Here is a 113,375-nt window from a genome sequence, read left to right as displayed (position 1 = left end):
GAGCAGCCGGCCTCCAGCCGTACCGACCGGCAGGCTGCCCGCTTCGACATCGCCTCCGCCGAGAACGCCGCGAAGCTGGATGCGGCAGAGGCCCTCGCCGGGCTCGCGGACGAGGCCGGCCTGACCCTGGTGCAGCTGGCTCTGGCGTTCGTCCTGGAACACCCCGCGATCACGTCCGCCATCATCGGCCCGCGCACCCACGGTCAACTGGAGACCCAGCTCGGCGCGGACAAGATCACACTGAGCCGGGACGTGCTCGACCGCATCGACGAGATCGTGGCGCCCGGCACCAATCTGTCGGCCAGGGACGCGGGTTACACACCGGATGTGCTCAACGACGCACGGCTGCGCCGCCGTACTCGCTGAGCACCGGCCGCTGCCGCTGCCCTGGCCGCGGCCGGTCACACACGATGCCGCGGTGGTATCCGGACCAAGTCGTCCGGATACCACCGCGGCCGTCGGCCCGCCGTTACCGCTACGGCAGGTTGTTGATCGTGAAGGTGGACGTCGTGTTCTTGATGTCCGTAGCGTTTCCGCTCATCTTCAGGTTGTGGAAGGTGACCTCACCGACCGCGGGGCCCTGCCCGGACTCCGGCATTTCGTTCGCCCAGACACCGAAGCCCGACTTGGCGTCGTAGGCGTCTCCGCTCTTCTTGGCGCCGGTGATCGTGACGTCCGTCAGTACGGTGTCCTTGATCGGGAACTGTGGTTGCCCTCCTACGTAGTTGGTCTGGAACATGATCCCGCTGTAGGTCGGATCGACGATGTCCACGTCATTGATCCGGATGCCCTGGAACACCTTGGACGCCGAGAACAGCCAGATCCCCGGGAAGGTCTGTCCGTTCCAGAAGTGCCCGCCCGCCCGTTCGATCGTGATGTTCTCCAGTGTGGTCGGATCGGTGCCGAAGCCGTTCATGGCGTAGCCGAAGTCCAGCGAGCTGACCGTGATTCCGGAGTAGACCAGGGTGTCCGCGATACGGATGTTGCGGAAGGTGTTGTCATAGCCGCCGTAGACGGCGACTCCCGCCGCTCGCCAGGTCAGGAGCGAGGTCAGATTCTCGAAGACGTTGTTCTTCTCGTCCGCGCCGCCGGCGTCGATCGCAGAGAACAGCGCGAAGCTGTCGTCGCCGGTGGCACGCGACTCGTTGTTGGTGACGTGGTTGTCCGTGCTGCCGTTGGTCATGTTGACGCCGTCGGCGTAGGTGTCACGGATGCGGGAGTTCTTGATGGTGATGCTGTCGGTGTTGGCACCCCAGTAGAGGCACACCGTGTGTTCGTTCCAGATGTTGTCGATGGTGATGTTGGAGACACCTGAGAAGTCGAACACCTTGCCGGGGCCGTCGATCCGAGAGGTGTAGTTGCCGAAGAAGGCGAAGTTCGCGAACGAGGAGCCGTTGGCGGTGGCTTCGGCCCGGAAGCCGGCGTCCGTGTTGTCCTGGGACGACGGGGCGTGGAACCTGGTGAACCAGGGACCCGCGCCGACCACCTTGACGGCCTTGCCGTAGACCTGGAACTTGGCTGATGTCTCGTAGTCGCCGGCCGGCAGGTAGACGCCGACCAGCTTGCCCGTGGTGTCCATCCGGACCTTGTCGAGCGCGTTCTGCACATCCTGCTGGGAGAAGCCGGCCGGCACCGTGTAGGTGGCCGGGTCGGGGTTGGCGACCGCCGTTGCCTGCTCGGTGTCGACGAAGTCGATCGCGTACTTCGAGGTGTTGGCCGCGTCCTTCTGCAGCTTGATCCTGCTGCCCGCCGGGACGGTCCTGCCCAGCAAGAGGTTCGCCTCGTCGTAGATGTGGCGCGGCGCACCGGAGCCCGGGTCGTTGCCGGGGCCGGTCTCCGCACCGTACAGCCATGCGTACTTCGATGTGAGGTCGATCGCCTTGAGGAAGGTGCCGTCGACGTAGACGTCCAGCGTGGAGCTGATGCCTCCGCCACCGGCGGCATCGGGGATGGAGAACCTGGTGACCAGCGTGTCGGTGCTGGCCTTCGTGGTGAACTCGACCGACTCACCGGTGTTGTCGAGAGTCACCGCCTTGCGGCCCGAGGCCTCGCCGGCCAGGTCCCCGACGGTGCGGTTCGGTCCGACGACCTTGGCACCGCCGGCGAGGACGCCGTCCTCCGCTTCGTAGGTGTCGTACGGCATGTCGGCGCCGCGGCCGATGAACAGCGACTGCTCGGTGGTGTTGTTCTCGCGCTTGACCGGGACTTCGTTGGCGTCGTCCGCGATCACACTCTTGATCTTGTAGTTGCCGTTCACGGCGGTCCAGCTGCCCAGATCGACCGGGGGCGTGGTGCCGCCTGCCTTGATCGTGCCGCTGTAGGAGCCGGAGAGCGTCTTGACCGTCGCGCCCTTCGCGTCGGTCAGGGTGAGTGTGACGCCGTGGGCGCCGCTTGCCGAGTCCACGGTGCCCTGGTTCTTGATGGCCACCGAGAACTTCACCGTGTCACCCGCGGACGCCGAACTCGGCGACCAGCTGACAGGAGACGCCACCAGGTCGGAGCTGGCGACCGGCTTGATGACGAGCGGGGTGGAACTGCTGTAGGTGTTGTTCGCCTCGTTCTGCTCGATGACCTTGTTCGCCGGGTCGACCTCGGCGCTCAGGGGATAGCTGCCCGCGTCGTGCGCGCCGATGGATGCGGTGACTGTCTTCGACTCGCCGGCCGCCAGGGCGGGGACCGAAGCGGCGCCCGCCTTGGCGGTCCCGAGGCCGAACGCCAGGTCTGTGGCCGCGGACGCCTGGGTCCCGCTGTTGGAGACGGTGGCCGTGAGGCTCACATTGTCCGATTCGACCGGTGCGGACGGGGTGGAGGTGATCTTGGTGATCTGGAGGTCCGGGTTGGGAGCCGGTACGCCGATCACCTGGAACTCGGCGATCTGTCCGGCCGCGGAACCGGTGTTGGAGGTGATCTTCAGCTGGACATCGGCGACGCGTCCGCTCACCGGGATGGTGACGGTGTTCTGAGACGCAGGGTTGAACGTGTAGTCCTTGCCGGCCGCCAGGCCGGTGAACGACGTGGCACTCTGCTCACGGCCCAGCACCTGGATGTTCTGGGTGCGGGTGGCCCAGGAGCTGTCCGGGCTGAGTTTCAGTACGACCGAGCCGACATCGGCGTTGGCACCGAGCTTCACGGTCAGTGTGTTCGGGTAACTGCCGCCCGTGCCTTCCCAGTAGGTGCTGGTCAGCCCGTCGTTGGCGTTCTCGGCGGCGAAGGTGAACACGGTCGACGAGGCGCTGATGGGCTTCGACTGGGCCAGGTTGGACCCGGGGCCCGTGGTTCCGGGGCGGGTGACGGTGTTGCTGTTGCCTGACACGTTCCCTGCCGCGTCCTTGGCCCGTACGTAGTAGGAGACCGTGGTGTCGGCGGGCCGGTTGTCGGTGTACGTGGTGATGTCACCGGCAACGGACGTGAGCAGGCTGCCGTTGGCGTAGATGTCGTAGCCGGTGACCTTCACATCGTCCGTGGACGCGCCCCAGGTCAGTTTGATGTCACCGCCCGAAGGCTGGGTGAAGGCAAGGTTGGCCGGGGCCGTGGGCGCCTGGGTGTCACCCGTGGCGCCCTTGCGGGTCACGGTGTTGCTGTTCCCCGACTGGTTGCCGGCGGCGTCATGGGCGCGCACGTAGTACGCGACGGTGCTGCTGCCCGGCTGGCTGTCCGTGTAGGTGGTCACATCGCCCGCGACAGTGGAGCGCAGCTCGCCGTTGGCGTAGACGTCGTAACCCGTGACACCCACGGCGTCCGTCGACGCCTTCCATGTGAGCTTGATCTGACCGGTAGCCGGCTCGGTGTAGGCGAGGTCCTGGGGGGTGGAGGGCGGTGTGACATCGCCGGACGTCGGGCCGTACACCTCGAGCTCGGACAACTGCCCGGCCTGCTGCACGGTGTTGGCGGTGATCAGCACCCGTACATACCGGGTCGTGGTGGCGTCGAAGGAGATCGTCGCCGTCTGGTTGTCAGCGCTGTTGAAGGTGTAGTCCTTGGAGGCGCTGAGGTCGGTGAAGTCGGTGTTGTTGGTGCTGCCCTGGATCTTGAGCGTCTGGGCACGGGCCCCCCAGCCGTCCGGCAGCCGCAGCACGACCTGGTTCACCCGCACGGATGAGCCGAGGTCGGCCTGGATCCACTGCGGAAGGGCGTTGTTCTTGCTCTCCCAGTAGGTGGCCTGGTTGCCGTCGTTCGCATGGTCGGCGGTGTAGACGTCGGTGGAGCTGCTCGCCGTCAGCGTCCTGCCGAGCGCCAGATTGCCCGAGCCCGCCGAGGCGCCCGCCGCGTGCACCTGGAGCTCGGAGAGCTGGGCCTTGGGCCAGCCGGTGTTGGCGGTGATGTTGATCCGGACATATCTGCTCTGGGTGGCGGGGAAGTCGATCGTCACCGTGTTGCCGTTGCCGGGACTGAAGGTGTACGAGGCGGAGCCGGCCAGGGTGCTGTAGCCGGTGCCGTCCGCGCTGCCCTGCACCGAGAGGGTCTGACTGCGGGTCTCCCAGCCGGCCGGAAGCTTCAGCACCACCTGGTCGACCCGGGCTGTGGAGCCGAGGTCGGCCTCGGCCCACTGCGGGAAGGTGCCGCTCGAACTCTCCCAGTAGGTGGACGGGTTGCTGTCGGTTATGTTCCCGACGCCGTACTCCGAACTGGAGCTGCTCGCTCGGGCGGGCTTGCCCGCCGCGATGTCGGGCCCGCCGGCCGCCGATGCGGACAGCACGGGCAGACCCAGCAGCAACAGGGTGGTCGCGAAGGCGGCTGTCAACGCCCGCCATCTACCCCGGTGTCTTCTCATAAGGTATCCCCACACTCTCGAAGTTCTCATTCTTGCGTTCAATTGTTGGAGAATTGCAGAGAGTTGTAGGCAGGTCTACAGGTGTGACAGAGAAAATCGGTGAGTCCATGTCAAACCTCGGGCCCCGCAGGGTCGTTGGTGGACACGGGCGATGTCGACGTAGGGATCACTCTCGGAGCGCCCTGGACACGACATGCGCAGGATCGTCGCCATGCAAGATGTACACAGAGATGCGCAATAAGAAACACAAGAACCGCAATTTTGCGGTTCCCGGGACGGGCTGAGGAAAGCCCGGGCCCTCCTACTGCAGCGCGTGCACCGCGGCCGCGAAGACGGACGGCATGCGCGATGCGGCGGGCACGACGAGCCCCGCCGTGCGACGGCTGCCGGCGGCCATCAGCAGCGCTCCGGTCAACAGTCGGTGACGCCGGGTCAGCCTGTTCCACTCGCTCTCGTAGTCCTCCGGGCGGCCCGCGGCCAGAGCGTGCACTGCCGCGTGTGCCGTGGCCAGCGCGAGGGCGATGCCCTCGCCGGTGAGCGCGTCGACATAGCCGGCCGCGTCACCCACGAGAAGTACCCGCCCGGCCACCCGGCACCGTACCCGCTGGCGCAGTGGGCCGGCGCCGCGCACCGGACCGGCCTGCGCACCGCGCAGCGCCGCCGCGAGGGCCGGGAAGCCGGCCAGGTGCCCGTCGTATCCGCGTCGTTCACGACTGAGGATCGCGACACCGACCAACTGGTCGCCCACCGGCGTCACATAGGCCTCGCCGTACCGCGACCAGTGGACCTCCACGAAGTCGGACCATGGTGCGCAGCGGTAGTGCCGGCGCAGACCGAACCGGCCGGGAGTCCTCCCTGGCAGACCGAGGCCGAGGGTGCGCCGCAGTGGTGAGTGCAGCCCGTCGGCGGCGATCAGCCAGCGGGCCGTGAGACCGGCCGCCGTGACGGAGCCGGTGCTCTGATGCACCGTTCCCACCTTGCCGTCGATCACCCGCACGCCCAGGTCGCGGGCGCGCCGGTGAAGGGCGGCATGCAGTACCGTCCGCCGCACGCCGAGGCCCGTGCCGTCTCGGAACCTGGCCTCCGCGCGGTGATCGCGGTCCAGATAGCGGATACCGTGCAGCTCGCGTCCCTGGGGCCCGACACCCAGCGCCCGCAGGGCGGCGACGCCCGCGGGCATCACCCCCTCCCCGCATGCCTTGTCCACCGGGGCGGCCCTGGGTTCGACCACGACGGCCTCCAGGCCGGCGAGCGTGGCCTCGATGGCCGTGGCGAGCCCCGCGGGTCCGCCACCCGCCACCAGAACGTCGATCACGCCGTGACGTCCCTGCTGCCGTCGAAGGGCGGCGCGGACGCGGCGGTCAGCGCCGCGTTCTCGCAGCGGATACGGACTGTCAGCAGCGCCGCGTTGAGCACCGTGAAAGCGACCGCTGTCATCCAGGCGGTGTGCACCATCGGGAGGGCGATCCCCTCGGCGACCACAGCGACGTAGTTGGGATGCCGCAGCCACCGGTAGGGGCCGCCGTCCACCAGGGGCAGCCCCGGGACCACGATCACCCGGGTGTTCCAGCGCGGCCCCAGAGTGGTGATGCACCACCAGCGCAGCGCCTGGGCGGCCAGCAACGCGCAGGCCATCGGCCACCCCAGCGCCGGCAGGAAGGGCCGGTCGCCGAACTGGACCTCGACCACGCAGGCGGCCAGCAGGCCGGTGTGCAGAGCGACCATCGGTGGATAGTGGCCCTGGCCGGCGACCGTCGCTCCGCACGCCATGCTCCAGCGCTCATTGCGCCGGGCGACGACGAGTTCGGCGATGCGCTCGGCCGCGACGGCAACCACCAGCAGCACGTACCAGATCATGCGGTCCTCCGACCTACCAGCGCAGCAGCACCAGTTCGCAGCAGAAGCCGGGGCCCATGGCAAGCAGCAGCCCCGGGGCGCCCGGCGGCGGGCGACGATCGGCCAGCGTGTCGCCCAGCACATGGAGCACCGATGACGAGGACAGATTGCCCACATTCGCCAGATGGCGCCAGGTGATGTCGAGAGCGCCTTCGGGCAGTTCGAGCGCGTCCTGGACCGCCTCGAGCACCTTGGGGCCTCCGGGATGGCATACCCAGGCTGCCACATCCTTGGTCTTCAGACCGTGCTCGCCGAGGAACGCCTCGACGTCCGAGGCGAGATGACGGCGGACCACATCCGGGACGGATGGGTCGAGAACCACCCGGAATCCCGAACTCCCGATGTCCCAGCCCATGACGTGTTCGGTGTCCGGATAGAGCCGGCTGCGGGTGTCCACGATCACCGGTCCCGGAGCACCGCGCTTCGCGGACTCGTGGTCCGCGCCGCACAGTACGACGGCCGCGGCGCCGTCCCCGAAGAGTCCGGTGGCGACCAGATTGGCCATGGAGGCGTCGTTGCGCTGGAAGGTGAGGGAACAGAGTTCGACCGACAGCAGCACCGCCACCTGGTCGGGCCTCCCGAGCAGATAGTCGTGCACCCTGGCCAGTCCCGCTGCGCCGCCGGCACAGCCCAGACCGAAGAGCGGCAGCCGTTTGACGTCGGAGCGCAGCCCGAGGCGTCCGGCGAGCCGTGCGTCGATCGAGGGGGCGGCGATGCCGGTGACCGAGGTGAAGACCAGCAGGTCCACGTCGGCCGGCGAGAGCCCCGCCGTGCGCAGCGCGCCGCGCACGGCCTTGGCGCCCAGCTCGGTGGCGCCCGCGATGAACGCGTCGTTGGCGGCGCCGAACCCGTCGAGCTGCTCGTACTGCGCTATGGGCAGGGTCATATGACGTGACTTCACCTTCGCGCTCCGGTGAAGCCGGTCCAGAACCCGGCGGTCGGTACCGGCGGGCAGGCAGGTTCGGGCCACCATGTCGGTGATCTCGCTCTGGGTGTGGCGATGCGGCGCGAGGGCACCGTGGACGGCTGCGATCCGGGTCATCTGCTTTCCCGCCTCTGGGATGGCTTGCCCTGCATTCCAGCACCCCTGCCCCCGGTGAGCGCCCCGACACCCTGAACGGGCTGCCTGCCGCAGCCGTCGATACGCCCGAGCGAGCCCGTCCGGGCCCCGGACGCGGCGCGGACCCTCCGTGCCGGGTCCTGCGCCTACCATCGCCTGGTGGGAACTCCCGAGCAGTCAGTGGACGGTGAGCCGGCCGCGCGCTGGAGCCGTGCGGTGGCCGGGCTGGCCGGCTCGTGCCACCCCGGGCCCGTCGTCGCGGTCACGGTTCTGATGACCGCGCTCGCCGTGACCGCGGGACAGAGCGCCCCGCGGTGTGCGCTGACCGGCGCCGCAGTGCTCGCGGGCCAGCTGTCCGTCGGCTGGTGCAATGACGCCGTCGACGCCCGCCGGGACACCGCGGCCGGCCGCCGGGGCAAGCCGGTCGTCGAGGGCGCGGTCGGAGTGCCGACCGTGTGGACCGCCGCGTTCGTGGCGCTGGCGCTGTGTGTGCCGCTCTCGCTGGGCTGCGGCCTGTGGGCGGGCGCAGTCCATCTGACCGGTGTCGCCTGGGCCTGGGCGTACGACCTCCGGCTCAAGGCGACTCTCTGGTCCTGGCTGCCCTATGTGCTGGGCTTCGCCTGCCTGCCGGCGTTCGTGGCTCTGGGGCTGCCGGGTGCGCCCGTACCGGCCTGGTGGATCGTCACCACGGGCGCGCTGCTGGGGGCGGGCGCCCACCTGGGTGATGCCCTGCCGGACATCCGCGACGATCTGCGAGCCGGGGTACGCGGCCTGCCGCACCGTCTGGGCCCCCGCGGCGCCCGGTTGTTGCTGCCGGTGCCGCTGGTGTCCGCGACGGCGGTGCTGGTGCTCGGGCCCGCAGGGCCGCCCGGCACCGGTGGCCTGCCTGCCCTGGCGCTGGCTGCGGTGATCGCGCTTGCGGGGACGGTCGCGGGCCGGCACAGGGAGCGTCTGGCGTTCGCCGCCGCGGTCGCGGTGGCCGTGGTGGACGTGGCCCTGCTGCTGTCGAGCGGCACCAGGATCTCCTGAGCCGGGCGGGAGCGCGGGCGCAGCGTCCGGTGGCCGCCTCGCCCACCGGGTCCGGTCCGCGCGTCGCGCGGACCGTCAGCGCCGCATCCGGCGGCGCAGCAGCCAGAACGAGCCGGCCAGGGAAGCGAGCAGAACGCCGACCGTCGCGATGCCGGCCGGTGAGGTGAGCCGGCCGTCCGCGGTGCGGTGTGCCGAACGCACGGCGGGCGGGGCCTTCGCCGGCCGCGGGGCTTCGACAGGACGGTGACGCAGCGCCGCCGGGCGCACATCGGCGGGCCGCAGGGCCCCCACCGGCTGCACGTTGTCGTCCGCGGCGAAGCCCCAGTCGAGAAGGGAACGGGCCTCCTCGTACACAGAGCCCGCGGTGGGGTTCATCACCGTCACGATCAGCGTCCGCTTCCCGCGGTGGGCGGCGGCGATCAGAGTGTTGCCCGCCTCTGTGGTGTATCCGTTCTTCACCCCGATGAGGCCCGGGTAGGGCCGGACGTCGGGGGTGCCCGTCAGGAGACGGTTGGTGTTCTGGATCTCGAACGACGCCCCGGCCCTGCCGGACTGGTCGAGACCGCCGGGAAAGGTCGCGGAGCGCGTCGAGCAGTACCGGGCGAACGCCGGATCGGCCAGGCCCGCCCGGCCGAAGAGAGCGAGATCGTAGGCGGAGGAGTACTGGCCCGGAGTGTCGTAGCCGTCCGTGGACATGACGTGGGTGTCGACGGCCCCCAGCCGGGCGGCCTGCTGCCGCATATCGGTGATGGTCTTCCGCACGCCCCCGTTCATGGCGGCCAGTACATGAACCGCGTCGCCCCCCGACCGGAGGAAGACGCCGCGCCACAGGTCCGCCACCCGGTAGGCGCGGTCCTCCTCGACACCGACCCGGCTGCTCCCTTCGCCGACGGCCTTCAGCTCGGCAGGTGACACGGTGTGCACCTGCTCGGCGGACAGGCGGGGCAGCACGGCGAGCGCGAAGAGTGTCTTGAGTGTGCTGGCCGGTGCCAGATGCCGGTGTGGCTCGTGGGATGCCAGGACATCGCCCGTGGTGGCATCGGCGACCACCCAGGACAACGCCGACAGCCGTGCGGGCAGAGCGGGCACGCGGTCGTCGTGCTGCGTCCGCCCGCTCGGCCGGTGCGTCGCGTGGGCCGGCGCCGGGGAGGCGGCGCTGGGAGCGACGGAGGCGACGCCCGCGGTCAGCACCACGGCTCCCGCGCAGAGGCTTCGTACCAGTGGACTGATGATCATTCGATTACGTTAAGAAGCCCCGGCACTGCCCGCATCTCGGGCGACGCCCCGGGAAGCCGTCCGGGAGGGCCGCGCCGTGGCCAGGGGCACCACCGCCGGCCGGGCTCGTCCGGCGTTGTGCGGGCGGTTCGGCGCAAACCGCCTACTCGTTCGGGTGACCGGGCTCGCGAGGCGATCACTACCGGCCTAGCCTGCCCAGCGAGGGGGTTCATTTATTGCTAAGTGACAGCAAATGTCGGAATTCCTTGCTGGAGGTACACCCATGCGTTGGACGAGTATCGGCTCCGCCGCCCTGTTGAGCGTCGCCGCTATATCGCTGTCCGCACCGGCTGCCACCGCGGGCGACGACGGTGACATCACCTCCTTCGGCTTCACCGCGTCACCGGCCTCCGTGGCTCCCGGCGACTCGGTCACCCTCACGGTCACCGGCTGTGAAGCCCCAAGTGCCACCGCCACTTCGGGTGTCTTCGACACCGTCACTCTGAAGAAGGGCCAGCCGGCGACGGCTGTGGTCGACCCGGAGACCAAGCCCGGTGCGCAGTACGACGTCACCTTCGACTGCGACGGCGAGACGGGTACGACGCCGCTGACGGTCGCCGGCGGCCCGGTCGACAAGGGCGACACAGCAGTCGGGGGCGACACGGGCGGCCGGGACGAGCCGGGCGGCACGGGCGGCCGGGACGAGCCGGGCGGCACGGGCGGCTGGGACGAGCCGGGCGGCACGAACGACCGGCACGACACGGGAGACAAGACCAAGGGGCACACCAAGCCGGACAAGGGAGTCAAGGCCGGTTTCGGCGGCTCCGTCTCCGGTACGAACCCGGCCGAACTCGTGGCCGGCGGCGCACTCATCGCCGGGGCCCTCGGTGGAGTACTCCATCTGCGCCGCCGGTCCGCCCGGGACCGGACCTGACCCGTCCGCGCCGGTCACGGCCGCGCGGAGCGGAGTGCGATGACCCCCGACAGTGACCGCGCCAGGAAACGATCCCATTGGGGTGTCGTCGCGCTCGTCCTGCTCACCGGCGTGGCGCTGGTGCGCAACGGCACCGAGGGATCGGCTCCGCCGCAGCCGGACGCGGCTTCGTCGGCGGGGAGGTCCCCTGCGGTCTCGGCGGCCGCCCGGCCGGGAGCGCTGCCTGCCGCGGGTGTGCGCCGTGTGCTCATCCCCGCCATCCACGTCGACGCGCCGGTCGCCGTGGTGGGCAGGGACAAGGACGGCTGGATCGAGGCGCCACCTCCGCAGAACAGGAACCTGGCGGGGTGGTACCGGGGCGCCGTGTCGCCGGGGGAGCGCGGCACCGCGATCGTCGTCGGGCATGTGGACAACCAGTCGGGCCCCGCGGTGTTCTTCGCTCTTGGCGCCCTGCGCACGGGTGCGCACATCGACGTGCTGCGGACGGACGGCCGCCGGGCCGTGTTCGACGTCTACGGCATCAGCACATTCACGAAGAAGAACTTCCCCGCCGGCCGGGTGTACGGCGGCACCGGCCGGCCGGAACTCCGGGTCATCACCTGTGGTGGTGCCTATTCGACATCGACCGGGTACGACGGGAACGTCGTCGTCTTCGCACGGCTGTCCTCGGTGAGGTGAAGGACCGCGCTCAGATGCCGGCCAGGGCCCGTCTGGCGATCGCCGCTGCGGAGTACCCGTAGAACCGCAATCGGTCCGGGTGCACCAGGTCCCAGCCCGGTTCGGGTTCGCTCTCGCCCCAGGCCACCACCCATTTACGCCGGGCCTCCATGACCCGGACGTCGGGGAAGCCGGTCCAGCCCGTGAGCGCGTCACAGATCGCCAGGGCGATGCGGCAGTCACTGCCGGCGACCAGACAACCGCCGCGGCGGGCACCGCCGACCGGGACGGCCAGCAGAGGAATACGGAAGACGCTGACGGCCACGGCGCCGTTCAGAAGACCGTTGTCAGCGAGCGTATCGGCGTAGGCGGCGTAGTCATGAGCCTCAGATGCCGGCCGCAACGTGATCCGCAGTGGCCGGACGCCGGGGTGCGCACTGCTCACGAACCGTCATCTCCCGGGTCGGCCGACGCCTTCGGTGCGCCCTGAGTCATCCGGCGCCCCTCACGCCGGCCATCGCTCTCACACCACCGAACGAAGCGTGGCCCATACGGTGCGCCCCGGCCCGCCGCCCGTGCCCGGCGCCGATGACCTGACACCCCAGGACTCGGTGAGGGTGTCGACAAGCAGCAGTCCGCGGCCGCCCTCCGACTCGACGCCGGGGGTGAGTTTCCTCGGCCGGCGCTTCGCCGCTCCCTCGTCCTGGACCTCGACGTGCACGAGGCTGCCGGTGCTGCGCACCTGGCACACGACGGCCCGGCTGGCGGTGTGACGCACCGCATTGGTGACCAGTTCGGACACGACGAGCACGGTGAGGTCACAGATCTCCCCGGCGAATCCCCACAGATGAAGCCGGTCGCGGGTACGCCGCCTGGCGTCGGCGACAGAGCCCAGGCACCCCGGGAGCGTGAACACGTGTCTGCGTTCGGTGCGTCGCCCGTGCGTGTTCAATCGGCCCGATGTTAACGGGAGTTGGCCCTGGCTGTTGACATCCGCTCGGTGAGTCACGCGTTCACTATGCTCGTTGACGTAGTCAAGTCGCAACCGCCAACCTGATAATTTCAGAATGCTTCGCACTCATCTATTTGTGCCCTCAACCACCCGGCACACTGCGGCTGGTGACGAGCAGTCAGGAGAAAGTACGTGAGCGAAGCGAAATCGGGCACCGCGCCGACCGTTCTGCGTATCGTCCTGAGCAAGAGGCTCGGAGCGCTGCGCAAGAGGGCCGGAGTGACGTTCGACGCGGCTGCCGAAGCCATCGATGTCACACCGGTGACCATCAGGCGCATGGAGAAGGCCGAAGTCGGTCTCAAGATTCCCTACGTCCGTCAGCTCCTCGGCCTCTACGACGTACCGGCCGGAGAGATCGAGGAGTTCATTGAGCTGGCGCGGACGGCGAACCGGCCCGGCTGGTGGCACGACTACCGAGACGCCCTGCCCGACTGGTTCAGCGTCTACGTCAGCCTCGAGGACGAAGCCACCCTCATCCGCACCTACGAACCCCACTATGTGCCGGGCCTCCTGCAGACCGAGGAGTACGCGCGGGCCGTGCTCAGAGCCGGCCTGGGCCGAGGTGCCGACGGTGAGCTCGAGCGGCGGGTCGCTCTCCGGCTCAAACGGCAGGAACTGCTGGAGAAGCCGGGGGCGCCGGCTCTGTGGGCCCTGGTGGAGGAGGCGGTGCTCTGCCGGCCGGTGGGCGGCCGCGAGGTGATGCGAGGTCAGATCGAGAGACTGTTCCAGGCCTCGACGATGACCAACGTGACGCTGCAGCTGCTTCCCTTCGAAGTCGGGCCGCACATAGGGGCGTTCGGGCCATTCAGCCTCTTCCGCTTCCCCATGCCCGAACTGCCCGACATCGTCTACACGGAATCGATCAGCGGTGCTTCTTATCAGGATCAGCGCCCCTACGTCGCCGCGCACCTCGAGGCGCTGGACCGGTTGTCCACCCAGGCGAAGACCGTGGAAGAAACCCGCAAGATCCTGGAAGACGCACGCAAGGACCGCATATGACCTCCCTGCACAACGGCATATCCGCTTCTTCCCTCGGCGCAGAGGGCTGGGAAAAACCCTGGAGCGGCACGAACGGCGGCAACTGCGTGGAAGCCAAACGGCTTCCGGGCGGTCTGATCGCACTCCGCCAGTCCACCGATCCGTCGGGGGCCGCGCTGATCTACACCCGCGAGGAGCTTGCCGCCTTCATCGCCGGTGCCAAGGCCGGCCAGGCGGACTATCTGCTCGACGCCTGAACCGGCCCGCCCCCCACACACACACACCGCAGGAAGACAGGAGACCTGGCATGGCCGACCTCGGTCCGACCGCCGACCCGATCGACACCACCAAACCGCACGGCGCCCGCATGTACGACTACTACCTCGACGGCAAGGACCACTACGAGGTCGACCAGGAAGCCGCGGCGCAGGTGGAAACCATCTTCCCCACGGCCAGAATCTGCGCCAAGACCAACCGGCAGTTCATGCACCGGGCGACCCGCTGGATCGCCGCACACACCGATGTCCGGCAGTTCCTCGACATCGGCACCGGCATCCCCACCCAGCCGAACCTGCACCAGATCGCACAGCAGAACCACCCGGAGTCCAGGATCGTCTACGTCGACAACGATCCTGTGGTGCTGCGGCACGCGCAGGCCCTGATGCGCAGCAGTCCCGAGGGCCGCACGGCGTACATCCAGGCCGATGTGCGGGAGCCGGACAGCATCACATCGGCCGACCTGCTGCACCGGACGCTCGACCTGAGCCGGCCGGTCGCCCTGTCCCTCAACGCGCTTCTGCACTTCGTGCCCGACACGTACCGGCCGTACGACATCGTGGAGCACCTGGTCGGCACCCTTGCCCCGGGCAGCTATCTGATTCTTTCCCACTGCACACCGGACTTCGACCCGGAGCCCTGGGAGAAGATCCTGGAGGTGTACCGGTCCGGCGGGATCGAAACCCAGGTGCGAACCAGGAAGGAAGTACTCCGCTTCTTCGAGGGCCTTGCCTTCGTCGACCCCGGTCTGGTGTCCCCGCTCCACTGGCGCCCCGACGGTGATCCTCTTCCCGGGGCCACCGACGCGTCTGTCTCCTTCTACGCGGGTGTGGCGCTCAAACGGTGACCCGCTCGGACGGGGCAGCTCCGAGATCGGTGGGACGGCGGTCCGCTCCGGAGACGGCGCGCCGGATCCCGCGCAGAGAGGGTCTACGCCCTTCGTGCCCGGCAGTTCCGCGTCGGCGGCGAATCGTCCGGCGGCCGACGGCAGAAGGCGGCCCGCCGCCGGGCGGCGCCTTCCGTGGCCCCCGCCGACGGGCACCCCGGCCCGCGCGGGACCCGCGTCGGCCGGGGCTCGTGGCTCATCGGCCGTCCGTCATCCCTTGCTGGACCCGAGGGACAGGCCCGCGATGAACTGCTTCTGCAGCAGGATGTAGACGATCAGGGTGGGAACGGCGGCGATCATGGCCGCCGCGGCGATGAGGTTCTGGTTGCTGACGAACTGACCCTGGAGGTTTGCCAGCGCCGATGTGACGGGGCGCTTGTCCCCGGATGACATCAAGGTGATGGCCCAGAAGAAGTCGTTGTAGATCCAGGTGGTCAGCAAGGTGGCCAGAGCCGCCAGAGCCGGACGGCACAGCGGCACGGTGAGCTTCCAGAAGCGGGTCCACAGACTCGCTCCGTCGACCATGGCCGCCTCGTACATCTCCTCGGGGATCGACTTCATGTAGTTGCTCAGCACAAAGACGCAGAAGCCGAGCTGGAAGGCCACGTTGATGACGATCAGGCCGGTGATCGAGTTGTACATCAGCCCGCTTCCGCCGAGGAAGGACGGCAGCGGGATCTTCAGGAAGATGCGGTACAGCGGGGTGATGATCACCTGCTGGGGGAGCAGGTTGCCGGCCGTGAAGAGGATCAGCAGCGTGACGTTGATCTTGACGTTGACCCGGGTGAGAACGAAGGCCACACCGGATGCCAGTGCCAGCACGATGATCACCGATGGAAGGGTGATCATCACGGAGTTGAGGAAGAAGTGGAGCATGTCCGACTGGACCCAGGCGTCGCTGAAGTTCTGCAGCGTCAGGTGGTGCGGCAGCGAGACATAGCCGTACTTCGTCGTGTCCTCGTACGGCCGGATCGCGACATACAGCGCGAACGCGATGGGCAGCAGCCACATGACCGAGGCGCTGATCAGGAAGAGCTGGGAGGCGATCTGCCCCCAGGGCCGCGACTTCTTGGGGCCCTGGGCGGCCGGCTGCGCCTGAAGCGGGGGCAGGGTGTCGGTGGTCATCGCGATTCCTCACGGCGGAACGTCTGGTACAGGAAGATGGTGATCGGCACCAGAGAGATCACCAGCAGCACCACACCCAGGGCGGAGCCGAATCCGACACGCTGGGTCTCGCCGACGATGTTCGATGTGACCAGTACCGAGAGCAGCTCCAGGCCGTTGATTCCCTTGTTGGTGATGTACACGAGGTCGAAGGCGCGCAGCGACTCGATGACGGTGACGACCATGATGACGATGTTGATCGGCCGCATCACGGGGAAGACCACCCGCCAGAAGGTCTGCCAGGCGTTGGCGCCGTCCACCAGGGCAGCCTCGCGGAGCGTGGGGTCGACCGCCTTGAGGCCGGCCAGATACAGCACCATCACGTAACCGGACTGCCGCCAGGTGGCCTCGACCAGCACCGCCCACAGGTTGATGTGCGGGTCGCCGAGCCAGTCGATGGCGTTGGTACTGCCGTTGCGTCCGATGACGGTGTTGATCAGCCCGAGGTTCTGCGAGTACATGAACTCCCAGATGATGCCGACGAGCGCCAGGGAGAGCATGACCGGGAGGAAGAGAATGCTCTGGTACATCCGGCTGCCCTTGATGCCGCGGTCGATGAGCACCGCGAACAGCATGCCGAGCGGCGTGGCGATGAAGACGAAGACGCCGAGCCAGATGAGGTTGTGCCAGACAGCCGGCCAGAAAGCGGGGTAGTTCGAGGCCGCCTGATGGAAGTTCTGCACCCCGTCCATACAGCCGTTGTTCAGGATCGACGGGAGATTCGGCTGACACGTCTTGGTGCTCAGACTCCCGACGCCGTTCCACTTGAAGAACGACAGCGCCACGGTGCCCAGAGCCGGAACCCAGACGAAGGCGATGTCGATCAGCAGCGGAATGCCGAGGAGCAGAGCGACCGCGATGCGGTCCCGTCGGGACATTCTGCGCACGCCCCGGCGGCGACGGCGGGCCGGGGCCTCAGCCACGGCCGGCGCCACCGGGGCGTGTGTGCGAGTGCTGGAACTCATCAGCTGTAGATCGCCTTTGCCTGCGATTCGGCGCTCTTCTGGAGTTTGGCGATGTTGCCCGTGCTGGGGTCCCCGATGAACTTCTGGATGACGGAGATCATGGCGGTGGCCATCGCGGGATCGGCGTCGCGGTCCATGAACTGGCCCACGGCCTTGCACTTGGCGATCTCGGCGACCGACTTCTTCTGGATGGCGTTGTAGGTGGGCACCTTCAGACCGGTGGCCAGACCGACGTCCCACTGGTCGGTCTTGAGGTAGGTGGCCTCCGCCGCGCCGCTGCCGATGTACTCGAGGACATCCTTGGCCGCGGTGCTGTTCTTGGCCTTCTTGCTGAGCATGAACCCGTCGGTCGGCGCGTCCATGTAGTCCTGGCCGTACGCCGGGTTTATCGCGGGGAAGGTGAAGAAGTCCAGGTCGTCGAGGTTCGCCTTGTCCGTGACGTACTGGGCGGCGACCTGGTTGGTGCCCTGGAACATCATCCCGGCCTTCTTGGCCTCCAGGGTCTTCGCCGCGTCCTGCCAGATGCGTCCGTTGGCGCCGGGCTGCATGTACGGCATGAGCTCGGCCCAGTGCTCGAACACCGTGGTCACGCCCTTGTCGGTCCACGGGATCTCATGCTTCATCAGCTTCGTGTGGTAGTCGAAGCCGTTGATGCGCATGTTGAGGATGTCGAACGTCCCCAGGGCCGGCCAGCCGTCCTTGTCGGCGAAGGCGATCGGGACGATACCGTCGCCCTTCATCTTCTTGGCCAGGGCGATGTACTCGTCCCAGGTGGTCGGCACCTTGTAGCCCTTGGCGGCGAAGTGGCTCTTGTTGTAGTGGACCACCCACGGGTAGTTGTACAGCGGAACCAGGTACTGGTGGCCGTCCAGGCCGGTGGAGAGCTTCTTGGCTGCAGGACCGAAGTTGCTGCCTATCTTGTCCCAGACGTCGTCGAGCGGCTGGGCCAGGCCCTGCGCGGCGAAGTACTGCATGCGGTAGCCGGCGAACCAGGCGAAGAGGTCGTCCGGTGTGCCCTGCAGATAGCTGGTGATGTTCTCCTGGAAGGAGTTGTGGTCGACCGTGTTGATCTTGATCTTCGACTTGGTCGACTTCGTCGCCGCGGTACACAGCGCGGCGAAGGCGGTCTTGGCGGCGGGGTCCGAGTAGTTCGAGCCGAAGGTGATCGGTCCGCCCTTCTTGCCCCCGCCGCCGGAACTGCTGGTGGACGAGGAGCTGTCACAGGCAGTCAGGAGGCCACCGGAGACGACCGCCAGGCCGGCAGCACCGGCGATACCCCTCAGCACGTTCCTGCGAGTCGGTGAAGTCCCGACGTCCTGGCTGGTACCCGGCGAATCGACGTCCGACATGGTGCCTCCGTGTGTGTGTGGGCGTTCTAGAGGACGAGAGGTGGAGCGACAACGGAGCGGAAGTTCCTGGAGGGCCCTGTAGCGACAATCGGTTTCCAACAGAAGTCACCAAGATGAAACGTAACTCGACCGCTGGGGTAGTTCTACGCCACATGGTTGGGGGCGTCAACGCTTCACAGAGGATGCGTTGCCGGACCGTGATGTCCGTCCGGTGCGACGGTTGACGGCATGTTGTCCCCTTCGTCCCGGGCAGTGGCCGTGAGCAGCGGCTCCGGTTGATTCGGTAAGTCCACGGGTGCCGGGACAGGGACGGACTTGTTGCCACAATGAGCACCAACTCGTGTGCCTGCAGGGGCGGCTGAGGCCGACGGTTTCCGGCCGTCACCGGTTGCCCTTCGTATGCCGTCCGGACCGGTCCGGACGCCGGCTCCGGAGTGGGGAAGCCGTCGGAGCGTTGGAGTCTGTTTACTTTCGGGAATCGGTGGCCGACCCCGCCCCGCGGCGCCCGGCCTCGACGCCGGGTGTTCCTCCGGCCCGAGCGGCAGGACGCCGGCCGGCCCCCAGGGTCAGGCGGTGCGGGTGTCCGCGAGGGTCAGCTCGCCGACGGTGTCCGTGAGCAGGGTGCATGCCTCGGCGGGCAGCCGGTCGTCCGTGATGAACCAGTTGATGTCGGCGAGCGGGCAGAATCCGCTGAGGCCGACGACGCCCCACTTGGTGTGATCGGCGACCACCGCGATCCGGCGGGCAGCGGTGACCAGCGCACGATTGGTCTGGGCCTCGGCGAGGTTGGGGCTGGTCAGCCCCGCTGTCTCGGAGGCGCCGTGCGTGCCGAGTATCAGCAGGTCCACATGGAGCGAACCGATGGCCAGGTCGGCCAGCGGACCCACGAGCGCCGCGGACGGTGTGGGCGACCCACCGGTGAGAAGGAGCGTCGCGGCTGACCCGCCCTCCCGGCCGGCGGATCTGAAGGCCTCGGCGACCGGCAGTGAATTGGTGACCACGGTCAGATCCGGGACGTCGACCAGCCGGATGGCCACCGCGTGAGCCGTGGTTCCGGCGCCGATCGCCAGCACGCTGCCGGGTTCGACCCGCGCCGCGGCGGCATCGGCGATCGCGGCCTTGGCGAGTGCCTCACGTGTGGACTTGGCCTCGAAACCCGGTTCGTGGAGGCTCGTGCTGGCGGTCACCGCCCCGCCGTGCACCTTCTCCAGGAACCCCACACTCGACAGCGCGTCCAGGTCGCGCCGGATGGTCATGTCCGACACGCCGAGCTGCCCGACGAGCTGCGTGACCCGGACGGCGCCGTCCCGGCGGACCGACTCCAGAATCAGCGCCCGACGCTGGTGAGCGAGCAGGTTTCCCCGATCCGCCATTGCCTCTACTCCCTGTCGGCCGGGCGCTGTTGGCCAACGCTGCTGGTCGGGCGCTGAGGGGCCGGCGCCGTGGTCTGCCACGGCACTGGCTGACCACCACAACGTCCCGCACTATAGAACAGAAGCGATCACAGAAGAACACTCGAGAAGCGCTCACTGTCAGCACAGGACGGGGACGCCGGGGCGGTGAATCGTGAGCGGCTTCGACGCTGCCCGGCTCGGGCTGCTCCAGAGCGATGGTGTCGACGGCGAAGCGAAGGGCGTTTTCTCGTCGCGGCGCATCTCGGCCGTGTGTCCTGTGGCGCTTGTCAGGCCGAGGGCGGAGTAGTCGTCGCCGAGGGCGCTGTGCAGGCGCTGTCCCATCGGGAGCCCGGTGAGGTGCCCGTTGAAGGAGACCGGCGTCTTCTGGATGTGCGCGTCGTGGACCGCCAGCACGACGGGAGTCCCGGGTTCGAGGTGCTCCAGCTGCCACAGGGCCGATCCGGCCATGTAGATGGCGCGGGCCGCGGTGTCGTCGGTCAGGCCGATCGCCAACCGCCGAATGCGCAGCTCGCGCGGTGGCCGGCCACCGAAGTTCGACAAGACCGACTCCTCGGAGCGCCATGCCGTGGAATGCGGGATCAATCGCCTGAACACCACCGCGCCGTGGCCACAAGATACGACAAGCTCGCCGTCCGCTATGAGGCAACCGTGCTGGTCGCAGACATCAACGAGTGGCTGTGACCAGCAGGTTCGAGGGAAGTTTCAGCTGTCTCGGCCCTGCCATGTGGTGACGCAGACTTCGTTCCCCTCCAGGTCGGCGAGCACCCAGAAGGCGGGGGCACGGGTCGCGGACAGAAGCCGGCCCCCAACCGCCAGTGCGGTCTCGATCCGCCGGGGTGCCTCGTCGTGCGGAACACAGATGTCGAAGTGGATGCGATTGCGCTGCGGGCGCGCCCGGTCCATCTGCTGGAACCAGACGGCCGGGCCCTGCCCGACCGGGTCGACGAGCGGATCCTCCGGTCCCCCGGCGCCCGCCTCATCCGTATAGCCCAGCACTGCCTTCCAGAACGGCCGAATCCCGGCGATGTCCAGTGCATCAATGGCGATCTCCAGAAGCTGGACGGACCGCGGTGCCGCCGTTCCGATCTCGGGTTCTGTCAGAAACCCGGACTCGTCGGCGGTGGCGGAGATCCGACGCGCGAGTTCGACATCCTGGGCGGTAACCGCTGCGCGGTCCAACGACTGCAGAGTGAAGACGGCCCGATCGGGTCGGACATCGACCCGAAGGTGCCGGTCGGCGTCGTCGCCGCACACCGCGACAGCGTCCGCTGCCAAGCCGATCGCCTGAGCCAACGACCCGACCGGGACCGACGTTCGCAAAACGCCCAGCAAGAAGCGCCACCCGTAGTCCTGGACCGCCTCCGACGCTTCCTGCCGACTCAACATCTGCTCCATGGCCCCATCCTTGCAGTCCCCACTGCCAGCCCCGCCTCCCAGTACTTCTGAAGCAGGTCCTGGGTGGGCTGTCTCGTGAGGTTGGTGCCGCTAGGCGGAACCGGTGGTGCCGGTCGACCGAGCCTGCTGATAGAGCGCCACCAACGCGCCGTGCACGGGCTGGTCCTCTGCATTTTCTTCGGCGTCGTCGATCAGTTTGGCGAGGGCCTCGCCGAGTTCTCTTGCCTTCGCAGGGCTGAGACGCAGGTGGCGCAGTGTCAGGTGCGTCTCGGCGGGAGAGCGGTCCAGCTCCTTGGCGACCGCGGCGAGCATCGCGGCGGTGCCTGCCGCTTGGGGCTCGGCGACGACCATGTGGCGGGCCGTGCGCTGGTAGTACTGCTCGGTGCCGCCACGGACCTGGCGAGTCTCGGCGACGTGGACCAGCCCGGCTTCGCGGAGCACTTTGAGGTGGTGGGCCACGTTGCCCTTCTTCGCGTCGAGCTGCGCCGCAAGCCGGCTGATGGTGGCAGGCTGGTGGCCCAGGGCGAAGAGCAACCGCTGACGCAACGGGTGGGCGAGCGCGGCGAACTGCTCAGGCGCGCCGATCTCCAGAACGTCCTCAGGAGGTAGCGAGTGGGAAGGCTGATCACGCATACCGAAAGTGTCTAATCTCATTGACGCTTTCGCAAGGGCAGTGTTCTACTCCCTGCCATGACGACTCTGACGAAGCTTCAGCCTGCCCCTGTCATCGACGAGACAGCCCGGCTGCTGACCGAGCACTACGTTTTCCCCGAGATAGCCGAGCGGCTCGCCGGCCTGCTACAACGACGCCTCGCCGAGGGCGCCTATGACGTCGACGGCGCCGAGGAGCTCGCCCGTCTGGTCACCGCGGACCTGCAGTCCGTCAACGACGACAGACACCTGAGACTGAAGCATCACGTCGACCCGGTGTCCCCGAAGCAGGGGGCGGCCACCCTGGACTCCATGCGCCGGGACTTCGACACCTCGCTGGGCGGAGCGCCCCGGGTGGAGTTGCTCGGCGGAGGGGTCGCCGTGGTGGAGCTGGCACCGATGCTGTTTCCGCTGGAGTGGGCCGCCGAACCGCTGAGCGCCGCGCTCACCCTGGCCTCCCGCGCCCAGGCGCTGATCGTGGACCTTCGCGCCAACCGGGGTGGCGACCCGGACGCGGTCGCCTTCGTCTGCAGTTATCTGTTGGACGAGCGCACTCACCTCAACACCATGTACTGGCGCGGCGGCGAGCGCAGTGAGCAGTCCTGGAGCCAGCCGCACGTTCCCGGCGCGTGCTTTGGTGGCAGCAAGCCGTTGTATGTGTTGTCCAGTGACAGCACCTTCTCGGCCGCTGAGGAGCTGGCCTACGACCTGCAGCAGCTCGGCCGAGCCGTTCTCGTCGGCGAGCGCACTCGCGGTGGCGCACATCCGTGCAAGGGCTGGACCGTGCACCCACACCTGGAAGCGACCGTTCCCATTGGCCGCGCCATCAACCCCGTCTCCGGCGCGAACTGGGAGGGCACCGGTGTGCAGCCGGACGTGCCTTGCGCTGCTACTGAGGCCCTCGACCAGGCGCACGCACTGGCGCTCGCCCGACTGGCTGGCTGACGCAGTCCAGCTCATGCAGCGGGGAGCAGCTGCTCGCGGTCGCCGCTACAGCCAGTCCCGCTTCTTGAAGATGAAGTACAGGCTCACGCAGACCAGTGCCATCAGGCCGATCGCGAACGGGTAGCCGAACGTCCAGTTCAGCTCCGGCATGCTCTCGAAGTTCATCCCGTAGATCGTTCCCACCAGCGTGGGCGCGAACAGAATGGCCGCCCACGACGAGATCTTCTTGATCTCCTCGTTCTGCTCGAACCCCGCCTCGGCCAGCGCCCGCATCTCCGCGTTCTGCTGCTGGGTCACCAGGGTCGCGTTGACCGTCAGAATGTCGGTCAGCGCCTGCCGGAAGCCGTCCACCCGCTCACTGGTGTGGGTCACGTGGTCCGCGACGTCACGGAGGTAGCGCTGCAGCTCCTCGTGCGTTCCGTACTTGGCGAAGCCGGCCATCAGGGCGTGCAGCATGCCCACCAGGGGGCGGGTCGCGCGCTGGAACTCGACCATTTCGCGGGAGAGTTCGTAGATGCGGCGGGAAACCGCGGGGTCGCCGCCGAAGACCTCGGTCTCGATCTCGTCGATGTCGGTCTGCACGCCTGTCACCACGGGGGCGTACCCGTCGACCACTGCGTCGAGGATGGCGTACAGCGCCGCCTCCGGCCCCAGCGCCAGCAGGTCCGGGGTCTCCTCCATCCGCCGGCGCACCGCGGACAGGTCGGGGGCCGCGCCGTGCCTGACGGTGATCAGGAAGTCGCCGCCGATGAAGACGTGCAGTTCACCGAAGTCGACTTCCTCGGGCGCGTCGAGATAGCGCGCGGCGCGCAGGACGACGAACAGGGTGTCGCCGTACCGCTCCAGTTTCGGCCGCTGATGTGCTTCCAGCGCGTCCTCGACGGCCAGCGGGTGCAGATCGAACTCCGCGGCCAGCGAAAGGATCTCTCCCTCGCTGGGGCGGTGCAGGCCGATCCACGCCATGCCGTCGGGATGCTCACGCAGCTGCCTGAAGGTCTCAGCGAGCGAGTCGGGGGTGGAGACACGGCGGCCTTCGCGGTAGAGCGCAGCCTGGACGACGCTGGCGCTGTCCAGCTGGACGGGCGCCGCTGCGGCCGGGGCGGCAGGCGTCTCGGCGGGCGGCTCCGTCGCCGCGGGCTGGGCAGAGCGGCGCCAGGAGTGCTTTCTGGCGTTCCGGTTCCTCGGCGACAGCGGCATCCGGACAACTCACCTCGCGCTTCGTTCCTGCCCCGGCTATGACTCGGTGCAGGATATACGGCCCAAATGGCACAGTGTGGCCGACCGGTTGCCGGTATGAGGACGGAAGGTGTCCGCAAGCCCGGGTAGCGTTCCCGCATGGCTTCGATCAGTATCCGCGCACTCAACCGCGCCACCCTGGACCGCCAGTTCCTGCTGCGCCGGGTCGCGTTGCCCGCCGCGGACGCCGTTGCCCGTCTGCTCGGTCTCCAGGCACAGAACACCAGGCCGCCGTACTTCCAGCTCTGGTCCCGGCTGGAGAATTTCGACCCGGGCGAGCTGTCGGACCTGCTGGAGACGCGGGAAGCCGTGCGGATCGTGACCATGCGGTCCACCATCCACCTGCACACCGCCGATGACGCGCTCACCCTCCGGCCGCTGGTGCAGGCAGCACGGGAACGTGAACTCAGGGCATTCCGCAACGGTCTCGCCGGCGTCGACCTGGACCGCCTGGCGGAGATCTCGCGCGGACTGGTCGAGGAGCGGCCCCGCACGATGAAGGAGCTCCGCGAGTGTCTGCTGAAGGAGTGGCCCGACGCCGATCCCCTCGCCCTTTCCGTGGCGGCCCGGTGCAGGCTCCCGCTGGTGCAGGTCACTCCGCGCGGGCTCTGGGGGAGAAGCGGCCAGGTCGCACTCACCACCGTCGAGCAGTGGCTCGGCCGCAGGCCCGAGCCGGTCCCCGCGCCGGATGCGACCGTGTTGCGCTATCTGCGGGCCTTCGGCCCCGCATCGGTGAAGGACATGCAGATGTGGGCGGGGCTGACCCGGCTGACTGAGGTGTTCGAACGGCTGCGGCCCGGGCTCGTCACGTTCCGGGACGCGACCGGCGCCGAGCTCTTCGACCTGCCCGACGCACCGCGCCCCGACGAGGACACCCCCGCGCCGCCGCGCTTCCTGCCCGAGTTCGACAACGTGCTGCTTGCCCACGCCGACCGCACCCGGGTGATCCCCGCCGAATACCGGGGCCGCAACGGAAAGGGCAATCAGGCCTTCGGCAGTTTCCTGCTCGACGGTTTCCTGGCCGGCATCTGGCGGACGAAGGAATACCGGGGGACGCTCACCCTGCAGATCGACCCGTTCACCGGGCCGAGCCGGGCCGACCGTCGGGGCCTGGAGCTGGAGGGCGAACGGATGCTGGCCGCGATGAGCGGCGCCACGGCGTACGACATCCGCTTCGGCGCCTTCGCCGAGTGAGAGCGCGCGGGCGGGGACGGAATCCGGGACACGAGGGGAAAGGGGGGCTCAGTCCGCCTGTCCCGTTGCCGCCACCGTCACCCCGAGCCCGATCATTGCGAAGCCACCGGCCCCGCCGATCAGCGAGAGCCGCCGCTCCGAACGGGCGAACCAGGACCGGGCCGCCGATGCCGTCAGTCCCCACAACGTGTCGGTGACCAGACCGATGGAGATCGGCACCAGGCCCAGCAGCAGCATCTGCCCGGGCAGACGGCCTGCCGCATGATCCACGAACTGCGGCAGTACGGCCGCGAAGAAGACGATGCCCTTCGGGTTGGTGACGCCGACCAGGATCCCGTCGAGGACGGTGCGGGTGTCCCCGCGGGCCGGACGCTCCGCGGCCGCCGGTTCGCCGAGCCTCATCTCCTTGCGGTGCCGGAACGCCTGCACCCCCAGCACCATCAGATACGCCGCGCCGGCCAGTTTGACGGCGGTGAACACCGCGGCGGACCGCTCGACAAGGGAGCCGACGCCCAGCGCCACGACCACCACCAGGACGTACGAGCCGAGAACGTTGCCGAGCACCGTCGCGAGGGCGGTGCGCCTGCCGTGCGCCAGCGCCCGGCCGATGACGAACAGCACGCTGGGCCCTGGGATCGCGATCACCAGGAGAGACACCGCCGAGAAGGCGAGAATACGATCGGTCGACACCATGCCGGGCACCCCCTGGGCCTCATTCAAACAGCCGGTTAGGGTCTTCGGCATGGAGTTGCGCCAGCTCACCTACTTCGTGACGGTCGCCGAGGAACTGCACTTCGGGCGGGCCGCCGAGCGTCTGCACATCGTGCAGTCCGCGGTGAGCCAGCAGATCCGGCGCCTGGAGCGGGAGCTGGGCGCCGAGCTCTTCGACCGCTCGCCCCGGCATGTACGCCTCACCGGTGCGGGGGAGCGGCTGCTGCCGGAGGCGCGCGACGTGCTCGCTGCCGCGGACCGGGCGCGTGCGGCGGTCGCCCCGCCCGCGAAGTTGCTGCGGCTGGGGACGAGCAACGGCCTCGGTGCTCATCTGGACCGGGTGCTTGCCGCCTTCGCGGACCTCGCGCCGGACACCGTGGTGGAGCTGAGGTCCGGGCCGACCGCGGAGCGCCTGGAGCAGGTCGCCGAAGGACGACTGGACGCTTCCTTCGTGCGCTCGCCGCAACCCGCGAAGGACGTACGGCTGTTCGGGCTCTGGGAGGACCCGCTGGTCGCGGTGGTCCCGGCCGGCCATCCACTCGCCGCAAAACCGGACGTGGCACTGGCGGACCTCGCCCCGCTGCGGCTGAAACTCACCGCCCGCCGTAACAACCCGGCCCTGGTCGACCTCGTGGTCGACGCCTGCCACGAGGCCGGGTTCGAACCGGTGCCCGCGCCGGTCGGCGGCTCTCTGCAGAACACCCTCGCCTCCATCGGTGCGGGAGCCGCCCCGATGTGGACGGTGGTGTACGCGGCCCACGCCCGGCAACTGCTCAGCCCGCGGGTGGCCTTCCTCCCGTTCCGGGAACGCCCGCTCTTCCTGACCACGTCGCTCGCGGTGCGCCGGAAGACCCCGCCACCGATGCTCGATCTGCTCCTCCAGGCGTGCGGCGCCGCTGCGACCGGCAGTCATCACGAGAACTGATCGCTGCGGCCGCGATCTGCTTCTTGGCCGGGCACTGTGGATCGGATGGACTGGGGTCATGCCGGTGAGCGACCCGGAACAAACCGGAGAGCCGCCGCGGACGAGGGAGTTTCGGTCATGCCGATCGTCACCGTTCAGCAGGGTCCCCGCGACATCGAGCTCAAGCGCGAACTGGTCAGGCGGGTCACCGACGCGTTCGTCGATTCGCTGCAGATCCCGGCCGAGGCCGTACAGGTCTGGATCCAGGAGGTGCCGGCCGACAGCTGGGGCGTCGGCGGCAAGCTCATCGCGGACAAGTAGCGGCCGCCGGGCCCACCGGGCAGGGCCCCGCACGGGGGCCGGCCCGGCGCCCCGGGGCCCGGGGCTCAGCCGAGTTCGAGGGTGGTCACGCCGAAGACCCGGTCCTCGGCGAAGGGGCGGACCGGCCCGGTGTACATCCGTGCCGTCTGGAACGCGGGTGCCAGCCCCAGTGAGCGCGCCAGAGCCACCGCGGCCGGGTTGGACTCGGGGACGTCCACCGCCACCTCCGCCGTGCCGGCCTCCGCCGCCAGCCCGGCGAACAGCGACCCGGCATCCGACACCGAATCGGCGAACAGCGGGCCGACGCGCAGGGCGTCCCGCGCGGGACGGATCACCGCGTAGCCGGTGAGCCGTCCGTCCACGACCCGGACCAGGGCCCGGTGCCCCTCGGTGGCCAGCCAGTGGTCGAGGAAGCGGGGCCGTTCGGCCGGCCAGCACGCACTGTCGTAGGCGCCGACGGCCTCCCGGTCACCCGCGACGAACGGCCGGACATGGGTGGCCGGCTGCCCCACGGTGCCGATACGGCCGACATGGCGGACGGTGCGATGGGCGAGGGCGAATCCCGACTGGCGGTAGTTGCCCTGCTGGGCGACCACACCGTCCAGACCGATGGTCCGACTGCCCGCATGGGCGAGCCCCGCCTTCCAGGTGGTCATGCCGTAGCCGCGTCCGCGCAGGTCGGGGCGGACCAGATAGCAGCCGAGGAAGGCGTAGTGGTCGCCGTAGTTGACCATGGAGACAGCCGAGACCGGCTCCCCGTCCAGCCGGCCGAGGAAGAATCCCGCGGGGTCCTGGGCGAAGAAACTCTCCTCGTCGCGCAGCCCCGGGTTCCAGCCCTCGTCGTGCGCCCACCCGCTGATCACGGGCCAGACCTCAGGTGTCGCCCGAGCGACCACAAGCTGCTCGGCGGGTGAATGCGTCATCCGTGCTCTCCCTCTCTGCGGCCCCCGACCGCGGAGCTACGGAAGCAGCCCCGCCCGCCGGGCCGCCACCACCGCCTCCAGGCGCGTGTGCGCCCCCAATTTCCGCATGGCGGACCGCAGATAGCCTTTCACGGTCTCCGGCTTCAGTCCCAGCCGCTCGCCTGCCGACGCATTGGTGGCTCCCGTCGCGACCCAGGCGAGCACATCCACCTCTCGGGGCGCCAGGACGATCCGCCGATCCTGTACCGGACCGCTGCCTCCGCCCGCCAGCCGGCCGCAGACCTTCAGCAACTCGTCGCGCAGCCCGGGATCGACGATGCGAGGTGCCAGCGTGCGCAGTTCGCCGTGCGCCTCCCGGACCTGTTCCCAGGCGCCGGGGCCCGCCACCGGCTCCCGCGCGGCCGCGAGCAGCCGCTGCACCTCGTCGCGTACGACCAGGGACTGCTCCACGTCGCGGGCCGCGTCGACCGCCGCGTTGTACGTCCGGTCACCGAATCCCCGCGGTTCGCGCACCGCGCCGTACAGCACCCCGCGTACCTTGCGCCGCACCACCACGGGCACCGCGAGCACCGCACGCAGCCCCTCCGCGCCCACCGCTGTGTCGTACTCGTGGCTGATGTGCAGCGAGGAGCGGTAGTCGGTCACCGCGCACGGCCGCGACAACGCGATCGACTTGCCGCCGAGACCGTTGCCCGCGGACACCCCGAGGCCGCTCAGTGCGCGGGTCGCCGTACCGCTGAGTTCGGCGATCCGCAGCTGTCCGGAGTCGGTCAGCAGGCCGCCGAAGGCGACCGGCAGCCCGGTGGTGCGGCGCAGCCGCTGCAGCGCCGCTCGCATCTCAACTGCCTCGACCGGCTCCGGCACGCGGCCCTTCCTCTCTGGCTGGTCTGGCGGGGGACCAGGGGTGTCCACGGGAGGGACACAGCCTTCGCCCCCGTTCGGGGGTAGTGAGACCTGGGGCACTGATTACACGATGCTGAGGACCAGTCCCGCAATGAGGAGGACACATGCCGTCAGACAGTGCGACGGAGGAGTTCCGGGCCGCCCGGGATTTCCTGCTCCGCCACCGTGCGGAGTACACCACGGCCTACGAGGGCTTCCGCTGGCCCAGGCCGGAACATTTCAACTGGGCGCTGGACTGGTTCGACGTCATCGCCGAAGGCAACGACAGGACCGCGCTGCACATCGTCGAGGAGGACGGCACAGAGATCCGGGTGTCGTTCGCCGAAATGGCCCAGCGGTCCGACCGGTCGGCGAACTGGCTGCGCACCAAGGGTGTGAGGCCGGGCGACCGCATCCTCGTCATGCTCGGCAACCAGCAGGAACTGTGGGAGACGGCGCTTGCCGCGATGAAGCTGCGCGCCGTCGTCATCCCCGCCACACCGCTGCTCGGGCCGGTCGATCTGCGCGACCGGATCAGCCGCGGCCGCGCCCGTCATGTGCTCGTCAGGAGCGAGGACACCGACAAGTTCGCCGAGGTGGCAGGTGACTACACCCGGATCGCGGTGGGCGCCGGCACCCCAGATGGCTGGCTCCCGTACAGCGAAGCGGCCGGCGCGCCCGACGTCTTCGAGCCCCGCGGGGCCACCGCTGCGGACGACTCCCTCATGCTCTACTTCACGTCGGGCACGACGGCCCGGCCCAAGCTGGTCGAGCACACCCACGCCTCGTATCCCATCGGGCACTTGGCGACGATGTACTGGATCGGCCTGCGGCCGGGCGATGTGCACCTCAACATCTCCTCACCCGGTTGGGCCAAGCACGCCTGGTCCAACCTCTTCGCCCCGTGGAACGCCGAGGCCACGGTCTTCATCCACAACTACACGCGCTTCGACCCGGCCCGGCTGATGGATGAGATGGACCGGGTGGGAGTGACGTCCTTCTGCGCGCCACCGACCGTCTGGCGGATGCTCATCCAGTCCGACCTGAGCCGACTGCGCACACCTCCGCGTGAGGTCGCCGCAGCCGGTGAACCGCTCAATCCCGAGGTCATCGAGACGGTGCGCCGCGAGTGGGGTGTGACGATCCGCGACGGCTTCGGGCAGACCGAGACCGCCGTCCAGGTGGCCAACACCCCGGGACAGGTGCTCAAGGCGGGCTCGATGGGCCGCCCGACGCCCGGCTACAAGGTCGAGCTGCTCGATCCGGTCAGCGGACAGCCGGGGGTCGTCGAGGGCGAGATCGCCCTCGACCTCTCGGCGAAGCCGGTCGGCCTGATGGTCTGCTACCACGGCGATCCGGACCGTACGGCCGAGGCGATGGCCGGCGGCTACTACCGCACCGGTGACATCGGTTCACGCGACGCGGACGGCTACATCACCTACATCGGCAGGTCGGACGACGTCTTCAAGGCGTCCGACTACAAGATCTCACCGTTCGAGCTGGAGAGTGCCCTGCTGGAGCACGAGGCCGTCGCGGAAGCCGCGGTGGTGCCCGCTCCCGACCCGGTACGGCTCGCCGTACCGAAGGCGTACATCGTCCTGGCGGAGGGCTGGACGCCGGGACCCGAAACGGCGAGGACGCTCTTCGAGCACTCACGTGCGGTGCTCGCTCCGTACAAGCGGATCCGGCGCATCGAGTTCGGTGAGCTGCCCAAGACGGTGTCCGGCAAGATCCGCCGCATCGAGCTGCGGGAAGCGACGGCGGCCGGGTCCGCGTCCGAATACCTCGAGGGGGACCTGCGGTGACGCTTTCCTACACGCACGGGACCGGCAGCACGGAGCTCCTCGGCGACACCATCGGAAGCAACCTCGACCGCGCGATCGCAGCCTTCCCCGAACGGGAGGCGCTCGTCGACGTGGCATCGGGGCGTCGCTGGACCTACGCCCGGTTCGGGGCTGACGTGGACGAGCTGGCCCGCGGACTCCTCGGAGTGGGGGTCGGCAAGGGCGACCGGGTCGGGATCTGGGCGGTCAACTGCCCGGAGTGGGTGCTTGTCCAGTACGCCACCGCGCGGATCGGCGCGATCATGGTGAACATCAATCCGGCGTACCGGGCGCACGAGCTGGAGTTCGTGCTGAAGCAGGCCGGGATCAGCCTGCTGGTGGCATCTACCGGCCACAAGGGGAGCGACTACCGGGCCCTGGTCGGTGAGGTACGCGGCAACTGTCCCGAGCTGAGGGCCGTCCACTACATCGGTGATCCGTCCTGGGACGATCTGGTGGCCGCGGCGCGGCCGGTGCCGCTGGATGCGGCCCTCTCCTGCGACGACCCGATCAACATCCAGTACACCTCGGGTACCACGGGCTTCCCGAAGGGAGCCACACTCTCGCACCACAACATCCTCAACAACGGTTATTCCGTAGGGGAGTCGGTGCACTATTCGGAGCGGGACCGGATCTGTCTACCGGTCCCCTTCTACCACTGTTTCGGCATGGTCATGGGGAATCTGGCCGCCACATCGCACGGCGCCTGCATGGTCATCCCCGGGCCCTCCTTCGATCCTGAGGCCACGCTGCGCGCCGTCGAGCAGGAGCGCTGCACCTCGCTCTACGGGGTGCCGACCATGTTCATCGCGGAGCTGAACCTCCCCGGCTTCGCCGAGTACGACCTCTCCTCACTGCGCACCGGAATCATGGCGGGCTCGCCCTGCCCGGCCGAGGTGATGAAGCGGGTTGTCGCCGAGATGCACATGGCCGAGGTGTCCATCTGCTACGGAATGACCGAGACCTCACCCGTCTCCACCCAGACCCGGCGCGACGACGACCTGGAGCGGCGCACCGGGACCGTCGGCCGTGTCCTGCCGCACATCGAGGTGAAGGTCGTGGATCCGGCGACCGGTACGACGCTGCCGCGCGGCAAGCCGGGTGAACTCTGCACCCGCGGATACAGCGTGATGCTCGGCTACTGGCAGGAGCCGCGGAAGACGGCCGAGGTCATCGACGCCGGCCGCTGGATGCACACCGGCGATCTGGCGGTGATCCGTGACGACGGCTATGTGCAGATCGTGGGGCGGATCAAGGACATGATCATTCGCGGGGGTGAGAACGTCTATCCGCGCGAGATCGAGGAGTTCCTGCACGGACACCCCCAGATCGTCGACGTCCAGGTGGTCGGGGTGCCGGACGAGAAGTACGGCGAGGAGATCCTGGCCTGTGTCATCCCGCGCGACCCGTCCGACCCTCCCACGCTGGACGGGATCAGGGAGTACTGCCGCGGCCGGCTGGCCCACTACAAGGTCCCCCGTGTGCTGCAGCTCCTGGACACCTTCCCGATGACCGTCAGCGGAAAGGTGAGAAAAGTGGAACTCCGGGAGCGCTTCGGCCATCACTAAGGGTGCGGGGGCGCGGGAGTGGCGGGCCGCAGTGATGGACTCAGGCCTTTCGCGCCCGCTATACACTCACTCTATACTCGCTGTGTATAGTCCAGGTCATGTCATTGCTGAGGAAGAAGACGGCTGCGCGTTTCGGAACCGCTGCCGGCGTGGCCGCGCTCATGACCCTTGTGCTGAGCGGCTGTTCGATGGACACCACATCGCCGTCCGCGGCGCGGGATCACGCGGACGGCAAGAACGCGGCGCAATTCGGACCGGTCGACTGCCGCAGGGCCAAGTGCATAGCGCTGACCTTCGACGCGGGGCCGGGGCCGAACACTCCGCATCTGCTGGACGTCCTGAAGGAGAAGAAGGTCCATGCGACCTTCTTCCTCCTCGGCAAGAACCACGTGATGAAGTACCCGGAGATCGTCAAGCGTGAGGCGGCCGAGGGGCACGAGGTGGGCAACCACACCTGGACCCACAAGATCCTGACCAAGCAGAGTGCCGATGTGGCCCGCCAGGAGATAGAGAAGACCGAGGTCGCGGTCGAGAGGATCACCGGAACCAGACCCAGGGTGATGCGCCCTCCGCAGGGCCGCACCAACGACGACGTCTCCAGGATATGCAAGGAGCTCGGTGTGTCCCAGGTGCTGTGGAGCACCACGGCGAAGGACTTCTCCACATCGGACACCGCTCTCATAGAGAAGCGCACGCTCGAGCAGGCCAGGCCCGACGGCATCATCCTGCTGCACGACATCTACCCGGGCACCGTGCCGGCCGTCTCCGGCATCATCGACGCGCTGAAGAAGCGCGGCTACACACTGGTCACCGTGCCCCAGCTGATCGCCCCCGCCGAACTGAAGCCGGGCGCGATATACCGCCCGTAGTGCCGTAGTGCCGTAGTGCCGTAGTGCCGTAGTCCGTAGTGCGGCAGTGCGAATCCCTGTGGCAACCGCTCCGGCGCTCTCCGCGGTTCAGGCGCCGGAGTCCACCAGGTGGGTGGCAGGCTCGTTGACCGGCTGCGGGGCTCCGGTCAGATCCATCACGAAGAGCGGGACGGCGAGTTCGTCGGCCCGGGCGCGCGCCTCGTCGGCGTATCCCGCGAGCGAGAAGCAGACGCTCACCGCCGACGCGCTCAGCCCGTTCAGCCACAGGCACTCGATGTCCCGCAGCGCCGCGGGCCGGGTGCTCGCCTCGACCGTGGCGACCAGATCCCGGCCGCGCAGATCGATACCGGACGCCGGGCGCCTGTCGGGCTGCTGGACATCCCGGAAGCCAAGCCACCGCAGATAGAGCGCGGCCGCGGACACCGCGTCGCGTGCGGTACGGATCGTCACCGGCCGGAATTCGGGCCGGCCGGCCCTCGCGCCGGGCACGGCCGGTCCGCCGGCGGCCGCCGGGTGTGCCGAGGCGGGCGGCGTGCTCGCCTCGCGCACCCGGATGCGCAGGACCGTCCCGCAGGAGCAGCCGAGTTCGGGCTGCGGCCACTCGTCCTGGCGTCCGCAGGCCGCACAGCGCACCGTGACCCAGTCGTCGGACCAGGTCCGATGGGCGACCGGTTCCGGCGGTGCCTCCTTGAGCAGCGGTGGCGCGAGCGGCGCACCGCAGGCGCACGGCAGGACCGCGGCCGTGTAGGTGTGCACCCGGAAGCAGGACGGGCAGCGCACCAGTACGTGCTCCGCGGCCGGCTCCTCCGCGTCCTCCTCCGCGCCTTCTCCCGTGCCCGCGCCCGTTCCCATGGGTCCCATCGTCCACCAAGAGCGAGGTGTTGGGGACGGACTTCGGACATTGCGGCCGCCCCCGGAGCACGACTGCCCGCCCGGTCCCACTCCCTTGACGGCGGACCGGCCCAGCTCTTACATTGCTTCCGTATAGCAGAAATAGACTTCCGTAATACGGAAATGGGCGACCTCAGGTTGGCGCGACAGGAGGCCCACTCCGACAGGCCGAGCAGGAGTACTCCATGCCTCGTATGACCGCTGCCCGAGCGGCAGTTGAGATCCTCAAGCGTGAAGGCGTCAGCCATGCCTTCGGCGTGCCGGGCGCAGCGATCAACCCGTTCTATGCGGCCCTCAAGGCCGCAGGCGGTGTCCGGCACACCCTCGCGCGCCATGTCGAGGGCGCCTCGCACATGGCCGAGGGCTACACCCGCACCCACCCCGGCAACATCGGTGTCTGCATCGGTACGTCGGGCCCGGCAGGCACCGACATGATCACCGGTCTCTACTCGGCGATCGGTGACTCCATCCCGATCCTCTGCATCACCGGCCAGGCCCCGACCGCGGTGATGCACAAGGAGGACTTCCAGGCAGTCGACATCGCCTCGATCGCCAAGCCGGTGACCAAGGCCGCGACCACGGTCATGGAGGCCGCGCAGGTGCCGGGCGTCGTCCAGCAGGCCTTCCATCTGATGCGTTCCGGCCGCCCGGGCCCGGTCCTCATCGACCTGCCGATCGATGTCCAGATGACCGAGATCGAATTCGACCCGGAGACGTACACTCCGTTGCCGGTGTACAAGCCGGTCGCAAGCCGCGCGCAGATCGAGAAGGCGATCGCGCTGCTCAACGAGTCGCAGCGCCCGCTGATCGTCGCAGGCGGCGGCATCATCAACGCCGACGCCGGCGATCTGCTGGTGGAATTCGCCGAGCTGACCGGTATTCCGGTCGTCCCGACCCTGATGGGCTGGGGCATCGTCCCCGACGATCACGCGCTGAACGCCGGCATGGTCGGTCTGCAGACCTCGCACCGCTACGGCAACGCGACCTTCCTGGAGTCCGACTTCGTCCTCGGCATCGGCAACCGCTGGGCCAATCGGCACACCGGCAAGCTGGACACCTACACCAAGGGCCGCACCTTCGTCCATGTCGACATCGAGCCGACCCAGCTGGGCAAGATCTTCGCCCCTGACTACGGAATCGCGTCGGACGCCAAGGCCGCGCTGGAGCTCTTCGTCGAGGTCGCACGGGAGCTGAAGGCCGCGGGCAGGCTCCCCGACCGTACGCAATGGGCCGCATCGGCCCAGGACCGCAAGGCGAGGCTGCAGCGCCGCACCCACTTCGACGATGTGCCGATCAAGCCGCAGCGGGTGTACGAGGAGATGAACCGCGCCTTCGGGCCGGACACCCGGTACGTCACCACCATCGGGCTCTCGCAGATCGCGGGTGCGCAGATGCTGCACGTCTACAAGCCACGTCACTGGATCAACTGCGGCCAGGCGGGCCCGCTGGGCTGGACGATCCCGGCCGCGCTGGGTGTCGCGACGGCCGACCCCGACACCACGGTCGTCGCGCTCTCCGGCGACTACGACTTCCAGTTCATGCTCGAAGAGCTGGCGGTCGGCGCGCAGCACAACATCCCGTACGTCCATGTCCTGGTGAACAACGCCTATCTGGGCCTGATCCGCCAGGCGCAGCGCAACTTCGACATCGACTTCCAGGTCAACCTGGAGTTCGAGAACATCAACACCCCCGAGATCGGCGTCTACGGCGTGGACCACGTCAAGGTCGCCGAGGGCCTCGGCTGCAAGGCGATCCGCGTCACCGAGCCTGACCAGCTGCTGCCCGCGTTCGAGGAGGCCAAGAAACTGGCCGCCGAGTACCGGGTGCCCGTTGTCGTCGAGGCGATCCTGGAGCGGATCACCAACATCTCGATGAGCGGCGGCGACATCGCCGGTGTGAACGAGTTCGAGGACCTCGCGACGGAGCCGGGTCACGCTCCTACGGCGATCCTCCCGCTCATCACCTCCTGACGGCTCTGCGGACAGGGGCGGGCCGCCGGTTCACGGCGGCCCGCCCCTTCGGTCTGCCACGGGCGCGCCTTCCCCGGCGGCCGCCGCGGGCGCGCCTTCCCCGGCGGCCGCCGCGGGGATGCCGCCCGGCCGCCGCGCTGCGCCGTTCCTGGCCTGCGACGCGTGGCCCGCTGTGGAGTCTGCCGGGCTGCTTCTGCTGAGAGCCGTGACCGGGGTGCTTGTATCGGCACTCCTCCCGTTCGCGGCGGCGCCCGTCGCCCACCCGGCAGGGTGCCATGCTGCGGATCAGTGGCGGCAGTGCGTACACCACCGGAATGCCGGTCCTGAGCGCTCCGACGGCAGTGCCCTCCTGCCGCTGCCGTTCATGCTGCTGCCGGCGAACTCCGTGCTCACTTTTCGGCAGGCGGGTCCGTACGCCCGCGCGGAGCGGCAACACCTACCGTTCGCGGACGGGTCGCCGTGCCCATGCCCTGCATCGCCGGCTCCGGCACTTCCGCGTACGGCGACCTGTGTGATCTCCGGGTGGTGGTCACGGGGGCCGCCAGGACCGTGACGGTCACCCCGGGCCCGCACGCAAAGGAGCGCGGAACAAGGGACCGTAGACCTTGTTCCGCGCTCCGGCATCGCATTCTGGTGCCGCCCGGCGGCGCGAGGCTGGGCGCGACAGGACGTTCGCGCCGCCGGGCGGGGCTTGTTGTACCTGAAGACCGCGGCGGGCGCGACCGGCCTCCCGGCCCTCGTCCTTCAGGTCAGAACGGGGCGCGGGCGGCCTTCACCACCGCACTGGCGTCGCGTCTCCGCCGCGGTCCTCGGGTGTGTCCGTACCGCCGGCCACCCCTCACTCGGGTCGGCGGACGGACAGTCAAGAGGGGACGCTGTCTCAGTCCTCGCGCAGCGCGCGAACCGCATCCTCGACGCGCTTGCCGTAGTCGGCGTCGGCGGCGTGGAAGTGCGCGAGGTTCTTCTCGATCACGTCGTCGAGACTGACCTTCGAGAGGCCGCTCGCGATGTTGGCGATCAGCCGGGACTTCTCGTCCTGCGACATCAGCCGATAGAGCTCGCCCGCCTGGAAGAAGTCGTCGTCCTTGACGTGCGCCGAGGCCTCATGGGTGCCGGTCCAGCCCGTCACGGCGAGCGGCGACGCGAGGGCGGCGTCCGACTGGGCCGGGCCCGCATGGGAGTTGGGCTCGTAGTTCTTGTCGTGGCGTGAGCCGTACCGGGTGGCCATGGCGCCGTCGCGGCCGTAGTTGTCGGCGGTGGTCTTCCGCGGTGCGTTGACCGGGAGCTGCGTGTGGTTGATGCCCACCCGGTAACGCTGGGCATCGGCGTAGGCGAACAGCCGGCCCTGCAGCATCTTGTCCGGCGAGGGGCCTATGCCGGGCACGAAGTTGTTCGGGGAGAACGCGGCCTGCTCCACCTCGGCGAAGACGTTGTCGGGGTTGCGGTCCAGAACCAGACGTCCCACCCGCTGCAGCGGGTAGTCGCTGTGCGGCCACACCTTGGTCACATCGAAGGGGTTGAAGCGGTAGTCAGCGGCCTCGGCGGCAGGCATGATCTGCACGTGCAGCGTCCAGGACGGATTGACGCCGCGTTCGATCGCCTGGAGCAGGTCCGTCTGGTGGCTGTCGGAGTCCTTGCCCACCAGCTCGGACGCCTGCTCCGCGGAGAGACTGCGGACACCCTGGTTCGTCTTGAAGTGGTACTTGACGAAGAAGGCCTCGCCCTCCGCGTTCGTCCACTGGTAGGTGTGCGAGCCGTAGCCGTTCATGTGGCGGTAGGAGGCGGGGATGCCGCGGTCACCCATCAGCCAGGTCACCTGGTGCGTGGCCTCGGGGGAGTGCGCCCAGAAGTCCCAGACGTTGTCCTGCTCCTGCTTGCCGGTGAACGGGTCCCGCTTCTGGGAGTGGATGAAGTCGGGGAACTTGATCGGGTCCTTGATGAAGAACACCGGGGTGTTGTTGCCGACCAGGTCGTAGTTGCCCTCTTCGGTGTAGAACTTCAGCGCGAAGCCACGGGGGTCGCGCACCGCGTCCGCGCCGCCCAGCGAGTCGGCCACCGTCGAGAAGCGGATGAATGTCTCGGTGCGCTTGCCGACGGCCGAGAGGAAGTCGGCGTGGGTGAAACCGGTGACGTCGTCGGTCACCTCGAAGTATCCGTACGCGCCCGAGCCGCGGGCGTGGACGACGCGCTCCGGGATGCGCTCGCGGTTGAACCGGGCGAGCTTCTCCAGCAGATGCTGGTCCTGGAGGAGGATCGGGCCGCCGACGCCGGCGGTGGCGGAGTTCTGGTTGTCGGCGACCGGGGCGCCTGACTCGGTCGTAAGCACGCGCTTCGACATCGTGGACCTTCCGTGCTGGAGCTGCTGACGGCCCGAGGAGCGTAGATTCGCCGTGAACGTCGCGTCAACAGTTTGTTGAAATTCAAGTATGGGTCCGGGCGGCGGCAGCGCCTGGGCGCGACAGGACAGGTGTCAGCGCTGCCGCAGCCCGGAGTGGAGGGGGAGGCCGGAGGCCTCCGCTGGGTGGAGCCGAAGGTCAGACCTGCGCGCCGGACAACCGCTCGACCGAGCGCAGCAGTGCCGAGTGGTCGAGACCGCCGTCGCCCTGGGTTCGCAGCGAGGCGACCAGCTGGGCGACCACCGCGCCGACGGGCAGGGCCGCGCCCACGTTGCGGGCGGCGTCGGTGACGATGCCCATGTCCTTGTGGTGCAGATCGATCCGGAAGCCGGGCTTGAAGTCGCGGTTCAGGAAATTGTCCTTCTTGCGCGTCAGCACGGTGGAGCCGGCGAGACCGCCGTTGAGTACGTCGAGGGCGGCGGCCAGGTTCACGCCGGACTTCTCGAGGAAGACCACGGCCTCGGCGCAGGCCTGGATGTTCACCGCCACGATCAGCTGGTTGGCGGCCTTCACCGTCTGGCCGGAGCCGTGCGGACCGCACAGCACGATGGTCTTGCCCAGGGCCTCGAGGATCGGCCTCGCGGCATCGAAGTCGCTCTGCTCGCCGCCGACCATGATGGAGAGCACGGCCTCGATGGCGCCGGCCTCGCCCCCCGACACCGGCGCGTCCAGGACGCGCAGGCCCTTCTCGCCGCCGGCCCTGCCCAGGTCGACCGAGGTCTGCGGCGTGATCGAGGACATGTCGATCAGCAGGGAGCCCGGCTTGGCGTTCTCGAGAATGCCATCGGGTCCGTAGGCGATCGCCTCGACCTGCGGCGACGCGGGCACCATGGTGATCACCACATCGGCCTCGCGCACAGCCTCGGCGATCGAGGGTGCGGCGGTGCCTCCGGCGGCCGCGAGACGGTCCAGCTTGTCCTGCTCCAGCGTGAAGCCGGTCACGGAGTAGCCAGCCTTGATCAGGTTCTCGGACATGGGGGAGCCCATGATGCCGAGGCCGATCCACGCAATCTTGGGGAGGGTGCTCATAGGGGTGCCTCTTTCAACACACTGATGAAGACGGTCAGTTGGGGAGCCAGTCGAAGGCCTCGGCGCTGGGCCGGTCGCCCGGCTTGTACTCGAGGCCGACCCATCCCTGGTAACCGGCCTTGGCCAGCCGGCCGAGGAGGTCCGCCAGCGGCAACGAGCCGGTGCCGGGAGCGCCGCGGCCCGGGTTGTCGGCGATCTGCACATGGCCGGTCTTGTCGGCGTAGGTGTCGATGACCTCGCCGAGGTCCTCGCCGTTCATCGACAGGTGGTACAGATCGAGCAGGAACTTTGCGTTGCCGAGCCCGCTGAGCTGATTGACCTTGTCGACGACGTCGATCGCCGCCGGCGCGCTCACCAGCGGGTAGAGCGGCGACTCCGGCTTGTTGAGGGCCTCGACGAGCAGTACGGCTCCCACCCGGTCGGCGGCGCGGGCCGCCAGTACCAGGTTCTCCAGGGCCAGTGCGTCCTGGACGGCCGGGTCTGTTCCCTCGACGCGGTTGCCGTAGAGCGCGTTGAGCGCCTTGCAGCCGGTGGAGGCGGCGAAGTCGGCCACGACATCGATGTTGGCGCGGAACCGGTCGGATTCCTCGCCCGGCTCGGAGAGCGCGCCGCGGTCGGGGCCGGGGAGCCTGCCCGCGTAGAAGTTCAGGCCCACCAGCTGGGTGCCGGCGTCGTCGAGCGCCCTCTTCAGGGCGTCGAGCTCGGTCTGCGGAGGGGTGGGGGTTTCGATCCAGGGCCACCACAGCTCGACCGCCGTGAAGCCGGCCGCTGCGGCTGCCGCAGGACGCTCCAGGAGCGGGAGTTCCGTGAAGAGGATCGAGAGGTTCACATCGAAGCGCTGGTCCGTGAAGGCCATGTAACGTGCGCTCCTTCCGTATTGCGGAAGTTATTTTCTGCTTGATGGAAGGTTGCCTGCACTTCGGGAGGGCTGTCAAGTGGGCCTGCCGTTTTTTGTGACGCGCGCAGTAGGTTGAGCGCGTGCGATTGAGAGTGGAGTTCACGACCGAACCCTTCGACCTGGACGAGGCGCCCCCGCATGCCGTGGTGGCCCGCGAAGTCATTCAGGCGGCCGAGCTGGACGCGGTGGACGTCGGTCCGTTCGGCAATACCGCGGAGGGTGGGGCCGACGCCGTGCTGACCGCCGTCGACACCCTGCTCCGCCGCACCCTCGCGTCGGGCGCCACGCGCGTCTCGCTCCAGGTGAACGTGATCGGGCAGGACGGGGAGGGCGACAAGTGACCGAGCCGGGAGAGCACCCGCTGTTCGCCGCGGTGAAGCCGCTGGTCGATGCCATGGGTGCCGAGATACTCGTACCGGACCAGGCGTCCGAGGACGATGTCGTCCTGGCCTGGGAGGGCGAGGATGTCCTGGCGGTGCGGCTGCCGCAGCTCTCGGACTCCCTCGATCACATCCTCGCGGCGCTGGAGCGCCGGCACGGGATGCCCCTGTCGGAGCTCGACAGGAAGACGAAGCAGTCGGTCGTGCGCGTACTGGAGGCGCGCGGCGCCTTCTCCGTCCGGCATGGCGTGGAGACAGTGGCGAACGCCATCGGGGTCAGCCGTTTCACCGTCTACAACTACCTGAACAGGGACAACACCGCCAAGAGCGAATGAGGATCCCTGTCGTACGGCGAACCGTCGCCGGGCAACCGGGCGACGGTAATTTGTAACCGCAAGTTTTCAACAAAGTGTTGACGTGGTGATTTCGAGGGCGTTAGCTATCCGCAGCCCGTTCAGCACAAGGCCGCCCAATCGGCCACGGAGGTCCACCGTGACTTCGCATTCGACTCCGGGCCTTGCCCGGTTCAACACCCTGCAGGACAGCGCGGCGCGAGCCGCGCTCCACGAGGTGTGCGCCAGTTCGGCGTGGGGGAGCAGTCTGCTCGCCCGGCGCCCGTACGCCACCGTTGAAGCCCTCCTCCTCGCCGGCGACGCCGCTACGGCAGCGCTGACGACGGAAGATCTGGCCGAAGCGATGGCCGGGCACCCGCCGATCGGCCGTCCGAAGCCCGGAGATCCCACATCGTCCCGTGAACAGCGCGGGATGGCCGGAGCGTCCGATGAGCTCAAGGCCGAAATCCTTGATCTGAACCTTGCCTACCAGGAGAGGTTCGGACATGTCTTTCTGATCTGCGCCACCGGCGCGACCGGTGAGCAGATGCGCGACGCGATGAGGGCCCGGATCGGCAACACGCCCGAGCAGGAGCGCGGACACGTGCGCACCGAACTGGGGAAGATCAACCGCATCCGGCTGACCGGCCTCGTCGCAGCGGTCGCAGAAGAAGGAGAGTGACGGCCTTGAGCACGCAGACCACCGCGTCGGTTTCCACGCACGTACTGGACACCAGCGCGGGCCGTCCCGCCGGCGGCGTCACCGTTTCGCTCGAGGCCCGCAGCGGCCCGGGCGTACCGTGGACGGCGCTCGGCGGATCGGCCACCGACGCCGACGGACGCTGCAAGGACCTGCCGGCTCTGCCGGAAGGAACCACCCACGTACGGCTCGACTTCGACACCGAGACGTACTTCTCTTCGAACCAGCACCACGCCACAAGGCAAGCCGAGGCACAGCAGGACGCCCCCCGCGTAAGGGACAGCGGCGCTTTCTTCCCGGAGGTGGCGATCACATTCGCCGTCGTGCCGGGTGAGCACTTCCACGTACCGCTGCTGCTCAACCCGTTCGGCTACTCCGTATACCGAGGGAGCTAGCACCGACATGCCCACGATTCTCGGCCAGAACCAGTACGGCAAAGCAGAGAACCGCGTAGTCAAGATCACGCGGGACGGCGACACCCACCACATCAAGGACCTGAACGTCTCGGTCGCCCTCTCCGGCACCATGGACGACGTCCACTACTCCGGTTCCAACGCCAACGTCCTGCCGACCGACACCACCAAGAACACGGTGTTCGCGTTCGCCAAGGAGCACGGCATCGAGTCCGCCGAACAGTTCGGCATCCATCTGGCCCGGCACTTCGTGACCAGTCAGGAAGCGATCAAGAGCGCGCGGATCCGGATCGAGGAGTACGCGTGGGAGCGCATCGCGACCTCCGACGCCACCTCGCAGTTCATCGGCGCCGACGAGGTCAGGCACTCCTTCGTACGTCAGGGCCAGGAGATCCGGACCAGCGAGATCACCTTCGACGGTGAGAACTGGCAGATCATCTCGGGCCTCAAGGACCTGACCGTGCTCAACTCCACCAACTCGGAGTTCTGGGGCTACGCCAAGGACAAATACACCACGCTCAAGGAGGCGTACGACCGCATCCTCGCGACCCAGGTGTCCGCCAAGTGGCGCTACAACTGGACCAGCGACGCGGACCGCATGCCGAACTGGGAGAAGTCGTACGTGCAGGCCAAGAAGCACATGCTCCAGGCCTTCGCCGAGACCTACTCGCTGTCCCTGCAGCAGACCATGTACCAGATGGGCTCACGCATCATCAACAACCGCAGCGAGATCGACGAGATCCGCTTCTCGCTGCCCAACAAACACCACTTCCTGGTGGACCTCGAGCCCTTCGGGCTCAAGAACGACAACGAGGTCTACTACGCGGCCGACCGCCCGTACGGACTCATCGAGGCCACCATTCTGCGTGACGGCGTCGAGCCCAGGATCCCGGTCGACATGACGAACCTCTGACGCCCGGCCGGTGCGCCATCGCCCCGGTGGCGCACCGGATCCGACCACACGTTCTTCCACCACCTCGGCACCCGGAGCCACGCGGCTGCGGCACTCAAATCCTCCTGGGGTCCTGCCGTGCCCACATCGCCACTGCGAGAGAAGGAAGCACCATGGCAGCAACGGCAGTCGCGCGCACCGTCATCGAGAACGCGGCCATCGCCACGGTAGACGCACAGGACACCGAATACGCGTCGGGCCATGTGGTCATCGCCGGCAACCGGATCGAGTCGGTCGGCGCCGGCCGGGCGCCCGAGGGACTGTCCGGTGTCGTACGCAGGATCGACGGCAGCGGGCATCTGGTCACGCCGGGCCTGGTCAACACCCACCACCACTTCTACCAGTGGATCACCCGTGGTCTGGCCACCGACCACAACCTCTTCAACTGGCTGGTCGCTCTCTACCCGACCTGGGCGCGTATCGACGAACAGATGGCACGGGTGGCCGCGCAGGGCTCCCTCGCCATGATGGCCCGCGGCGGTGTCACCACCGCCATGGACCACCACTATGTATTCCCGCAGGGTTCCGGCGATCTCTCCGGCGCGATCATCGGTGCCGCAGCCGAGATGGGTGTCCGCTTCACGCTCGCCCGCGGCTCCATGGACCGCAGCGAGAAGGACGGCGGCCTGCCCCCGGACTTCGCCGTGGAGACCCTCGAAGGTGCGCTCGCCGCCACCGAGGAGACCGTCGACCGCCACCACGACGCCTCGTTCGACGCGATGACTCAGATCGCCGTCGCGCCCTGTTCGCCGTTCTCCGTCTCCACCGAACTGCTCAAGCAGGGGGCCGAGCTGGCCCGGCGCAAGGGTGTGCGGCTGCATACCCACGGCAGTGAGACCGTGGAGGAGGAGCAGTTCTGCAAGGAACTGTTCGGCATGGGGCCGACCGACTACTTCGAGTCGACCGGATGGCTCGGCGACGACGTATGGATGGCGCACTGCGTCCATATGAAGGACTCCGACATCGCCGCTTTCGCGCGCACCGGCACGGGCGTAGCCCACTGCCCGTCCTCCAACGCCCGCCTCGGCGCGGGCATCGCAAGGGTTCCGGACATGCTCGCGGCCGGTGTCCCGGTCGGCCTCGGCGTCGACGGCACCGCGTCCAACGAATCCGGCGAACTCCACACCGAACTCCGTAACGCACTGCTCGTCAACCGGCTCGGCGCACACCGTGAAGCCGCGCTCACCGCACGCCAGTCGCTGCGCCTCGGTACCCACGGAGGCGCGCAGGTCCTTGGCCGTGCCGACCAGATCGGTTCGCTGGAGCCCGGGAAGCTCGCCGACCTGGTGCTGTGGAAGATGGACACCCTCGCCCATGCGTCGATCGCCGACCCGGTGACCGCACTTGTCTTCGGCGCCGCGGCGCCCGTCACCCTCTCTTTCGTCAACGGCAGAGCCATCGTCGAGGACAGCCGGCTGACCACGGTCGACGAGGACGCCATCGCACGTTCGACCCGGGACGAGGCACAGCGCCTCGCACGGATCGCCGCGCAGGGCTGAACCGCCCGGTGAGACTCCGGCCGGGGAGGACGGTCCCCGGCCGGTGGCCGTGAACCCGAGCGGGGTTCACGGCAGCCGTGACCGGAGGGCGTATGCCCAGAGCGCATACGTTCCTCCGGGGCGGTGACGTACCCGTCAGCAGCCCCATACGCGCAGCCCGCACCTGCGATGCACCACTTCGCACCACCTCCCTGATACCCGCGTCACCGCCGACGCGTAACCGACCGGAGGAGCCGCCGTGGCCGCCCAGCCCAGGTTTCGCAATGATGCAGTCGTAGTCGCCAACACCCCGCACGAGAAGCACGCAGTAGACGAGGTTCTACCGCCCTTCCGGATGTTCACCAGTGGCCTGCAGCATGTGGCCGCCATGTACGCGGGCGTCGTCGCCCCACCGATGATCGTCGGCCCGGCCGTTGGCCTCAGCGCCAAGGAGACCGCGTTCCTGGTGGGGGCGAGCCTCTTCACCGCCGGGCTCGCCACCCTGCTCCAGACCCTCGGGTTCTGGCGGGTCGGAGCCCGGCTGCCGTTCGTGAACGGTGTCTCCTTCGCCGGTGTCACCCCGATGATCGCCATCGGCAAGGACCGGGGGCACGACGGTATCGCCGTGATCTTCGGCGCGATCATCGTGGCGAGCGTGATCGGATTCGTACTCGCCCCGTATTTCAGCAAGTTGCTCCGCTTCTTCCCGCCCGTGGTCACCGGCACTGTGATCACCCTGATCGGTGTCTCGCTGCTGCCGGTCGCCTTCGGCTGGTCGCAGGGCACCCAGGGGGCCCCCGGTTACGGCTCGATGAAGAACATCGGGATGGCCGCCCTCACCCTGGCGATCGTGCTGGTGCTGCGGAAACTGTTGCGCGGCTTCCTCCAGCAGATCGCGATCCTGCTGGGCCTCGTGATCGGCACAATTGTGGCGATCCCGATGGGGATGACAGACTTCGGCGCGATCACGGACGCCGATCCGATCGGTTTCCCGACGCCTTTCCACTTCGGAGCACCGCAGTTCGAGATATCCGCGATCATCTCGATGTGCATCGTGATGCTGGTCTGTCTGACCGAGTCGACGGCCGACATGCTGGCACTGGGGAAGGTAGTGGGCCGTCCCGCTGATGAGCGGACCATCGAGGGCGGGTTGCGCGCAGACACCCTTGGCAGCGCGCTGAGCCCGCTCTTCAACGGCTTCATGGCGAGTGCGTTCGCGCAGAACATCGGCCTGGTCGCGATGACCAAGGTCCGCAGCCGGTTCGTGGTCGCGGCCGGTGGCGGCATTCTGATCGTGCTCGGGCTCTGCCCGATGGCTGCATCGGTGATCGCGGTCGTTCCTCTGCCCGTGCTGGGCGGGGCGGGTGTCGTGCTCTTCGGGTCGGTCGCGGCTAGTGGTGTGCAGACCCTTGCGGGCGCCGCCATGGAGAAGGGCGAGAACGCTCTGATCGTCGCCACCGCTCTCGGTATCGGGCTGATCCCGATCGCGGCTCCGGACTTCTACCACGCCTTCCCGAAGGACGTGCTGGTCGTGCTCGACTCGGGCATCTCCACCGGGTGCGTGGTGGCCATCGTGCTCAATCTGGCCTTCAACCACCTGGGGAGGAAGCCACATCCGGAGGAACTGGAGCAGCAGGCACTCGCGGAGGTCACCGCCGTGCACTGAAGCTGACATGACAGATACGGCGCGTACCGCACCCCTGGTGCCGTACGCGCCGTACCGCTTTTCCGGGCCGGAGATCAGCCGATGTGGTACGGGTCGCCGTAGACCTTCCAGTCCAGCGGCGGAGTCAGGCCGAGGTTGCCCTTGTTCAGGAAGACACGCTGCTCGGTGTCCACCCGGCTGGTGTCGCTGTGCGCCTCCTCCTGCTGCATCGCCCAGACCCGGGCGTCGAGGAAGGCGTTGAGGTACGTCACCTCGTCACCGCCCTGCGACGGCGGCTTGGCCTTGGCCAGCGCGCGCTTGCGTATCGCGCCGAAACCGGTGTCGTCGTCGCCGTCACCGTGCATCACGATGGCGTCGTAGTACGCGAACTGGCCGAGCACACCGATGCCGTCCGTCTTGCCCTGCTCGACCGCCGGGTCGAAGTAGACCCGGTCACGCTCGTCGTTCTGCGCGGTCTGGAAGGCGGTGTCCTTGGCCGCGGTCTTCCAGGCGCTCTCGAAACCGGAGCCGAGTCCGGAATGCGAGTCGCTGCCGTTCACCTTGCGGAGCGCCGGGAGGTACCTGGCGAGCGGGTTGCCCGGTTCGCGGTCGGTGTACAGCTGCACCAGATCCAGCATGTCGCCGGTGCCGGAGCAGAAGCCGATGATGCCGGCGGTGTATCCGCGACCGTCACCGATGTCCTCGATGTACTTGTACTGCCCCTTCCAGTCCAGCGAGGAGTTCTCCGCGCTGGAGACGAGCTCCATGGCGAGCTCCTTCTTCGCCGGGTCGTCGAGGCCGGTCGCCGCTGCCGCGGCGATCCGGTGCGAACTCGTCGTGATATCCGATGAGTTGGCCGCGAAGGCGGTGGCGGGTACGGCGACCAGGGCCAGTCCGAGCACCGTGCGCGTGATGATTCTCCTGCGGCGTGCCGTGGTGTTGCGGTGGGGGACGTTCACCAGACCTCCAGGGGAGTTCGTCGTTCAGGGGTTCTGTTAGGAAGCTTTCCTATCAGCTGGCTTTCGGGCCGTACACCCCTGAAGGGCAAGGAGTTGAGCGTTTTTGGTCATGAAGAGATCGATGCTGACCAATCTCTAAGTGATCGGCGACCGGTGTCGCTCGGAATGTGCCGTCGGAATCGACCCCGCGAGCGCTGTAGCGTCTGCGGTATGGACGATCACTCTGTAGTCGATGTCGGCGATGTGCGGCTGGCCTACCGCGCCTGGGGAGACCCCTTCGGGGCGCCGGTGGTGCTGTTGCACGGACTCGGTGGTTCCTCCGCGGACTGGGAGGCGACCGGCCAGGCGCTCGGCGACGAGTGGCGGGTGTACGCGCTCGACCTGCGCGGACACGGCGAGAGTGACTGGCCGGACGAGTACTCGTTCGAGCTGATGCGGGACGACGTATTCGGTTTTCTCAACGAGCTGGACCTGGACCGGGTGGGTGTCGTCGGGCACTCGATGGGCGGGGTCGTCGGATATCTGCTCGCCCAGGAGCACCCTGACCGGGTGGAGCGGCTCGTCCTCGAGGAGACCCCGCCGCCGTTCTCCCGGGAGATGCCGGAATCGGCACGCCCCGATGGGCCGGTCGACTACGACTGGAACGTGGTGCCCGCCATCAGGGGCCAGGTCGGGGACCCCGATCCGGAGTGGGCCGACCGGCTGGACGAGATCGTCGCCCCGACACTGATGGTCACCGGCGGACCCGACAGCTCCATGCCGCAGGACCGCATCCCCGACATGGCGGCGCGGATCCCCGACTCCCGCACGATCATGATTCCGGTGGGCCACAACGTGCACGCTCTGGAGCCGGGGCAGTTCGCCGCGGCCGTCAGCGACTTCTTCACGAGCTGACGAGGCCGCCCGCCCCGGGGCCGGCGACCCGGAACGTGCACCCCGAGGCCTCAGCGACGGCGGAGGACGAACTCACCCTGTCCGCTGCGCAGTCACCATCGGCCTGCTGCCCCCACCCGGAGCCCCGAACGTCACCGGGTGAGCGGCGGGTCGTCCTGGCCGGCTTCCGCGGTGCGCGGGAGGCGGCGGAGCGGGCGTGGCCGCCGGTTGCCGAGGGCGGAAGACCGACGGGGCGCGGACGGGTGGGCGGGCGCAGCGGTGCGCCGAGGACCGCGGTCGGGCCGGTGCGGAAGTGCTTCGCGGTACAGCCAGGTGTGTTGGACGGTGCCGGATCCGGTCCCCGCCGGGTCAGGCCTTCCACCGGGGGTCGCGACCGCTGAGTCCGATCACCCGGTCGACGAACGGGGCGTCCTCGGGGACCTCCACGACCGGGCCGAAGGCGGTCCCCCGTCCGATGGCGTCGGCCGGCTCCAGCATCCCGAAGGACACCCCGAGGCTCGCCCTGTCCGCGGAGTACTCCTGTCCGGTGGCGCGGGCGAGATCCCAGCCGTGGATGACCAGCTCGTTCAGCGCGACCCGCCCGGCGATCGAGGCCGGCATGGTGAAGCCGCCCGCCCGGGTCTCGCCTTCCCAGGCGGCCGGATCGCGCCAGGCGGCGACCAGCTCGTTCAGCTGCCGGGGCAGAACGGTCCGCCAGTCCGCTTCGAGTACCGGCCGAGTCGTGCCGGGGGCAGTGTCGGTGTTCGCCCCGAAATCCTTGCCGGCGGCGCCGCAGAAGGCCGCTGTCAGCCCAGCCACATGGGCCAGCAGCTCCCGGACGGCGTAGTCGGGGCAGGGGGTGGGGTCGTCCATCTGCCCGTCGCTGATGCGACCGGCCAGCTCCTCGATGTGGCGGGCCGCCGGGCCGAAGTCGAGAAGGGCGCCCGCGTCCTGCTGTGAGTCCATGTCCGTGTTCATACTCCTCAGACCGCGCGGGGTCCGAGAACTCATCGGTCGGCGCACAATCCGTCTCCGGCTTCGGGGCCCGCCCCCACCGTCGGCCCTTGCGCGCCCGGTCCCGGGCCCGCTGCGCCGAGGCGGCCGCCGCGGGCGGATCGCCCCTCCCGTTGCGGGATCGGCCCGCGTTCCGCAACCTGAATTCATGATTCCGGCCAACACCACGGGCCCCGGTGACACGCTCGTCCAATACGGGGACCCCGATCCCGCGCACGTACTGAGCGTCTACGCCGACCTGCGCTGCCCCTATTGCAAGCGCATGGAGAACGGGCTCGGGGCGGTCATGGAGGAAGCCGCGGACGCGGGTCGCTTCAGCATCCGGTACCAGTTCGCCACGCTCATCGACGAAGGAGCGGGCGGCACCGGCTCCCTCGAGGCACTGGCGGCTCTGGGAGCGGCAGCCGACGAGGGGCAGAAGCCGTTCATGCGCTATCTGCACGAGCTGTACGCCGAACAGCCCGATGAGAGCGATGACGCGTTCGCCGACCGGGGGCGCCTGCTCGCGCTCGCCGACGAGATCGAGGCGCTGCACACCGAGGACTTCCGGAAGAAGGTCCGGGACGGCGTGTACATGCCGTGGGCGCAACGGGTCTCCGCCGCATTCGAGACGAGCAGCGTTCCCGGCACCCCCACGGTGCTCATCGACGTGACCCCGGTACCCGTCATCAATCCGCTGGGATACGCGATCACGGCGGAAGCCTTCCTCGCGCAGCTGCCCGGCTAGCGCAGAGAGATCGTCGCGTGGGCCCTGGCATTCTCGGCACGTCTTGATGCCGGCACCGGTGACCACGGCGATCGACACCGCCGTGGCCGAGGCAGCGCGGACATGGCTCGTCCCGCCCGGGTCGCTCCCTGTCGCCGCCGAACCGTGTCCGCCTCGGCGGCGGTCCCCGGATACCTGCCCGGGACTGGAATAAGTCCAGGGGCATCAACGCCCCGGGTTACGAGTCCTGGGCGGAGGGGGACGCGGCGATGGCGCCGGACTTCGATCCGGCCGCCGTCGCTGCCCACTCGCAGCGCCCCACCAAAGCCTCCAGGCGCTCGACGACGATCTCGCGCTTGAGGATCTTGCCTGTCGCGCCCTTGGGGAGCTGGTCGGTGAACGTGACGATCCTGGGGTACTTGTAGGCGGCCACCCGTTCCCTGACGAAGTCACGGATCTGGGCCGCCGTGGCCTCGCTGCCGTCCCGCAGGGCGACAACGGCGGCCACCTCCTCCCCGTGCAGGTCGTGGTGCACGCCGACGACCGCAGCTTCGGCCACCGCGGGGTGCTCGTACAGCACCTCTTCGATCTCCCGTGGGTAGACGTTGTACCCGCCGCGGATGATGAGGTCCTTCTTGCGATCGACAATGAAGTAGAAGCCCTCCTCGTCGACGCGTGCGAGGTCGCCGCTGTGGAACCACCCGTCGTGAAATGCCTCGGCGGTCGCCTCGGGACGGTTCCAGTAGCCCTTCATGATGTTCTCGCCGCGGATCGCGATCTCGCCGACCTCGCCGGTTTTCACCGGGGTCCCTTGCGGCGACACGAGGGTCATCTCGACGCCTCGGATGGGCAGCCCGATCGCCCCGGGCTTGCGAGGCCGTCCCGGATGGTTGAACGAGGTCACCGGGGAGGTCTCCGACAGCCCGTACCCCTCCAGCACGATCACGCCGAAGTCCCGCTCGAACGCGTGCAGGATCTCGACGGGCAGCGCCGAACCGCCGGACACGGCCAGCCGGAGCTGCGAGAGGTCGGAGCCGTCGGGGATCCCGGTCCGGAGCAAGGCGGTGTACATGGTGGGCACGCCGAGGAAGACGGTGACCCGGTCCCGGTGCATGATCTCCAGCGCCTGGCGCGGATCGAACCGCGGCAGCAGGGCCAGGGCCGCTCCTGCGGCGATCGCGGCGTTGAGGGCACAGGTCTGCCCGAATGCGTGAAACAGGGGAAGCCCGCCGAACAGCACGTCGTGCGGACCCACCGTCAGCAGCGTCTCGACCGCGGTGACCGTGTTGCTGATGAGATTGCGGTGCGTGAGCTCGGCGCCTTTCGGCGTGCCGGTTGTGCCGGAGGTGTAGAGGATCACCGCCGTGTCGTCCGCCGCCCGGTTGGCGACGGCTGGCATCGGCGACACGGCCCACAGCACGGCATCGAACGCCGCCGAGCCCATCACCAGGCTTTCGGCCCCGGCCTCCGCTGCGGCCTGGGCGGCCTCCTCCGCGGCCATCGGGGACGTCACCACCGTCCGCGCACCGGAGTCGCGGAGCACGAACGCCATCTCCCGCGCCTTGAGGAGCGGGTTCATCGGCACCACGATGGCACCGGCGCGGAGGATGCCGTAATACGCGATCGGGAAGGAGGTGATGTTGGGCATGACCAGTGCGACCCGGTCGCCGGGCTGGACGCCGTCGGCGCGGAGCAGCGACGCCACTCGGGCGCTCGCGTCGTCCAGTTCCGCGTACGTCAGGACGGCCTCGAACTCGCATACGGCGACTCGGCCGCCGTGCTCCTGGGCGGCGTGCACCAGGTACGTGGCGAGGTTGGTCATGTCATTGCCTCCTTGGGTCGGGACAGCCGGCGCGTCCCGCGCGGGCACGGTGCCGCGTGTCCGCCCGTGGTCAACGCCGGATCCTCTGCCAGGGCGTCTGCGCGGTGGCAGGCCGGCCGTGGGTCGCCTGCGGTGCACCCCGCGGCGCCACTACGGTAGGTCGCACGGCATCTGAACGCTTGACGTGGCGGGACAATCTCCTTACCTTTCCGGGACGGGGCAGTGAGGAGCGCGATGAGACCGCTTGTTCGCACTGCGGCACTCAACGGCTATGTGGAGTTGAGCCGTTCGCTGGGAGCCGATCCGCAGGTGTTGATGCAGCGCGTGGGCCTGGACGTCGCCGCTCTCACCTTGCAGGACCGGTGGATCTCCGGTGCGGCCGTAGTCCGCCTGCTGGAACTCTCGGCTGCCGACTCCGGAAGTCAGGACTTCGGCCTGCGGATGTCCGAGCTCCGGCGCCTCGGCAGTCTCGGCCCCATCAGCCTCGCCCTCCGCGAGGAGCCGGACGTCCGCAGTGTGCTGGAGCTGCTGCTGCGCCATGAGCACATGTACAACGAGGCACTGCATGCCCGCCTCTCCGAGCGGGAGGGCCTGGCCACTCTCAAGGTGGGACTTGACCTCGGCGAGGCGTTGGAGGCCCGGCAGGCCACCGAGCTGGCCGTGGGTGCGTTCCACCTGGTGCTGCGCACGTTCCTGGGCCCCCAATGGCTGCCTCTCTCCGTGTACTTCGCCCATGGTGCGCCGGCGGACTGCGGTACGCATCGGCGGATTTTCGGCCCGGCGGTGGAATTCGACCAGGAATTCAACGGAGTCATTTTCTACGCGAGCGATCTCGACTCGCCCAACACACCGTCCGACCCGCTGCTCAGGAACTATGCCCGGCAGTACTTCGAGGCCATCGCGGTCCCGAGGGACGCCGACACAGTGGACCGGGTGCGCGAGCTGATCGAGATCCTGTTGCCGACGGGGCGGTGCTCGGTGGACCATGTCGCCCGTAGCCTGGGCGTGGACCGGCGCAGCGTCCACCGGCGCCTCGCATACTCGGGTGAGACATTCTCGTCACTCCTCAACTCGGCGCGCATCCGGCTGGCCGAGCAGTTTGTGGCGAACCCGCGCCGCTCCCTCACGGAGATCTCCGATCTGCTGGGCTTCTCTGCAGCCAGTGCCTTCTCCCGCTGGTTCCGGGAGCAGTTCGGATGCAGCCCCAGGGAGTGGCGCCGCCGGGCGACGACCGGGTCCGACCTCACGAGGACCGACCCCCACTGATTGCGCGCCCTCCGTGGGCCCGCTCGTTCCATGGCTACGGCGTCTTCAGGTGCCTGACATCGGGCCGCCACCGCGCCGTCACGAGTGAGTCCCCAAACGGCAAGTTCTCCGTCCCGCAGGGTTAAGCACGAGACGTCATCGACTCCTACCTTTGGCTTCACCGCAACGCAGCCGCGTTCCGCGAGGACGGCCCGCACGGACGCCCCATCCGAGCCACCGATGCGCGAACCGGGGTCGTCACGGCTTCACGCCCGTCCTTGCCCTCAGGGCTCGTGCAGCCCCGCGTACCAGGCGCGGGGCGGGCCGACCCAACCCACGAAGGAGACGGACCGTGCACTTCCACGACGACTCGCTCTATCCCGAGAACCAGGAGCCGCTGGTCATCCAGGCAGCGCCCTACGGACCCGAGTGGCTGCCCGGTGACGCCGAGGACCTCCCCCTCACCATGGAGGAGCACGTCCAGGCCGCCGTCGACTGCTACAACGCCGGCGCCACCGTGCTGCACATCCATGTGCGCGAGCTCGACGGTCACGGCTCCAAGCGGATGTCCATGTTCAACGAACTGATCGGTCGGCTGCGCGAGGCCGTGCCGGACATGGTCCTGCAGATCGGCGGATCGATCTCCTTCGCCCCCGAGGGCGAGGGCGACGAGGCGAAGTGGCTCAGCTACGACACCCGCCACCTGCTGGCCGATCTCGACCCCAAGCCCGACCAGGTGACGATCGCCATCAACACCAGCCAGATGAACATCGTCGAGATCATGACCGACGACGACCTCCAGGGCACGTCGATCGCGAACCCGGCCATGAACAAGGCGTACCGCGACATGGTCGTCGAGGCCGGACCGGACTTCTACCTGGAACACCTCAAGCGGCTCCACGCGAACAGCATCCAGCCGCACTTCCAACTCGCCACGCTGGCCCAGCTGGAGACCGTGGAGCGGCTGATCAGGGCCGGAATCCACACCGGCCCGCTGATCCTCAACTATGTGGCGATCGGCGGCGGCTTCGCCGGCCGGCACCCTGCCGACCTGATCGAGTTCATCCGCCGCACCCCGGACGGCGCCGTCCTCACCATCGAGAGCTCGATGCGCGCCGTGGCGCCGATGAACGCGATCGGGATCGCGCTCGGAGCACACGTGCGGGTCGGCAACGAGGACAACCTGTGGGGCCGCAAGGGCGAGCGCATCAGCTCGGTCGCACAGGTGGAGCAGATGGTCAGGATTTCGGAGAACCTCGGCCGCGACATCGCGACCGGGCTCGAGGCCAGGAAGATCTACCGGCTGGGCGAGTACTACGCGGACGCCGACGAGACCCTCGCCCAGCTCGGCATGGTGCCGAACCGGCGCGCCGGGCAACGCGGCTCCATGCTGCGCAACCCCAAGATCTGACTCCCTTCCCCACGAACCGGCCGTGGTCGCGGCAGTCCCCCCCGGGCTCCCGCGACCACCGCCACCCCTCAGACAGCAATGGAGTTCTCCGTGGCACACGCCATCCGCTTCCACGAGACCGGCGGCCCCGAGGTACTGCGCTGGGAGGAGGTCACCGTCGGTGACCCGGGTCCCGGCAATGTGCGGATCCGCCACGAAGCGGTCGGGCTGAACTTCGCCGACACCTACTTCCGCACCGGGCTCTACCCGGCTCCGCTCCCCGCCGGACTCGGCGTGGAGGCCGCGGGCGTGATCGAGGCGGTGGGCGAGGGCGTCGCCGGCTTCGCCGAGGGCGACCGGGTGACCTACACCGGCAGCCCGCTCGGGGCCTACAGCACCGAACGGGTCATGCCCCCGGGCTCGATGATCAAGCTGCCGGACGAGATCAGCTTCGAGACGGCCGCCGCGATGACCATGCGCGGCCTCACCTCCTCGTACCTGCTGCGCAGGATCCACCCCCTGAAGCCCGGCGACACGGTGCTGCTGCACGCGGCGGCGGGCGGCGTCGGGCTCATGGTCTGCCAGTGGGCCAAACTGCTGGGCCTCACGGTGATCGGCACCGTGTCCACCGAGGAGAAAGCAGAGCTCGCCCGCGCCCACGGCTGTGACCACATCGTGTACTACCGGCGGGAGAACGTGGCCGAGCGGGTACGCGAGCTGACGGGTGGCGCCGGTGTGCCGGTGGTGTTCGACAGCGTCGGGGCGACCACCTACGCCGGTTCGCTCGCCTCGCTGCAGCGGCGCGGCCTGCTGGTCTGCTTCGGCACCGCCTCCGGTCCCGTGCCGCCGATCGACGCCATGCAGCTCGCGATCCACGGATCGGCCTTCGTGACCCGCCCGGCCCTGGCCGACTACATCGCCGATCCGGCGGAGCGCGCCGAACTGGCGGGCGAGCTGTTCGCCCATGTCGCCTCCGGGCGCATCAAGATCGAGATCAACCAGCGCTACTCCCTCGAGGAAGCGCCCCAGGCGCACCGCGAACTGGAGAGCGGCCGAACGACCGGATCCTCCGTCTTCGTTCTCTGACCACCCCAGGGCCCCGCTCACCGTCGCTGAACACCACACGGACCACGAGCCTGCACAGGAGGTACCACCATGACCCAGATCAGCACCCCGAACCCGGCCGCTCCCGCCCTTGTCCGGCCGGAAGTCCGCCGCTCGATCAAGACCGAGCCGCTGACCTGCACCATCGGCGCCGAGCTGTTCGGCGTGAACCTCGCAGACGCCGCACACGACGACGACCTGTTCGCCGAGCTCCGGGAGCTGCTCCTGAAGTACAAGGTGCTGTTCCTGCGGGGCCAGGACATCACCCGTGCCGAACACGTCGCCTTCGCCTCGCGGTTCGGCCCGCTGGAGGCCCACCCGGTGTCCGGCAGCGATCCCGACAACCCCGGGCTGGTCCGCATCTACAAGGACCTGGACAGCGCGCCCGAGCCCTACGAGAACGCCCTGCACACCGACGGGACGTGGCGCGAGAACCCGTCGATGGGTGCCGTGCTGCGCTGTCAGGAGACACCACCGGTGGGCGGGGACACCGTCTGGGTCAACATGGTCGAGGCCTACCGCAGGCTGCCGGAGCACATCAAGACGCAGATCCGCGGTCTGCGGGCCCGGCACAGCATCGAGGCGTCGTTCGGCGCGGTGATGTCCGAGGAACGCCGCCACGCCCTGACGGCCCAGTACCCGGACGCGGAGCACCCCGTGGTGCGGACCCACCCGGAGACCGGCGAGGAGATCCTCTTCGTCAACAGCTTCGCCACCCATTTCACGAACTACCACACGCCGCAGAACGTCCGCTTCGGCATCGACTACGCGCCAGGGGCGAGCAACCTGCTGACCTACCTGCTCAGCCAGGCCTCGGTGCCCGAGTACCAGGTCCGCTGGCGCTGGCAGCCGAACAGTTTCGCCATCTGGGACAACCGCTCCACGCAGCACTACGCCGTCCAGGACTACTGGCCGGCCGTCCGCCGGATGGAGCGCGCCGGAATCGTCGGCGACCGGCCTTTCTGAGAAGCAGACCAGGATCATAGGAGGTGGTATCGATGAGTATCCCAACCACGGCGGATCCGGCGCCCGGGATCGACTCCCCAGCACCGGCTGTCTCCCGGCGCTACGCCTGGACTGTTTTCGCCCTGAGTTTCGGGCTGCTGCTGTCCGACTACATGTCGCGGCAGGTACTCAATGCGGTCTTCCCGTTGCTGAAGGCGGAATGGGGTCTCACCGACGCGAAGCTGGGCTCGCTCAGCGGCGTGGTGGCGCTGGCTGTCGCTCTGCTGACTTTCCCGATGTCCCTCCTGGCGGACCGTTGGGGGCGGGTGCGCAGTCTGGTGGTCGCCGCAGTGATGTGGAGCCTGGCCACGCTCGTCTGCGCAGTGGCGGCCGGCTACGGGGAGATGTTCCTCGGCCGGCTGTTCGTCGGCATCGGTGAGGCCGCGTACGGCAGCATCGGCATCGCGGTCGTCCTCAGCGTCTTCCCGGCCCGCCTCAGGGCCACCCTCTCCGGGGCGTTCATCGCCGGAGGAGCGTTCGGCTCGGTGCTGGGCGTGGCGCTCGGCGGCGCGATCGCGCAGCACTTCGGCTGGCGCTGGGCGTTCGGCGTGATGGCGTTCTTCGGACTTGCCCTGGCCGCGGCCTTCGCCGTGGTCGTCACCGAGAACCGGCTCGACCCGCGACGGGACGCCTCCGACGACCGCCCCGAGGAGCATGCCAAGGCCCGGCTGCGGTCCCTCCTGCCGCAGCTCTTCTCCTCGGTCTCGGTGGTCAGCGCCTATGTCGGCAGCGGCCTCCAACTGTTCATACCCGGGGCGCTGCTGGCCTGGCTGCCCAGCTTCTTCAACCGCTACTACCACATGCCCACCGCCAAGGCGGGTGTGACCGCCGGCCTGTTCGCGCTCCTCATCGGGGCCGGCATGATCATCGGCGGTGCCGTCGCCGACCGCATCGGCCGGACGCTACAGATCCGTAGGTGGGCCACGGCGATAGTCTGCAGCTTCCTTTCCCTCGTCCTGCTGACGGCAGCCTTCCGCGCAACGACCGGCACGGCGCAGATGCTCCTGCTCGCAGCAGGAGCTCTGGTGTCGGGAGCAACGGCCGGCCCGGCCGCCGCGATGGTGGCCAACCTGACCCCAGGAGCCATCTCCAGTACGGCCTTCGGCACCCTGACCCTGGCCAACAGTCTGCTCGGGCTGGCCCCGGGGTCAGCGGTGACCGGCATGGTCGCGGACCACCTCGGACTGCTCGGTGCGCTGAGGCTGGTGCCGCTGATCGCAGCCGTCCCCGCGCTGGCCTTCGTGGTCGGGCGCCGGTACTACGAGCGCGACATCACCCGGCTGACCGCCCTCGCCGCCCCTGCGCCCGCCCAGGCAGCGGCGGCGACCGCATGAGCGCCCGCACCGGGGCCACGATCGTGGTCGTACCAGGACTGCGTGACCACGTCCCCGACCACTGGCAGACCCTGCTGGCAGAGCGGCTGACCGCCGCCGGGCGCAGCGTGCACACCGTCACACCGCTGACGGAGAACCAGCTCAGCCGTGCGGCAAGGGTCGCAGCCCTGGAGGGGGTGGTCGCAGCAGTCCCCGGCCCCCTGGTGCTGGTCGCCCACAGCGCCGGGGTGATGACCACCGTGCACTGGGCGCGGGGCAGCAGACGCCCGGTCGTGGGCGCACTGCTGGCGACCCCTCCGGACTTCGACACCCCGCTGCCGGAGGGCTACCCGACCCCCGAAGTGCTCGGCCGCAACGGCTGGACACCCACCCCGCGGACCGCCCTGCCGTTCCCCAGCGTCGTCGCGGCGAGCAGCAACGACCCGCTGGGCCGCGCGGTGCGCGTCGCCCGGCTCGCCGAGTCCTGGGGCAGCCGCCTCGTCCGGCTCGGTGAGGTCGGGCATCTCAACCACGCCTCGGGCTACGGACCGTGGCCGCAGGCGGAGGAACTGATTCGCGAGATCGAACAGGGTTGACGAGCGGGCGACCCGCACCTGTGCCCCGGACAGCTCGGCGTGACCGGGGCACAGGCGCGGGCCGGACGGCGGCTCAGCCCCGCAGCTGCTCGTACGCCGGGAGCGTCAGGAAGTCCGCGTAGTCCTGGTCCAGCGACACCGTCAGCAGCAGGTCGTGCGCCTGCTGCCACCTGCCGGCGGAGAAGGCTTCCGCGCCGATCTCGTCGCGGATGGCCGACAGTTCGTCCGCGGCGATCTTCCGCGCCAGGTCCGCCGTGGCGCGTTCGCCGTTCTCGAAGACCACGTCGGCGTTGATCCACTGCCAGATCTGCGAACGCGAGATCTCGGCGGTGGCGGCGTCCTCCATCAGGTTGAAGATGGCGACGGCGCCCATGCCACGCAGCCACGCCTCGATGTAACGGATGCCGACCTGCACCGCGTTGACGAGACCGCTGTACGTGGGCTTCGCGTCGAGCGAGTCGATGGCGATGAGATCGCCGGGCGCGACCGAGACGTCCTCGCGCAGCCGCTCCTTCTGGTTGGGCTTCTCGCCCAGGACCGCGTCGAAGGAGGCCATGGCGATGGGCACCAGATCGGGGTGGGCGACCCAGGATCCGTCGAAGCCGTCACCTGCCTCGCGGTCCTTGTCCGCCTTGACCTTCTCGAAGGCGACCTTGTTGACCTCGGCGTCGCGGCGCGACGGGATGAAGGCCGCCATCCCGCCGATCGCGTGAGCGCCGCGCTTGTGGCAGGTGCGGACCAGGAGTTCGGTGTACGCGCGCATGAACGGGGCGGTCATGGTGACCAGATTACGGTCCGGGAGGACGAACTTGGAGCCGCCGTCACGGAAGTTCTTGACGATCGAGAAGAGGTAGTCCCAGCGGCCGGCGTTCAGCCCGGAGGCGTGGTCGCGCAGCTCGTAGAGGATCTCCTCCATCTCGTAGGCCGCGGTGATCGTCTCGATCAGAACGGTCGCGCGGACGGTGCCCTGCGGGATTCCGACGTAGTCCTGCGCGAAGACGAAGATCTCGTTCCAGAGGCGCGCCTCCAGGTGGGACTCGGTCTTCGGGAGGTAGATGTACGGGCCCTTACCCAGCTCGATCAGGCGCTCGGCGTTGTGGAAGAAGTACAGGCCGAAGTCGACCAGGGCGCCGGGAACAGCGCGGCCGTCCAGCTGGAGGTGGCGCTCGTCGAGGTGCCAGCCGCGCGGTCGCATGACCACGGTCGCCAGCTCGTCGGCAGGCTTGAGCGCGTACGACTTGCCGGATTTCCCGTCCTTGAAGTCGATCCGGCGCTCATAGGCGTCGGTCAGGTTGAGCTGGCCGGTGACGACGTTCTCCCAGGTGGGGGCCGAAGCGTCCTCGAAGTCCGCGAGCCAGACCCTGGCACCCGAGTTGAGGGCGTTGATCGTCATCTTGCGGTCGGTCGGGCCGGTGATCTCGACGCGGCGGTCGTTCAGCGCGGCGGGGGCCGGTGCGACCTTCCAGCTGTCGTCGGCACGGATGCGCGCGGTTTCCGGCAGGAAATCGAGCGAAGAGGTGCGGGCGATCTCGGCGCGGCGCTCGCCTCGGCGGACGAGCAGCTCGTCACGGCGGGGCGTGAACTGCCGGTGCAGCTCAGCCACGAAGGCAAGGGCCGCATCGGTGAGGACCTCGTCCTGCCGGGGCAGGGGCTCGGCATCGACGATGGCCAGCGGGGACGGCGCTGGTGCGGACATGAGCGGTCACTCCTTCAGCGAGCGGTGCCTGACGGCCGCCGGACGCTCGTGCATGGCACGCGGTGCCATGGGGCCTCAATGCGGTCGCGGGCGCCGTGTGGGGTACAGGGCGCTTCTGACGTGTGGATACTAGTTTCCTCATGGTGGAAGTTCAACGCTCTGTTGACATCGAGATTCTCCGTATCGACAGAAGTTGTCGCTGAGTGCCAGGCCGATCACTCCAAGTGGATCAGGTCGTCGACGGTATCGATGTCATACGCCTGAGCGACGTCGGAACACTCCACCAGCGTGATCTCCTCCTCGTGCGCCTTCAGATAGTCGCGCGCCCCCCGGTCGCCCACGGCGCTCGACGCGATGTCCCCCCAGCGGTCGGCGCCGAACAAAACGGGGTGCCCGCGCCGGCCGTCGTACGCGGCCGCGACCAGGCTCGACCGGGAGCGGCAGGCGCCGCGCACCCGCGCCACCGCCTCTGCCCCGATACCGGGCTGGTCGACCAGCAGGACAAGTGCGGCATCGGCGCCGGACGTGCTGAGCGAGGCCAGGCCGGCCCGCAGCGACGAGCCCATGCCCTGTTCCCAGTCCGGGTTGTCGACGGGCGTGCTGCCGGAGAGATCCACCCGCTGTCCCACTTCGGCCGCTTCGGCGCCGAGCACCACGTGCACAGGCCCGCAGCCACCCTCTCGCAGGATGTGCAACGCATATTCGGCCAACGGCCGGCCGCGGTGTTCCAGCAGGGCCTTCGGCCGTCCGCCGAGCCGCCTGCCGCCGCCCGCCGCGAGCAGCAGCCCGGCCACCACGGGTTCTGCGCGTTTCGTGGAATCCGTCTCTGAATCCGTCATCAGGCCTGGATACCTCATGGACACCTGGAGGTCGCGATGAATTCGGTCTGTGGAGTGGCGGGAACGGTGTGTAGTGGCGTTAACTGGCGGCGACCCACGGTGTCCGACCAGCGCCGGACAGGGGTCGAATCGTGTGCGGACGACACCAGCACAGCGTTGTGCGAGGGGGAGAGCTTTGTTGCGAAGCGTGGGGCAGAGACGGGTGACCGGCAGCGGCGAGGATCCGAGAGTGCTGGAGCTGCGCTTATCGGTCTCCCGGCTGCGCCGCGAACTGGCCTCCCATCCAGCCGAGTTCCCCGACCGTGCGATCGCCGAGGACGAGCTCGCCTCGCTGGACGCGATGGCGCTGAGCGGAGTCCCCGAAATCCTGCGGCTGCGCCGTTCGCTGCTCCTGGTCGCGGGGGCGATCGGCTCGGTGAGCGCACTGGCCGCGGCCCTCAGTGAGGTACGCAACGCAGTCGAGCTGTTCGGAATCCCGCAGGGCCACGGCACGGCCCAGGGGCAGGACCATCACGGTCAGGGCCACCCTAGAGGCTGAGGGCTGCCCCGCTCTCAGGAGCGTGCGGGCTCCCGTCGCCGAGATCTGGAGCGGGCTGGGGTGCCGGTGCGGCACTTCTTCCCTGATGTACCAGCCGGTGTACTGGCCTCGCGCGTCGACGGGCGGACCCATGAGGCCGGCGGGTCGAAGACCAGGGCATCGGGGAACCGCGCAATGCAACTCCCGGACCGGAGTGGTCTTCCCGCTCCCGAATGCGCCGTTCACCCAGATGGTCATGCGCCACTCCTGAGTCCGCTTTCGCCGGTCACAGCCCGGGATGCCAGTCTGGTCATCCGAACACGGACCGATCCGAGGGATGTGGCCGATGACAGTACGCCGAGTGGTGCCGGACTTCTCGACCGGGGACATGGGGGCAAGCAGGGATTTCTACGGCCTCATCGGGCTGCGGGAAGTCATGAACCAGGGCTGGGTGATGACGCTCGCCTCGCCCGCCAACCCGACCGCCCAGCTCACCTTCACCACCCATGACGAGTCGGCGGCCGTCCAGCCCGACCTCTCCATCGAGGTCGAGGATGTCGACACCGTGCACGCGGCCGTGGTCGCGGCGGGTGCCGAGATCGTGCATCCGCTGCAGGACGAGGAGTGGGGCGTACGCCGGTTCTTCGTCCGCGATCCCAACGGCAAGGTGGTCAATGTGGTGAGCCACCGGCGCGACGGATGAGATGGCGGCGGTCCCGCCGTGACCTGTACATGCAGACCTGATGGTCGCGATGGCCGGCGGGAGCCGCCGTCCCGGCCTTCCGGTCGCAGGACCGGTTTCGATCACGTGACCTGGGCGGCGACAGCCCGCGCACAGTCCAGGGACTCCGTGTGCGTGGTGTCGACCTCCAGGTCGTAGACCACGCCCCGGTGGACCAACTCCGCCTGCGCTGCGGCCATACCCCGGACCCGGTCCCCGCGGGCGGCCTCGCGGCCTGCGGCGACCGTTGCCTCGCACCTCACGCCGACCCAGAGCACATCCAGTCCGTCAAGAGCCTTCTGCCACCGCTCCTGGGACGTCGCCCCGCCGAGGAAGACGTCATCGACGATGACCCGGGCGCCTGCACGGGCCATCGCGGCGACCCCCTCCATCCATGCGGCTTCGAGCTCACGGAATGACGTTCCGACATTCACACTGCCGTCGGCCGCGAGTTCGATTCCGGCGTCCGATGTCTGCAGGGAAGCGGGCATCGCCTCGATCAGCGCGTCGACCGCGGCGGCAAGCCAGGGGTCCTGCAATACCGCCTGCAGGCAACGGAGGATCCCGGACTTGCCCGAGCTGGACCCGCCGTTCAACACGATCACCTGAGTTGTCACCGGCTCACGGTAGGGGCAATCGCCACGGAGCTGGAAGCGGTTATCGGCAAGCCCGCCCCGCCGGTACCCGCCGTGGCGCCGTTCCCGGTCGCAGCGTCAGGGCCCTTGGTCCGGATACTGCCGGGCCCGGCACTGTTCCGAACGAGAGGCGCTAGCCGTGCTGGGGTCCGGCGCTGGCGAGGGTCGCCGAGAGTTCCTGGGCGATGCCCTGGAGGATCGGCACGATCCTTCCGGTCGCCTCCTCGGTCACCCGGCCGGCCGGTCCCGAGATCGAGATCGCCGCCGCGGTGGGGGAGTTGGGGACCGGGACGGCCAGGCAGCGGACGCCGATCTCCTGCTCGTTGTCGTCGACCGCGTACCCGGCCCGGCGGACCGTGTCGAGCGCGTCCAGGAACCCCTCGGGGGTGGTGATCGTCTTCTCGGTGGCGGACGGCATGCCGGTCCTGGCGAGCAGCGCTCTCACCTCGGCGGGCGAGGCGTGCGCGAGCAGGGCCTTGCCCACACCGGTGGAGTGCGGCAGCACCCGTCGTCCCACCTCGGTGAACATCCGCATCGAGTGCTTCGAAGGCACCTGTGCGACGTAGACGACCTCGTCGCCGTCGAGCAGCGCCATGTTCGCCGTCTCGCCGGTCTCCTCGACCAGACGTGCCAGATAGGGCCGCGCCCAGGTTCCGAGCAGCCGGGCCGAGGACTCGCCGAGCCGGATCAGGCGCGGCCCCAGTGCGTAGCGCCGGTTGGGCTGCTGGCGTACGTAACCGCAGGCGACCAGGGTGCGCATCAGCCGGTGGATGGTAGGCAGCGGCAGACCGCTGCTGGCCGAGAGCTCGCTGAGGCCGACCTCGCCTCCCGCGTCGGCCATCCGCTCCAGCATGTCGAAGGCGCGCTCCAGGGACTGCACGCCACCGCTCGCCGCGGCGGGCTTGGAGTCGGCTGCGCTGGTGTGGGACTGCGGCACGGCGGCGGTCCTTTCGAGGCGGGCGGGGCAAGGCGCCAGCCTACCGGGCCGTATTCCACGTCACCTCGGTGACGAGACGGTTGTTCTGGCCGGTCAGGCACGCTTTGTCCGGGTCGGGCGGCCGGATGTGTGTGCTCCGGCGCCACTGAAGGCACAGGACATACGTTCCGGGTGGCGAAATTATACTTTCACTTTGTGGAAACATCCAAGCGTTCTGACGCCCTTGACTGCTCGCGGCCCGAAGTGAAGACTCGTTCAACAGAACGTTGAATTCTCCGTTCCGGCCGGTCGGCCGGAACGGCCGCAGCACATCGTACGGCGGCAGAAAGAGGAGCTCGGGTGTCCGACACCGAACTGGTACTGCGCTCGACGCGGGTCATCACTCCGGACGGAACGCGCGCAGCGGCGGTCTCCGTCGCCCGCGGGAAGATCACGGCGGTGCTGCCTCACGACGCCCCGGTGCCGGCCGGCGCGACATTGCAGGACTTCGGCGACGACGTGCTGCTCCCCGGTCTCGTCGACACCCATGTCCATGTGAACGACCCAGGCCGCACCGAGTGGGAGGGCTTCTGGACCGCCACCCGCGCGGCGGCCGCCGGCGGCATCACCACACTCGTGGACATGCCGCTCAACTCGCTTCCGCCGACCACCACGGTCGGCAACCTCCGGACCAAGCAGGAGGTCGCGCGCAGCAAGGCGCATGTCGACATCGGCTTCTGGGGCGGCGCTCTGCCCGGCAACGTCAAGGATCTGCGCCCGCTGCACGACGCGGGAGTCTTCGGTTTCAAGTGTTTCCTCTCGCCCTCCGGGGTCGAGGAGTTCCCCGAACTCGACCAGCAGCAGCTCACCGCGTCGATGACCGAGATCGCCGGGTTCGGCGGTCTGCTGATCGTGCACGCGGAGGACCCGCACGAACTGGATGCCGCCCCGCACCTCAGTGGCCCCAAGTACGCGGACTATCTGGCCACCCGGCCGCGCGTCTCCGAGAACACCGCGATCGAGGCTCTGATCGACGTCGCGCAGCGCATCGGCGCCCGGGTCCATGTCCTGCATCTCTCCTCGTCCGACGCCCTGCCGCTGGTGGCAGCCGCCAAGCGGGCGGGCGTCCGGCTCACCGTCGAGACCTGCCCGCACTACCTCACCCTGACTGCCGAGGAAGTCCCGGACGGCGCAAGCGAGTTCAAGTGCTGCCCGCCCATCCGCGAGGCGGCCAACCAGGATCTGCTCTGGGACGCGCTGGCGGACGGCACCATCGACTGCATCGTCACGGACCATTCGCCGTCCACCGCAGATCTGAAGACCGACGACTTCGCGACCGCCTGGGGCGGTATCTCCTCGCTCCAGCTCAGCCTCCCCGCGATCTGGACCGAGGCCCGGCGCCGGGGCCGGTCCCTCGAGGACGTCGTCCGCTGGATGTCCACGGCCACCGCGAACCTGGTGGGCCTGGAACAGAAGGGCGCCATCGCGCCCGGCCGCGACGCAGACTTCGCGGTCCTCGCCCCCGAGGAGACCTTCACCGTCGACCCGGCCGCACTGCACCACCGCAACCCGGTGACCGCCTACGCGGGCAAGACCCTGCACGGAGTGGTGAGGTCGACCTGGCTGAGGGGTGTGCGGATCGCGTCGGACGGCACGCTCACTGAGCCCACCGGCCGGCTGCTGGACAGGAGCTGACCGGGCCCCCTCACCGGGCCGGGCGGCGGGCCCGGGGTGCTATGCCGAGTGCCCGCCGTCCACCACCAGCTCGGCCCCCGTGATGTACGCCGCCCCGTCGCTGACCAGATACGCGACGAGCGAGGCGACCTCGTGCACGCTCCCGAAGCGGCCGAGTGCCGTCGCCGCCCGCTGCGCTTCGGCGAACGGCCCTTCAGCCGGATTCATGTCGGTGTCGACCGGGCCGGGGTGGATCAGGTTGACCGTGATGCCCCGGCCCCCCCAGCTCCCGGGCGAGTGATCTGGTCAGCCCGCCGAGTGCGGACTTGCTCATGGCGTAGAGGGTGCCGCCGGGGCCACCCGCATAGCGGGCCAGGGCTGAGCCGGTCGACACGATCCGTCCGCCCGGACGCAGCAGACCGGCCGCCGCTCGGCAGCCGAGGAAGACCTCCCGCACATTGACCGCGAGCGTACGGTCCACGTCGTCCGCCGAGAGGTCACCGATGGGGCCGAGCACACCGACGCCCGCGTTGTTGACCAGGATGTCGAGACCCCCGAAACCCTCGGCGGCCCTGGCGACCGCCGCCGCCGCGTCGGTCCGCAGTGCCAGCGCCCTGCTGCCCGTCGATTCGACCGCGGCAACGACCTCCTTGGCCGCGGTCTCGTCCTGTGCGTAGGTGATCGCCACATCGGCGCCCTCCCGGGCCAGCCGCAGAGCGACAGCGGCGCCCATTCCCCTGCTGCCGCCCGTCACCAGTGCCGCTCTGCCGTTCAGTGAAGACATTCCGTACTCCTTCGTCGGTAGTGTGTGTGCGCCTTCGAGCAAAGCCGCGTACGCCCTCCGGCACCGGCGGTAAACGGACGTCGGGTCCCGGGGCGGAACCTCAGCGTCCGGGTCGCCGTTGACCGGGTGGTACGCCGGTACCGCAGCTATCCGTCCGAGACCGTCAGGAGAAACCGGCAGTGACCCTGCAGCAAGAGATCGTCGGCACTGCCATGCAGATGGCCGTCGTCAGCCTTCAGCCCGGCCAGACCGTCTACTGCGAGGCCGGGAAGTTCCTGTTCAAGACGGCGAACGTCACGATGGAGACCCGCCTTTCCGGACCCGGCGCCGGTGGCGGCAGGCCACAGGGCGGCCAGCCGGGGCAGGCTGGCGGCATGGGTGGCATGCTCCGGCAGGCCATGGGCACCGCCATGCAGGCCGGCCAGCGAGCCATCGCGGGGGAGTCGCTCGCCTTCCAGTACTTCACCTCCACCGGCGGTGAGGGCACCGTCGGCTTCGCTGGGGTACTCCCCGGCGAGATGCGCGCCCTCGAACTCACCGGCGGTCGTGCGTGGTTCGCCGAGAAGGACGCCTTCGTCGCCGCCGAGTCCACCGTCGACTTCGGTATCGCCTGGCAGGGCGGCAGAGCGGGGCGCAGCGGCGGCGAGGGCTTCATCCTGGAGAAGTTCACCGGTCGCGGCACTGTGATCATCTGTGGTGCGGGAAATTTCATCGACCTCAACCCGGCGGACTTCGGTGGCCGCATCGAGGTCGACACCGGCTGCATCGTGGCCTTCGAGGAAGGCATCGAATACGGAGTGCAGCGCATCGGCGGCCTGAACCGCCAGGGCATGATGAACGCGGTCTTCGGCGGTGAGGGCCTGTCGCTCGCCACCCTGGAGGGCAACGGCCGGGTGATTCTCCAGTCGCTCACCATCGAGGGTCTGGCCAACGCGCTGAAGAAGGCGCAAGGCGGCGACAAGCAGGGGCCGACGGGCGGGCTGTTCTCCACCAACGCCGGATAGCAGCGCGCACGAGGCGCTCCGCGGGCGCCGGCATGCCGAGCGGAGCGAGCCCGGTGTTGGCAGCGGAGCCGGCACGGGCCGCTTCACTGCGGTGCGGGTGTGCCCGTCTGCGGGATCCGAGCGGTCTCGTCCGGATACGGTGGTCGGCCCACGTGCCGGCCGATGGCGTCCGCGCCCCGCAGCGGATGCTGGAGACCCCGTTGACGTCGATCGCCGTGCCCGTACCCGCCCTCGCCCCGCGCCGGGCCTGGCTGACCGATCTGCCGGTCCTGCTGGTGGCCGTGGTGTGGGGCGCCAGCTATCTGGCGGCCAAGGACATCACCACGCCGGCCACCGTGGTGGCCGTGCTCGTGCTGCGGTTCGCGATCGTTCTGCCGGTTCTCGCGGTGGCCGGCCTGCACAGGCTGCGCGTGCTGACCGCGGCACAGTGGCGGGGAGCGGGGCTGCTCGGGCTGATCCTCAGCGGGATCTTCCTGCTGGAGACCTACGGGGTGGTCCACACATCGGCGACCAACGCCGGTCTCATCATCAGCCTCACCATGATCTTCACCCCGCTCACCGAGGCAGCGGTGACCAGGACCGCGCCGTCCCGAGGGTTCCTGGCCGCCGCTGGGCTCTCCGTTCTCGGCGTGGTGCTGCTGAGCCAGAGCGGTGGTTTCACCGCCCCGTCGGCCGGTGATCTGCTGATGCTGCTGGCCGCCATCGCCCGTACGGCCCATGTGCTGGCGATGTCCCGGATCAAGGCGGTCAGGGGGGCCGGCTCACTGCCGCTGACCACCGTCCAACTGGGGTCGGCCGTCTTGGTGTTCGCCGTGCTGGCAGCGGTTCCCGGCGCCGGCGAAGCCCCCTGGCGGGTGGCAGCGGGCTTCGGCGCACACGAGTGGGCCGGGCTGCTCTTCCTCTCCGTGTTCTGCACTCTCCTCGCCTTCTTCGTGCAGATGTGGGCGGTCCGCCGCACCTCTCCGTCGCGCGTCAGCCTGCTTCTGGGAACAGAGCCGCTCTGGGCGGCAGCGGCCGGCATCGCGATCGGCGGTGACCGGCTGGGTGCCGTCGGCCTCTGCGGGGGGCTGCTGGTTCTCGCGGGGACCGCCTGGGGGCGCCGCTCGGCCACCCGGGACGCCTGAGGCAGCCCGTCTCTCCCGATGCGCCACCGCGGAGGTCCTGGTCACGGCCCCGCGCAGCCGGCCAGGTGGCCGGGCCGCTCGGCCGAAAGTCTGAGCCTGCCCGACTTCGGTCTCCGCTTCGGCCGCCGTGACACCGTCCGCGGGCAGGTCTGCGTAGCGTGACCTCATGACGCGTTCGGAGTACTCCTGGCTGCTGCCTTCGGCCCTCGCGGATCCGGAGCTGCCGGCCGAGCGGGAGCGGCCGCGCCGAACCCTGCGCGACTGGGTCGTGGACACCACCGCCTTCCTGATCGCCCTGGGCATCGGTCTGCTGACGCTGGACTCACTCACCGCCGGGGCCGAGGAGTCCACCCCGGTCCTCCTCGCCGACCTGCTGGCGGGGGCGGCCGCCTGCGGCGCCCTGTGGGTACGCAGGCGTCGCCCGGTAGCACTCGCCGTGGCGCTGGTCGTTGTCACCGCCATCGCGCCGCTCGCATCGGGCGCTCTGCTCGTCGGGCTGTTCAGCCTGGCCGTGCACCGGCCGTTCCGGCCCGCCGCCCTGGTCGCGGCCGCGGCCGTGGCGAGCGGAGTGGTGCAGGCCTGGCTGCGCCCCGACCCCACCAGCTCCTGGACCGTCTCGGCCCTGGCGGGCACGGTGCTGGTCCTGCTGGTGATCGCCTGGGGCATGGTCGTGCGCTCCCGCCGTCAGCTCGTCGTGGTGCTGCGCGACCGTGCGCGGCGCGCCGAGGCGGAGGCGGATCTGCGCGCCGAGCAGGCGCAGCGGCTCGCCCGGGAGGCCATCGCCCGTGAGATGCACGATGTGCTGGCCCACCGGCTGACCCTGCTGAGCGTCCACGCGGGCGCCCTGGAATTCCGTCCCGGCGCACCGGTGGCCGAGGTGGCCCGCGCCGCCGGGGTGATCAGGGACAGCGCCCATGAGGCGCTGCAGGATCTCCGGGAGATCATCGGAGTGCTGCGGACCCCGGGGGAGGGAGAGCAGAACCGCCCGCAGCCCACCCTCGCCTCGCTGGACGCCCTGGTGGACGAATCCCGGCAGGCCGGAATGAAGGTTGCCCTCGCCCATCGCGTGGCCGATCCGGCCGGTGTCCCCGCGGCCACCGGCCGTACCGCCTACCGCATCGCCCAGGAAGGGCTCACCAACGCCCGTAAGCACGCCCCGGGGGCCGAGGTCACCGTCACGGTGGAGGGCAGCCCGGGCAACGGGCTCACCATCCAGGTGCGCAATCCCGCCCCGCCGTCGGATGTGCCCGAGGTGCCGGGGTCCGGTCAGGGGCTGATCGGACTGACGGAGCGCGCCACCCTGGCCGGCGGGCGGCTCGAACACGGAGCGGGGGACGACGGCGGCTTCCGGGTCGATGCCTGGCTACCGTGGCCCGCATGACCATCAGGCTGCTCGTCGTCGACGACGACCCACTCGTACGCGCCGGACTCGCCCTCATGCTCGGCGGCGCCGACGGCATCGAGATCGTCGGTGAGGCGGCGGACGGATCCGAGGTGGCCGCACTGGTGGCCGATGTCCACCCCGATGTGGTGCTGATGGACATCCGGATGCCGGGCGTGGACGGGCTGACCGCCACCGAGCGGCTGCGGTCCAGGCCCGGCGCCCCCGACGTGATCGTCCTGACCACCTTCCACGCCGACGAACAGGTCGTACGGGCGCTGCGCGCGGGGGCCGCCGGGTTCGTACTCAAGGACACGCCGCCCGCCGACATCGTCACCGCGGTGCGCCGGGTGGTGGCCGGTGAACCTGTGCTCTCCCCTGCGGTCACCCGGCAGTTGATGTCGCGGGTGGCGGACTCCGCCCCCGGCGACAGGACCGATCGCGCCCGGGCGCGGCTGGGTCAACTGGGCGTTCGCGAAAGGGAGGTGGCGGTCGGGGTCGGGCGCGGCCAGTCCAACGCGGGCATCGCGGCGGCGCTCTACATGAGCGTGCCGACAGTCAAGACGCATGTGTCGCGCATCCTGGCCCGTCTCGGTTTCAACAACCGTGTCCAGATCGCGCTGCTGGTGCACGATGCGGGCCTCCTCGACCGGGACACGGACGTAGGCTGACCGGATGGAGACCGATCTGCGGGAGCACGCCGAGGACTTCCGTGCCAACCCGTATCCCTACTACGAGAAGATGCGCGCCGCCGGTCCCGTGCACCGTATCCGTACCCGTGAAGCCGATGGCGTCTGGCTGGTCGTGGGGTACGAGGAGGCGCGGGCCGCGCTGGCGGACACGCGGCTGGCCAAGGACCCGAGGGTCATGGGGGACTGGCTGGACGAGTCGCAGGGGCTGTTCTCCAACATGCTGGACACCGATCCGCCTCAGCACACCCGGCTGCGCAGGCTGGTGGCACGGGAGTTCACCACCCGCCGGGTCGAGGCGCTGCGCCCGCGGGTCCAGCAGATCACCGACGACCTCGCCGACACCATGCTCGCCCGGCGGGACCGCAGGGCCGACCTGGTGGATTCGTTGGCCTTCCCGCTGCCCATGACGGTCATCTGCGAACTGCTCGGTGTACCCGACCTGGACCGGGCGGCGTTCCGCCGGTGGTCCAACGAGATGGTCGCCCCGACCGGCCCCGGCCAGGAGAGCGCGGCGGTCGCCGCGATGAGCGAGTATCTCGTCGCGCTCATCGAGGACAAGCGGAGCACAGGACGGAGGGGCGATCTGCTGAGCGCGCTGATCCGGACCCGGCACGAGGACGGCGACCAGCTGTCGTCCCGGGAACTCGTTGGTATGGCCTTCCTGTTGCTCGTCGCCGGGCACGAGACCACGGTCAATCTGATCTCCAACGGCATGCGGGCCCTGCTCTCGCATCCCGTTCAACTCGCCGCCCTGCGGGCTGATATGAGCCTTCTCGACGGCGCCGTCGAGGAGATGCTGCGCTACGACGGGCCGGTGGAGACCGCGACGTACCGGCACACCCGGGAGCCGGTCAGGATCGGTGACACCGAGATACCGGCGGGGCAGGACGTCCTGGTCTCTCTCGCATCGGCCGACCGGGACCCGGCCCGCTATCCGGATCCGGACCGTTTCGACATCCACCGGGCCCCGCAGGGGCATCTGGCCTTCGGACGCGGCATCCACTTCTGTCTGGGCGCCCCGCTCGCCCGGATGGAGGGGCGGATCGCGGTCCGCACGCTGCTCGAACGCTGTCCGGATCTGGCGCTCGACCCGGACGGCGGGGCGTACGAGTGGCTCCCGGGTCTGCTCATCCGCGGAGTGCGCACCCTGCCGGTGTGCTGGTAGAGAGGTGTGCCATGCAGGAACTCGATCTCCAACTCGCCCGCAAGACCCTCGAGGCACAGCCGTTCAGCCGCCTCGTCCAGGCCCGCATCACCGCTTTCGGCGACGGCCGGGCGGTGCTCGAGGTGGACAGCCGTACGGAGCTGCACCAGCAGAACGGGTTTCTGCACGGGGGAGTCCTGGCGTACGCCGCCGACAACGCCATCACCTTCGCGGCCGGCACCACCCTGGGTGCCGCCGTGCTGACCGGTGGCTTCTCCATCAGCTATGTGCGTCCCGCCGTCGGCCGGACCCTGGCAGCCCGCGCCCAGGTGATGCACACCGGGCGCCGGCAGGCCACCGTCCGCTGCGACCTGTATGTCGTAGGCGAGGACGGCGAAGAGGCCCTGTGCGCCATCGCGCAGGGGACCGTACTGTCCGCAGCACCGTCGTCCTGAGAGGACGCCCGTGACCACCGAGACCAACGCCACCGGCGCAGCAGCCGTCGTCGACCTCGCCGCGCTCGGCGAGGACTTCACCCGGGACCCCTATCCCGTCTACGCACGTCTGCGCGAGCAGGGGCCTGTCCACCGGATCCGGATGCCCGAGGGCGCGGAGGCCTGGCTGGTCGTCGGCCATGCGGAGGGCCGCGCCGTGCTCGCCGACCCCCGGCTCTCCAAGCAGTGGGAGAACGCGGCGCCCTCGCTGGGTGTCTTCCAGGTCGCGTCGGGCAGCACCATGCTGAGTTCGGATCCGCCGATGCACTCCCGGCTGCGCAGGCTGGTCGCCAGGGAGTTCACCGCCCGGCGTGTCGCGCAACTCGCGCCACGCATACAGGAGATGACGGACGAGCTGCTCGACGGGATGCTGGCGCGGCCGGCCCGCACGGCGGATCTCGTGCAATCGCTGGCCTTCCCGCTGCCGATGACCGTCATCTGCGAACTGCTGGGGGTGCCGTTCCTCGACCGGGACACCTTCAGGGACTTGTCCAATGCCGCCGTCGCCGCCACCGATCCGCAGGAGCGCATGGCCGCGGCCAAGGCCATGCCCGCCACCCTCGGTGCGCTGATCGAGTCCAAGCGGCAGCAACCGGGTGACGATCTGATGAGCGCGCTGATCCACGCGTCGGACGAGGACGGCGACCGGCTCTCGCCGGATGAACTCCTGGGAATGGCCTGGCTGCTGCTGGTCGCCGGCCATGAGACCACGGTCAACCTGATCTCCAACGGAGTGCTCGCGCTGCTCACGCACCCCGACCAGCTGGCGGCCCTTCGCACCGACCACACCCTCATCGACAACGCCGTCGAGGAGATGCTGCGCTACGAGGGCCCGGTGGAAACCCCCACCTACCGATTCACCACCGAGCCCTTCGACGTCGCAGGCACCGTGATCCCCGGCGGCGGCGAACTCGTGCTGGTCGCGTTGTCCGACGCCAACCGCGACCCGGCCCGCTATCCGGATGCGGACCGTTTCGACATCCGCCGCGACGCCCAGGGACATCTGGCCTTCGGACACGGCATCCACTTCTGCCTGGGCGCACCGCTGGCCCGGCTTGAGGCGAAGATCGCCGTCCGTTCGCTCCTCGACCGCTGCGCGGACCTCGCCCTCGACATCCACCCGGCTGCCGTCAGCTGGCGCACCGGACTGCTGATCCGCGGCCCGCAGGCACTGCCGGTCTCCTGGTAGTCCTGCGGCTCAGCCCGCGGTCAGCTCTTCGATCCGGACCGGCCGGTGCTCGCGCCGTGACCGTTCGCACGCCTCGGCGATCCGCAGGGCCTGCAGCGCCTCCCGTCCGTCGCACGGATTGTCCAGCTCCCCGCGGGCCACCCGCAGAAACGCGTCCAGTTCGGCCTCATAGGCCGGCGCGAAGCGTTCGAGGAAGCCGGGCCACGGCTTGTCGGCGGGGGGCGGACCCTGGGGTTCGGTCGATGTGATCGGCGTACGGTCGTCGAGGCCGACGGAGACCTGGTCGAGTTCACCTGCCAGTTCGAGCCGTACGTCGTAGCCCGCACCGTTGCAGCGGGTGGCCGTCGCGGTGGCGAGCGAACCGTCGTCCAGGGTCAGCACCGCGGCTGCGGTGTCGATGTCGCCCGCCTCGCGGAACATCGCGGGCCCCGCGTCGGAGCCGGTCGCGTACACCTCGACCACCTCGCGGCCGGTCACCCAGCGCACCATGTCGAAGTCGTGCACCAGACAGTCCCGGTAGAGCCCGCCGGAGAGAGGCAGATAGGCGGCGGGCGGCGGAGCGGGGTCGGACGTGATCGCCCGGACCGTGTGAAGCCGGCCCAGCGCCCCGGACCGTACGAGCTCCCGTGCGACCGTGTATCCCGCGTCGAAGCGGCGCATGAAACCGAGCTGGAGCACGCTGCCGGCCGTCTCGACCTCCCGCAGGGCAGCCAGCGTGCCGGGCAGATCGAGGGCGATGGGCTTCTCGCAGAAGACCGGCAGCCCGGCCCGTGCGGCGCGGCCGATCAGCTCGGCGTGCGAGGAGGTCGCCGATGCGATCACCACGGCGTCCACCCCCCAGGTGAAGACCTCGTCCACCGAGGGCGCCGCCGTGGCGCCGATCCGCTGGGCCACCTCGGCGGCCCTGGACCCTTCGGTGTCCGCCACGACCAGGGCGCCCACATCCCGGTGAGCGCTGAGCACGCCCGCGTGGAAGGAGCCGATACGCCCCGTCCCGATCAGTCCGATACGCATGGCCCCAACGTGGCCGCAGCTCAGCCCGCTGTCAAGCCTTTGTCCTGACAACCGGACCTGGGCTACGCTTTCGGGCGTGTCCAAACCCGTGGCCGACCCCGCCCTCAGCCTTGAGCTCAGTGTGGACCGCACGAGCCCCGTCCCGCTCTACTTCCAGCTTTCCCAGCAGCTGGAATCGGCCATCGAGCGTGGCAGGCTCACCCCGGGCAGCCTTCTCGGCAACGAGATCGAGCTCGCGGGCCGGCTCGGACTCTCCCGTCCCACGGTCCGCCAGGCCATCCAGTGCCTCGTCGACAAGGGCCTGCTCGTGCGCCGCCGCGGCGTCGGCACCCAGGTGGTGCACAGCCAGGTCAAGCGCCCGCTCGAGCTCAGCAGTCTCTACGACGACCTGCTCGCCGCCGGTCAGCGGCCCACGACCCGGGTACTGCGCAACGAGACGATCCCGGCCGCCGCCGAGGTCGCGGCCGCCCTCGCGCTGCCCGAGGGCGGCCCGGTCCGCTGCGTCGAACGACTCCGGCTCGCCTATGACGAGCCGATGGCCCAGCTCTGCAACTACCTGCCCGACGGGCTTCTGACGCTGGACACGGCGCAACTGGAGGCGAGCGGCCTCTACCGGGTGATGCGCGCTGCGGGCATCACCCTGCACAGCGCACGCCAGTCGGTTGGGGCGAGGGCCGCGACCGCCGATGAGGGCGTGCGCCTGTCGGAGCCCGTGGGCGCACCGCTGCTGACCATGCAGCGCACCACCTTCGATGCCACCGGCCGGGCGGTCGAGTTCGGTACGCACACCTATCGCGCGTCGCGATACGCGTTCGAGTTCCAGCTGCTGGTGCGGCCGTAGAACTTCGTAAGAATGTTCTGACAAAGTCTTGACGGGGCCGCGCGCCCGCCGTTAGAACTCCCCTGCCGCACCCCGGCGGCCGGAGAGAAGGCGGACCCCATGCGTACGACCCGTACAGCAGCAGCGCTCCTCGCCGCACTCACCCTCGCCGTGGCCGGGTGCAGCAGCTCGGGCGGAAAGCACTCCGAGGACGGGCCGGCCGGAAAGGACAGCGGCAGGTCGGCCACCACACCCCGGTTGAAGATCGCCATGGTGACCCACTCCGGCCAGGGAGACACCTTCTGGGACATCGTGCAGAGCGGGGCGAAGCAGGCGGCGGCCAAGGACAACGTGCAGTTCCTGTACTCCGCGGACGAGGAGGGCAAGGAACAGGCGCAGCTGGTGCAGGCGGCCATCGACAAGAAGGTCGACGGAATCGTGGTCACCCTCGCCAAGCCCGATGCCGTCAGGGCAGTCGTCAAGAAGGCCGTCGCGGCCGGAATCCCGGTGGTCACCATCAACTCCGGAGCCCAGTACAGCAAAGAGGTCGGCGCCCTCGGCCACATCGGCCAGGACGAGTCGGTGGCCGGCCGGGCGGTCGGTGACGAGCTGAACGCCCGGGGGCGCAAGAAGGCCCTCTGCGTCATCCACGAGCAGGGCAACGTCTCGCTGGAGGACCGCTGCGCCGGGGTGAAGAAAACCTTCAAGGGCACGGTCGAGAACCTCAACGTCGACGGCACCAACACCCCCGCCACCGCATCGTCGATCGAGGCGAAGCTCCAGGCGGACAAGGACATCGACACGGTCGTCACGCTGGGTGCGCCCATCGCTGACGCCGCGGTCAAGGCCAAGGGGGACGCGGGCAGCAAGGCCGAGGTCGACACCTTCGATCTCAACGCCGCGGTGGTGAGGAGTCTCAAGGCCAAGGACGTCGGCTTCGCGGTGGATCAGCAGCCTTATCTCCAGGGCTACCTCGCGGTCGACGAACTCTGGCTCTACCGGACGAATCTCAACGTACTGGGCGGCGGCAGGCCGGTGCTCACCGGACCCGCGATCGTCACGGGCAAGGATGTGCCCGCGCTGGAGAAGTACACCGCACGCGGTACCCGCTGACTGCCGTGCGATCACACGTGACCCATACTTGGGCCGCCGGTCCTGGCCGGAGCGGTCACCGGCCGCACCGGCGGGTACGGCAGGAAGTACACGCACAGCAAGAAGGGCACCACCTCGTGGCAAGGGTACGGAGCTGGGTCAGCGGGGCGATGGCGGCTGCGGTCGGACTGTCCCTGGCGGGATGCAGCAGCACGGGCGGCAAGCGGGCCGAGGACCGGGCGGCCCGGGCCGCCGCCGTCGGCAAGGCGGCTGTGAACACCCCCAAGTGGAAGTTCGCCATGGTCACCCACTCCGGCGACGGCGACACCTTCTGGGACATCGTCCAGAAGGGCTCCCAGCAGGCCGCCGCCAAGGACAACATCACGTTCCTCTACTCGCACAGCGAGGAGGGCCAGCAGCAGGCCCAGCTGGTGCAGACCGCGATCGACCAGAAGGTCGACGGGCTGATCGTCACCCTCGCCAAGCCCGACTCCATGAAGGCCGTCGTGGCGAAGGCCGAGAAAGCCGGTATCCCGGTGATCACGGTGAACTCGGGCTCCGAGGTGTCCAAGAAGTTCGGTGCGCTCACCCACATCGGCCAGGACGAGACGATCGCCGGCGAGGCCGTGGGCAACGAGCTGAACAAGCGCGGCCGCAAGAGGGCCCTCTGTGTCCTGCACGAACAGGGCAATGTCGGTCATGAGCAGCGCTGCGCCGGCGCCAGGAAGACCTTCCACGGCAAGCTGCAGAACATCTACGTCGACGGCACCAACATGCCCGATGTGCAGTCGTCGATCGAGGCGAAGCTCCAGGCGGACCAGTCGATCGACTCCGTCGTCACGCTCGGAGCGCCGTTCGCCGACGCCGCCGTCCAGGCGAAGGACACCGCGGGCAGCAAGGCCGAGATCGACACCTTCGACCTCAACGCCAAGGTGGCCGACGCCCTGCAGAAGGGCACGCTCGGCTTCGCCGTGGACCAGCAGCCGTATCTCCAGGGCTACGAGGCCGTCGACCTGCTCTGGCTCTACAAGTACAACCGCAACGTCCTCGGCGGCGGCCTGCCTGTCCTCACCGGACCGCAGGTCATCACCAAGCAGGACGCGAGCGCACTGGCCGACTACACCAAACGGGGGACCCGATGAGCGCGACCCTGGAAGCGCCTGACGAGCGGCTGTTGCGGCCCTCGCTGCTGCGCAGGCTGCTCGGACGCCCGGAGCTCGGCTCGGTCGTCGGCGCCGTGGCGGTGTTCGTCTTCTTCTCGGTCGTCGCCGAGAGCTTCCTGCGGCCCTCCAGCCTGTCCACCGTCCTCTACGCGGCATCGACGCTGGGGATCATGGCGGTACCGGTGGCTCTGCTGATGATCGGCGGCGAGTTCGACCTGTCGGCCGGGGTCATGGTGACCAGCTCGGCGCTCGTCTCCTCGATGTTCAGCTACCAGATGACGGCCAACGTGTGGGTCGGCGTGGTGGTCTCGCTGCTCGTCACCCTTGCCCTCGGCGTCTTCAACGGCTTCATGCTGACCCGTACGAAGCTCCCCAGCTTCATCATCACGCTGGGCACCTTCCTGATGCTGACCGGTCTCAACCTCGGGTTCACCAAGCTGATCAGCGGCACCGTCTCCACGAAGTCCATCGGCGACATGGAGGGGTTCCCGTCGGCCAGGAAGGTCTTCGCCTCCCAGCTCACCATCGGCGACGTGAACCTCAAGGTGACCCTCCTGTGGTGGGCAGCGCTGATCGCGGTCGCCACCTGGGTGCTGCTGCGCACCCGAGCGGGCAACTGGATCTTCGCGGTGGGCGGCAACGACGACGCGGCGCGCGCGGTCGGCGTCCCCGTCGTCAAGACCCGGATCGGCCTCTACATGGGGGTGGCCTTCGCGGCCTGGATCTCCGGCCAGCACCTGCTGTTCAGCTATGACGCGGTGCAGTCCGGCGAGGGAGTGGGCAACGAGCTGACCTACATCATCGCGGCCGTCATCGGGGGCTGTCTGATCACCGGTGGTTACGGCTCCGCGATCGGCTCCGCGATCGGTGCCTTCATCTTCGGTATGACCAACAAGGGCATCGTGTACGCGGAGTGGAATCCCGACTGGTTCAAGTTCTTCCTGGGCGCGATGCTGCTGCTGGCCGCCCTGCTCAATGCCTGGGTACGCAAGCGAGCGGAGGCGTCGCGATGACCGAGCAGCCCACCAAGGACCCGAACCCGGCGGAGGGGTCCACGCCGCTGGTCGAGCTCGAAGGCGTCAGCAAGTTCTACGGCAACATCAAGGCACTGGAGGACGTCTCCCTCGTCGTGAAGGCGGGTGAGATCTCCTGTGTGCTCGGCGACAACGGCGCGGGCAAGTCGACCCTCATCAAGATCATCTCAGGGCTGCACCGGCATGACGCCGGCCGTTTCCTGATCGGGGGGCAGGAGACATCCCTCGGCAAGCCGCGCGAGGCCCTCGACCGGGGCATCGCCACCGTCTACCAGGACCTCGCGGTCGTCCCGCTGATGCCGGTCTGGCGGAACTTCTTCCTCGGCTCGGAGCCGACGAAGGGCGCGGGCCCCCTGAAGCGCCTCGACGTCCGCTCGATGCGTGAGACCACCCGTGCGGAGCTCCTTCGCATGGGCATCGACCTGCGCGACGTCGACCAGCCGATCGGCACCCTGTCGGGCGGGGAACGCCAGTGCGTGGCGATCGCCCGCGCCGTCTATTTCGGCGCGAAGGTGCTGGTGCTCGACGAGCCCACCGCCGCGCTCGGAGTCAAGCAGTCCGGCGTGGTGCTGAAGTACGTCGCAGCCGCCCGCGACGCGGGACTCGGCGTGGTGCTCATCACGCACAACCCGCACCACGCCTACCTGGTGGGTGACCGTTTCGTCCTGCTGAAACGCGGCGCCATGTTCGGTAGCCACACCAAGGACGACATCACCCTGGACGACCTCACCCGGCAGATGGCCGGCGGCAGCGAACTGGAGGAGCTCAGCCATGAACTCCAGCGGGCTCCGTCGCCCAGACACCTCGGTGGCCACCCGTCCCAATAGGGTGCTGGGGCGCCTCCCCGGCCGGCGGATGGCAGAATCGGCCCGATGAGTACGTACCGTGACTTCGCGCACCGCGGCTCCGCCCGCGCCACGGTCCTGCGGACCGTCGGAACCCGCGAGCGGCGCTCGCACCTCACGGCGCCCCGCGTCCCGACCGTCGGCATCGACATCGGCGGTACGAAGGTGATGGCCGGCGTCGTCGATGCCGACGGCGTCATCCTGGAGAAGATCAAGACCGAGACGCCCGACAAGTCGAAGAGCGCAAGGGTCGTCGAGGACACCATCGTCGAGCTGGTCCTCGATCTCTCCGACCGCCATGACGTGCACGCCGTCGGCATCGGAGCGGCGGGCTGGGTGGACGCCGACCGCTCCAGGGTGCTCTTCGCCCCCCATCTCGCCTGGCGCGACGAACCGCTGCGTGACGCGCTCCAGGGCCGTCTCGCCGTTCCCGTCATGGTCGACAACGACGCGAACACGGCCGCATGGGCGGAGTGGCGCTTCGGTGCGGGCCGGGGCGAGGACCATCTGGTGATGATCACGCTCGGCACCGGTATCGGCGGCGCGATCCTGGAGGACGGTCAGGTCAAGCGGGGTAAATACGGCGTCGCGGGTGAGTTCGGTCATATGCAGGTGGTTCCCGGTGGTCACCGCTGCCCCTGCGGCAACCGTGGCTGCTGGGAGCAGTACAGCTCGGGGAACGCGCTCGTGCGGGAGGCCAAGGAGATGGCCGCCGCCGACTCACCCGTCGCCTACAACATCATCGAGCGGGTCAAGGGGAACATCCCCGACATCACGGGGCCGCTCATCACCGAACTCGCCCGTGAGGGCGACGCGATGTGCGTCGAGCTCTTCCAGGACATCGGTCAGTGGCTCGGCGTCGGCATCGCCAATCTCGCCGCCGCGCTCGACCCGTCCTGCTTCGTCGTCGGAGGGGGTGTCAGCGCCGCCGACGACCTGCTCATCGGGCCCGCCCGCGACGCCTTCAAACGGCAGCTGACCGGCCGTGGATACCGACCCGAGGCGCGGATCGTCAAGGCGCAGCTCGGTCCCGAGGCAGGTATGGTCGGTGCGGCCGACCTCGCCCGGCTGATCGCCCGGCGCTTCCGCAGGGCCAATCGCCGCCGTGTCGAGCGTTACGAGCGGTACGCGCAGGCCGCCCGCACCGACCCCGATACCCAGGGATCCCCCGAATGACCACATCCGTGCCGCGTCAGTCCTCACCGCCCGAGGAGGACGTCATGCAGTCGCCGGAGGACCGGCGCCATATGATCCGCCGGCGCTGGCTGACGGCGGTCATCATCGTGCTGCTCATCGGGATCCCCGCGGGCTATCTGGTGATCGCCGCGGAGCAGAGCCGCGACAGCGGCCGCCACAACGAGAAGAAGGCCATGGCAACCGGCCTCACCCACGGCTGGCCCACGAAGGTGCAGCGCCGCACCTTCGATGTGCCGGTCCCCAAGCAGGCCATCGGCGTCTGGTACTACCAGACGAGCAACTGGAAGGTCAGCCGGCTGTACGTGCAGTTCACCACCGACCAGGCCGGTGTGAACGGCTTCCTCGACGCGGTGGGCGCCAAGCCCGGAGCGCTCAAGGACGGCAAGGTGACGGTCGGCGCGCGGGACGCCAGGATCGCCGGCTGGAAGTTCAACCGGAGCCGCGACTGGTCGGGCACCACCTTGCCGCAGAAGGACCCGCTGCCCACGCTGAACATCACCGTCGACAGCACCCTTCCGCACGCCCGACGGGTGTATGTCGTCTCCACCGACACCCCCTGAACGACCCGTCCCGGGGTGGCCCGGGGGTGACGGAGCCCCGCCGGCTGACGACACCCGCGCGTCCCGTACGGCCGGTTCAGGAAGGCGCGCCGGCCAGGAAATCCACCGTGCCGGTATCGAGCGAGTAGTAGGCGCCGATCACGGCAAGGGCGCCCTTGGCCACGAGCGGGGCGAGGTCCGCGTTGGAGCGCAGGTCGGCGGCGGTGAGCTTGACCTGGGCGCGGGCCATGGTGTCGACCGGGTCGGTACCACCCTCCCGGACCGCCTGCTCGTACGCCGGCCGCAGCGCCCTGACGATCGCCTGCAGGTTGCCGGGCAGCGGCTTGCCGTCACGAAGGGACTTGTAAGCCGCCTCGACGGCGCCACAGCGCTGATGCCCGAGGACCACGATGAGTGGGGTGCCGCTCGTCAGGGGGCCGTACTCGACGGAACCCGTGACCACCGGGCCGACCGCCTCCCCGCCGGTGCGCATCACGTAGAGGTCACCCAGCCCGGTGTCGAAGAGGAGTTCGGGCGGGACTCGGGAATCGATGCAGGAGAGGATTGCCCCGAAGGGTTCCTGCTCCTGGGCCACGAACTGGCGCCGGTCCGGATCCCGGTCGGGGTGTTGCAGGTCTCCGCTCACCCACCGCTCGTTGCCTTCCCGCAGTCTTGCGAACGCCGCGGCCGGTGTGGTCGGCCGCGCTGTCGGCGAACCGCTGGGTCCCGGCGTCGCCGCCTTCGGCGGTGCGCACCCCGCAAGCGCGACCGTGGCAACCGCAAGGCCCCCGGCAAGCAGGGCTCTGCGATCCCGGCGTCCTGCTCCGTCCATCGGTCGTTCCCCTCATGTCAATCGGAGATGTCCTGATGTCGTGACCTGGCAAGTGTTCACCGAGGTGCCCGCGGCCGGGCGGCAGGCGCGAGCGCGCGCGGGCTGTTTGGCCACCGACGGCGCACAGCGGCGACTCGGCGGTACGCGGGTGCGCCCTGACCGGATCGACCACGGTGTGGCGCGCCGCCCCACGGACGACGTCACGGTGGGCACCGGACGATCAGCGTCCGCCGGCTGCCCCGGAGGAGCCGCAGGCAGAGGGCTGTTTCGATGCGGGCGGCGGCCGCGAGCCCGTGGGGCCCGGGGTGGAGGATCTCCGGCCGGCGGCGGACACATGGGGAGGTCCGGCAAGTGTCCCGACCCGCTCCCGTGCGCAATGGTGAGATGTGGGAGCGTGAGCGGGTGAGCACGACGACGAAAACCCTGCAATACCGCCTCGACGGGCCGGAAAACGCCCCCGTCCTGGTCCTGGGCCCCTCGCTGGGCACGACCTGGCACATGTGGGACCGGCAGACGCCCGAGCTGTCCCGCACCTGGCGGGTCCTGCGCTTCGATCTGCCCGGCCACGGCGGGGCCCCGGCCCACCCGGTGCCCTCGATCGCCGGGACGGCCGGCATGCTGCTGGCCACCCTCGACGCGCTGGGAGTGCAGCGCTTCGGCTATGCGGGCTGTTCCATCGGCGGCGCGATCGGGATGGAGCTGGCCCTGCGCCATCCCGATCGAGTCGCCTCGCTGGCTCTGGTGGCCGCGTCGTCGCGCTTCGGCACGGCCGACGAGTTCCGCCAGCGCGGAGTGATCGTCAGGACCAACGGTCTGGACCCGATGGCGCGCAGCGCTCCCGAGCGCTGGTTCACCCACGGCTTCGCGACGGCTCAGCCGGCGATCGTGGAATGGGCCGTGCAGATGGTCCGTACGACCGACCCGGGCTGCTACATCGCCGCCTGCGAGGCCCTCGCCTCCTTCGACATCCGGTCCGAGCTGGGCCGCATCGGGGTCCCGACGCTCGTCGTGGTGGGTGCCGAGGACCGGATCACCGGCCCCGCGGACGCCCGGACCCTGGTGGCCGGCATACCGGACGCCCGGCTCGCCATGGTGCCCGCAGCCTCGCACCTGGCCCCCGTCGAGCAGCCCGCGGCCGTCACCGACCTCCTGGTCCGCCACTTCTCCACGGCCTGGCAGGACACGTCCTCGTCCACGACCACCGGGATTCCGGTGCCGTCCGCGGTGCAGGGTGCCACAGCCCCGGCGGGGCCCGTGGCGGAGATCGAGCCCGCCCCGCTGCAGCCGGACGCCGTGAACACCGGGCGCCCCGACCCGTACGAAGCGGGGGCGAAGGTCCGCCGTGAGGTCCTGGGCGACGCCCATGTGGACCGGATCGAGGATGCGACCGACGGGTTCACCGGGGACTTCCAGGAGCTGGTCACCCGCTATGCCTGGGGCGAGATCTGGACGCGGGACGGGCTGGACCGCCGGACCCGCAGTGCCGTGACGCTGACCGCGCTGGTCTCGGGCGGTCATCTGGAGGAACTGGCGTTCCACGTCAGAGCGGCACTGCGCAACGGGCTCACCCCCGTCGAGATCAAGGAAGTGCTGTTGCAGACCGCGGTCTACTGCGGTGTTCCGGCCGCGAATTCGGCCTTCAAGGTGGCTCAGTCGGTGATCCGGCAGGAGACCACCCCCGAGGCGTAGCAGGATGGGGGGATGACGATCAAGCTGACGAAGAAGACCCACGCCTGCATCCGGCTGGAGAAGGACGGGCGGACGCTCGTCATCGACCCGGGTGCCTTCAGCGAGGAGGACGCGGCGGTCGGCGCCGACGCCATCCTCGTCACGCACGAGCACCTCGACCACTTCAGCGAGGACCGGCTGCGTGCCGGACTCGAGGCGGCGCCGGCTGCCGAGATCTGGACGCTGCGCAGCGTCGCCGACCAGCTCTCCGCGGCCTTCCCCGGCCGCGTCCACACCGTCGGGCACGGCGACGCCTTCACGGCCGCCGGTTTCGACGTGCAGGTGCACGGCGAACTGCATGCGGTGATCCACCCCGATCTGCCGCGGATCACCAACGTCGGGTTTCTGGTGGACGGTTCGGTCTTTCACCCGGGCGACGCGTTCACCGTGCCCGAGCACCCGGTCGAAACGCTGATGCTCCCGGTGCACGCTCCGTGGAACAAGGTCTCCGAGGTGATCGACTACGTTCGGGAGGTCAAACCGCAGCGGGCCATCGACATCCATGACGTACTGCTCAAGGACATGGCCCGGGGGATGTACGACATGCATATCGGCAACCTCGGAGGCTCCGACCACGCCCGTCTCGCACCGGGTGAGTCCACGGAACTGTGACTGTCGGTCCCACCGGCTAGGTTTGGTGTATGCGCATCGCCACCTGGAACGTCAATTCGATCACCGCCCGGCTCCCGAGGGTGCTGGCCTGGCTCGAGAGCACCGGCACCGATGTGCTGTGCATGCAGGAGACCAAGTGCTCCGCCGAGCAGTTTCCGTCCGAAGCGCTGCGAGAGCTCGGCTACGAGTCGGTGGTCAACGCCACCGGCCGGTGGAACGGCGTGGCTCTGGTCTCCCGGGTGGGGCTCGACGATGTGACCTCGGGTCTGCCCGGTGGCCCGGACTACGAAGGCGCGCAGGAGCCGAGGGCGCTCTCGGCGACCTGCGGCCCGGTGCGCGTCTGGTCGGTGTATGTGCCGAACGGCCGCGAGGTCGACCACGCGCACTACGCGTACAAGCTGCAGTGGTTCGAGGCGCTCCGGGCCGCGGTCGCCGGTGACGCCGGCGGGCAGCGGCCGTTCGCGGTCCTCGGCGACTTCAACGTCGCACCGGCCGATGAGGACGTCTGGGATCCCGCGGTCTTCGAGGGCGCCACTCATGTCACCCCTGCCGAGCGGGCCGCGCTCGGCGCGTTGCGGGAAGCGGGCCTGGCCGACGTGGCGCCCCGCGCTCTCAAGTACGACCGCCCGTACACCTTCTGGGACTACCGTCAGCTCGCCTTCCCGAAGAACCGGGGCATGCGGATCGACCTGGTGTACGGCAACGAACCCTTCGCCGCGGCGGTCAAGGACAGTTATGTGGACCGTGAGGCGCGCAAGGGCAAGGGCGCTTCGGACCATGCCCCGGTGGTGGTCGATCTCGACGTATGAGCGTGCGCGATCCCGCGCGCCCTGTGGTGTGACGTGCTGCCGAATGCGAGGCTGAGTGGTGTGAATATCCCTTTCTTGGACAACTGGCGCAGGCGGCACGGCACTGAGCACGCACACACACTCACGGCGGCCATGAAGAAGGATCCGCAGGGTGTCGGTGAACTCCTTGCCGAGTGCGAGCTGCTGCGGGTCCGCGCGGGGCAGGAAGGGCTTCAACTCGACGACTCCCCGGAGTCGTTGGCCGCGCTCGACCAGCTGCCGCCGCGCTGGCGGGACGACCCGGAGGAGCTGCCCTGGCTGGGCAACGACGCCGGGCTCTATCTCGGAACCATCATTGTCAGGACCGTTCCGGGGGCGGTCTGGGATGTGTGGCCGGGCGGACAGCCGGTGGTGCGGCTGACGTCGGGGCGCGAGATCAATGTGGTGGAGGCCGGGCTCGACTGGGCGGTGGCCGGTGCGCCCGAGCTCTCGCAGGTCTACGGCGAAGCTGCTGAGGCCTGACAGCATCCCGATCGCTTTTCAATGCAAATACGGTTTATGCCCGATTTGAGCGTGTCGAGGATGAACCCCCTCAGTGCGGTGGTTAGTTTGCGCTGACCTCGACACAGCTGAGAGTGGGCAGGCCAGCGTATGGCGGTTGATCCGTTGATCGTGCTGAGTGACGTCAACAAGTTCTACGGGACGTTGCACGTTCTTCAGGACATCAGTCTCACCGTTGGTCGCGGGGAGGTGGTGGTGGTCATCGGCCCGTCCGGTTCGGGGAAGTCGACGCTCTGCCGGACGATCAACAGACTCGAGACGATCGAGTCCGGCCGCATCACGATCGACGGGAAGCCGCTCCCCGAGGAGGGGAAAGGACTGGCGCTGCTCCGTGCCGAAGTCGGCATGGTCTTCCAGTCGTTCAACCTGTTCGCGCACCGGACCGTACTGGCCAATGTCTCGCTCGCCCAGCTCAAGGTCCGCAAGCGCGCGAAGGCCGAGGCCGACCGGCGCTCCCGGGAGCTGCTGGACAGGGTCGGTCTCGCCTCGCAGGCCGACAAGTTCCCGGCGCAGCTGTCCGGCGGCCAGCAGCAGCGGGTGGCCATCGCCCGCGCGCTGGCCATGGATCCCAAGGCGCTGCTCTTCGACGAGCCCACGTCGGCGCTCGACCCGGAGATGATCAATGAGGTCCTCGAAGTCATGCAGCAGCTCGCCAGAGACGGCATGACCATGGTCGTCGTCACCCACGAGATGGGCTTCGCCCGGTCGGCTGCCAACCGCGTGGTCTTCATGGCCGACGGCTGCATCGTGGAGGACCGCACACCGGAGGATTTCTTCAGCCATCCCGAGAGCGACCGTGCCAAGGACTTCCTGTCCAAGATCCTCAAACATTGACGGGAGGCTCCCTGTTGCGTACGAGAAAGGCTCCGGCCGCAGTCCTGATCCTCCTGCTCGGCATGCTCGCCGCAGGCTGCGGCAAGGACGGCAGCCCGCCCGTCAACGGGCCAAAGGCCGGTCAACTGCCGCACTACAACGTCGTCACCGGCTTCAGGCTGCCCGGTTCGAGCACCTGGCGCACGGCGCACCGGCGCGGCCATCTGGTGGTCGGCGCCAAGGAGGACCAGCCCTATCTCGGTGAGAAGGACCCGGCCACCGGTCTCTACTCCGGTTTCGACATCGAGATCGCCAGGATGATGGCCGCGTCCCTCGGCTTCGATCCGAGCACGATCCGTTTCCGGACGATCGCGTCGGCCAACCGGGAGACCGCGCTGCAGAACGGCCAGATCGACTACTACGTCGGCACCTACACGATCAACGACCTGCGCAAGAAGCTCGTGGGCTTCGCCGGCCCCTACTACCTGGCCGGTCAGGGGCTGCTGGTACGCACCGACGAGCACGACATCCATGGTCCCCAGGACCTGGCGGGCAGGACGGTGTGCTCGGCCGCCGGGTCGACGCCGTACCAGCGCATCGCTGCCGACTATCCGGAGGCGAAGCTGGTCTCCTACGACACCTACTCGATCTGTGTCGACAACCTGCTGACCTATCAGGTCGACGCCGTCAGCACCGACGACGCGATCCTGCTGGGCTTCGCGGCGAAGGTTCCCGACGAACTGAAGGTCGTCGGCAAGCCGTTCTCCGAGGAGCCGTACGGAATCGGCGTCCCGCGCGGTGACAACGCGCTTCGATCGGCGCTCAACGACGCGCTGGAGGCGCGCGAGAAGAACGGCGACTGGAAGAAGGCGTACGACGTCACGCTGGGCCTCTCGGGGGCGCCGGCGCCAGCGCCGCCGCCCATCGACCGCTACCCGGCAACCTGAGGGGACCGGCCTCCATGGACGTACTCACCCAGAACTTCTCGCTCTACGGCAAGGGCTTTCTCGGCACCGTGGAACTCACCGTCTACGCCTCGGTCCTGGCGCTGCTGCTGGGGTTCGTGATGGCTTCGTTCCGGGTCGCTCCGGTCCGGTCGCTGCGGGCGCTCGGCACGGCCTGGGTGACCGTGCTCCGCAACACGCCGCTGACCCTGCTCTTCTTCGCGGTACTGCTCGGACTGCCCCGCTTCGGGCTGGTGCTGCCCTTCGAGGTCTTCGCGGTGCTCGCCCTGGGCTGCTACACATCGGCGTTCATCTGTGAGGCGCTGCGGTCGGGCATCAACACCGTGCCCACCGGCCAGGGAGAGGCCGCGCGCAGTCTGGGGATGACGTTCGGTCAGACGCTGAGCACCGTGGTGCTGCCGCAGGCCTTCCGCTCGGTCATCCCGCCCGTCGGTTCGACGCTGATCGCCCTGGCCAAGAACTCCGCTATCGCCGGAGCGTTCAGTGTCACGGAACTGCTCGGCACTTACAAGGTCCTCAACGAGCGGGGCTACAGCATCGTCTGGTCCTTCTTCTGGATCGCCGTCGGGTATCTGATCATCACGCTGGCGATCAGCGGGCTCTTCGCCGTGCTGGAAAAACGTCTGGGAGTCGCCCGATGACCCTTTCCCCGCACTCCGCCACGGCGCTGTACGACATCCCGGGGCCGCTCACCCGTAAGCGGCACTTCGCCTACGGACTGATCTCGACCGCCCTGATCCTGGCCCTGGTCGGCTGGATCGTCTATCTGCTCTTCGACACCGGCCAGTTCACCAGCCGGAAGTGGACGCCCTTCGAGTACAAGGGCATTCAGGAGCTGCTGCTGCGGGGCCTGGGCAACACGCTCAAGGCGTTCGCCTGCGCGGCGGTGCTGTCCCTGCTGTTCGGGGCGGTACTCGCCGTGGGCCGGCTCTCGGTGCACCGCCCGCTGCGCTGGACCGCCACCCTGCTGGTCGAGTTCTTCCGCGCCATGCCGGTGCTCGTGATGATTTTCTTCGTCTTCGTCGCGCTCAAGGTCCAGCCGTTGCCGGCCCTGGTCGCCGGACTGACGCTCTACAACGGTTCGGTGCTCGCAGAGGTGTTCCGCACCGGAGTCGGCAACGTGGAGCGCGGGCAGCGGGAGGCGGCGTACGCGCTCGGGATGCGCAAGACGCAGGTCATGTCGTACGTCCTGGTGCCCCAGGCGTTACGCGCGATGCTGCCGACCATCATCAGCCAGCTGGTTGTCGCGCTGAAGGACACATCGCTCGGCTATCTCATCACCTATGAGGAGTTCCTCCATGCAGGCAAGCTCATCGCGTCGAATCTCGACTACGATTTGCCGTTCATCCCCGTGGTGATGGTGATCTCTCCGATCTACATCGGGATGTGCATACTGCTTTCCTGGTTCGCCACCTGGGTGTCCGGAAGACAGAGGCGCAATCCCAAGACCGAGGCCGTGGAAGTGGGTCCGGCCGAACCAGGGACGCTGCTGCCGGGTGTGCAGTAGCTCGTAGGGCCATGCCCGCCCGGCAGCAGCCGGTGATCACTTCTCGCGCAGCGGGACCGACAGATACGACGGGTCGGACTCGGGTGAGGAGAAGGTCAGCTGCGCGCCGGTCGGGTTGTGCTCGATGTACAGCGGGTCGACAGTGTCGGTCACCAGGGCCAGATGGTGGCCCGCCGGCACGTCGTACGCAGTGGAGAACAGATCCAGGTCCACGGGGAACGGCCTGCCCGGCGTTTGTCCGTGGAAGGTGTACGGCGCATTGCTGACCAGCTTGCCGAGGCCGAGCGGGCCCACGTCGTAGAGATACGCGACGAGGGTGCCGCTCTCCTTGGTACTGGTGAGGGTGGTGTGCAGGGTGGCCGTACCGCGGATGTGCTGCTCGGCATGATGGCGACCGTCCTGCCAGACCGCTGCCCAGGCGCGCGGGAGCAGCGGGATCGACGCCAGCGGCGGGATCCTGAGGAACTGGTCCAGGGCGTTGGTGAGGATCGAGATGCCGCCGTCCGCGCCCGAGTCCACATTCGTGAGGATCTCTTTCGTGCCGTCGAGCGAGAGCCTTTCCTTGCTGTTCGGCACGGCGGCCCAGCTCGGGTAGCCCTCGTAGCCGCCGCCGGTACGCGATGCGAGCTGCACGGGCTGTTCGTGATCGATGCCGTTGGCATCCCCCTTGAGATAGTGGTCGAACCAGCGGTGCGCGTCGGTCCAGGTGTCGTTGGGCAGACCGAGCAGGCCGGTGGCCTCGGCCGTGGCATGGTCGCCCGGGCGGAGTTCGAGCCGCTTGGGACCGGTCAGCCGGTCGAAGAACTTCGCATAGCTGTTGGGCGGGAAGATGGTGTCGCCCCAGGCGTTGCCCATCATGACGGCCGGGCCGTTCTTGTTGATCCGGTCGAGATACGCGGCCGGGGAGCGCTTCTTCCCCCAGGCGATCATCTCCTGCTCCTTGGACAGATCCGAGCCGAGGAACGCTTTGAGCGTCCGGCTCAGTTCCGCACTGGGACGCCCGGTGATCTCACCCAGGCCCCCGAGCAGAGCGGCGGCCTGGCGGTGCTCGGTACGCCCGCTGTAGATCGAGTCGATGAGGTCGGCCCAGCCGCTCATCGCCACCACTGCCTTGATCCGCTTGTCGTGACCTGCGGCGAGGAGGCTGATGCCCGCCCCGTACGAGACGCCGCCCACGCCGATCCGCCGGGGATCGGCCGCCGTGTGGGCGAGCGCCCAGTCGATGACGGACGAGACGTCGGCGATGTCCGGCGGCCCGGCGGTCTCGATGCGGCCCCCCGAGCCCCAGAAACCCCGCGCGGTGTAACTGACGACCACATAGCCCGCGTCGGCCAGCTTCTTCGCCTGGGCCAGGTACTCGATCTGCGGTATCGCCCAGCTGGCCGGGAGGACGATCAGCGGGTACTTCGCCGCGCTCCGCGCCGTGGCCCCGGCCGGGGCGAAGACATTGCCCTTGAGCGTGATGCCACCGGAGCCCGGTATGTCGTGGAACTCCGGCCCGGCGGATGCCTGTGCGGCAGGTGCCGCCCGGTCCGGCTGCGCGGCGCCGGCCGCGGGTGCCAGGCCGAAAGTCGCTCCCGCGACAAGTGCCGCCACTGTGAGCACAGAGGCCGTGGCCGTACGGGGCTGTCCCATGAATCGCTCTCCTCGCTTGCACCCTTGCAGAGTCAGGAGTAGCTAACCGTCTGCGTTTACCTCTGGTAACTGGTCAGTAAGTTACGCGCGGGTAACGATTGTTGGACATGGCGTCAATGAGGCCTGGCCAGGCCTGCCCCGCTGCCCGCAATTCAGTGCGGCCTCTGGCGCAATCGCGTCGGAGGTTCCAAGCTCTCGGTGTGACGAATTCAGAGAGCGGAGCAGAGTCCGCGCGGACGGACATGACCTTGCGGCTCAGGGGGAAGCTGCAGTGGGTCCCGGTCGCGGCCGTGGTGGTGCTGGTCGCCTGGGTGCTGGCGATACCGCCGGTCGTCGACGGCGCGTACGGAGCGGTGGGCGGCACCCTGATGGTGATAGCGGGGATCTTCCTCGCCTTCTTCACCGTCACCTTTGTCGGCTACCTGGTGCGCCCGCTGCGGCTCACGGTGAGCGGCGAGGGTCTGACCGTACGGCTGCCGACCTGGCCGGCCAGGACCGTGCCCTGGTCCGCGCTCGCGCGTGTGGCCGACGAGACCGTCACCACGGGCGGCCGCACCAGCGCGTACGTCGTGGTGGACTTCACGCAGGGGACGCAGGCGCTGCCCCGGCTCTGCCGCCCGCGGTCGATGTACCGCAGGATCGCGCCCGCCATCGGCCGTGCCGAGGGAACACAGGGGCTCTGCATCGAAGAACAGGTCTTCGAGCTGGACGCGGCCGGCCTGCTGGCGGCGGTCAGGGAGCACGCGCCGGCGGACATGCCGGTCAGTGGTCCGCGCGGTGCGTCGTACGGGGAGCCGGAGCCGGGGTCTGCGCGGCGCGTGTGACATCCGCGATCAGCTCGACCACGTCGGGCCCGTACGCCTGTGAGTTGATGACCTTCAGCAGCAGGCAGAAGGACTTGTCGCCATGCTTGCGCGCCAGCTTCTCGTGGTTGCGGGCCAGATAGCGCGACGCCGCCTGATTGGTGATGGACTGCTGGCCGCAGAAGAGGAAGACCGGCCGCGCGCCGGATCCCGTGGTGAGGCGGGCCAGAAGGACATGGGCCACCCTGCCGCTCTCGAGGCGGTAGCGCTCGCTGCCGATCCGGAGGGCGCCGCGATCGGGCCCGGGTTCCACGTCGGTGTTGACATCGACACCGGGAAGGAGCGACTGGAGGTGCGCGGTCATCCGGCGGTTGGACGCCGGGCCGCCGACGCAGAACTCCGTACGCTCGCCTATGCCCTGTTGCGCGGTGTCGGCCGCGACGATCTGCGCGTGCGCACCGCAGTCCTTGATCAGGGCGGAGAGCTCCAGCAGTGCGAACACGTCATTGCGGGCCACCGCACCGTCACCGCCCGCTTCACGGTTGACGACCAGCAGGCACTCGGAATTCCCCGGCAGCCCGAAGAAGGCCTGCTTGCGGCGGAGTCTGCGCCGCCAGAGATACGTACGGGCGAGCCAGCCCAGAGCGGCGCTGATTCCGGCAGCGATCACGCCGAGCAGAATGTTGCGTACATCGTCGGTCACTGGGATCCACCTTGTGAAGGAACGGTATCTGGGGCGGCATGGTATCGACGTGTCCATGACCGGTGTGCGGCGGTCGGGCTAGGCTGCGCCTACATCTCTCCTCTGGAGGTCGTGGATGCATCCCCAAACTCTCCGGGCAGGGCGCCGGCACCCCACACGCGCCGCCCGGAAGTTCTCGTGCCTGGCCGTCGCCGTCGCCGTGGTGTCGCTCGGAGCGACCGCTCCGCATCCCGAAGCCGGCGCACCGCCGGGGAAGTCGCCGGTCGCCGTGGGCTACGGGGGAGCGGTGTCGAGCGTGGACGCGGACGCGTCCGCCGCCGGCATCGAGGTGCTCCGCAACGGTGGCAACGCGGTGGACGCGGCGGTCGCAACGGCGGCGGCACTCGGTGTCACGGAGCCCTACTCCGCGGGCATCGGCGGAGGCGGCTATTTCGTCTACTACAACGCCAGGTCCCACCGGGTGCAGACCATCGACGGGCGTGAAACAGCCCCGCACTCCGCCGACTCCTCCCTCTTCCTGGAGAACGGCAAGCCGCTGGCCTTCGCCGACGCGGTGACCAGCGGGCTGAGTGTGGGCGTCCCCGGAACGGCGGCGACCTGGGACTCGGCGCTGGACGCCTGGGGCAGCAAGCCGCTGAAGACGGTACTGAAGCCGGCCGAGCGGATCGCGAACGACGGGTTTACCGTCGACCCGACGTTCCGCGGCCAGACCCAGGACAACGCGGCGCGGTTCGCCGATTTCCCCGCCACCGCGAAGCTCTTCCTGCCGGGCGGGCAGCCGCCCACTGTGGGATCGACCCTGAAGAACCCCGATCTGGCCCGTACTTACCGGGAGTTGGGCCGTCAGGGTATCGGCGATCTGTACCACGGCGCCCTCGGACGCGACGTCGTCCGCACGGTGCGCCATCCCGACCTCGCTCCGGGTTCCACCCGAGACGCCCGCCCCGGTGACCTGACGGCGGACGACCTGCGGTCGTACCGGGCACTGCACCGCGAGCCGACGAAGGTCTCCTACCGGGGTCTCGATGTGTACGGCATGGCGCCGTCCTCGTCCGGCGGCACGACCGTGGGAGAGGCGCTCAACATCCTGGAGCGCACCGACCTTTCGAAGGCGACCCAGGAGCAGTACCTGCACCACTACATCGAAGCGAGCCGGGTCGCCTTCGCCGACAGGGGCCGGTGGGTCGGCGACCCGGCCTTCGAGTCGGTACCGACCAGGGAACTGCTCTCCCAGCGCTTCGCGGACTCCCGCGCCTGCCTCATCAAGGACGACGCGGTACTCACCAGCCCGCTCGCGCCGGGCGACCCCCGCCACCCCGCGGCGTGCGCGGCCGGCGGCACGGCGGCACCCACCACCTACGAGGGGGAGAACACCACCCATCTCACGGTGGCGGACAAGTGGGGCAACGTCGTCGCGTACACCCTCACCATCGAACAGACCGGGGGCAGCGGGATGGCCGTGCCCGGGCGCGGATTCCTGCTCAACAACGAGCTGACCGACTTCTCGTTCACTCCGGCGGACCCGGCCGTGCACGATCCGAATCTGCCCGGCCCGGCCAAGCGTCCGCGCTCCTCGATCTCGCCGACCATCGTGCTCGACGGTGGGAAGCCGGCTCTGGCACTCGGCTCCCCGGGCGGCGCGACCATCATCACCACGGTTCTTCAGACGCTGATCGGCCATCTCGACCGGGGACTGCCTCTGGTGGACGCCATCGCGGCGCCGCGTGCCAGCCAGCGCAACGCCGCGACCACTGAGCTGGAGCCCGCCCTCTACGACAGTCCGCTGCGCAGCCGGCTGGAGTCGCTCGGTCACTCGTTCAAGCTGAACCCGGAGATCGGTGCGGCCACCGGAGTGCAACGGCTGCCGGACGGCCGCTGGCTGGCGGCCGCCGAGCCGGTACGCAGAGGCGGAGGGTCCGCGATGGTGGTGCATCCGGCCGGGCGGCCCTGACGTGAAGGCGCGGCCGGCCGTACCGGAGCCGGGCCGCGCCGCACCCGGACACGACGGGTCATCGCCGAAAACCGTCCCGTAGCGCCGCCGTAACACTGCTGCGGTCGAATGGCCCGCCATGACGGTGAGCCAACTCCCGGCGGAAGCCGATGCGTTCGCACGGTATCTGCGAGACCTGACGGCCGTGCTCGATCCGGCCGACGGCTGGTGCGGCGTGTTCTGGCGGCGTGATCCCGAGGGGATGCGGGCCTGTCTCGACGGCAGCGAGATCCCGCCCTGGGACGTGGTCGATTCGCTGCTCCAGGATCTCGCGGCGCTCCGGGGGGAGGAGACCGCCCGGCGAGCGGCGGAACGGGCCGGGGGGCTCTACGCGGCCTCGGCTGCCGCACATGACCGGAGCCCCGGCGGATCGGAAGCAGTGCGCGAACGGCTGGCGCTGATGCTCGGCGAGCAGGCTCGTGCGTCGCGGCGCGAACGGGAACTGGAGCACCGGCTGCGGGTGGCGGACGACGCCGAGGCGCAGCGGCTCGGCGCCGAACTGGCATGGGTGCGCGACGACGGCCGGCGGGCCGCCGCCCGGTGCGCGGAGCTGCGCGAGCGCCTTACGGCAGTGCCGGCCGTCGGCCAGGGCCCCAGGCCGGCTGCGTCCCGGGGGCCGGGCGAGCGTGGTGCAGGTGCGACGGCCGCTCCGGCCCCCGCGGAGCCCGTGGCCGGAGCCGAGCCGGACCCGCCCCGGCACCGCCCGCGCGGCGCCAGGTTCGCCGGGCTCGACGACGAGGGCAGCACGGCGGCGGCCCTGCCGTCGCCGCCCGAGGCACCCGTCGCGGAGCCACGCGGTGCCAGGTTCCGCGGAGCGCCCCGTGCGGCCGGCCGGGAGCGGCCGCCGACGCGGCAGCAGACCGCGGACCCCGCCGCCCTGCGCGCCGCCACTCAGGTCGTCGGCCGGCTGTCCCGGCTGCGCGCTGATGGCCTCAGCGGCGAGGCGCACGCCGTGCTCTGCCAGGCCGCTCTTCTGCCGGCCGGCGCTCTGCCGGTGCTGGCGGCCGAGCTGTCGAGGGCGGGACTCGAGGCCGACTGGGCCACTCTGCTCTGGGAGGCCGCGTCACTGCCTCCCGAGCGGCTGGCCGCGGTCGCGGGCGCGCTCACCGCGGCGGGCCTCGGCGAGGACTGCGGGCACATGCTGCGTCAGGGCGCCGCCCGTCCCGCCTCCGAGATCGCGGATGCGGTCATCGCCCTCGGCGCCGCCGGCCGTGACAGCGAGTCGCTGGCGCTGCTCGGCGCGTTCGTGCGGGCGCACCCGCCGGAGGAGTCGGTCATGATCGCAGAGCGTGATCCGCGCACTCTGGTGCCCCGGCTGCTCGCAGCTGCTGCGACGGCCTCCCCGGCCCATGAACGCGATGTCTCGCGTGCACTACGGGTAACCGGGCTCACAAAATGATCACTGCCGAGAGCTGAAGTGATCAGCGATAGGCGATACATGATCGACTCTGCCGGTTAACGGCGATGGTCTTGCCCCTGTGTGTGACGGGGCTTACGTTCTCCTCCTACGCAACCTGTCTACGTGCGTAGAACGTTCGTGGCGCCCTGTTGAAGGAGCTGCTCATGTCCCATGTCGTACGCGCCGCACTGGTCCAGGCCACCTGGACGGGCGACACCGAATCCATGATCGCCAAGCATGAGGAACATGCGAGGGAAGCAGCCCGCAGGGGTGCGAAGATCATCGGATTCCAGGAGGTCTTCAACGCTCCTTACTTCTGCCAGGTGCAGGAGCCCGAGCACTACCGCTGGGCCGAGCCGGTGCCCGACGGGCCGACGGTCCGCAGGATGCAGGAACTCGCCCGTGAGACCGGCATGGTGATCGTCGTCCCGGTCTTCGAGCTGGAGCAGTCCGGCTTCTACTTCAACACCGCCGCAGTCATCGACGCCGACGGCTCGTACCTCGGGAAGTATCGCAAGCACCACATCCCGCAGGTCAAGGGGTTCTGGGAGAAGTACTACTTCAAACCGGGAAACCTGGGCTGGCCGGTCTTCGACACGGCCGTCGGCAAGGTCGGCGTCTATATCTGCTACGACCGCCACTTCCCCGAGGGCTGGCGTCAACTGGGCCTGAACGGAGCTCAGATCGTCTACAACCCCTCCGCCACATCACGTGGTCTGTCCGCCCATCTCTGGCAGCTGGAGCAGCCGGCTTCCGCGGTCGCCAACGAGTACTTCATCGCCGCCATCAACCGCGTCGGTCAGGAGGAGTACGGCGACAACGACTTCTACGGCACCAGCTACTTCGTGGACCCCCGGGGGCAGTTCGTCGGGGAGGTCGCCGGAGACAAGGAGGAGGAACTCCTCGTCCGTGACCTCGACATGAGCCTGATCGACGAAGTGCGCCAGCAATGGGCGTTCTACCGGGACAGGCGCCCCGACGCGTACGAGGGCCTGGTGCAGCCGTGACCGATCTGTACAACAGGCACCGTGCCGTCCTCCCCGACTGGCTGGCGACGTACTACGAGCATCCGATCGAGATCACGCAGGGCGAGGGCCGCCATGTCTGGGACACGGACGGCAACCGCTACCTCGACTTCTTCGGCGGCATTCTCACCACCATGACCGCACACGCGCTGCCCGAGGTGACCAAGGCGGTGAGCGAGCAGGCCGGCCGGATCATCCATTCGTCGACCCTGTACCTGAACCGCCCCATGGTGGAACTCGCCGAACGGATCGCGGCGCTGTCCGGGATCCCGGATGCCCGGGTCTTCTTCACCACATCGGGTACCGAGGCCAACGACACGGCTCTGCTGCTGGCCACCGCGTACCGCAGGTCCAACCAGATCCTGGCGATGCGCAACAGCTACCACGGGCGCTCCTTCACGGCCGTCGGCATCACGGGCAACCGCGGCTGGTCCCCGACCGCGCTCTCCCCGCTCCAGACGCTGTACGTCCATGGCGGTGTCCGCAGCCGCGGCCCCTATGCGCAGCTCAGCGACGCCCGGTTCATCCAGGCATGCGTGGCCGATCTGGAGGATCTGCTGGGTCAGACCCGTGACGTCGCCGCGCTGATCGCCGAACCGGTCCAGGGCGTGGGCGGTTTCACCGCCCCGCCGGACGGACTGTTCGCCGCGTTCCGGGAGGTACTCGACCGGCACGGCATCCTGTGGATCGCCGACGAGGTGCAGACCGGCTGGGGGCGGACCGGCGACCACTTCTGGGGCTGGCAGGCGCACGCCGAGAACGGACCGCCGGACATGCTCACCTTCGCGAAGGGGATCGGCAACGGCATGTCCATCGGCGGGGTCGTGGCCCGCGCCGACGTGATGAACTGCCTGGACTCCAACTCGATCTCGACCTTCGGCGGCTCCCCGGTCACCATGGCCGCCGGGCTGGCCAATCTCACCTATCTGCTGGAGCACGACCTGCAGGGCAACGCCCGCCGCGTCGGCGGACTGCTGCTGGAGCGCCTGCGGGCCGTCGGAGCCCAGTCCCCCGTGGTGCGTGAGGTGCGCGGCCGCGGCCTGATGATCGGTGTCGAGCTGGTGAAGCCCGGCACCGACGACGCCAACCCGGAGGCTGCGGCGGCCGTGCTGGAAGCGGCCCGCGAGGGCGGCCTGCTGCTCGGCAAGGGCGGCGGCCACAACACCAGCGTGCTGCGTATCGCACCTCCGCTCTCGCTCAATGTCGCGGAGGCGGAGGCGGGCGCCGCCATCCTCGAACAGGCCCTGCACACCGTGTAGTCACGTACGACGTCCGGCTCGTGAAGGAGCGGACGAGAGAGGGAGCGCACCACCATGAGCACCCGCACCCTGATCCGCGGCGGCCTGGTCATCACGGCCGCCGAGGAGACCCACGCCGATGTCCTGATCGAGGACGGCCGCGTCGCCGCCCTCGCTGCCCACGGGTCCACCGTCGCCGAGGGCTGGACCGCCGACCGTACGATCGACGCCACCGGAAAGTACGTCATTCCGGGCGGGGTCGACGCGCACACGCACATGGAGATGCCCTTCGGCGGCACCTACGCGGCCGACACCTTCGAGACGGGTTCCCGGGCAGCGGCCTGGGGCGGCACCACCACCTTCGTGGACTTCGCCATCCAGTCCGTCGGCCGTTCGCTGCGCGAGGGGCTCGACGACTGGTACGCCAAGGCCGACGGCAAGTGCGCCATCGACTACGCGTTCCACATGATCGTCTCGGACGTCAACCCGTCGAGTCTCAAGGAGATGGACCTTCTGGTGGGGGAGGGCGTCACCTCCTTCAAGCTCTTCATGGCCTACCCAGGGGTCTTCTACAGCGACGACGGGCAGATCCTGCGGGCGATGCAGCGTGCCGGGTCCAACGGCGGACTGATCATGATGCACGCGGAGAACGGCATCGCGATCGATGTGCTCGTGGAACAGGCGCTGGCCGAGGGCCGGACCGACCCGCGTTACCACGGCGAGGTCCGCAAGGTCCTGCTGGAGGCCGAGGCCACCCATCGGGCGATCAAGCTCGCCCAGGTCGCCGGGGCCCCGCTGTACGTCGTGCACGTCTCCGCCGACGAGGCGCTGGCCGAGCTGACCGCGGCCCGCACCAAGGGGCTCAACGTCTTCGGCGAGACCTGCCCGCAGTATCTCTTCCTCTCCACGGACAACCTCGCCGAGCCGGACTTCGAGGGCGCGAAGTACGTGTGCTCGACCCCGCTGCGCCCGCGCGAGCACCAGGAGGCGCTCTGGCGCGGCCTGCGGCGCAACGACCTCCAGGTCGTCTCCACCGACCACTGCCCGTTCTGCTTCACCGGGCAGAAGGAGCTGGGCCGGGGCGACTTCTCCAAGATCCCCAACGGGATGCCCGGCGTGGAGAACCGGATGGACCTGCTCCACCAGGCGGTCGTCGAAGGGCGTATCTCTCGCCGCCGCTGGATCGAGATCGCCTGCGCCACCCCGGCCCGGATGTTCGGGCTCTATCCGAAGAAGGGCACCATCGCCCCGGGGGCGGACGCCGATGTCGTCATCTACGACCCGCACACGGAGCAGACGCTCTCCGCCGCCACACATCACATGAACGTCGACTACTCGGCGTACGAGGGCAAGCGCATCACCGGCCAGGTGGAGACCGTGTTGTCGCGCGGCGAAGTCGTCATCTCGGAGCGGGACTTCACCGGCCGGGCGGGACACGGCCAGTACACGCCGCGAGCCACCTGCCAGTACCTGGTCTGACCCGGGCCCGGAAGGGCAGACCGATGAGCCCCCACCGCAGTGAGCGCGGCAAAGGCAGCGCACCGACCACCGCTCGCTGATCCGGCCCGTGCGACCGGACACTCCCCGAACCAGGAGCCCCCGTCATGGACTTCGGACTCGTCCTGCAGACCGACCCGCCCGCATCGGCCGTAGTGGGCCTGATGCGGCGCGCGGAGCGCAACGGTTTCCGCTACGGCTGGACCTTCGACTCGGCCGTGCTGTGGCAGGAGCCGTTCGTCATCTACAGCCGCATCCTCGAACACACCACCGATCTGGTCGTGGGCCCGATGGTGACCAACCCCGGCACCAGGACCTGGGAGGTCACCGCCTCCACTTTCGCCACCCTGAACGAGATGTACGGCAACCGCACCATCTGCGGTATCGGACGCGGCGACTCGGCGATGCGGGTCGCCGGCCGCAAGCCCAACACCCTGGCCAGACTGGGCGAGGCGATCGGAGTGATCCGTGATCTCGCCGAGGGACGCGAGGCCCAGGTCGACGGCCAGAGCCTCAGACTGCCCTGGGTGAAGGACGGAAGGCTGCCTGTCTGGATGGCGGCCTACGGCCCCAGGGCGCTGGCCCTGGCAGGCCAGCAGGCCGACGGCTTCATCCTGCAGCTCGCCGACCCCTTCCTCACCGAATGGATGGTCAAGGCGGTGCGTACCGCCGCATCCGACGCCGGGCGGGACCCGGACTCGGTGAAGATCTGCGTGGCAGCGCCCGCGTACATCGGCGACGACCTCACGCACGCGCGGGAGCAGTGCCGGTGGTTCGGCGGAATGGTCGGCAACCACGTCGCCGACCTGGTGTCCCGCTACGGTGAACACTCGGGGCTGGTGCCGGAGGCGCTCACCGCGTACATCAAGCAGCGGGAGGGGTACGACTACAGCCACCACGGGCGCGCCGACAACCCGGACACCGCCTTCGTGCCCGACGAGATCGTGGACCGCTTCTGTCTGCTCGGTCCCGCCGAGGCGCACATCGAGAAGCTGCAGGCGCTGCGGGCGCTGGGTGTCGACCAGTTCGCGGTGTACGCCATGCACGATGCGCGGGAGCGGGTCATCGACACCTACGGCGAAGAGATCATCCCCGCTCTCGGCGGGGCGGCCCGCTCATGACGGACACTGAGATACCGATACCCGCCCGGTACGAGGCGGACAACAGGTTCGCCAACGAGGACCTGCAGCCCGTACCGGAGTCCCGGCGTACCTGGACGACGTACAACTTCGCCGCGCTCTGGGTCGGCATGGCGCACAACATCCCGTCCTGGACCCTGGCTTCGGGTCTGGTCGCCCTGGGCATGGACTGGAAGCAGGCCGTCTTCACCATTGCGCTGGCCAACGTCATCGTGCTGGTCCCGATGCTGCTCACCGGTCATGCGGGACCGAAGTACGGCATACCCTTCCCGGTCCTCGCGCGCGCCTCCTTCGGGCTGCGCGGCGCCAATCTCCCCGCACTCGTGCGAGCAGCCGTGGCCTGCTGCTGGTTCGGCATCCAGACCTGGATCGGCGGCCAGGGCATCTTCGTCCTGCTCGGCAAGGTCTTCGGCGGTGGCTGGGCCGACGTCGGCGAGGTGGGCGGCTACCCCTGGACACTGTGGCTCTGCTTCGCCGTCTTCTGGGTGTGCGAACTGGCCATCATCCACCGGGGGATGCAGACGCTGCGCCGTTTCGAGAACTGGGCCGCGCCGTTCGTCCTGGTCGGCGCCGTGGTGCTGCTGGTCTGGATGGCCGGCAAGGCGGGCGGCTTCGGACCGCTGCTCGACCAGCCGTCGAAGCACGGCTGGGGCTCAGGCTTCTGGCCGGTCTTCTTCCCCTCCCTGATGGGCATGATCGGCTTCTGGTCGACGCTGAGCCTCAACATCCCCGACTTCACGCGCTTCGGGAAAGGGCAGCGCGCCCAGGTCTGGGGCCAGTCCCTGGGGCTGCCGACCACCATGACCGCATTCGCGCTGCTCTCGGTGTTCGTGACCTCCGGATCGCAGGCGGTGTACGGGGCCCCCATCTGGGATCCGGTGGCGCTGACCGCCAAGACCGACAATGTCTTCGGTCTGCTCTTCGGACTGGTGACGGTGCTGATCGCGACGGTCTCGGCGAACCTCGCCGCCAACGTCGTGTCACCGGCGTACGACCTGGCGAACCTCCTCCCGAGAATCATCAACTTCCGTACCGGCGCGCTGATCACCGGGGTGGTCGGGGTGCTCTTCCTCCCGTGGAAACTCACCTCGACGCCCGAGCTGTACATCTACACCTGGCTCGGTGTGGTGGGCGGGGTGCTCGGCACGGTCGCCGGCATTCTGATCGCGGACTACTGGATCATCCGCCGCACGGTCCTGGAAGTCGCGGAGCTCTACCGTACCGACGGCCGCTACTGGTACACGGGCGGCTGGAACTGGCGCGCGGTCGCCGCATTTGTGGTGGGCGGGCTGCTGGCCGTCGGCGGTTCGTACTCCACCGTGGACGAACACGGCGCCAAACAGGGGCCGTTCCCGGTGGACGGGATCATCGGGTTCCTCAAACCGCTCGCCGACTACGGGTGGGCGATCGGTCTTGCCTCTTCGCTCGTGCTGTACACGCTGCTGATGGCCGCGACCGGCGCCGCGCGCAGGCCCGCCCTGCGATGAGCGCCCGGGACCGGCCGCCCCGGGGCGGCCGGTCGGCGGCGTGTGCGTCCCGGGCGGTCAGTCGGCGGCGTGTGCGCCCCGGGGCCTCGGCGTCGTGTCCCGTCGGGTGACCGCAAGATGATTGATCAGGACGATGATCGGCACCAACAACGCGAGAGTGACGGCCCCGGTGCCCCAGCCGAGCCCGCCCCTCCCGGTTCCCACGCCCATCCAGTCGGCGAAGGAGGCGCCGAGCGGCCGGGTGAGGATGTACGCCCACCAGAAGGCCGCCACCGCGTTGAGTCCGAACAGGCGCCGGCTCAGGGCCGGCAGCGCGATGAGGGCGCCGAAGGCGACGCCCGACGTGAGATATCCCAGATGCAGCGTGCCGGCCGTGAGGTCGCCGACCGCGGTGCCGAGGGCGAAGGTCGTGAGGACGGTCGCCCAGTAGAAGGTCTCCCGCCTGCGGGTGCGGATGCTGTGGATGGAGAGCGTGCCCTCGCTCGCGTACCAGACCGTCAGAACGGCTGCCAGGGCCACGGAAAGCCCCACGGCCGACATCACGTAGGGGACTCCGGCCACGACGTGGACGACATCGGCCGCCATGGTTCCGAAGACGCTCACCGCCACTATCGCCGACCAGTAGGTCCAGGCGCCGTAGCGGGGCGCACGGAACTGGAGGAACAGCAGGGCCGTCAGACCGGCCAGTCCGAGGCAGCCGGCCGGTACCGGGCCGAGCACTCGGGCCAGATAGTCCGATGCGGTCTCCCCCATGCCCGTGGTGAGCACCTTGACCACCCAGAACCAGGCGGTCACCTCCGGTACCTTGGTCGGGCCCGGCACGGCGGCTGCCGCCGTCCGGGACGTGCCCGGACCGCCCTTCGGGTCGGCTGTGATACCGGTTCCCGGCTCGGCCATGGCCTCTCCCGTCTCCTCGGGCGCCGTGCGCCGTGTGAGCTACCGCCTGCAATCGTCTACAGAACTGTAGACGATGTTGGCGGGGGTGGCCGACGCGGGCCGCTCTCCCGCCGGCCCCGTCAGCCGGAACCTGCCGCGGCCGCACGGCCGGGGCCGCAGTTCGCCGATCGTGGTCCGACGGTGTCGCAGGGGACGAAACGAAGTGCCAGGCGGATGCTGAGACTCAGCCAGAACACGCTGAACAGCCAGCCGCCGAGGACATCGGTGAACCAGTGGACTCCGAGATAGATCCGGGTCAGTCCGACCAGGACACCCCAGCAGGCGATGCCGGCGCCGAGTGCTCTGCCGCTTCGTGGTGCCCGGAGCAGTACGGCGATGACGAGCAGTCCTGCGGTGACGGCGGAGGTGGTGGTGTGCCCCGAGGGGAACGACCAGCCCGACGCATGCGTGGCCCAGCCCGCCATGGGCGGACGCGGACGCGCGACGAGGAGCATGACGGCGTACCGCAGTGCCTGGCACAGTCCGAGGCAGCCGAGGGAGGCCGCGCAGAACGCCAGCCGCTGCCGGGCCCCGCGACCGGCGATCACTCCGGCCAGCGCGGCCAGCAGATAGGGGATCACGCCGGTGCCGGTGTAGGTGAGACCGCGCGCCGCGGCCACCGCCACACCCGGCCTGTGCTGCACGGCCCAGGAATGCAGGGCGCTGTCGGCCGGCAGCGGGGCACCGTGCCGGCCGGCCGCGGCCAGAGCCAGCACGGCGAAGCCCACCAGGCTCCCCAAGGCTGTCGACACGGCCAGATCGGCGACGCCCCTGCGGTTCACGACGGGACCAGCAGCGGCCGAAGCCGCGTCTCCATCAGCCGGTTCACCGGGGCCTCCGTCCGTTTCCTCAGTGCCGCCGCCAGCAACAGCGCGACGAGCGTGCCGACCGCTGCGCCGACGACGACGTCGTGCGGATAGTGGGCGCCTACCCAGACTCGCGACGCTGCCATCGCGACGGCGGCCACCACGGCGAGGGCGCCGATCCGGCGGGAGACGAAGAGCAGTGCCACCGCGGCCGCGGCCGCGAGTGCGGCGTGGTTGCTGGGGAAGGACCAGTCGCCCGCCGCGGGGCATGCCTCGAGTGTCGTGACATGAAGGCTCTGGCACGGACGGTCCTCCCGCACCACCAGCTTGAGCGCGTCGTTCGCGGCGTAGGCGACCAGGACGATCACCGGAACGGCAAGCGCCATCAGGGCGGAACGCGCCCCCTGGCGCCGGGCCTGCCACCACCCGGCGAGCATCAGCACGGCGAACAGGGCCAGGCCGTAGGACGACCAGGCGGAGACAAGCGTGTCCATCCAGGACGGCGCGTCGTGGGCCGCGCGGACGACGTCCGTGTAGGCGCCGCCGTCGATCGTGGATCCGTTGTAGGCAGGTGTCACCGGCCCGGCTCCGTTTCGCGCGCGGTCCGCTTGCGGGAGCGCCGCAACTCCGCGGCCAGCGGGACGAGGGACACGACGACGATCACTGCGATGATCGGCAGCAGATAGCGGTCCACATCCGGGATGGAGGAGCCCAGTGCGTATCCGGCAAGGGCCAGGCCCTGGCTCCAGAGCAGGCCGCCGATCACCTGCCAGAGGGTGAACGTCCGTGCCGGGACCCGCAGGGCGCCTGCCATCGGGTTGAGCACCGTACGCACCACCGGTACGAAACGGGCCAGCACGATGGCTTTGGCGTGTCCGTACCGCTCAAGGAGCTCGTCGGCTCGCTGTGCACCCTGTGTCAGCCGCCCGGAACGGCTGCGGGCCAGGAGGGGCCCGCCCGCCTTCCGGCCGATGAGATAGCCGCACTGTGCCCCGGCCAGGGCGCCCGCCGCGGATGCGAACAACACCAGGGGCAGGGAGAGATGCAGGCCGCTGTCCGACGTGCCGGTGCAGAGAAGCCCCGCGGTGAACAGCAGCGAGTCACCGGGCAGGAAGAACCCGACCAGCAGACCTGTTTCGGCGAACAGCACCACGGCGATGCCGGCCACCCCGAACGCGGACAGCAGTGACTGGGCGTCCAGGACGTTCACCGCGAGCGGTGAGGCTGTGAACAAGGGGGCGACCATCGGCGCGGGCCCTTTCGTCGTGTGGGGGCGGGGAGGGCGTGAGCGGGATGCGGGCGCCTACAGTGAGGTAGACGGTCTACGGAACTGTAGACGATGAGAGGTGTGGCGTGGGAATCGGCCACACGCCGTCAGCGGGTAGGTTCCGGGCATGAAGCGGACAGAAGGACCGAAGGGCTCCGCCGCCCGGTGGGCCGCCCGGAAGGCCGCGACCGGATATTTCGCGCTTGCCGTCGCCTTTGTCGTCTGGGCGTTCATCTGGCTCGCCTGGGCGCCGAAGCCGTATGCCTGGATCGCCACCATCATGTGGTTCGCCATCGCGGTGGTCTTCGTGTATCTCGGCCTGCGGCTGCGGAAGGCCCCTCCGGGAGACGACGACGGCGAGACCGGCGAGGGGGGCCCCGGGGATGGGCCGGAGGCCGGTGGGGGAGGGGCCGAAGGCGGTGAGGGCGACGGGGGAGCGCACCGCGACACATCCGGGTGACGCCGGGCCGGTCCGGCTGCGCACGAAGCCGGACGAGTGCCGTACGGCAGCGGCCTCGGGCGGGGTGTGCCCAGCGGAGGAGGGCGCCCGGGGTTTCGTATGGCGTCGCGGTTTCACCTGCACCGTCCTCGGCGAGGGGGGTCACGTCATCGGGCGGTTTCATGTCTATCCCAACCGGGATGATCCGGACGGCAGCGACGTGCCCTTCCGGCTGCACCCGCGCGCGGGGCGACGGGCGCCGTGGCGAGTGGTGCGACGGAGGGTGAGTGAAGTTTTCGCAGGTGCGATGTACTGCGCACGGGGTGGCGGGTGGTCCGTCCGCCGGTAATTAGATGCTCGATGCACCATTTGCCGCACGGCGTTACCCGATCTTCATCAACGGGCGTCCACGATGTGGGCGGAGGGGCTTGTCCTGTGGACTGTATGCGAAATACGGTCTGCGGTATTCCTTGATCGTCCCTGGCGGGAGGTAGTCCCTCGTGCGCCTGAAAGCTGTTGCCCCGGTGGCAGTCGCCTTGGTGTTCCTCATATCGGGCTGTACGTCGTTGCAATCCTCGGCCACTCGGGTCGGCGGGGTGCGGATGACGGACAGCCGGCCGGTACGCGACGGCGGCACGCTGACCGTCGCCCTCAACGCTGACCCGGACAAACTCGACCCGAGCCTCGCGCAGACCCTTGTCGGCCGGACCGTGTTCGCCGGGATGTGCGAGAAGCTCTACGACATCAACCAGCAGGGCGCCGTGGTGCCGCAGCTGGCCGCCGCGCAGCCGGAGACATCGACGGACGGCAGGACCGTCACCGTGCGAGTGCGCAGGGGGCTGAAGTTCAGCGACGGGACCGGCCTCGACGCTGATTCCGTCGTCACCTCGCTGCTGCGCCACCGCGACCTGCCGGGCTCCGCGCGCGCCACCGAGCTGGCTCCGGTCACATCGGTCCGGGCCACCGGCCGGTACACCGTGCAGCTGAAGCTCAGCCGGCCGTACACCCCGCTGACCGGCGTACTGGCCGACCGTGCCGGGATGGTGATGTCACCGACCGCGCTCAGGAAGTACGGCAAGAACTTCACCAACCACCCCAGCTGCGTCGGCCCCTTCCGCTTCGTCGAGCGGGTCGGCGGTGACCGGATCGTGCTGGAGAAGGACCCCGGCTACTACGACGCCGCGCATGTTCATCTCAACAAGGTGATCTACAAGCCGATCCCCGACGGCGGCGTCCGGCTGGCCAACCTCCGCTCCGGGGACGTGCAGGTCGGCGACCAGATGGCACCGGTCGATGTACGCAGCGCGCTGACCGAGCCCGGACTCCAGCTGTTCAACTCGCCGTCGCTCGGCTACCAGGGCATCGGACTGAACGTCGGGAACACCAAGGGCCTCGGCCAGAAGCCCGGGAAGCCCGGCACCCCGATCGCGCGTGACGTCAGGGTCCGTGAGGCGTTCGACCTCTCCATCGACCGCGAGCTGCTCAACAAGGTCGTCTTCCAGGGCATGTACGAACCGGCCTGCGGCCCCATATCGCCGGAGTCCACGATCGCGCCCGGCGTGCAGCCGTCCCACTGCCCCCGGCGCGATGTCGCCAAGGCGAAGGCACTGCTGAAGGCGGCGGGGGTCAGGACCCCGCTGCGCATCGAGTTCAAGGTGTCGACCACGCCCGAGTCGAGCCGTATCGGCCAGGTCGTGCAGGCCATGGCCAAGGAGGCCGGATTCGACGTGGTCCTGCGGCCCATGGAATACGCGACCCTCCTCTCGGAGACCGATGACGGGCACTACGACGCCTTCACCAGCGGCTGGTCCGGGCGGCTCGATCCGGACGGCAACATCTCCAACTTCCTGCAGACCCGGGGCGCGATGAACGCCTACGGCTACGGCGATCCGCAGACCGACCGGCTCATCGAGCGCGGCCGCTCCGAAGCGGACCCGGCCGAGCGCACCAGGATCTACCGGGAGCTGTCGAAACGGGTCACCGCCGCGCATGCCCTCATCTACCTCTACCGGCAGCGGAACTACGTCGTCGCCACCAAGTCCGTGTCCGGCGTCGCCGTCTATGGCGATGGTCTGGTCCGAGTGAAGTCTGCGGGGTACACACGGTGACCAAGTACCTGCTGACGCGGGTCCGTCAGTCCCTGATCACTCTCTTCCTGGTCAGCGTGGTGGTTTTCGCGGGCATCCGCGCACTGCCCGGAGATCCGGCGCTCGCCATGGCGGGTGAGGAGCGCAGCCCCGCGGCGCTCGCCGCCATTCGCCGCAGCTACGGACTCGACGACAACATCGTGGTGCAGTACGGGCGTTACATCGGCCATGCCCTCACCGGAGATCTGGGCAACTCCTCACGCACCGGCCTGCCGGTGGCCGACGCCATCGGTGCGGCGCTGCCCATCACCCTCGAACTCTCCGCGCTCGCACTGCTGCTGGCGACCGTGCTGGGGATCGGCGCGGGTGTGATCGCTGCCGTACGGCGCGGAAAGCCGGCCGAGTGGTTCGCCAACGCCGTCGCACTGCTCGGGCTCTCGGTGCCGACCTTCTGGCTCGGCATGGTGCTGGTGCTCGGCTTCGCCATCGCCCTGCCGGTCTTCGCGGCCTCCGGCTTCGTGCCCTTCGGCACGGACCCGCTCGACAATCTGCGGCGCATGGTGCTGCCGTCGATCGTGCTCGGCTCGGGTCTCGCTGCCGTGGTGATGCGCCAGACCAGGGCCGCGATGCTCGACTCGCTCTCCGCGGACTATGTCCGTACGGCCAGGGCGAAGGGGCTCTCGCAGCGGGCGGTCGTCGGCGGTCACGCGCTGCGGAACTCGCTGGTGACGGTGGTGACCGTGCTCGGCCTGCAGCTCGGGCACCTGATTTCCGGCGCAGTCGTCACCGAGCAGATCTTCGTACTGCCCGGCTTCGGCAAGCTGACCATCGACGCGGTCTTCACCCGTGACTACGCGACACTGCAAGGCGTGGTGCTCTGCACCTCCGCCGCGTACATCCTCATCAACCTGCTGGTCGACGTGCTCTATTCGGTGATCGACCCGCGCATCAGGCTCGGAGGTGCCCGGTGACGGCGATCTCACTCACGGCGACAAGGACCGGTGCGGGCGGTGCCAAACTGCGCGCGCTGCGGCGCAACCGGCTCGCGCTCACCGGCGGAGTCATCGCGGCGGTCTTTGTACTGGCGGCGCTCTGTGCCCCGCTCGTGGCCCCCTACGATCCGGCGCAGCCCGACTTCGGTCATGTGCTCGCCGCGCCCGGCTGGGCGCACTGGCTCGGCACCGACGACCTGGGACGGGACCAGCTCTCCAGGGTCGTGTACGGAGCCAGGGCCTCCATGCAGGTCGGGCTGCTGGCGGTGCTGCTCGCCTTCGTGGCCGGCGTACCGCTGGGACTTGTCGCCGGGTACTACGGCCGGTTCACCGACGGCGCTGTGTCCCGGCTCACCGACACCATGATGGCCTTCCCCTTCCTGGTTCTCGCGGTCGGGCTCGCCGCCATCCTCGGCCCCTCCCTGACCAACGCGACCGTAGCGATCGGCATCTCGCAGATCCCGGCGGTCATCCGGATCACCCGGGCCGAGACCCTGCGGCTGAAGCACACCGACTACGTGGCGGCCGCCGTCGCCAACGGCGGTGGCGACGGGACCGTTCTCTTCCGGCACATCCTGCCCAACGCCACCTCCTCGCTGATCGTCCAGGCGACCGTCGGGGTGCCGGCCGCGATCATCGGTGAGGCGCTGCTCAGCTTCCTGGGCCTTGGCGTGCAGCCACCCGACGCATCGCTGGGCGTCATGCTCTCCAGTGCGCAGTCCTTCCTGGCACCGGCGCCGTGGATGGCGGTCTTCCCCGGCCTGGCGATCGTCGCGGCGACGCTGGCCTTCAATCTGCTCGGCGACGGACTGCGTGACGTTCTCGACCCCCGTGGAGCCACCCGATGAGCCCTGTGAATCCCGTGAGCCCGGTGAGTTCAGGACCGGAACCCGTACTGAGCGTCCGTGATCTCTCGGTGTCCTTCCGCTCCGCCGAACGGACCGTGCACGCCGTCGACCACGTCTCGTACGACGTCAAGGCCGGTGAAGTCCTCGCGGTGGTGGGCGAGTCGGGGTGCGGCAAGTCCGTCACCTCCATGGCGGTGACGGGCCTGTTGCCCCCCTCCGCCTCCGTCACCGGCTCGGTGAGGCTGAGCGGGCGCGAGCTGGTGGGCGCCACTGACAGGGAGCTCCGCAAGGTCCGCGGTAAGGACATCGCGGTGATCTTCCAGGAGCCGATGACGTCGCTGAATCCCGTGCTGACCATCGGCCGGCAGGTCGGCGAGGTGCTCCGCCGCCACCTGGGCATGAGTCGCAGAGAGGCGCGGGAGCGGGCCGTCGAGCTCCTGGCACTGGTCGGCATCCCGGCACCCCGGCAGCGGGTCCGCGAGTATCCGCACCAGCTCAGTGGAGGGATGCGGCAGCGGGTCATGATCGCCATCGCGGTGGCCTGCGACCCGTCGGTGCTGATCGCGGACGAGCCGACGACCGCACTCGATGTCACCGTCCAGGCAGGCATTCTCGATGTACTGCGATCGCTGCGCGAGAGGCTCGGTACGGCGATCGTGCTCATCACCCACGACCTGGGGGTGGTGGCCGACACAGCCGACCGGGTACTGGTCATGTACGCCGGACGCGCCGTCGAACAGGCCCCGGTCGACGAGCTGTTCGCGGAGCCCCGGCACCCCTACACCCGCGGACTGCTCGGCGCGGTGCTCACCCCGGGCGGTGAGGGGAAACGGCGGCTCCCGGAGATCCCCGGGCTGGTTCCCAGCCTCGATGTGCAGCCGGACGCCTGCACCTTCGCGCCCCGCTGCGCACTCGCCGACGAGCAGTGCGTCACCGAGCGGCCCGGAATCAGGGCCGTCGACCTCGATTCCGGGGCCGATGCCCGGCACCGCGCGGCCTGCTGGCATGCGAACATCCCGGCCGCTGCGGTGGCAGGACCGGCCGGCGGACCGACTGCCGGGGCAACTGGCGAGGAGAAGGCCCAGTGACTGATGCGGTACTCGAACTGAACGGGCTGGAACGCCACTTCGGCCCGGTACGGGCTGTCGACGGTGTATCCGTCACCGTCGGCCGCGGCGAAGTCGTCGGCCTGGTGGGGGAGTCGGGAAGCGGCAAGTCCACGGTGGGCCGGTGTGCGGTACGCCTCGACGAGCCCACCGGCGGCACGGTCGCCATCAACGGCACCGATGTGTCCCACATGTCGCGCCGCGCTCTGCGGCCGCTTCGCAAGAACTTCCACCTGGTCTTCCAGGATCCGTCGTCCTCCCTCGACCCGCGGATGACCATCGGACAGATCATCGCGGAACCGATCACACTGCACCGGCTCGCCAAGGGGGAGGCGGTACGCGCCCGGGTCGAGGAGCTGCTCGGCCAGGTCGGTATGCGGCCCGAACACGCGGACCGGCACCCGCACGAGCTGTCGGGTGGTCAGCGGCAGCGGATCTCCATCGCCCGCGCGCTGTCCGTGGACCCCGATCTGCTGGTCGCCGACGAACCGACATCGGCGCTCGATGTCTCCGTACAGGCCTCGGTGCTCAACCTGCTCGCCGATCTGCAGCGAGGCCGGGGGTTCGGCTGTCTGTTCATCACTCACGATCTCGCCGCCGTCGAGTTCCTCGCCGACCGGATCGCCGTGATGTACCTCGGACAGATCGTTGAACTGGCACCGACCTCCGAACTGTTCGCGGCGCCGAAACACCCGTACACACAGGCCCTGTTGTCCGCCGCACCGGTACCCGATCCGGTCACCCAGCGGACCCGTGAGCGCATCGTGCTGGGAGGCGAGCTGCCGAGTCCGCTCGACCCGCCGGCAGGCTGCCGTTTCCACACCCGCTGCCCGCTCGCCGTGGACCGCTGCCGCACCGACATCCCCGGACTGCGTACCTTCGACGGCGGACGGCAGGCGTCCTGCCATCTGGTCGCCGACGACGGCACCCCGCCCGACGCATCGTCCGCATCCGTAATCCCACAGTGATGGAGCCGCACCACATGTTCACCACCCGGCCGACTCTGCAGGGCACCTTCGGCATGGTGTCGTCCACCCACTGGCTGGCCTCGCAGTCCGCGATGGCCGTGCTGGAGGACGGCGGCAACGCCTATGACGCCGCCGTGGCCGCGGGCTTCGTCCTGCATGTCGTCGAACCGCACCTCAACGGCCCGGCCGGAGAGGTGCCGATCATCATCGCCCCTGCCGACGGCCGGGTGCAGGTGCTCTGCGGGCAGGGTGTCGCACCCGCGGGGGCGACAGCCGCCCACTACCGCTCGCTCGGCCTCGAACTGGTACCGGGCACCGGGCCGCTCGCTGCGGCGGTGCCCGGCGCCTTCGACGCCTGGCTCCTGCTCCTCCGCGACCACGGCACCAAGACCCTCGCCGAGGTGCTGAAGTACGCCATCGGCTATGCAGGCGAAGGTCATGCGCCGGTCGAGCGTGTCGGCCAGACCGTCGAGACCGTCAGGGGCCTCTTCGAGACGGAGTGGCAGTCGTCCGCCGATGTCTATCTCCCAGGCGGGAAGCCTCCCGCGCCGGGTGAGCTCTTCCGCAACCCGGCCCTGGCGGCGACCTGGCGCCGGGTGATCGCCGAGTCGACGGCCGGTGACCGGGTGACCCAGATCGACACCGCGCGCGCGATCTGGCGGGAGGGCTTCATCGCCGAGGCGCTGGTGCGCCAGTCGAACCGGCCCACGAGGGACACCAGCGGCTCCCGCCACACCGGCACCCTCACGGCGGGCGACCTCGCGGGCTGGTCGGCGAGCTACGAAGCTCCTGCGACCTACGACTGGAACGGCTGGACGCTGTGCAAGGCGGGCGGCTGGAGCCAGGGCCCGGCCTTCCTCCAGCAGCTGGCGGTGCTCCCCGGCGAACTCCCGGAGTACGGCTCCGCCGAGTACGTTCACCTGCTCATCGAGGGCTGCAAACTGGCGATGGCCGACCGCGAGGCCTGGTACGGCGACGCCGATGAGGTGCCGCTGGACGTACTTCTCTCCGACGGCTACAACGCCGAGCGGCGCGCGCTCGTCACCGGCACCGCCTCGCACGAACTGCGCCCCGGCAGCCCCGGCGGCCGTGAGCCGAGGCTGAGCGCCCAGGCCACCGCTGTCGCGGCGGGACAGCCCGGTTTCGATGCGCTGGGTACTCCGGCCGACGGTACGGGGGAGCCGACCGTCGCCGAAGACGGCGCCACCCGCGGTGATACCTGCCACCTGGACATCGTGGACCGCTGGGGCAACATGATCTCCGCCACCCCGAGCGGCGGCTGGCTCCAGTCCAACCCGGTCGTGCCCGAGCTCGGTTTCCCCCTGGGTACCCGTCTGCAGATGGCCTGGCTGGACGAGGGGCTGCCCAACTCCCTCACGCCGGGGCGCCGGCCACGCACCACCCTGACCCCCTCGCTCGCGCTGCGGAACGGGGTGCCGGTGCTCGCCTTCGGAACCCCCGGAGGCGATCAGCAGGACCAGTGGCAGCTGCACTTCTTCCTGGCGGTGGCCCTCCGCGCCACGGTCCGCGGCGGACTCGACCTGCAGGGTGCCATCGACGCACCGAACTGGCACAACGACTCGTTCCCCGGCTCCTTCTACCCCCGGGGGATGCAGCCCGGCAGTGTCACGGTCGAGTCCCGCATGGCACGGGAGACGATCGAAGGACTGCGCAGGCGCGGCCATCTGGTGACCGTCGGTGACGCCTGGTCGGAGGGCCGGCTCTGCGCGGTGGCCCGCGATCCGGAGACGGGCGTGCTGAGCGCCGCGGCGAACCCCCGTGGAATGCAGGGTTACGCCGTAGGCCGCTGACGGGGTGCTTCGCCGTCACCGCGGTGTGCTGAGATGGGTGAATGATCGAACAACTTGGTGCCGGGGATGTGTCCGATGTCGAGGCTGCCGTCCGTGAGGCGGCCGCCGCGGAGATCCTGCCGCGCTTCCGGCAGCTCGCCGCACATGAGATCGCCGAGAAGAGCGGCCCGCACGACCTGGTGACGGTGGCCGACCGCGGCGCCGAGGAACACCTCACGGCCTCCCTCGGCGCACTGCTGCCGGGCTCGGTGGTCGTCGGTGAGGAGGCTGTGTCCGCCGACCCGTCGTCGTACGACGCGATACACCGCGACGCCCCGGTCTGGATCGTCGATCCGGTGGACGGCACCCGGCAGTTCGTCCGCGGTGAACCCGGCTTCTGCACACTGGTGGCGCTGGTCCACCGGGGCGAACTCCTCGCCTCCTGGACCTACGCCGCCGCGCTGGACGAGATGGCCGTGGCGGTGCGGGGACGTGGCGCCCGTCTCAACGGCGAACCGCTGTCCGCCGGCGCGCCCGGCCCAGGTGCGGTACTCGAAGTCGCCACATCGCACCCGGACTTCACCACACCCGAGCAGAAGCGGTCGCTGCTGAGTCTGCGGACCCAAGGCATTCACACGCGGCCCTGCGGCTCGGCGGGGCTGGAGTACCTGGCCATCGCCAGGGGCCGCCTCGACGCCGTGGCGTTCAACTGGGAACTGGCCTGGGACCACGCGGCGGGACTGCTGCTGGTGGAGGAGGC

General features: G+C 69.2%; 108 protein-coding genes and 1 pseudogene (2 of these 109 cut by a window edge). 71 read left to right on the top strand and 38 right to left on the bottom strand.

Features of this window, described 5'->3' with window-relative positions:
* Positions 1-366 carry the end of an aldo/keto reductase gene (locus tag OHS16_RS05235; RefSeq protein WP_328535983.1) on the top strand. Its footprint begins 669 nt before the window's first position, so only the last 366 of its 1,035 coding nucleotides appear in the window; the start codon falls outside the window, past its left edge; it ends in the stop codon at positions 364-366.
* Between the two features lie 109 nt (positions 367-475).
* Here the strand turns inward: OHS16_RS05235 and OHS16_RS05230 are convergent, their stop codons facing one another.
* The 4 genes from OHS16_RS05230 to OHS16_RS05215 form a co-directional block, all read right to left on the bottom strand.
* Positions 476-4,771: a discoidin domain-containing protein gene (locus tag OHS16_RS05230; RefSeq protein WP_328535982.1), complete on the bottom strand. Its 4,296-nt coding sequence runs from the start codon at positions 4,769-4,771 to the stop codon at positions 476-478.
* 301 nt (positions 4,772-5,072) lie between these two features.
* Positions 5,073-6,086 carry an NAD(P)/FAD-dependent oxidoreductase gene (locus OHS16_RS05225; RefSeq protein ID WP_328535981.1) on the bottom strand — a complete coding sequence of 338 codons (1,014 nt, stop codon included), beginning with the start codon at positions 6,084-6,086 and terminating at the stop codon, positions 5,073-5,075.
* Positions 6,083-6,628, bottom strand: a complete 546-nt coding sequence (locus OHS16_RS05220) for an isoprenylcysteine carboxyl methyltransferase family protein (RefSeq protein WP_328535980.1) — start codon at positions 6,626-6,628, stop codon at positions 6,083-6,085. The genes OHS16_RS05225 and OHS16_RS05220 overlap by 4 nt, the downstream gene beginning before the upstream one ends.
* A 13-nt stretch (positions 6,629-6,641) precedes the next feature.
* A complete protein-coding gene (locus OHS16_RS05215) occupies positions 6,642-7,709 on the bottom strand; it encodes a type III polyketide synthase (protein WP_328535979.1) in 1,068 nt (355 codons plus the stop codon).
* A gap of 177 nt (positions 7,710-7,886) precedes the next feature.
* Between OHS16_RS05215 and OHS16_RS05210 the strand changes: the two genes are divergently transcribed.
* A complete protein-coding gene (locus tag OHS16_RS05210; RefSeq protein WP_328535978.1) occupies positions 7,887-8,756 on the top strand; it encodes a UbiA family prenyltransferase in 870 nt (289 codons plus the stop codon).
* A gap of 75 nt (positions 8,757-8,831) precedes the next feature.
* Here OHS16_RS05210 and OHS16_RS05205 read toward each other — a convergent pair whose 3' ends face one another.
* Positions 8,832-9,992, bottom strand: a complete 1,161-nt coding sequence (locus tag OHS16_RS05205; RefSeq protein ID WP_328535977.1) for a D-alanyl-D-alanine carboxypeptidase family protein — start codon at positions 9,990-9,992, stop codon at positions 8,832-8,834.
* Between the two features lie 262 nt (positions 9,993-10,254).
* Between OHS16_RS05205 and OHS16_RS05200 the strand changes: the two genes are divergently transcribed.
* Positions 10,255-10,905: a hypothetical protein gene (locus OHS16_RS05200; protein WP_328535976.1), complete on the top strand. Its 651-nt coding sequence runs from the start codon at positions 10,255-10,257 to the stop codon at positions 10,903-10,905.
* 39 nt (positions 10,906-10,944) lie between these two features.
* Entirely contained in the window at positions 10,945-11,583 is a 639-nt protein-coding gene (locus OHS16_RS05195; protein WP_328535975.1) for a class F sortase, read from the top strand.
* A 10-nt stretch (positions 11,584-11,593) separates the two neighbouring features.
* Here the strand turns inward: OHS16_RS05195 and OHS16_RS05190 are convergent, their stop codons facing one another.
* Both OHS16_RS05190 and OHS16_RS05185 read right to left on the bottom strand, forming a co-directional pair.
* A complete protein-coding gene (locus tag OHS16_RS05190; RefSeq protein ID WP_328535974.1) occupies positions 11,594-12,007 on the bottom strand; it encodes a DUF6302 family protein in 414 nt (137 codons plus the stop codon).
* A 78-nt stretch (positions 12,008-12,085) separates the two neighbouring features.
* A complete protein-coding gene (locus OHS16_RS05185) occupies positions 12,086-12,514 on the bottom strand; it encodes an ATP-binding protein (RefSeq protein ID WP_328535973.1) in 429 nt (142 codons plus the stop codon).
* A 192-nt stretch (positions 12,515-12,706) separates the two neighbouring features.
* Between OHS16_RS05185 and OHS16_RS05180 the strand changes: the two genes are divergently transcribed.
* Genes OHS16_RS05180 through OHS16_RS05170 form a run of 3 tightly spaced genes read left to right on the top strand, consistent with a single transcriptional unit; the run spans position 12,707 to position 14,675 of the window.
* Positions 12,707-13,573 carry a helix-turn-helix domain-containing protein gene (locus OHS16_RS05180; RefSeq protein WP_328535972.1) on the top strand — a complete coding sequence of 289 codons (867 nt, stop codon included), beginning with the start codon at positions 12,707-12,709 and terminating at the stop codon, positions 13,571-13,573.
* Entirely contained in the window at positions 13,570-13,809 is a 240-nt protein-coding gene (locus OHS16_RS05175; protein WP_328535971.1) for a DUF397 domain-containing protein, read from the top strand. The genes OHS16_RS05180 and OHS16_RS05175 overlap by 4 nt, the downstream gene beginning before the upstream one ends.
* Before the next feature lie 50 nt (positions 13,810-13,859).
* A complete protein-coding gene (locus OHS16_RS05170; RefSeq protein ID WP_328535970.1) occupies positions 13,860-14,675 on the top strand; it encodes an SAM-dependent methyltransferase in 816 nt (271 codons plus the stop codon).
* A gap of 249 nt (positions 14,676-14,924) precedes the next feature.
* On the opposite strand, the gene OHS16_RS05165 is transcribed toward OHS16_RS05170, so the two are convergent.
* The 7 genes from OHS16_RS05165 to OHS16_RS05135 all read right to left on the bottom strand — a co-directional run bounded on the left by OHS16_RS05165 (position 14,925) and on the right by OHS16_RS05135 (position 21,635).
* On the bottom strand, positions 14,925-15,839 hold the full coding sequence (locus tag OHS16_RS05165; RefSeq protein WP_328535969.1) for a carbohydrate ABC transporter permease: 915 nt from the start codon (positions 15,837-15,839) through the stop codon (positions 14,925-14,927).
* A complete protein-coding gene (locus tag OHS16_RS05160; RefSeq protein ID WP_328535968.1) occupies positions 15,836-16,843 on the bottom strand; it encodes a carbohydrate ABC transporter permease in 1,008 nt (335 codons plus the stop codon). Before OHS16_RS05160 ends, OHS16_RS05165 begins: the two co-directional genes overlap by 4 nt.
* Complete coding sequence (locus OHS16_RS05155; RefSeq protein WP_443042743.1) at positions 16,843-18,129, bottom strand: ABC transporter substrate-binding protein; 1,287 nt, start codon at positions 18,127-18,129, stop codon at positions 16,843-16,845. The genes OHS16_RS05160 and OHS16_RS05155 overlap by 1 nt, the downstream gene beginning before the upstream one ends.
* Before the next feature lie 629 nt (positions 18,130-18,758).
* Positions 18,759-19,565 (bottom strand): DeoR/GlpR family DNA-binding transcription regulator, encoded by an 807-nt coding sequence (locus OHS16_RS05150; RefSeq protein ID WP_328535966.1) that lies wholly within the window; start codon positions 19,563-19,565, stop codon positions 18,759-18,761.
* Positions 19,566-19,724: 159 nt separating this feature from the next.
* Positions 19,725-20,147: an erythromycin esterase family protein gene (locus tag OHS16_RS05145; RefSeq protein ID WP_328535965.1), complete on the bottom strand. Its 423-nt coding sequence runs from the start codon at positions 20,145-20,147 to the stop codon at positions 19,725-19,727.
* A gap of 162 nt (positions 20,148-20,309) precedes the next feature.
* Positions 20,310-21,002, bottom strand: a complete 693-nt coding sequence (locus OHS16_RS05140) for a VOC family protein (protein WP_328535964.1) — start codon at positions 21,000-21,002, stop codon at positions 20,310-20,312.
* Positions 21,003-21,092: 90 nt separating this feature from the next.
* A complete protein-coding gene (locus tag OHS16_RS05135) occupies positions 21,093-21,635 on the bottom strand; it encodes an ArsR/SmtB family transcription factor (RefSeq protein ID WP_328535963.1) in 543 nt (180 codons plus the stop codon).
* 57 nt (positions 21,636-21,692) lie between these two features.
* Here OHS16_RS05135 and OHS16_RS05130 point away from each other — a divergent pair, with 57 nt between their 5' ends.
* Positions 21,693-22,598, top strand: a complete 906-nt coding sequence (locus OHS16_RS05130; protein ID WP_328535962.1) for a S41 family peptidase — start codon at positions 21,693-21,695, stop codon at positions 22,596-22,598.
* Between the two features lie 45 nt (positions 22,599-22,643).
* On the opposite strand, the gene OHS16_RS05125 is transcribed toward OHS16_RS05130, so the two are convergent.
* Entirely contained in the window at positions 22,644-23,795 is a 1,152-nt protein-coding gene (locus OHS16_RS05125; protein WP_328535961.1) for a magnesium and cobalt transport protein CorA, read from the bottom strand.
* A gap of 138 nt (positions 23,796-23,933) precedes the next feature.
* Between OHS16_RS05125 and OHS16_RS05120 the strand changes: the two genes are divergently transcribed.
* Positions 23,934-25,028: a winged helix DNA-binding domain-containing protein gene (locus OHS16_RS05120; RefSeq protein ID WP_328535960.1), complete on the top strand. Its 1,095-nt coding sequence runs from the start codon at positions 23,934-23,936 to the stop codon at positions 25,026-25,028.
* Positions 25,029-25,076: 48 nt separating this feature from the next.
* Here the strand turns inward: OHS16_RS05120 and OHS16_RS05115 are convergent, their stop codons facing one another.
* Positions 25,077-25,721: a LysE family translocator gene (locus tag OHS16_RS05115; RefSeq protein ID WP_328535959.1), complete on the bottom strand. Its 645-nt coding sequence runs from the start codon at positions 25,719-25,721 to the stop codon at positions 25,077-25,079.
* Positions 25,722-25,770: 49 nt separating this feature from the next.
* Between OHS16_RS05115 and OHS16_RS05110 the strand changes: the two genes are divergently transcribed.
* Positions 25,771-26,664: a LysR family transcriptional regulator gene (locus tag OHS16_RS05110; protein ID WP_328535958.1), complete on the top strand. Its 894-nt coding sequence runs from the start codon at positions 25,771-25,773 to the stop codon at positions 26,662-26,664.
* 117 nt (positions 26,665-26,781) lie between these two features.
* Positions 26,782-26,964 (top strand): 4-oxalocrotonate tautomerase DmpI, encoded by a 183-nt coding sequence (gene dmpI, locus OHS16_RS05105; protein WP_328535957.1) that lies wholly within the window; start codon positions 26,782-26,784, stop codon positions 26,962-26,964.
* 65 nt (positions 26,965-27,029) lie between these two features.
* Here the strand turns inward: dmpI and OHS16_RS05100 are convergent, their stop codons facing one another.
* Both OHS16_RS05100 and OHS16_RS05095 read right to left on the bottom strand, forming a co-directional pair.
* Positions 27,030-27,887 carry a GNAT family N-acetyltransferase gene (locus OHS16_RS05100; protein ID WP_328535956.1) on the bottom strand — a complete coding sequence of 286 codons (858 nt, stop codon included), beginning with the start codon at positions 27,885-27,887 and terminating at the stop codon, positions 27,030-27,032.
* A 36-nt stretch (positions 27,888-27,923) separates the two neighbouring features.
* Entirely contained in the window at positions 27,924-28,751 is an 828-nt protein-coding gene (locus tag OHS16_RS05095; RefSeq protein WP_328535955.1) for a response regulator transcription factor, read from the bottom strand.
* Between the two features lie 143 nt (positions 28,752-28,894).
* Here OHS16_RS05095 and OHS16_RS05090 point away from each other — a divergent pair, with 143 nt between their 5' ends.
* From OHS16_RS05090 to OHS16_RS05080, 3 genes are all read left to right on the top strand, one after another.
* Positions 28,895-30,574: an AMP-binding protein gene (locus OHS16_RS05090; protein WP_328535954.1), complete on the top strand. Its 1,680-nt coding sequence runs from the start codon at positions 28,895-28,897 to the stop codon at positions 30,572-30,574.
* Complete coding sequence (locus tag OHS16_RS05085; protein WP_328535953.1) at positions 30,571-32,160, top strand: AMP-binding protein; 1,590 nt, start codon at positions 30,571-30,573, stop codon at positions 32,158-32,160. Before OHS16_RS05090 ends, OHS16_RS05085 begins: the two co-directional genes overlap by 4 nt.
* A 98-nt stretch (positions 32,161-32,258) precedes the next feature.
* A complete protein-coding gene (locus tag OHS16_RS05080) occupies positions 32,259-33,029 on the top strand; it encodes a polysaccharide deacetylase family protein (RefSeq protein ID WP_443042561.1) in 771 nt (256 codons plus the stop codon).
* A gap of 87 nt (positions 33,030-33,116) precedes the next feature.
* Here OHS16_RS05080 and OHS16_RS05075 read toward each other — a convergent pair whose 3' ends face one another.
* Positions 33,117-33,881 (bottom strand): hypothetical protein, encoded by a 765-nt coding sequence (locus tag OHS16_RS05075; RefSeq protein ID WP_328535952.1) that lies wholly within the window; start codon positions 33,879-33,881, stop codon positions 33,117-33,119.
* 224 nt (positions 33,882-34,105) lie between these two features.
* Between OHS16_RS05075 and gcl the strand changes: the two genes are divergently transcribed.
* Entirely contained in the window at positions 34,106-35,890 is a 1,785-nt protein-coding gene (gene gcl / locus OHS16_RS05070; protein ID WP_328535951.1) for a glyoxylate carboligase, read from the top strand.
* Between the two features lie 880 nt (positions 35,891-36,770).
* Here gcl and OHS16_RS05065 read toward each other — a convergent pair.
* The 3 genes from OHS16_RS05065 to OHS16_RS05055 form a co-directional block, all read right to left on the bottom strand.
* Positions 36,771-38,228 carry a catalase gene (locus OHS16_RS05065; RefSeq protein WP_328535950.1) on the bottom strand — a complete coding sequence of 486 codons (1,458 nt, stop codon included), beginning with the start codon at positions 38,226-38,228 and terminating at the stop codon, positions 36,771-36,773.
* Between the two features lie 196 nt (positions 38,229-38,424).
* On the bottom strand, positions 38,425-39,315 hold the full coding sequence (locus OHS16_RS05060) for a 2-hydroxy-3-oxopropionate reductase (protein ID WP_328535949.1): 891 nt from the start codon (positions 39,313-39,315) through the stop codon (positions 38,425-38,427).
* A gap of 34 nt (positions 39,316-39,349) precedes the next feature.
* A complete protein-coding gene (locus tag OHS16_RS05055) occupies positions 39,350-40,171 on the bottom strand; it encodes a TIM barrel protein (protein WP_328535948.1) in 822 nt (273 codons plus the stop codon).
* A gap of 122 nt (positions 40,172-40,293) precedes the next feature.
* On the opposite strand from OHS16_RS05055, the gene OHS16_RS05050 reads away from it, so the two are divergent.
* From OHS16_RS05050 to OHS16_RS05020, 7 genes are all read left to right on the top strand, one after another.
* Positions 40,294-40,554 (top strand): hypothetical protein, encoded by a 261-nt coding sequence (locus OHS16_RS05050; RefSeq protein ID WP_328535947.1) that lies wholly within the window; start codon positions 40,294-40,296, stop codon positions 40,552-40,554.
* Positions 40,551-40,928 (top strand): helix-turn-helix domain-containing protein, encoded by a 378-nt coding sequence (locus tag OHS16_RS05045; RefSeq protein ID WP_328535946.1) that lies wholly within the window; start codon positions 40,551-40,553, stop codon positions 40,926-40,928. The genes OHS16_RS05050 and OHS16_RS05045 overlap by 4 nt, the downstream gene beginning before the upstream one ends.
* 157 nt (positions 40,929-41,085) lie before the next feature.
* The gene (gene uraD / locus OHS16_RS05040; protein WP_328535945.1) at positions 41,086-41,607 is read left to right on the top strand and encodes a 2-oxo-4-hydroxy-4-carboxy-5-ureidoimidazoline decarboxylase; all 522 of its coding nucleotides are present in this window, start codon (positions 41,086-41,088) and stop codon (positions 41,605-41,607) included.
* Between the two features lie 5 nt (positions 41,608-41,612).
* Positions 41,613-42,020: a hydroxyisourate hydrolase gene (gene uraH / locus OHS16_RS05035; protein WP_328535944.1), complete on the top strand. Its 408-nt coding sequence runs from the start codon at positions 41,613-41,615 to the stop codon at positions 42,018-42,020.
* A 7-nt stretch (positions 42,021-42,027) separates the two neighbouring features.
* Complete coding sequence (gene pucL, locus OHS16_RS05030) at positions 42,028-42,951, top strand: factor-independent urate hydroxylase (protein WP_328535943.1); 924 nt, start codon at positions 42,028-42,030, stop codon at positions 42,949-42,951.
* A gap of 152 nt (positions 42,952-43,103) precedes the next feature.
* A complete protein-coding gene (locus OHS16_RS05025) occupies positions 43,104-44,489 on the top strand; it encodes an 8-oxoguanine deaminase (RefSeq protein ID WP_328535942.1) in 1,386 nt (461 codons plus the stop codon).
* A gap of 238 nt (positions 44,490-44,727) precedes the next feature.
* Complete coding sequence (locus OHS16_RS05020) at positions 44,728-46,134, top strand: nucleobase:cation symporter-2 family protein (RefSeq protein ID WP_328535941.1); 1,407 nt, start codon at positions 44,728-44,730, stop codon at positions 46,132-46,134.
* Between the two features lie 74 nt (positions 46,135-46,208).
* Here OHS16_RS05020 and OHS16_RS05015 read toward each other — a convergent pair whose 3' ends face one another.
* Entirely contained in the window at positions 46,209-47,072 is an 864-nt protein-coding gene (locus OHS16_RS05015) for a chitosanase (protein WP_328535940.1), read from the bottom strand.
* Between the two features lie 210 nt (positions 47,073-47,282).
* On the opposite strand from OHS16_RS05015, the gene OHS16_RS05010 reads away from it, so the two are divergent.
* On the top strand, positions 47,283-47,966 hold the full coding sequence (locus OHS16_RS05010; protein WP_328535939.1) for an alpha/beta fold hydrolase: 684 nt from the start codon (positions 47,283-47,285) through the stop codon (positions 47,964-47,966).
* A gap of 348 nt (positions 47,967-48,314) precedes the next feature.
* Here OHS16_RS05010 and OHS16_RS05005 read toward each other — a convergent pair whose 3' ends face one another.
* Complete coding sequence (locus OHS16_RS05005) at positions 48,315-48,911, bottom strand: TIGR03086 family metal-binding protein (RefSeq protein ID WP_328535938.1); 597 nt, start codon at positions 48,909-48,911, stop codon at positions 48,315-48,317.
* Between the two features lie 196 nt (positions 48,912-49,107).
* Between OHS16_RS05005 and OHS16_RS05000 the strand changes: the two genes are divergently transcribed.
* Complete coding sequence (locus tag OHS16_RS05000) at positions 49,108-49,686, top strand: DsbA family protein (protein ID WP_328535937.1); 579 nt, start codon at positions 49,108-49,110, stop codon at positions 49,684-49,686.
* A 217-nt stretch (positions 49,687-49,903) separates the two neighbouring features.
* Here OHS16_RS05000 and OHS16_RS04995 read toward each other — a convergent pair whose 3' ends face one another.
* Positions 49,904-51,487, bottom strand: a complete 1,584-nt coding sequence (locus OHS16_RS04995) for a long-chain-fatty-acid--CoA ligase (RefSeq protein ID WP_328535936.1) — start codon at positions 51,485-51,487, stop codon at positions 49,904-49,906.
* Between the two features lie 234 nt (positions 51,488-51,721).
* Here OHS16_RS04995 and OHS16_RS04990 point away from each other — a divergent pair, with 234 nt between their 5' ends.
* The 6 genes from OHS16_RS04990 to OHS16_RS04965 all read left to right on the top strand — a co-directional run bounded on the left by OHS16_RS04990 (position 51,722) and on the right by OHS16_RS04965 (position 58,140).
* On the top strand, positions 51,722-52,753 hold the full coding sequence (locus OHS16_RS04990) for an AraC family transcriptional regulator (protein WP_328535935.1): 1,032 nt from the start codon (positions 51,722-51,724) through the stop codon (positions 52,751-52,753).
* A 331-nt stretch (positions 52,754-53,084) separates the two neighbouring features.
* Positions 53,085-54,143 carry a 3-keto-5-aminohexanoate cleavage protein gene (locus tag OHS16_RS04985; protein ID WP_328535934.1) on the top strand — a complete coding sequence of 353 codons (1,059 nt, stop codon included), beginning with the start codon at positions 53,085-53,087 and terminating at the stop codon, positions 54,141-54,143.
* Between the two features lie 90 nt (positions 54,144-54,233).
* Positions 54,234-55,208: a quinone oxidoreductase family protein gene (locus OHS16_RS04980; RefSeq protein ID WP_328535933.1), complete on the top strand. Its 975-nt coding sequence runs from the start codon at positions 54,234-54,236 to the stop codon at positions 55,206-55,208.
* 69 nt (positions 55,209-55,277) lie between these two features.
* On the top strand, positions 55,278-56,192 hold the full coding sequence (locus tag OHS16_RS04975) for a TauD/TfdA dioxygenase family protein (RefSeq protein ID WP_328535932.1): 915 nt from the start codon (positions 55,278-55,280) through the stop codon (positions 56,190-56,192).
* A gap of 32 nt (positions 56,193-56,224) precedes the next feature.
* Entirely contained in the window at positions 56,225-57,565 is a 1,341-nt protein-coding gene (locus tag OHS16_RS04970) for an MFS transporter (protein ID WP_328535931.1), read from the top strand.
* Entirely contained in the window at positions 57,562-58,140 is a 579-nt protein-coding gene (locus OHS16_RS04965) for an RBBP9/YdeN family alpha/beta hydrolase (protein ID WP_328535930.1), read from the top strand. Before OHS16_RS04970 ends, OHS16_RS04965 begins: the two co-directional genes overlap by 4 nt.
* Before the next feature lie 73 nt (positions 58,141-58,213).
* On the opposite strand, the gene aceB is transcribed toward OHS16_RS04965, so the two are convergent.
* Together aceB and OHS16_RS04955 are read right to left on the bottom strand one after the other, a co-directional pair.
* The gene (aceB, locus tag OHS16_RS04960) at positions 58,214-59,836 is read right to left on the bottom strand and encodes a malate synthase A (protein WP_328535929.1); all 1,623 of its coding nucleotides are present in this window, start codon (positions 59,834-59,836) and stop codon (positions 58,214-58,216) included.
* Positions 59,837-60,051: 215 nt separating this feature from the next.
* Complete coding sequence (locus OHS16_RS04955) at positions 60,052-60,675, bottom strand: nucleotidyltransferase family protein (RefSeq protein WP_328535928.1); 624 nt, start codon at positions 60,673-60,675, stop codon at positions 60,052-60,054.
* 175 nt (positions 60,676-60,850) lie between these two features.
* Here OHS16_RS04955 and OHS16_RS04950 point away from each other — a divergent pair, with 175 nt between their 5' ends.
* Both OHS16_RS04950 and OHS16_RS04945 read left to right on the top strand, forming a co-directional pair.
* Entirely contained in the window at positions 60,851-61,213 is a 363-nt protein-coding gene (locus OHS16_RS04950; protein ID WP_328535927.1) for a DUF5955 family protein, read from the top strand.
* 325 nt (positions 61,214-61,538) lie between these two features.
* Complete coding sequence (locus tag OHS16_RS04945; protein WP_328535926.1) at positions 61,539-61,895, top strand: VOC family protein; 357 nt, start codon at positions 61,539-61,541, stop codon at positions 61,893-61,895.
* Between the two features lie 101 nt (positions 61,896-61,996).
* Here OHS16_RS04945 and cpt read toward each other — a convergent pair whose 3' ends face one another.
* Positions 61,997-62,530, bottom strand: a complete 534-nt coding sequence (gene cpt / locus OHS16_RS04940; RefSeq protein WP_328535925.1) for a chloramphenicol phosphotransferase CPT — start codon at positions 62,528-62,530, stop codon at positions 61,997-61,999.
* Between the two features lie 151 nt (positions 62,531-62,681).
* Positions 62,682-63,485: an IclR family transcriptional regulator gene (locus OHS16_RS04935; RefSeq protein WP_328535924.1), complete on the bottom strand. Its 804-nt coding sequence runs from the start codon at positions 63,483-63,485 to the stop codon at positions 62,682-62,684.
* 339 nt (positions 63,486-63,824) lie between these two features.
* On the opposite strand from OHS16_RS04935, the gene allB reads away from it, so the two are divergent.
* Entirely contained in the window at positions 63,825-65,159 is a 1,335-nt protein-coding gene (gene allB, locus OHS16_RS04930) for an allantoinase AllB (RefSeq protein ID WP_328535923.1), read from the top strand.
* Between the two features lie 39 nt (positions 65,160-65,198).
* Here the strand turns inward: allB and OHS16_RS04925 are convergent.
* Positions 65,199-65,922 (bottom strand): annotated as a pseudogene (locus OHS16_RS04925) (SDR family NAD(P)-dependent oxidoreductase).
* A gap of 179 nt (positions 65,923-66,101) precedes the next feature.
* Between OHS16_RS04925 and OHS16_RS04920 the strand changes: the two are divergent.
* From OHS16_RS04920 to OHS16_RS04890, 7 genes are all read left to right on the top strand, one after another.
* Positions 66,102-66,926, top strand: coding sequence for an AIM24 family protein (locus OHS16_RS04920; protein WP_328535922.1), 825 nt, complete (start codon positions 66,102-66,104; stop codon positions 66,924-66,926).
* 185 nt (positions 66,927-67,111) lie between these two features.
* Positions 67,112-68,050, top strand: a complete 939-nt coding sequence (locus tag OHS16_RS04915) for a DMT family transporter (RefSeq protein WP_443042742.1) — start codon at positions 67,112-67,114, stop codon at positions 68,048-68,050.
* A 166-nt stretch (positions 68,051-68,216) separates the two neighbouring features.
* Positions 68,217-69,431, top strand: a complete 1,215-nt coding sequence (locus OHS16_RS04910) for a sensor histidine kinase (protein ID WP_328535921.1) — start codon at positions 68,217-68,219, stop codon at positions 69,429-69,431.
* Positions 69,428-70,102, top strand: coding sequence for a response regulator transcription factor (locus OHS16_RS04905; protein ID WP_328535920.1), 675 nt, complete (start codon positions 69,428-69,430; stop codon positions 70,100-70,102). The genes OHS16_RS04910 and OHS16_RS04905 overlap by 4 nt, the downstream gene beginning before the upstream one ends.
* A 4-nt stretch (positions 70,103-70,106) precedes the next feature.
* Positions 70,107-71,288, top strand: coding sequence for a cytochrome P450 family protein (locus tag OHS16_RS04900; protein WP_328535919.1), 1,182 nt, complete (start codon positions 70,107-70,109; stop codon positions 71,286-71,288).
* 11 nt (positions 71,289-71,299) lie between these two features.
* Positions 71,300-71,722 carry a PaaI family thioesterase gene (locus tag OHS16_RS04895; RefSeq protein WP_328535918.1) on the top strand — a complete coding sequence of 141 codons (423 nt, stop codon included), beginning with the start codon at positions 71,300-71,302 and terminating at the stop codon, positions 71,720-71,722.
* A 10-nt stretch (positions 71,723-71,732) separates the two neighbouring features.
* Entirely contained in the window at positions 71,733-72,950 is a 1,218-nt protein-coding gene (locus OHS16_RS04890) for a cytochrome P450 family protein (RefSeq protein ID WP_328535917.1), read from the top strand.
* 9 nt (positions 72,951-72,959) lie between these two features.
* Here OHS16_RS04890 and OHS16_RS04885 read toward each other — a convergent pair whose 3' ends face one another.
* Complete coding sequence (locus OHS16_RS04885) at positions 72,960-73,964, bottom strand: Gfo/Idh/MocA family protein (protein ID WP_328535916.1); 1,005 nt, start codon at positions 73,962-73,964, stop codon at positions 72,960-72,962.
* A 76-nt stretch (positions 73,965-74,040) separates the two neighbouring features.
* On the opposite strand from OHS16_RS04885, the gene OHS16_RS04880 reads away from it, so the two are divergent.
* The 7 genes from OHS16_RS04880 (at position 74,041) to OHS16_RS04850 (ending at position 80,675) form a co-directional block, all read left to right on the top strand.
* Positions 74,041-74,805, top strand: coding sequence for a GntR family transcriptional regulator (locus OHS16_RS04880; protein ID WP_328535915.1), 765 nt, complete (start codon positions 74,041-74,043; stop codon positions 74,803-74,805).
* A 99-nt stretch (positions 74,806-74,904) separates the two neighbouring features.
* Positions 74,905-75,897 (top strand): sugar ABC transporter substrate-binding protein, encoded by a 993-nt coding sequence (locus tag OHS16_RS04875; RefSeq protein WP_328535914.1) that lies wholly within the window; start codon positions 74,905-74,907, stop codon positions 75,895-75,897.
* Positions 75,898-76,013: 116 nt separating this feature from the next.
* On the top strand, positions 76,014-77,018 hold the full coding sequence (locus OHS16_RS04870) for a sugar ABC transporter substrate-binding protein (RefSeq protein ID WP_328535913.1): 1,005 nt from the start codon (positions 76,014-76,016) through the stop codon (positions 77,016-77,018).
* Positions 77,015-78,052, top strand: coding sequence for an ABC transporter permease (locus OHS16_RS04865; protein WP_328535912.1), 1,038 nt, complete (start codon positions 77,015-77,017; stop codon positions 78,050-78,052). The genes OHS16_RS04870 and OHS16_RS04865 overlap by 4 nt, the downstream gene beginning before the upstream one ends.
* A complete protein-coding gene (locus tag OHS16_RS04860) occupies positions 78,049-78,900 on the top strand; it encodes an ATP-binding cassette domain-containing protein (RefSeq protein WP_328535911.1) in 852 nt (283 codons plus the stop codon). Before OHS16_RS04865 ends, OHS16_RS04860 begins: the two co-directional genes overlap by 4 nt.
* Before the next feature lie 45 nt (positions 78,901-78,945).
* The gene (locus OHS16_RS04855) at positions 78,946-80,094 is read left to right on the top strand and encodes an ROK family glucokinase (RefSeq protein WP_328535910.1); all 1,149 of its coding nucleotides are present in this window, start codon (positions 78,946-78,948) and stop codon (positions 80,092-80,094) included.
* A complete protein-coding gene (locus OHS16_RS04850; protein ID WP_328535909.1) occupies positions 80,091-80,675 on the top strand; it encodes a hypothetical protein in 585 nt (194 codons plus the stop codon). Before OHS16_RS04855 ends, OHS16_RS04850 begins: the two co-directional genes overlap by 4 nt.
* Before the next feature lie 76 nt (positions 80,676-80,751).
* On the opposite strand, the gene OHS16_RS04845 is transcribed toward OHS16_RS04850, so the two are convergent.
* On the bottom strand, positions 80,752-81,300 hold the full coding sequence (locus OHS16_RS04845; protein ID WP_328535908.1) for a carbonic anhydrase: 549 nt from the start codon (positions 81,298-81,300) through the stop codon (positions 80,752-80,754).
* A gap of 570 nt (positions 81,301-81,870) precedes the next feature.
* Here OHS16_RS04845 and pcaDC point away from each other — a divergent pair.
* The 8 genes from pcaDC to OHS16_RS04805 all read left to right on the top strand — a co-directional run bounded on the left by pcaDC (position 81,871) and on the right by OHS16_RS04805 (position 88,460).
* Positions 81,871-83,175, top strand: a complete 1,305-nt coding sequence (pcaDC, locus tag OHS16_RS04840) for a bifunctional 3-oxoadipate enol-lactonase/4-carboxymuconolactone decarboxylase PcaDC (protein ID WP_328540719.1) — start codon at positions 81,871-81,873, stop codon at positions 83,173-83,175.
* 12 nt (positions 83,176-83,187) lie between these two features.
* Positions 83,188-83,826, top strand: a complete 639-nt coding sequence (locus OHS16_RS04835) for an MBL fold metallo-hydrolase (RefSeq protein WP_328535907.1) — start codon at positions 83,188-83,190, stop codon at positions 83,824-83,826.
* Positions 83,827-83,855: 29 nt separating this feature from the next.
* The gene (locus OHS16_RS04830) at positions 83,856-84,635 is read left to right on the top strand and encodes an exodeoxyribonuclease III (RefSeq protein WP_328535906.1); all 780 of its coding nucleotides are present in this window, start codon (positions 83,856-83,858) and stop codon (positions 84,633-84,635) included.
* Between the two features lie 60 nt (positions 84,636-84,695).
* Positions 84,696-85,136: a DUF6278 family protein gene (locus tag OHS16_RS04825; protein ID WP_328535905.1), complete on the top strand. Its 441-nt coding sequence runs from the start codon at positions 84,696-84,698 to the stop codon at positions 85,134-85,136.
* Between the two features lie 129 nt (positions 85,137-85,265).
* Positions 85,266-86,009 carry an amino acid ABC transporter ATP-binding protein gene (locus tag OHS16_RS04820; RefSeq protein WP_328535904.1) on the top strand — a complete coding sequence of 248 codons (744 nt, stop codon included), beginning with the start codon at positions 85,266-85,268 and terminating at the stop codon, positions 86,007-86,009.
* 62 nt (positions 86,010-86,071) lie between these two features.
* The gene (locus OHS16_RS04815; protein WP_328540718.1) at positions 86,072-86,935 is read left to right on the top strand and encodes a glutamate ABC transporter substrate-binding protein; all 864 of its coding nucleotides are present in this window, start codon (positions 86,072-86,074) and stop codon (positions 86,933-86,935) included.
* Positions 86,936-86,949: 14 nt separating this feature from the next.
* A complete protein-coding gene (locus OHS16_RS04810; protein WP_328535903.1) occupies positions 86,950-87,594 on the top strand; it encodes an amino acid ABC transporter permease in 645 nt (214 codons plus the stop codon).
* The gene (locus OHS16_RS04805; protein WP_328535902.1) at positions 87,591-88,460 is read left to right on the top strand and encodes an amino acid ABC transporter permease; all 870 of its coding nucleotides are present in this window, start codon (positions 87,591-87,593) and stop codon (positions 88,458-88,460) included. The genes OHS16_RS04810 and OHS16_RS04805 overlap by 4 nt, the downstream gene beginning before the upstream one ends.
* A 36-nt stretch (positions 88,461-88,496) precedes the next feature.
* On the opposite strand, the gene OHS16_RS04800 is transcribed toward OHS16_RS04805, so the two are convergent.
* Positions 88,497-90,095 carry an alpha/beta fold hydrolase gene (locus OHS16_RS04800; RefSeq protein ID WP_328535901.1) on the bottom strand — a complete coding sequence of 533 codons (1,599 nt, stop codon included), beginning with the start codon at positions 90,093-90,095 and terminating at the stop codon, positions 88,497-88,499.
* A gap of 200 nt (positions 90,096-90,295) precedes the next feature.
* On the opposite strand from OHS16_RS04800, the gene OHS16_RS04795 reads away from it, so the two are divergent.
* Positions 90,296-90,919, top strand: a complete 624-nt coding sequence (locus OHS16_RS04795) for a hypothetical protein (RefSeq protein WP_328535900.1) — start codon at positions 90,296-90,298, stop codon at positions 90,917-90,919.
* On the opposite strand, the gene OHS16_RS04790 is transcribed toward OHS16_RS04795, so the two are convergent.
* Positions 90,858-91,601 (bottom strand): hypothetical protein, encoded by a 744-nt coding sequence (locus OHS16_RS04790; protein ID WP_328535899.1) that lies wholly within the window; start codon positions 91,599-91,601, stop codon positions 90,858-90,860. The genes OHS16_RS04795 and OHS16_RS04790 overlap by 62 nt on opposite strands.
* Positions 91,602-91,716: 115 nt before the next feature.
* Between OHS16_RS04790 and ggt the strand changes: the two genes are divergently transcribed.
* From ggt to OHS16_RS04755, 7 genes are all read left to right on the top strand, one after another.
* Entirely contained in the window at positions 91,717-93,552 is a 1,836-nt protein-coding gene (gene ggt / locus OHS16_RS04785) for a gamma-glutamyltransferase (RefSeq protein ID WP_328535898.1), read from the top strand.
* A gap of 118 nt (positions 93,553-93,670) precedes the next feature.
* A complete protein-coding gene (locus OHS16_RS04780) occupies positions 93,671-94,990 on the top strand; it encodes a hypothetical protein (protein ID WP_328535897.1) in 1,320 nt (439 codons plus the stop codon).
* A gap of 164 nt (positions 94,991-95,154) precedes the next feature.
* On the top strand, positions 95,155-95,997 hold the full coding sequence (locus OHS16_RS04775) for a nitrilase-related carbon-nitrogen hydrolase (protein WP_328535896.1): 843 nt from the start codon (positions 95,155-95,157) through the stop codon (positions 95,995-95,997).
* Positions 95,994-97,274, top strand: coding sequence for an aspartate aminotransferase family protein (locus OHS16_RS04770; RefSeq protein WP_328535895.1), 1,281 nt, complete (start codon positions 95,994-95,996; stop codon positions 97,272-97,274). Before OHS16_RS04775 ends, OHS16_RS04770 begins: the two co-directional genes overlap by 4 nt.
* Before the next feature lie 54 nt (positions 97,275-97,328).
* Positions 97,329-98,732, top strand: coding sequence for a dihydropyrimidinase (gene hydA, locus OHS16_RS04765; protein ID WP_328535894.1), 1,404 nt, complete (start codon positions 97,329-97,331; stop codon positions 98,730-98,732).
* Positions 98,733-98,857: 125 nt separating this feature from the next.
* On the top strand, positions 98,858-99,871 hold the full coding sequence (locus tag OHS16_RS04760; RefSeq protein ID WP_328535893.1) for a TIGR03842 family LLM class F420-dependent oxidoreductase: 1,014 nt from the start codon (positions 98,858-98,860) through the stop codon (positions 99,869-99,871).
* Positions 99,868-101,376 (top strand): NCS1 family nucleobase:cation symporter-1, encoded by a 1,509-nt coding sequence (locus OHS16_RS04755; RefSeq protein WP_328535892.1) that lies wholly within the window; start codon positions 99,868-99,870, stop codon positions 101,374-101,376. The genes OHS16_RS04760 and OHS16_RS04755 overlap by 4 nt, the downstream gene beginning before the upstream one ends.
* A 57-nt stretch (positions 101,377-101,433) precedes the next feature.
* On the opposite strand, the gene OHS16_RS04750 is transcribed toward OHS16_RS04755, so the two are convergent.
* The 4 genes from OHS16_RS04750 to OHS16_RS04735 form a co-directional block, all read right to left on the bottom strand.
* Complete coding sequence (locus OHS16_RS04750; RefSeq protein WP_328535891.1) at positions 101,434-102,273, bottom strand: COG4705 family protein; 840 nt, start codon at positions 102,271-102,273, stop codon at positions 101,434-101,436.
* 119 nt (positions 102,274-102,392) lie between these two features.
* Positions 102,393-103,094 (bottom strand): phosphatase PAP2 family protein, encoded by a 702-nt coding sequence (locus OHS16_RS04745; RefSeq protein ID WP_328535890.1) that lies wholly within the window; start codon positions 103,092-103,094, stop codon positions 102,393-102,395.
* Positions 103,091-103,696: a phosphatase PAP2 family protein gene (locus OHS16_RS04740; protein WP_328535889.1), complete on the bottom strand. Its 606-nt coding sequence runs from the start codon at positions 103,694-103,696 to the stop codon at positions 103,091-103,093. Before OHS16_RS04740 ends, OHS16_RS04745 begins: the two co-directional genes overlap by 4 nt.
* Positions 103,693-104,364, bottom strand: coding sequence for a DedA family protein (locus OHS16_RS04735; protein ID WP_328535888.1), 672 nt, complete (start codon positions 104,362-104,364; stop codon positions 103,693-103,695). Before OHS16_RS04735 ends, OHS16_RS04740 begins: the two co-directional genes overlap by 4 nt.
* 148 nt (positions 104,365-104,512) lie before the next feature.
* Between OHS16_RS04735 and OHS16_RS04730 the strand changes: the two genes are divergently transcribed.
* The 8 genes from OHS16_RS04730 to OHS16_RS04695 all read left to right on the top strand — a co-directional run.
* On the top strand, positions 104,513-104,845 hold the full coding sequence (locus OHS16_RS04730) for a hypothetical protein (protein ID WP_328535887.1): 333 nt from the start codon (positions 104,513-104,515) through the stop codon (positions 104,843-104,845).
* Positions 104,846-105,426: 581 nt separating this feature from the next.
* Entirely contained in the window at positions 105,427-106,932 is a 1,506-nt protein-coding gene (locus tag OHS16_RS04725; protein WP_328535886.1) for an ABC transporter substrate-binding protein, read from the top strand.
* A complete protein-coding gene (locus OHS16_RS04720) occupies positions 106,929-107,882 on the top strand; it encodes an ABC transporter permease (RefSeq protein WP_328535885.1) in 954 nt (317 codons plus the stop codon). The genes OHS16_RS04725 and OHS16_RS04720 overlap by 4 nt, the downstream gene beginning before the upstream one ends.
* Positions 107,879-108,751 (top strand): ABC transporter permease, encoded by an 873-nt coding sequence (locus OHS16_RS04715; RefSeq protein WP_443042560.1) that lies wholly within the window; start codon positions 107,879-107,881, stop codon positions 108,749-108,751. The genes OHS16_RS04720 and OHS16_RS04715 overlap by 4 nt, the downstream gene beginning before the upstream one ends.
* Positions 108,748-109,839, top strand: a complete 1,092-nt coding sequence (locus tag OHS16_RS04710) for an ABC transporter ATP-binding protein (RefSeq protein WP_328535884.1) — start codon at positions 108,748-108,750, stop codon at positions 109,837-109,839. The genes OHS16_RS04715 and OHS16_RS04710 overlap by 4 nt, the downstream gene beginning before the upstream one ends.
* Complete coding sequence (locus OHS16_RS04705) at positions 109,836-110,825, top strand: ABC transporter ATP-binding protein (RefSeq protein ID WP_328535883.1); 990 nt, start codon at positions 109,836-109,838, stop codon at positions 110,823-110,825. The genes OHS16_RS04710 and OHS16_RS04705 overlap by 4 nt, the downstream gene beginning before the upstream one ends.
* A gap of 14 nt (positions 110,826-110,839) precedes the next feature.
* A complete protein-coding gene (locus OHS16_RS04700; protein WP_328535882.1) occupies positions 110,840-112,636 on the top strand; it encodes a gamma-glutamyltransferase family protein in 1,797 nt (598 codons plus the stop codon).
* Positions 112,637-112,677: 41 nt separating this feature from the next.
* Positions 112,678-113,375: the 5' portion of an inositol monophosphatase family protein gene (locus tag OHS16_RS04695; RefSeq protein WP_328535881.1), read on the top strand. 142 nt of this gene lie beyond the right edge of the window; 698 of the gene's 840 nt are visible here — the first part of the coding sequence; the start codon lies at positions 112,678-112,680; the stop codon falls past the right edge of the window.

Source organism: Streptomyces sp. NBC_00344 (assembly GCF_036088315.1).
Taxonomy (GTDB): Bacteria; Actinomycetota; Actinomycetes; order Streptomycetales; family Streptomycetaceae; genus Streptomyces.
Note: the sequence above shows the minus strand (reverse complement) of the source record. Positions and strands in the feature narration are given on the sequence as shown.

What these genes read in the sequence shown, in the direction of transcription:
- OHS16_RS05230 (WP_328535982.1), bottom strand. Translation starts at nt 4,771, where the DNA reads ATGAGAAGACACCGGGGTAGATGGCGGGCGTTGACAGCCGCCTTCGCG.
- OHS16_RS05220 (WP_328535980.1), bottom strand. Translation starts at nt 6,628, where the DNA reads ATGATCTGGTACGTGCTGCTGGTGGTTGCCGTCGCGGCCGAGCGCATC.
- OHS16_RS05215 (WP_328535979.1), bottom strand. Translation starts at nt 7,709, where the DNA reads ATGACCCGGATCGCAGCCGTCCACGGTGCCCTCGCGCCGCATCGCCAC.
- OHS16_RS05205 (WP_328535977.1), bottom strand. Translation starts at nt 9,992, where the DNA reads ATGATCATCAGTCCACTGGTACGAAGCCTCTGCGCGGGAGCCGTGGTG.
- OHS16_RS05200 (WP_328535976.1), top strand. Translation starts at nt 10,255, where the DNA reads ATGCGTTGGACGAGTATCGGCTCCGCCGCCCTGTTGAGCGTCGCCGCT.
- OHS16_RS05195 (WP_328535975.1), top strand. Translation starts at nt 10,945, where the DNA reads ATGACCCCCGACAGTGACCGCGCCAGGAAACGATCCCATTGGGGTGTC.
- OHS16_RS05175 (WP_328535971.1), top strand. Translation starts at nt 13,570, where the DNA reads ATGACCTCCCTGCACAACGGCATATCCGCTTCTTCCCTCGGCGCAGAG.
- OHS16_RS05170 (WP_328535970.1), top strand. Translation starts at nt 13,860, where the DNA reads ATGGCCGACCTCGGTCCGACCGCCGACCCGATCGACACCACCAAACCG.
- OHS16_RS05165 (WP_328535969.1), bottom strand. Translation starts at nt 15,839, where the DNA reads ATGACCACCGACACCCTGCCCCCGCTTCAGGCGCAGCCGGCCGCCCAG.
- OHS16_RS05160 (WP_328535968.1), bottom strand. Translation starts at nt 16,843, where the DNA reads ATGAGTTCCAGCACTCGCACACACGCCCCGGTGGCGCCGGCCGTGGCT.
- OHS16_RS05150 (WP_328535966.1), bottom strand. Translation starts at nt 19,565, where the DNA reads ATGGCGGATCGGGGAAACCTGCTCGCTCACCAGCGTCGGGCGCTGATT.
- OHS16_RS05140 (WP_328535964.1), bottom strand. Translation starts at nt 21,002, where the DNA reads ATGGAGCAGATGTTGAGTCGGCAGGAAGCGTCGGAGGCGGTCCAGGAC.
- OHS16_RS05135 (WP_328535963.1), bottom strand. Translation starts at nt 21,635, where the DNA reads ATGCGTGATCAGCCTTCCCACTCGCTACCTCCTGAGGACGTTCTGGAG.
- OHS16_RS05130 (WP_328535962.1), top strand. Translation starts at nt 21,693, where the DNA reads ATGACGACTCTGACGAAGCTTCAGCCTGCCCCTGTCATCGACGAGACA.
- OHS16_RS05125 (WP_328535961.1), bottom strand. Translation starts at nt 23,795, where the DNA reads ATGCCGCTGTCGCCGAGGAACCGGAACGCCAGAAAGCACTCCTGGCGC.
- OHS16_RS05120 (WP_328535960.1), top strand. Translation starts at nt 23,934, where the DNA reads ATGGCTTCGATCAGTATCCGCGCACTCAACCGCGCCACCCTGGACCGC.
- OHS16_RS05115 (WP_328535959.1), bottom strand. Translation starts at nt 25,721, where the DNA reads ATGGTGTCGACCGATCGTATTCTCGCCTTCTCGGCGGTGTCTCTCCTG.
- OHS16_RS05110 (WP_328535958.1), top strand. Translation starts at nt 25,771, where the DNA reads ATGGAGTTGCGCCAGCTCACCTACTTCGTGACGGTCGCCGAGGAACTG.
- dmpI (WP_328535957.1), top strand. Translation starts at nt 26,782, where the DNA reads ATGCCGATCGTCACCGTTCAGCAGGGTCCCCGCGACATCGAGCTCAAG.
- OHS16_RS05100 (WP_328535956.1), bottom strand. Translation starts at nt 27,887, where the DNA reads ATGACGCATTCACCCGCCGAGCAGCTTGTGGTCGCTCGGGCGACACCT.
- OHS16_RS05090 (WP_328535954.1), top strand. Translation starts at nt 28,895, where the DNA reads ATGCCGTCAGACAGTGCGACGGAGGAGTTCCGGGCCGCCCGGGATTTC.
- OHS16_RS05080 (WP_443042561.1), top strand. Translation starts at nt 32,259, where the DNA reads ATGTCATTGCTGAGGAAGAAGACGGCTGCGCGTTTCGGAACCGCTGCC.
- OHS16_RS05075 (WP_328535952.1), bottom strand. Translation starts at nt 33,881, where the DNA reads ATGGGAACGGGCGCGGGCACGGGAGAAGGCGCGGAGGAGGACGCGGAG.
- gcl (WP_328535951.1), top strand. Translation starts at nt 34,106, where the DNA reads ATGCCTCGTATGACCGCTGCCCGAGCGGCAGTTGAGATCCTCAAGCGT.
- OHS16_RS05065 (WP_328535950.1), bottom strand. Translation starts at nt 38,228, where the DNA reads ATGTCGAAGCGCGTGCTTACGACCGAGTCAGGCGCCCCGGTCGCCGAC.
- OHS16_RS05060 (WP_328535949.1), bottom strand. Translation starts at nt 39,315, where the DNA reads ATGAGCACCCTCCCCAAGATTGCGTGGATCGGCCTCGGCATCATGGGC.
- OHS16_RS05055 (WP_328535948.1), bottom strand. Translation starts at nt 40,171, where the DNA reads ATGGCCTTCACGGACCAGCGCTTCGATGTGAACCTCTCGATCCTCTTC.
- pucL (WP_328535943.1), top strand. Translation starts at nt 42,028, where the DNA reads ATGCCCACGATTCTCGGCCAGAACCAGTACGGCAAAGCAGAGAACCGC.
- OHS16_RS05025 (WP_328535942.1), top strand. Translation starts at nt 43,104, where the DNA reads ATGGCAGCAACGGCAGTCGCGCGCACCGTCATCGAGAACGCGGCCATC.
- OHS16_RS05010 (WP_328535939.1), top strand. Translation starts at nt 47,283, where the DNA reads ATGGACGATCACTCTGTAGTCGATGTCGGCGATGTGCGGCTGGCCTAC.
- OHS16_RS05005 (WP_328535938.1), bottom strand. Translation starts at nt 48,911, where the DNA reads ATGGACTCACAGCAGGACGCGGGCGCCCTTCTCGACTTCGGCCCGGCG.
- OHS16_RS05000 (WP_328535937.1), top strand. Translation starts at nt 49,108, where the DNA reads ATGATTCCGGCCAACACCACGGGCCCCGGTGACACGCTCGTCCAATAC.
- OHS16_RS04995 (WP_328535936.1), bottom strand. Translation starts at nt 51,487, where the DNA reads ATGACCAACCTCGCCACGTACCTGGTGCACGCCGCCCAGGAGCACGGC.
- OHS16_RS04990 (WP_328535935.1), top strand. Translation starts at nt 51,722, where the DNA reads ATGAGACCGCTTGTTCGCACTGCGGCACTCAACGGCTATGTGGAGTTG.
- OHS16_RS04975 (WP_328535932.1), top strand. Translation starts at nt 55,278, where the DNA reads ATGACCCAGATCAGCACCCCGAACCCGGCCGCTCCCGCCCTTGTCCGG.
- OHS16_RS04970 (WP_328535931.1), top strand. Translation starts at nt 56,225, where the DNA reads ATGAGTATCCCAACCACGGCGGATCCGGCGCCCGGGATCGACTCCCCA.
- OHS16_RS04965 (WP_328535930.1), top strand. Translation starts at nt 57,562, where the DNA reads ATGAGCGCCCGCACCGGGGCCACGATCGTGGTCGTACCAGGACTGCGT.
- aceB (WP_328535929.1), bottom strand. Translation starts at nt 59,836, where the DNA reads ATGTCCGCACCAGCGCCGTCCCCGCTGGCCATCGTCGATGCCGAGCCC.
- OHS16_RS04955 (WP_328535928.1), bottom strand. Translation starts at nt 60,675, where the DNA reads ATGACGGATTCAGAGACGGATTCCACGAAACGCGCAGAACCCGTGGTG.
- OHS16_RS04945 (WP_328535926.1), top strand. Translation starts at nt 61,539, where the DNA reads ATGACAGTACGCCGAGTGGTGCCGGACTTCTCGACCGGGGACATGGGG.
- OHS16_RS04915 (WP_443042742.1), top strand. Translation starts at nt 67,112, where the DNA reads ATGCTGGAGACCCCGTTGACGTCGATCGCCGTGCCCGTACCCGCCCTC.
- OHS16_RS04910 (WP_328535921.1), top strand. Translation starts at nt 68,217, where the DNA reads ATGACGCGTTCGGAGTACTCCTGGCTGCTGCCTTCGGCCCTCGCGGAT.
- OHS16_RS04905 (WP_328535920.1), top strand. Translation starts at nt 69,428, where the DNA reads ATGACCATCAGGCTGCTCGTCGTCGACGACGACCCACTCGTACGCGCC.
- OHS16_RS04900 (WP_328535919.1), top strand. Translation starts at nt 70,107, where the DNA reads ATGGAGACCGATCTGCGGGAGCACGCCGAGGACTTCCGTGCCAACCCG.
- OHS16_RS04895 (WP_328535918.1), top strand. Translation starts at nt 71,300, where the DNA reads ATGCAGGAACTCGATCTCCAACTCGCCCGCAAGACCCTCGAGGCACAG.
- OHS16_RS04885 (WP_328535916.1), bottom strand. Translation starts at nt 73,964, where the DNA reads ATGCGTATCGGACTGATCGGGACGGGGCGTATCGGCTCCTTCCACGCG.
- OHS16_RS04875 (WP_328535914.1), top strand. Translation starts at nt 74,905, where the DNA reads ATGCGTACGACCCGTACAGCAGCAGCGCTCCTCGCCGCACTCACCCTC.
- OHS16_RS04865 (WP_328535912.1), top strand. Translation starts at nt 77,015, where the DNA reads ATGAGCGCGACCCTGGAAGCGCCTGACGAGCGGCTGTTGCGGCCCTCG.
- OHS16_RS04860 (WP_328535911.1), top strand. Translation starts at nt 78,049, where the DNA reads ATGACCGAGCAGCCCACCAAGGACCCGAACCCGGCGGAGGGGTCCACG.
- OHS16_RS04855 (WP_328535910.1), top strand. Translation starts at nt 78,946, where the DNA reads ATGAGTACGTACCGTGACTTCGCGCACCGCGGCTCCGCCCGCGCCACG.
- OHS16_RS04850 (WP_328535909.1), top strand. Translation starts at nt 80,091, where the DNA reads ATGACCACATCCGTGCCGCGTCAGTCCTCACCGCCCGAGGAGGACGTC.
- pcaDC (WP_328540719.1), top strand. Translation starts at nt 81,871, where the DNA reads ATGTGGGAGCGTGAGCGGGTGAGCACGACGACGAAAACCCTGCAATAC.
- OHS16_RS04835 (WP_328535907.1), top strand. Translation starts at nt 83,188, where the DNA reads ATGACGATCAAGCTGACGAAGAAGACCCACGCCTGCATCCGGCTGGAG.
- OHS16_RS04830 (WP_328535906.1), top strand. Translation starts at nt 83,856, where the DNA reads ATGCGCATCGCCACCTGGAACGTCAATTCGATCACCGCCCGGCTCCCG.
- OHS16_RS04820 (WP_328535904.1), top strand. Translation starts at nt 85,266, where the DNA reads ATGGCGGTTGATCCGTTGATCGTGCTGAGTGACGTCAACAAGTTCTAC.
- OHS16_RS04815 (WP_328540718.1), top strand. Translation starts at nt 86,072, where the DNA reads ATGCTCGCCGCAGGCTGCGGCAAGGACGGCAGCCCGCCCGTCAACGGG.
- OHS16_RS04810 (WP_328535903.1), top strand. Translation starts at nt 86,950, where the DNA reads ATGGACGTACTCACCCAGAACTTCTCGCTCTACGGCAAGGGCTTTCTC.
- OHS16_RS04805 (WP_328535902.1), top strand. Translation starts at nt 87,591, where the DNA reads ATGACCCTTTCCCCGCACTCCGCCACGGCGCTGTACGACATCCCGGGG.
- OHS16_RS04800 (WP_328535901.1), bottom strand. Translation starts at nt 90,095, where the DNA reads ATGGGACAGCCCCGTACGGCCACGGCCTCTGTGCTCACAGTGGCGGCA.
- ggt (WP_328535898.1), top strand. Translation starts at nt 91,717, where the DNA reads ATGCATCCCCAAACTCTCCGGGCAGGGCGCCGGCACCCCACACGCGCC.
- OHS16_RS04780 (WP_328535897.1), top strand. Translation starts at nt 93,671, where the DNA reads ATGACGGTGAGCCAACTCCCGGCGGAAGCCGATGCGTTCGCACGGTAT.
- OHS16_RS04775 (WP_328535896.1), top strand. Translation starts at nt 95,155, where the DNA reads ATGTCCCATGTCGTACGCGCCGCACTGGTCCAGGCCACCTGGACGGGC.
- hydA (WP_328535894.1), top strand. Translation starts at nt 97,329, where the DNA reads ATGAGCACCCGCACCCTGATCCGCGGCGGCCTGGTCATCACGGCCGCC.
- OHS16_RS04760 (WP_328535893.1), top strand. Translation starts at nt 98,858, where the DNA reads ATGGACTTCGGACTCGTCCTGCAGACCGACCCGCCCGCATCGGCCGTA.
- OHS16_RS04755 (WP_328535892.1), top strand. Translation starts at nt 99,868, where the DNA reads ATGACGGACACTGAGATACCGATACCCGCCCGGTACGAGGCGGACAAC.
- OHS16_RS04750 (WP_328535891.1), bottom strand. Translation starts at nt 102,273, where the DNA reads ATGGCCGAGCCGGGAACCGGTATCACAGCCGACCCGAAGGGCGGTCCG.
- OHS16_RS04735 (WP_328535888.1), bottom strand. Translation starts at nt 104,364, where the DNA reads ATGGTCGCCCCCTTGTTCACAGCCTCACCGCTCGCGGTGAACGTCCTG.
- OHS16_RS04730 (WP_328535887.1), top strand. Translation starts at nt 104,513, where the DNA reads ATGAAGCGGACAGAAGGACCGAAGGGCTCCGCCGCCCGGTGGGCCGCC.
- OHS16_RS04725 (WP_328535886.1), top strand. Translation starts at nt 105,427, where the DNA reads ATGACGGACAGCCGGCCGGTACGCGACGGCGGCACGCTGACCGTCGCC.
- OHS16_RS04710 (WP_328535884.1), top strand. Translation starts at nt 108,748, where the DNA reads ATGAGCCCTGTGAATCCCGTGAGCCCGGTGAGTTCAGGACCGGAACCC.
- OHS16_RS04700 (WP_328535882.1), top strand. Translation starts at nt 110,840, where the DNA reads ATGTTCACCACCCGGCCGACTCTGCAGGGCACCTTCGGCATGGTGTCG.